114 protein-coding genes, 1 tRNA gene and 1 pseudogene (1 of these 116 only partly in view) are annotated in these 114,111 nt (G+C 64.6%); 42 read left to right on the top strand and 74 right to left on the bottom strand.

What is annotated here, in order from left to right:
• Positions 1-164 precede the first annotated feature (164 nt).
• On the top strand, positions 165-1,022 hold the full coding sequence (locus QM588_RS09645; protein ID WP_283312801.1) for a DUF559 domain-containing protein: 858 nt from the start codon (positions 165-167) through the stop codon (positions 1,020-1,022).
• Positions 1,023-1,129: 107 nt separating this feature from the next.
• Here QM588_RS09645 and egtD read toward each other — a convergent pair whose 3' ends face one another.
• From egtD to egtA, 4 genes are read right to left on the bottom strand one after another with little or no spacing between them, the layout of a single operon-like run.
• Complete coding sequence (gene egtD, locus QM588_RS09640; RefSeq protein WP_283312800.1) at positions 1,130-2,095, bottom strand: L-histidine N(alpha)-methyltransferase; 966 nt, start codon at positions 2,093-2,095, stop codon at positions 1,130-1,132.
• Positions 2,096-2,104: 9 nt separating this feature from the next.
• A complete protein-coding gene (egtC, locus tag QM588_RS09635; protein ID WP_201009712.1) occupies positions 2,105-2,845 on the bottom strand; it encodes an ergothioneine biosynthesis protein EgtC in 741 nt (246 codons plus the stop codon).
• The gene (egtB, locus tag QM588_RS09630) at positions 2,846-4,150 is read right to left on the bottom strand and encodes an ergothioneine biosynthesis protein EgtB (protein ID WP_283312799.1); all 1,305 of its coding nucleotides are present in this window, start codon (positions 4,148-4,150) and stop codon (positions 2,846-2,848) included.
• Positions 4,147-5,388: an ergothioneine biosynthesis glutamate--cysteine ligase EgtA gene (gene egtA, locus QM588_RS09625; RefSeq protein WP_283312798.1), complete on the bottom strand. Its 1,242-nt coding sequence runs from the start codon at positions 5,386-5,388 to the stop codon at positions 4,147-4,149. Before egtA ends, egtB begins: the two co-directional genes overlap by 4 nt.
• A gap of 143 nt (positions 5,389-5,531) precedes the next feature.
• Between egtA and QM588_RS09620 the strand changes: the two genes are divergently transcribed.
• Complete coding sequence (locus QM588_RS09620; protein ID WP_283312888.1) at positions 5,532-6,701, top strand: aminotransferase class V-fold PLP-dependent enzyme; 1,170 nt, start codon at positions 5,532-5,534, stop codon at positions 6,699-6,701.
• A 48-nt stretch (positions 6,702-6,749) separates the two neighbouring features.
• On the opposite strand, the pseudogene QM588_RS09615 reads toward QM588_RS09620, so the two are convergent.
• A pseudogene (locus QM588_RS09615) lies at positions 6,750-7,577 on the bottom strand (DMT family transporter); the annotation flags it as partial.
• A gap of 74 nt (positions 7,578-7,651) precedes the next feature.
• Between QM588_RS09615 and QM588_RS09610 the strand changes: the two are divergent.
• The 3 genes from QM588_RS09610 (at position 7,652) to pth (ending at position 9,783) form a co-directional block, all read left to right on the top strand.
• On the top strand, positions 7,652-8,260 hold the full coding sequence (locus tag QM588_RS09610) for a TetR/AcrR family transcriptional regulator (protein ID WP_283312797.1): 609 nt from the start codon (positions 7,652-7,654) through the stop codon (positions 8,258-8,260).
• 185 nt (positions 8,261-8,445) lie between these two features.
• A complete protein-coding gene (locus QM588_RS09605) occupies positions 8,446-9,108 on the top strand; it encodes a 50S ribosomal protein L25/general stress protein Ctc (RefSeq protein WP_283312795.1) in 663 nt (220 codons plus the stop codon).
• 81 nt (positions 9,109-9,189) lie between these two features.
• Positions 9,190-9,783, top strand: coding sequence for an aminoacyl-tRNA hydrolase (gene pth / locus QM588_RS09600; RefSeq protein ID WP_283312794.1), 594 nt, complete (start codon positions 9,190-9,192; stop codon positions 9,781-9,783).
• Here pth and QM588_RS09595 read toward each other — a convergent pair whose 3' ends face one another.
• Positions 9,784-11,418: a fatty acyl-AMP ligase gene (locus QM588_RS09595; RefSeq protein ID WP_283312793.1), complete on the bottom strand. Its 1,635-nt coding sequence runs from the start codon at positions 11,416-11,418 to the stop codon at positions 9,784-9,786.
• A gap of 129 nt (positions 11,419-11,547) precedes the next feature.
• Here QM588_RS09595 and QM588_RS09590 point away from each other — a divergent pair, with 129 nt between their 5' ends.
• From QM588_RS09590 to QM588_RS09580, 3 genes are all read left to right on the top strand, one after another.
• Positions 11,548-13,230 (top strand): peptide chain release factor 3, encoded by a 1,683-nt coding sequence (locus QM588_RS09590; protein ID WP_027496083.1) that lies wholly within the window; start codon positions 11,548-11,550, stop codon positions 13,228-13,230.
• A 9-nt stretch (positions 13,231-13,239) separates the two neighbouring features.
• Positions 13,240-13,893 (top strand): nicotinamide mononucleotide transporter family protein, encoded by a 654-nt coding sequence (locus QM588_RS09585; protein ID WP_283312792.1) that lies wholly within the window; start codon positions 13,240-13,242, stop codon positions 13,891-13,893.
• Positions 13,894-14,039: 146 nt separating this feature from the next.
• Positions 14,040-14,651: a hypothetical protein gene (locus tag QM588_RS09580; RefSeq protein ID WP_283312791.1), complete on the top strand. Its 612-nt coding sequence runs from the start codon at positions 14,040-14,042 to the stop codon at positions 14,649-14,651.
• 11 nt (positions 14,652-14,662) lie between these two features.
• Here the strand turns inward: QM588_RS09580 and QM588_RS09575 are convergent, their stop codons facing one another.
• The 4 genes from QM588_RS09575 to QM588_RS09560 all read right to left on the bottom strand — a co-directional run bounded on the left by QM588_RS09575 (position 14,663) and on the right by QM588_RS09560 (position 19,233).
• Positions 14,663-15,661: an enoyl-CoA hydratase/isomerase family protein gene (locus QM588_RS09575; protein ID WP_283312790.1), complete on the bottom strand. Its 999-nt coding sequence runs from the start codon at positions 15,659-15,661 to the stop codon at positions 14,663-14,665.
• 45 nt (positions 15,662-15,706) lie between these two features.
• Positions 15,707-16,390 (bottom strand): DUF4166 domain-containing protein, encoded by a 684-nt coding sequence (locus tag QM588_RS09570; protein WP_032364166.1) that lies wholly within the window; start codon positions 16,388-16,390, stop codon positions 15,707-15,709.
• 111 nt (positions 16,391-16,501) lie between these two features.
• Positions 16,502-18,298: an ABC-F family ATP-binding cassette domain-containing protein gene (locus tag QM588_RS09565; RefSeq protein WP_027496078.1), complete on the bottom strand. Its 1,797-nt coding sequence runs from the start codon at positions 18,296-18,298 to the stop codon at positions 16,502-16,504.
• The gene (locus QM588_RS09560; protein WP_032371216.1) at positions 18,298-19,233 is read right to left on the bottom strand and encodes a 4-(cytidine 5'-diphospho)-2-C-methyl-D-erythritol kinase; all 936 of its coding nucleotides are present in this window, start codon (positions 19,231-19,233) and stop codon (positions 18,298-18,300) included. Before QM588_RS09560 ends, QM588_RS09565 begins: the two co-directional genes overlap by 1 nt.
• A gap of 244 nt (positions 19,234-19,477) precedes the next feature.
• Here QM588_RS09560 and QM588_RS09555 point away from each other — a divergent pair, with 244 nt between their 5' ends.
• Both QM588_RS09555 and QM588_RS09550 read left to right on the top strand, forming a co-directional pair.
• Positions 19,478-20,467, top strand: coding sequence for a helix-turn-helix transcriptional regulator (locus QM588_RS09555; protein ID WP_283312788.1), 990 nt, complete (start codon positions 19,478-19,480; stop codon positions 20,465-20,467).
• Between the two features lie 12 nt (positions 20,468-20,479).
• The gene (locus QM588_RS09550) at positions 20,480-21,295 is read left to right on the top strand and encodes a DNA/RNA non-specific endonuclease (RefSeq protein ID WP_283312787.1); all 816 of its coding nucleotides are present in this window, start codon (positions 20,480-20,482) and stop codon (positions 21,293-21,295) included.
• A 10-nt stretch (positions 21,296-21,305) separates the two neighbouring features.
• Here QM588_RS09550 and rsmA read toward each other — a convergent pair whose 3' ends face one another.
• From rsmA to QM588_RS09535, 3 genes are all read right to left on the bottom strand, one after another.
• Positions 21,306-22,181: a 16S rRNA (adenine(1518)-N(6)/adenine(1519)-N(6))-dimethyltransferase RsmA gene (gene rsmA / locus QM588_RS09545; protein WP_032390826.1), complete on the bottom strand. Its 876-nt coding sequence runs from the start codon at positions 22,179-22,181 to the stop codon at positions 21,306-21,308.
• A gap of 28 nt (positions 22,182-22,209) precedes the next feature.
• Positions 22,210-23,337 carry a resuscitation-promoting factor gene (locus tag QM588_RS09540; protein ID WP_283312786.1) on the bottom strand — a complete coding sequence of 376 codons (1,128 nt, stop codon included), beginning with the start codon at positions 23,335-23,337 and terminating at the stop codon, positions 22,210-22,212.
• A 102-nt stretch (positions 23,338-23,439) separates the two neighbouring features.
• Positions 23,440-24,267 carry a TatD family hydrolase gene (locus QM588_RS09535; RefSeq protein WP_283312784.1) on the bottom strand — a complete coding sequence of 276 codons (828 nt, stop codon included), beginning with the start codon at positions 24,265-24,267 and terminating at the stop codon, positions 23,440-23,442.
• Positions 24,268-24,288: 21 nt separating this feature from the next.
• Here QM588_RS09535 and metG point away from each other — a divergent pair, with 21 nt between their 5' ends.
• Positions 24,289-25,833 carry a methionine--tRNA ligase gene (metG, locus tag QM588_RS09530; RefSeq protein WP_283312783.1) on the top strand — a complete coding sequence of 515 codons (1,545 nt, stop codon included), beginning with the start codon at positions 24,289-24,291 and terminating at the stop codon, positions 25,831-25,833.
• 60 nt (positions 25,834-25,893) lie between these two features.
• Here metG and QM588_RS09525 read toward each other — a convergent pair whose 3' ends face one another.
• The gene (locus QM588_RS09525) at positions 25,894-27,273 is read right to left on the bottom strand and encodes a WS/DGAT/MGAT family O-acyltransferase (protein ID WP_283312782.1); all 1,380 of its coding nucleotides are present in this window, start codon (positions 27,271-27,273) and stop codon (positions 25,894-25,896) included.
• A 186-nt stretch (positions 27,274-27,459) separates the two neighbouring features.
• Between QM588_RS09525 and QM588_RS09520 the strand changes: the two genes are divergently transcribed.
• A complete protein-coding gene (locus QM588_RS09520) occupies positions 27,460-28,464 on the top strand; it encodes an alpha/beta hydrolase (protein WP_283312781.1) in 1,005 nt (334 codons plus the stop codon).
• A 14-nt stretch (positions 28,465-28,478) separates the two neighbouring features.
• On the top strand, positions 28,479-28,907 hold the full coding sequence (locus tag QM588_RS09515) for an SRPBCC family protein (protein WP_283312779.1): 429 nt from the start codon (positions 28,479-28,481) through the stop codon (positions 28,905-28,907).
• Positions 28,908-28,910: 3 nt separating this feature from the next.
• Here QM588_RS09515 and rsmI read toward each other — a convergent pair whose 3' ends face one another.
• Positions 28,911-29,735, bottom strand: a complete 825-nt coding sequence (rsmI, locus tag QM588_RS09510; protein WP_283312778.1) for a 16S rRNA (cytidine(1402)-2'-O)-methyltransferase — start codon at positions 29,733-29,735, stop codon at positions 28,911-28,913.
• Between the two features lie 107 nt (positions 29,736-29,842).
• Between rsmI and QM588_RS09505 the strand changes: the two genes are divergently transcribed.
• Positions 29,843-31,354, top strand: a complete 1,512-nt coding sequence (locus QM588_RS09505) for a dolichyl-phosphate-mannose--protein mannosyltransferase (RefSeq protein WP_027496066.1) — start codon at positions 29,843-29,845, stop codon at positions 31,352-31,354.
• Positions 31,355-31,378: 24 nt separating this feature from the next.
• Here QM588_RS09505 and QM588_RS09500 read toward each other — a convergent pair whose 3' ends face one another.
• From QM588_RS09500 to QM588_RS09490, 3 genes are all read right to left on the bottom strand, one after another.
• Positions 31,379-31,801 (bottom strand): DoxX family protein, encoded by a 423-nt coding sequence (locus QM588_RS09500; protein WP_283312777.1) that lies wholly within the window; start codon positions 31,799-31,801, stop codon positions 31,379-31,381.
• Positions 31,802-31,870: 69 nt separating this feature from the next.
• The gene (locus QM588_RS09495; protein WP_027496064.1) at positions 31,871-32,239 is read right to left on the bottom strand and encodes a GntR family transcriptional regulator; all 369 of its coding nucleotides are present in this window, start codon (positions 32,237-32,239) and stop codon (positions 31,871-31,873) included.
• A gap of 7 nt (positions 32,240-32,246) precedes the next feature.
• Positions 32,247-32,915: an SDR family oxidoreductase gene (locus tag QM588_RS09490; protein WP_283312775.1), complete on the bottom strand. Its 669-nt coding sequence runs from the start codon at positions 32,913-32,915 to the stop codon at positions 32,247-32,249.
• A gap of 64 nt (positions 32,916-32,979) precedes the next feature.
• Here QM588_RS09490 and arsC point away from each other — a divergent pair, with 64 nt between their 5' ends.
• Positions 32,980-33,327: an arsenate reductase (glutaredoxin) gene (gene arsC / locus QM588_RS09485; RefSeq protein ID WP_283312773.1), complete on the top strand. Its 348-nt coding sequence runs from the start codon at positions 32,980-32,982 to the stop codon at positions 33,325-33,327.
• Positions 33,328-33,341: 14 nt separating this feature from the next.
• Here arsC and QM588_RS09480 read toward each other — a convergent pair whose 3' ends face one another.
• On the bottom strand, positions 33,342-34,580 hold the full coding sequence (locus QM588_RS09480; RefSeq protein ID WP_283312772.1) for an arginine deiminase: 1,239 nt from the start codon (positions 34,578-34,580) through the stop codon (positions 33,342-33,344).
• A gap of 64 nt (positions 34,581-34,644) precedes the next feature.
• Between QM588_RS09480 and soxR the strand changes: the two genes are divergently transcribed.
• Positions 34,645-35,145, top strand: a complete 501-nt coding sequence (soxR, locus tag QM588_RS09475) for a redox-sensitive transcriptional activator SoxR (RefSeq protein WP_283312771.1) — start codon at positions 34,645-34,647, stop codon at positions 35,143-35,145.
• Here the strand turns inward: soxR and QM588_RS09470 are convergent.
• The 15 genes from QM588_RS09470 to QM588_RS09400 all read right to left on the bottom strand — a co-directional run bounded on the left by QM588_RS09470 (position 35,061) and on the right by QM588_RS09400 (position 47,355).
• Complete coding sequence (locus QM588_RS09470) at positions 35,061-35,963, bottom strand: SDR family oxidoreductase (RefSeq protein ID WP_283312769.1); 903 nt, start codon at positions 35,961-35,963, stop codon at positions 35,061-35,063. The genes soxR and QM588_RS09470 overlap by 85 nt on opposite strands.
• A gap of 74 nt (positions 35,964-36,037) precedes the next feature.
• Positions 36,038-36,193, bottom strand: coding sequence for a hypothetical protein (locus QM588_RS09465; RefSeq protein WP_283312767.1), 156 nt, complete (start codon positions 36,191-36,193; stop codon positions 36,038-36,040).
• Positions 36,194-36,250: 57 nt separating this feature from the next.
• Positions 36,251-36,925, bottom strand: a complete 675-nt coding sequence (locus QM588_RS09460; RefSeq protein ID WP_027496059.1) for a ScbR family autoregulator-binding transcription factor — start codon at positions 36,923-36,925, stop codon at positions 36,251-36,253.
• Between the two features lie 188 nt (positions 36,926-37,113).
• Positions 37,114-37,431 carry an AraC family transcriptional regulator gene (locus QM588_RS09455; RefSeq protein WP_283312766.1) on the bottom strand — a complete coding sequence of 106 codons (318 nt, stop codon included), beginning with the start codon at positions 37,429-37,431 and terminating at the stop codon, positions 37,114-37,116.
• Between the two features lie 116 nt (positions 37,432-37,547).
• On the bottom strand, positions 37,548-38,000 hold the full coding sequence (locus tag QM588_RS09450) for a GyrI-like domain-containing protein (RefSeq protein ID WP_283312765.1): 453 nt from the start codon (positions 37,998-38,000) through the stop codon (positions 37,548-37,550).
• A 163-nt stretch (positions 38,001-38,163) separates the two neighbouring features.
• On the bottom strand, positions 38,164-39,036 hold the full coding sequence (locus QM588_RS09445; RefSeq protein WP_283312764.1) for an SGNH/GDSL hydrolase family protein: 873 nt from the start codon (positions 39,034-39,036) through the stop codon (positions 38,164-38,166).
• A gap of 219 nt (positions 39,037-39,255) precedes the next feature.
• Complete coding sequence (locus tag QM588_RS09440; protein ID WP_442972890.1) at positions 39,256-40,119, bottom strand: glycosyltransferase family 2 protein; 864 nt, start codon at positions 40,117-40,119, stop codon at positions 39,256-39,258.
• 188 nt (positions 40,120-40,307) lie between these two features.
• Positions 40,308-40,928: an acyltransferase gene (locus tag QM588_RS09435; protein ID WP_283312761.1), complete on the bottom strand. Its 621-nt coding sequence runs from the start codon at positions 40,926-40,928 to the stop codon at positions 40,308-40,310.
• Positions 40,925-41,767, bottom strand: a complete 843-nt coding sequence (locus QM588_RS09430) for a glycosyltransferase family 2 protein (protein ID WP_283312760.1) — start codon at positions 41,765-41,767, stop codon at positions 40,925-40,927. The genes QM588_RS09435 and QM588_RS09430 overlap by 4 nt, the downstream gene beginning before the upstream one ends.
• Before the next feature lie 261 nt (positions 41,768-42,028).
• On the bottom strand, positions 42,029-43,162 hold the full coding sequence (locus QM588_RS09425; RefSeq protein WP_283312759.1) for a hypothetical protein: 1,134 nt from the start codon (positions 43,160-43,162) through the stop codon (positions 42,029-42,031).
• A 110-nt stretch (positions 43,163-43,272) separates the two neighbouring features.
• Positions 43,273-43,345, bottom strand: a tRNA-Ala gene (locus QM588_RS09420).
• Positions 43,346-43,401: 56 nt separating this feature from the next.
• Entirely contained in the window at positions 43,402-44,274 is an 873-nt protein-coding gene (sepX, locus tag QM588_RS09415; RefSeq protein ID WP_032371228.1) for a divisome protein SepX/GlpR, read from the bottom strand.
• A 149-nt stretch (positions 44,275-44,423) separates the two neighbouring features.
• Positions 44,424-45,071 (bottom strand): GNAT family N-acetyltransferase, encoded by a 648-nt coding sequence (locus QM588_RS09410; RefSeq protein WP_283312758.1) that lies wholly within the window; start codon positions 45,069-45,071, stop codon positions 44,424-44,426.
• 37 nt (positions 45,072-45,108) lie between these two features.
• Positions 45,109-46,368: a molybdotransferase-like divisome protein Glp gene (glp, locus tag QM588_RS09405; RefSeq protein ID WP_027496053.1), complete on the bottom strand. Its 1,260-nt coding sequence runs from the start codon at positions 46,366-46,368 to the stop codon at positions 45,109-45,111.
• A 33-nt stretch (positions 46,369-46,401) separates the two neighbouring features.
• Entirely contained in the window at positions 46,402-47,355 is a 954-nt protein-coding gene (locus QM588_RS09400; RefSeq protein ID WP_027496052.1) for a UTP--glucose-1-phosphate uridylyltransferase, read from the bottom strand.
• A 106-nt stretch (positions 47,356-47,461) separates the two neighbouring features.
• Between QM588_RS09400 and QM588_RS09395 the strand changes: the two genes are divergently transcribed.
• The 4 genes from QM588_RS09395 (at position 47,462) to mscL (ending at position 49,875) form a co-directional block, all read left to right on the top strand.
• On the top strand, positions 47,462-48,058 hold the full coding sequence (locus QM588_RS09395) for a 5-formyltetrahydrofolate cyclo-ligase (RefSeq protein ID WP_283312756.1): 597 nt from the start codon (positions 47,462-47,464) through the stop codon (positions 48,056-48,058).
• A 143-nt stretch (positions 48,059-48,201) separates the two neighbouring features.
• Positions 48,202-48,546 (top strand): FmdB family zinc ribbon protein, encoded by a 345-nt coding sequence (locus QM588_RS09390; RefSeq protein ID WP_032373126.1) that lies wholly within the window; start codon positions 48,202-48,204, stop codon positions 48,544-48,546.
• Positions 48,547-48,635: 89 nt separating this feature from the next.
• Positions 48,636-49,298, top strand: a complete 663-nt coding sequence (gene cpaB / locus QM588_RS09385; protein ID WP_283312754.1) for a Flp pilus assembly protein CpaB — start codon at positions 48,636-48,638, stop codon at positions 49,296-49,298.
• Positions 49,299-49,395: 97 nt separating this feature from the next.
• On the top strand, positions 49,396-49,875 hold the full coding sequence (gene mscL / locus QM588_RS09380; RefSeq protein WP_027496048.1) for a large conductance mechanosensitive channel protein MscL: 480 nt from the start codon (positions 49,396-49,398) through the stop codon (positions 49,873-49,875).
• Between the two features lie 109 nt (positions 49,876-49,984).
• Here the strand turns inward: mscL and QM588_RS09375 are convergent, their stop codons facing one another.
• The 7 genes from QM588_RS09375 to QM588_RS09345 all read right to left on the bottom strand — a co-directional run bounded on the left by QM588_RS09375 (position 49,985) and on the right by QM588_RS09345 (position 57,186).
• Positions 49,985-50,455, bottom strand: coding sequence for a hypothetical protein (locus QM588_RS09375; protein WP_283312753.1), 471 nt, complete (start codon positions 50,453-50,455; stop codon positions 49,985-49,987).
• A gap of 99 nt (positions 50,456-50,554) precedes the next feature.
• Entirely contained in the window at positions 50,555-51,352 is a 798-nt protein-coding gene (locus QM588_RS09370) for an MspA family porin (protein WP_032399831.1), read from the bottom strand.
• A gap of 764 nt (positions 51,353-52,116) precedes the next feature.
• Positions 52,117-52,614: a MogA/MoaB family molybdenum cofactor biosynthesis protein gene (locus tag QM588_RS09365; protein ID WP_197077495.1), complete on the bottom strand. Its 498-nt coding sequence runs from the start codon at positions 52,612-52,614 to the stop codon at positions 52,117-52,119.
• Between the two features lie 89 nt (positions 52,615-52,703).
• Positions 52,704-54,257, bottom strand: coding sequence for a S1C family serine protease (locus QM588_RS09360; RefSeq protein ID WP_283312752.1), 1,554 nt, complete (start codon positions 54,255-54,257; stop codon positions 52,704-52,706).
• A gap of 100 nt (positions 54,258-54,357) precedes the next feature.
• A complete protein-coding gene (locus tag QM588_RS09355; RefSeq protein ID WP_283312885.1) occupies positions 54,358-55,752 on the bottom strand; it encodes a HAMP domain-containing sensor histidine kinase in 1,395 nt (464 codons plus the stop codon).
• A gap of 56 nt (positions 55,753-55,808) precedes the next feature.
• Positions 55,809-56,495 (bottom strand): response regulator transcription factor, encoded by a 687-nt coding sequence (locus tag QM588_RS09350; RefSeq protein ID WP_027496041.1) that lies wholly within the window; start codon positions 56,493-56,495, stop codon positions 55,809-55,811.
• Between the two features lie 76 nt (positions 56,496-56,571).
• Positions 56,572-57,186, bottom strand: coding sequence for a trimeric intracellular cation channel family protein (locus QM588_RS09345; protein ID WP_032373042.1), 615 nt, complete (start codon positions 57,184-57,186; stop codon positions 56,572-56,574).
• Positions 57,187-57,300: 114 nt separating this feature from the next.
• Here QM588_RS09345 and QM588_RS09340 point away from each other — a divergent pair, with 114 nt between their 5' ends.
• Positions 57,301-57,582: a PASTA domain-containing protein gene (locus QM588_RS09340; RefSeq protein WP_032373043.1), complete on the top strand. Its 282-nt coding sequence runs from the start codon at positions 57,301-57,303 to the stop codon at positions 57,580-57,582.
• Here the strand turns inward: QM588_RS09340 and QM588_RS09335 are convergent.
• On the bottom strand, positions 57,579-58,007 hold the full coding sequence (locus QM588_RS09335) for a VOC family protein (protein WP_032373044.1): 429 nt from the start codon (positions 58,005-58,007) through the stop codon (positions 57,579-57,581). The two genes, QM588_RS09340 and QM588_RS09335, sit on opposite strands and share 4 nt — an antisense overlap.
• A gap of 78 nt (positions 58,008-58,085) precedes the next feature.
• On the opposite strand from QM588_RS09335, the gene QM588_RS09330 reads away from it, so the two are divergent.
• Complete coding sequence (locus tag QM588_RS09330) at positions 58,086-59,102, top strand: magnesium and cobalt transport protein CorA (RefSeq protein WP_283312751.1); 1,017 nt, start codon at positions 58,086-58,088, stop codon at positions 59,100-59,102.
• Between the two features lie 64 nt (positions 59,103-59,166).
• Here QM588_RS09330 and QM588_RS09325 read toward each other — a convergent pair whose 3' ends face one another.
• A complete protein-coding gene (locus QM588_RS09325) occupies positions 59,167-60,885 on the bottom strand; it encodes a metallophosphoesterase (RefSeq protein ID WP_032373045.1) in 1,719 nt (572 codons plus the stop codon).
• A 444-nt stretch (positions 60,886-61,329) separates the two neighbouring features.
• Between QM588_RS09325 and QM588_RS09320 the strand changes: the two genes are divergently transcribed.
• Entirely contained in the window at positions 61,330-61,626 is a 297-nt protein-coding gene (locus QM588_RS09320; protein ID WP_032373046.1) for a hypothetical protein, read from the top strand.
• A gap of 88 nt (positions 61,627-61,714) precedes the next feature.
• Here QM588_RS09320 and QM588_RS09315 read toward each other — a convergent pair whose 3' ends face one another.
• From QM588_RS09315 to mrf, 5 genes are all read right to left on the bottom strand, one after another.
• Positions 61,715-62,896 (bottom strand): RtcB family protein, encoded by a 1,182-nt coding sequence (locus QM588_RS09315; protein WP_283312749.1) that lies wholly within the window; start codon positions 62,894-62,896, stop codon positions 61,715-61,717.
• Positions 62,897-63,209: 313 nt separating this feature from the next.
• The gene (locus tag QM588_RS09310; RefSeq protein ID WP_283312748.1) at positions 63,210-64,274 is read right to left on the bottom strand and encodes a VIT1/CCC1 transporter family protein; all 1,065 of its coding nucleotides are present in this window, start codon (positions 64,272-64,274) and stop codon (positions 63,210-63,212) included.
• Between the two features lie 77 nt (positions 64,275-64,351).
• Positions 64,352-64,519: a 50S ribosomal protein L32 gene (rpmF, locus tag QM588_RS09305; RefSeq protein ID WP_027496033.1), complete on the bottom strand. Its 168-nt coding sequence runs from the start codon at positions 64,517-64,519 to the stop codon at positions 64,352-64,354.
• 3 nt (positions 64,520-64,522) lie between these two features.
• Complete coding sequence (locus QM588_RS09300) at positions 64,523-64,783, bottom strand: type B 50S ribosomal protein L31 (RefSeq protein WP_032365913.1); 261 nt, start codon at positions 64,781-64,783, stop codon at positions 64,523-64,525.
• Positions 64,780-66,012 (bottom strand): ribosome hibernation factor-recruiting GTPase MRF, encoded by a 1,233-nt coding sequence (gene mrf, locus QM588_RS09295; protein ID WP_283312884.1) that lies wholly within the window; start codon positions 66,010-66,012, stop codon positions 64,780-64,782. Before mrf ends, QM588_RS09300 begins: the two co-directional genes overlap by 4 nt.
• Before the next feature lie 137 nt (positions 66,013-66,149).
• On the opposite strand from mrf, the gene rpmB reads away from it, so the two are divergent.
• The 7 genes from rpmB to QM588_RS09260 all read left to right on the top strand — a co-directional run bounded on the left by rpmB (position 66,150) and on the right by QM588_RS09260 (position 69,248).
• Entirely contained in the window at positions 66,150-66,386 is a 237-nt protein-coding gene (gene rpmB / locus QM588_RS09290; RefSeq protein WP_032365915.1) for a 50S ribosomal protein L28, read from the top strand.
• Positions 66,383-66,553: a 50S ribosomal protein L33 gene (rpmG, locus tag QM588_RS09285; RefSeq protein WP_170944568.1), complete on the top strand. Its 171-nt coding sequence runs from the start codon at positions 66,383-66,385 to the stop codon at positions 66,551-66,553. Before rpmB ends, rpmG begins: the two co-directional genes overlap by 4 nt.
• Before the next feature lie 3 nt (positions 66,554-66,556).
• Positions 66,557-66,862, top strand: a complete 306-nt coding sequence (gene rpsN, locus QM588_RS09280; protein WP_283312746.1) for a 30S ribosomal protein S14 — start codon at positions 66,557-66,559, stop codon at positions 66,860-66,862.
• A gap of 14 nt (positions 66,863-66,876) precedes the next feature.
• Complete coding sequence (gene rpsR, locus QM588_RS09275; RefSeq protein WP_008719028.1) at positions 66,877-67,131, top strand: 30S ribosomal protein S18; 255 nt, start codon at positions 66,877-66,879, stop codon at positions 67,129-67,131.
• Between the two features lie 81 nt (positions 67,132-67,212).
• Entirely contained in the window at positions 67,213-68,139 is a 927-nt protein-coding gene (locus QM588_RS09270) for an AEC family transporter (protein WP_283312882.1), read from the top strand.
• 46 nt (positions 68,140-68,185) lie between these two features.
• Positions 68,186-68,650, top strand: coding sequence for a hypothetical protein (locus QM588_RS09265; protein WP_027496026.1), 465 nt, complete (start codon positions 68,186-68,188; stop codon positions 68,648-68,650).
• Between the two features lie 25 nt (positions 68,651-68,675).
• Entirely contained in the window at positions 68,676-69,248 is a 573-nt protein-coding gene (locus tag QM588_RS09260; protein WP_283312744.1) for a DUF1707 SHOCT-like domain-containing protein, read from the top strand.
• Here QM588_RS09260 and QM588_RS09255 read toward each other — a convergent pair whose 3' ends face one another.
• Together QM588_RS09255 and QM588_RS09250 are read right to left on the bottom strand one after the other, a co-directional pair.
• A complete protein-coding gene (locus QM588_RS09255) occupies positions 69,249-71,195 on the bottom strand; it encodes a vWA domain-containing protein (RefSeq protein WP_283312743.1) in 1,947 nt (648 codons plus the stop codon). It abuts the gene before it with no gap.
• Positions 71,195-72,580 carry a sigma 54-interacting transcriptional regulator gene (locus QM588_RS09250; RefSeq protein WP_283312741.1) on the bottom strand — a complete coding sequence of 462 codons (1,386 nt, stop codon included), beginning with the start codon at positions 72,578-72,580 and terminating at the stop codon, positions 71,195-71,197. Before QM588_RS09250 ends, QM588_RS09255 begins: the two co-directional genes overlap by 1 nt.
• Before the next feature lie 227 nt (positions 72,581-72,807).
• Between QM588_RS09250 and QM588_RS09245 the strand changes: the two genes are divergently transcribed.
• A complete protein-coding gene (locus QM588_RS09245) occupies positions 72,808-73,671 on the top strand; it encodes a DUF559 domain-containing protein (RefSeq protein ID WP_283312740.1) in 864 nt (287 codons plus the stop codon).
• A gap of 67 nt (positions 73,672-73,738) precedes the next feature.
• Here QM588_RS09245 and purH read toward each other — a convergent pair whose 3' ends face one another.
• The 13 genes from purH to QM588_RS09180 form a co-directional block, all read right to left on the bottom strand.
• Positions 73,739-75,295 (bottom strand): bifunctional phosphoribosylaminoimidazolecarboxamide formyltransferase/IMP cyclohydrolase, encoded by a 1,557-nt coding sequence (gene purH, locus QM588_RS09240; RefSeq protein ID WP_283312739.1) that lies wholly within the window; start codon positions 75,293-75,295, stop codon positions 73,739-73,741.
• Entirely contained in the window at positions 75,292-75,906 is a 615-nt protein-coding gene (gene purN, locus QM588_RS09235) for a phosphoribosylglycinamide formyltransferase (protein ID WP_283312738.1), read from the bottom strand. The genes purH and purN overlap by 4 nt, the downstream gene beginning before the upstream one ends.
• Before the next feature lie 79 nt (positions 75,907-75,985).
• The gene (locus tag QM588_RS09230; protein ID WP_283312737.1) at positions 75,986-77,455 is read right to left on the bottom strand and encodes a cell division protein PerM; all 1,470 of its coding nucleotides are present in this window, start codon (positions 77,453-77,455) and stop codon (positions 75,986-75,988) included.
• Positions 77,456-77,527: 72 nt separating this feature from the next.
• Positions 77,528-78,745, bottom strand: a complete 1,218-nt coding sequence (locus QM588_RS09225; protein ID WP_283312736.1) for a DUF5336 domain-containing protein — start codon at positions 78,743-78,745, stop codon at positions 77,528-77,530.
• Positions 78,746-78,838: 93 nt separating this feature from the next.
• On the bottom strand, positions 78,839-79,963 hold the full coding sequence (gene sfnG / locus QM588_RS09220) for a dimethylsulfone monooxygenase SfnG (protein ID WP_283312735.1): 1,125 nt from the start codon (positions 79,961-79,963) through the stop codon (positions 78,839-78,841).
• A 108-nt stretch (positions 79,964-80,071) separates the two neighbouring features.
• Complete coding sequence (locus QM588_RS09215; RefSeq protein WP_283312734.1) at positions 80,072-81,295, bottom strand: acyl-CoA dehydrogenase family protein; 1,224 nt, start codon at positions 81,293-81,295, stop codon at positions 80,072-80,074.
• 135 nt (positions 81,296-81,430) lie between these two features.
• Complete coding sequence (locus tag QM588_RS09210; RefSeq protein WP_283312732.1) at positions 81,431-81,625, bottom strand: hypothetical protein; 195 nt, start codon at positions 81,623-81,625, stop codon at positions 81,431-81,433.
• A 133-nt stretch (positions 81,626-81,758) separates the two neighbouring features.
• Entirely contained in the window at positions 81,759-85,601 is a 3,843-nt protein-coding gene (locus QM588_RS09205; protein WP_283312731.1) for an nSTAND1 domain-containing NTPase, read from the bottom strand.
• A 64-nt stretch (positions 85,602-85,665) separates the two neighbouring features.
• On the bottom strand, positions 85,666-86,154 hold the full coding sequence (locus QM588_RS09200) for a hypothetical protein (protein ID WP_135046531.1): 489 nt from the start codon (positions 86,152-86,154) through the stop codon (positions 85,666-85,668).
• Entirely contained in the window at positions 86,147-86,776 is a 630-nt protein-coding gene (locus tag QM588_RS09195; protein WP_283312729.1) for a hypothetical protein, read from the bottom strand. Before QM588_RS09195 ends, QM588_RS09200 begins: the two co-directional genes overlap by 8 nt.
• Positions 86,715-87,704, bottom strand: coding sequence for an alpha/beta fold hydrolase (locus QM588_RS09190; protein ID WP_283312728.1), 990 nt, complete (start codon positions 87,702-87,704; stop codon positions 86,715-86,717). The genes QM588_RS09195 and QM588_RS09190 overlap by 62 nt, the downstream gene beginning before the upstream one ends.
• Positions 87,694-88,545, bottom strand: a complete 852-nt coding sequence (locus tag QM588_RS09185) for a hypothetical protein (RefSeq protein ID WP_283312726.1) — start codon at positions 88,543-88,545, stop codon at positions 87,694-87,696. Before QM588_RS09185 ends, QM588_RS09190 begins: the two co-directional genes overlap by 11 nt.
• Before the next feature lie 98 nt (positions 88,546-88,643).
• Positions 88,644-88,856: a hypothetical protein gene (locus QM588_RS09180; protein WP_135046535.1), complete on the bottom strand. Its 213-nt coding sequence runs from the start codon at positions 88,854-88,856 to the stop codon at positions 88,644-88,646.
• Positions 88,857-89,201: 345 nt separating this feature from the next.
• Here QM588_RS09180 and QM588_RS09175 point away from each other — a divergent pair, with 345 nt between their 5' ends.
• Together QM588_RS09175 and QM588_RS09170 are read left to right on the top strand one after the other, a co-directional pair.
• Positions 89,202-89,378: a hypothetical protein gene (locus QM588_RS09175; protein ID WP_167735525.1), complete on the top strand. Its 177-nt coding sequence runs from the start codon at positions 89,202-89,204 to the stop codon at positions 89,376-89,378.
• Between the two features lie 9 nt (positions 89,379-89,387).
• Positions 89,388-90,803, top strand: a complete 1,416-nt coding sequence (locus QM588_RS09170) for a phytoene desaturase family protein (protein ID WP_283312724.1) — start codon at positions 89,388-89,390, stop codon at positions 90,801-90,803.
• Between the two features lie 6 nt (positions 90,804-90,809).
• On the opposite strand, the gene QM588_RS09165 is transcribed toward QM588_RS09170, so the two are convergent.
• From QM588_RS09165 to QM588_RS09150, 4 genes are all read right to left on the bottom strand, one after another.
• Positions 90,810-91,151 (bottom strand): DUF2200 domain-containing protein, encoded by a 342-nt coding sequence (locus QM588_RS09165; RefSeq protein ID WP_283312723.1) that lies wholly within the window; start codon positions 91,149-91,151, stop codon positions 90,810-90,812.
• 132 nt (positions 91,152-91,283) lie between these two features.
• On the bottom strand, positions 91,284-92,195 hold the full coding sequence (sucD, locus tag QM588_RS09160) for a succinate--CoA ligase subunit alpha (protein ID WP_032371251.1): 912 nt from the start codon (positions 92,193-92,195) through the stop codon (positions 91,284-91,286).
• An 8-nt stretch (positions 92,196-92,203) separates the two neighbouring features.
• Complete coding sequence (gene sucC, locus QM588_RS09155; RefSeq protein WP_032377331.1) at positions 92,204-93,367, bottom strand: ADP-forming succinate--CoA ligase subunit beta; 1,164 nt, start codon at positions 93,365-93,367, stop codon at positions 92,204-92,206.
• 146 nt (positions 93,368-93,513) lie between these two features.
• A complete protein-coding gene (locus tag QM588_RS09150; RefSeq protein ID WP_283312722.1) occupies positions 93,514-95,376 on the bottom strand; it encodes a hypothetical protein in 1,863 nt (620 codons plus the stop codon).
• A gap of 232 nt (positions 95,377-95,608) precedes the next feature.
• On the opposite strand from QM588_RS09150, the gene QM588_RS09145 reads away from it, so the two are divergent.
• Positions 95,609-96,613 carry a M23 family metallopeptidase gene (locus QM588_RS09145; RefSeq protein WP_283312721.1) on the top strand — a complete coding sequence of 335 codons (1,005 nt, stop codon included), beginning with the start codon at positions 95,609-95,611 and terminating at the stop codon, positions 96,611-96,613.
• A 73-nt stretch (positions 96,614-96,686) separates the two neighbouring features.
• On the opposite strand, the gene pcrA is transcribed toward QM588_RS09145, so the two are convergent.
• Complete coding sequence (gene pcrA, locus QM588_RS09140) at positions 96,687-99,176, bottom strand: DNA helicase PcrA (protein WP_135046539.1); 2,490 nt, start codon at positions 99,174-99,176, stop codon at positions 96,687-96,689.
• A 328-nt stretch (positions 99,177-99,504) separates the two neighbouring features.
• Between pcrA and QM588_RS09135 the strand changes: the two genes are divergently transcribed.
• Complete coding sequence (locus QM588_RS09135) at positions 99,505-99,795, top strand: chorismate mutase (protein WP_027496010.1); 291 nt, start codon at positions 99,505-99,507, stop codon at positions 99,793-99,795.
• Between the two features lie 44 nt (positions 99,796-99,839).
• On the opposite strand, the gene QM588_RS09130 is transcribed toward QM588_RS09135, so the two are convergent.
• Positions 99,840-101,291 (bottom strand): NAD-dependent succinate-semialdehyde dehydrogenase, encoded by a 1,452-nt coding sequence (locus QM588_RS09130; RefSeq protein WP_135046668.1) that lies wholly within the window; start codon positions 101,289-101,291, stop codon positions 99,840-99,842.
• Between the two features lie 83 nt (positions 101,292-101,374).
• Here QM588_RS09130 and pgi point away from each other — a divergent pair, with 83 nt between their 5' ends.
• Together pgi and QM588_RS09120 are read left to right on the top strand one after the other, a co-directional pair.
• The gene (gene pgi / locus QM588_RS09125; RefSeq protein WP_283312720.1) at positions 101,375-103,024 is read left to right on the top strand and encodes a glucose-6-phosphate isomerase; all 1,650 of its coding nucleotides are present in this window, start codon (positions 101,375-101,377) and stop codon (positions 103,022-103,024) included.
• 148 nt (positions 103,025-103,172) lie between these two features.
• Positions 103,173-104,141 (top strand): type IV toxin-antitoxin system AbiEi family antitoxin domain-containing protein, encoded by a 969-nt coding sequence (locus QM588_RS09120; RefSeq protein WP_283312719.1) that lies wholly within the window; start codon positions 103,173-103,175, stop codon positions 104,139-104,141.
• A gap of 65 nt (positions 104,142-104,206) precedes the next feature.
• Here QM588_RS09120 and QM588_RS09115 read toward each other — a convergent pair whose 3' ends face one another.
• Both QM588_RS09115 and QM588_RS09110 read right to left on the bottom strand, forming a co-directional pair.
• On the bottom strand, positions 104,207-105,823 hold the full coding sequence (locus tag QM588_RS09115; RefSeq protein WP_283312718.1) for an acyl-CoA dehydrogenase family protein: 1,617 nt from the start codon (positions 105,821-105,823) through the stop codon (positions 104,207-104,209).
• Entirely contained in the window at positions 105,810-106,412 is a 603-nt protein-coding gene (locus QM588_RS09110) for a TetR/AcrR family transcriptional regulator (RefSeq protein WP_283312716.1), read from the bottom strand. The genes QM588_RS09115 and QM588_RS09110 overlap by 14 nt, the downstream gene beginning before the upstream one ends.
• 60 nt (positions 106,413-106,472) lie before the next feature.
• Between QM588_RS09110 and QM588_RS09105 the strand changes: the two genes are divergently transcribed.
• From QM588_RS09105 to QM588_RS09095, 3 genes are read left to right on the top strand one after another with little or no spacing between them, the layout of a single operon-like run.
• Positions 106,473-107,237 carry a crotonase/enoyl-CoA hydratase family protein gene (locus QM588_RS09105; RefSeq protein ID WP_283312714.1) on the top strand — a complete coding sequence of 255 codons (765 nt, stop codon included), beginning with the start codon at positions 106,473-106,475 and terminating at the stop codon, positions 107,235-107,237.
• Complete coding sequence (locus QM588_RS09100; RefSeq protein WP_283312712.1) at positions 107,234-108,490, top strand: hypothetical protein; 1,257 nt, start codon at positions 107,234-107,236, stop codon at positions 108,488-108,490. Before QM588_RS09105 ends, QM588_RS09100 begins: the two co-directional genes overlap by 4 nt.
• 16 nt (positions 108,491-108,506) lie before the next feature.
• Positions 108,507-108,752 (top strand): DUF2630 family protein, encoded by a 246-nt coding sequence (locus tag QM588_RS09095; protein WP_032365939.1) that lies wholly within the window; start codon positions 108,507-108,509, stop codon positions 108,750-108,752.
• A gap of 33 nt (positions 108,753-108,785) precedes the next feature.
• Here QM588_RS09095 and QM588_RS09090 read toward each other — a convergent pair whose 3' ends face one another.
• The gene (locus tag QM588_RS09090; protein ID WP_283312710.1) at positions 108,786-109,544 is read right to left on the bottom strand and encodes an SDR family oxidoreductase; all 759 of its coding nucleotides are present in this window, start codon (positions 109,542-109,544) and stop codon (positions 108,786-108,788) included.
• Positions 109,545-109,573: 29 nt separating this feature from the next.
• On the opposite strand from QM588_RS09090, the gene QM588_RS09085 reads away from it, so the two are divergent.
• The gene (locus QM588_RS09085) at positions 109,574-111,004 is read left to right on the top strand and encodes a dihydrolipoyl dehydrogenase family protein (RefSeq protein ID WP_283312709.1); all 1,431 of its coding nucleotides are present in this window, start codon (positions 109,574-109,576) and stop codon (positions 111,002-111,004) included.
• A gap of 5 nt (positions 111,005-111,009) precedes the next feature.
• Here the strand turns inward: QM588_RS09085 and QM588_RS09080 are convergent, their stop codons facing one another.
• Positions 111,010-112,416 (bottom strand): APC family permease, encoded by a 1,407-nt coding sequence (locus QM588_RS09080; RefSeq protein ID WP_283312707.1) that lies wholly within the window; start codon positions 112,414-112,416, stop codon positions 111,010-111,012.
• A gap of 90 nt (positions 112,417-112,506) precedes the next feature.
• Between QM588_RS09080 and QM588_RS09075 the strand changes: the two genes are divergently transcribed.
• On the top strand, positions 112,507-113,280 hold the full coding sequence (locus QM588_RS09075; RefSeq protein WP_283312706.1) for an IclR family transcriptional regulator: 774 nt from the start codon (positions 112,507-112,509) through the stop codon (positions 113,278-113,280).
• On the opposite strand, the gene QM588_RS09070 is transcribed toward QM588_RS09075, so the two are convergent.
• On the bottom strand, positions 113,268-114,111 hold the 3' portion of the coding sequence (locus tag QM588_RS09070) for a 2-hydroxyacid dehydrogenase (protein WP_283312705.1). The gene runs 146 nt beyond the window's last position; only the last 844 of its 990 coding nucleotides appear in the window; its start codon lies off the right edge, out of view; the stop codon is at positions 113,268-113,270. The two genes, QM588_RS09075 and QM588_RS09070, sit on opposite strands and share 13 nt — an antisense overlap.

Genomic DNA, 114,111 nt, shown 5'->3' with positions numbered 1-114,111 from the left:
GGTTGCGCACTATGTTCGCCGATCGACGGAATTCCGTCGATCGGCGACCGTAGCGTGCAACCGTGCCCGCTCCGCCGGGCAGTCCTGTGGATAACGTCGTCGAGTTATCCACAATTGCGAGATTGCCACTGTTGCGCGGGCCCGTCAGCCGCAACGGTGTAGCAATGGGGGTCTACACAGTGCAGCAATTGCTCGCACAAGGAATCAGCACGAGCACGATTTCGAGGCGGTCGCGGTCGGGTGAGCTGGTGCGACTGCTACCGAAGGTCTACGCGACGGGGAAGCCAGACTATTTCGGACTGTGCCTCGGGGCCACCCTGTGGAGACCGGAGGCCGCACTGAGTCACGAAAGTGCGGCATGGTTATGGGGACTGATCCAATACGAACCGCGTCTGGTCGACGTCACTGTCGGCCCGACCGGCCAGTCGAGGTCGGTGCCCTGGATCCGAGTTCACCGCCGAGTTCTCGGCGACATCACCACGCGACGCGGCATGCGAGTGGTGTCCCTGGAGCAAACGTTCGTCGATGTCGCGACCTGCTTGTCGACGCCCGATCTCGAGAAGTTCTTCGACAACGCCATAGACAATCACGTGCCGTGGCGTCGGGTCGCTGAACTGTGTGACACGGCAAAAGGCATGGACGGGATGGCTGCAGTGCGCAAGCAGCTTCGAACCTGTTGCCCGAGAACTCTATCCGAGCCGGAACGGGTCGTGGCGCGGGCATTGAAAGCTCGCCACTTCACAATGGAGATCAATGCGCGCGTAGGTAGGTTCTACGGCGACCTGGTCGACTTTTCCGCACGAGTCATCGTCGAGATCGATGGACGAGAGTTCCACACCGATCCCGCGACGTTCAACAGTGATCGTCGACGGCAGAACGAGTTGGTGCTCGACGGATGGTTGGTGCTGCGATACTCGGCGGCCACAGCGCTCGCCGAACTCGATCGCGTCGTGGACGAAATCATCACGGTGGTGCGTCGTCGCCGGAAGTCGATTGCAGCAACGGGACGTCGACTCCCGTGAATACGCGGCATCGACGGGCAAGGTTGCGCACTACCGACGCCGATCGACGGAATGCCGTCGATCGGCGAACATAGTGTGCAGTGGTGCCCGCAATGCCAGCGGTTCGTTCAGACCCTTCCGGCCAGGATCAGAGCGAAGCGCGAATCGGCGTCGGACCACAGGTGGTGGACGTCGAAGCCCGCCACTTTCAATTCACCCGCAATGCCGTCCGGCCGGAACTTCGCGGAGATCTCGGTACGTAGATCTTCCCCGGACTCGAAGTGCACCTGCAGGTCCAGATCTTTCAGATACACCTCTTGCGCAGCTGTGGCCCGCAACCGCATCTCGATCCACTCGTGCTCGGCGTTCCACAGTGCCACGTGCTCGAAGGCCTCGGGGTCGAAGTTCGCGCCGAGTCGAGAGTTCAAGACCGACAACACGTTTCGATTGAACTCCGCTGTCACACCGGCCGCGTCGTCGTATGCGGGAACGAGCACGTTCGGATCGATCACCAATCCCACCCCGAGCAGCAAGAACTCGCCGGGGTCGAGTGCGTCCGCCACGGCCGCCAGGAATTCCTCCCGTTCCTGCGGGATGAGGTTCCCCAGAGTGCCGCCGAGGAAGGCAATGGTGCGGCCTGTTCCGGAGGGAAGATTGTGCAGGGTATCGGTGAAATCGCTGACGATGCCGTGCAGTTCCAGCGTCGGGAACTCCTTCGAGATCTGCTCGATGGCACCCTCCAAGGCGGTACTGGACACATCCTGAGGCACATACGTTGTCAGCGAACCGTGTTCGATGCCGGCAGACAACAGCAGCTTGGTCTTCTCCGACGAACCCGAGCCCAGCTCGATCAACATCGACGATTCGGTGGCCCGGGCGATGTCGAGTGCATGCTCCTCGATCAGCGCGCGCTCGGTGCGGGTCGGGTAGTACTCCGGCAGCACCGTGATCTGCTCGAACAGCTCACTGCCGACGGCATCGTAGAAATACTTGGGCGAGAGCCACTTCGGGTCGGCCGTCAAGCCCTCCCGCACGTCCTTGCGCAATTCGTCCAGCAGCGTCGTATCGGTCAGATGTACGTCCACCGTGCTCATGACTCTCCTTCATTCTTCCAGGGTCGAAACGGTGACACCGGTCGCTGTCGCGACGACGATGCTGCGGTCGTCGATAGAGATCCATTCAGGATCGTCGTCGACGGGTTCGGAGGCGATCGTGACCGAATCCTCGGTCTGCAGTACCGACAGCGAATGATGCACCGCCGTGGCATACATGGACGTGCCGTCCGAGAGCAGAAAATTCAGGCGCGCCTTGGGCGACCTGGCCAGAACCTCTCGAACCAGCATGCGCAATGCCGACTCGGGATCGTGTGTGCGCAACAGGTTTCGCAACACGATCCACAATCCAGCGGCGTCGGTAGGGGCCGGCAGCATCAACGCATCGGTCGGCGGAATCTCCGACCACAGCTCCGCCAACGATTCCGGCCAACCGAACACGACGCCGTTGTGGCTGAATGCCCATCGCTCGTCGGTGAACGGGGCACAGGCACTGCGTTCGACCGGCATTCCCACGGTGGCCGATCGGACCGCCGCGATCACCGACGTCGACTGCAGTTGCGGCAGAGCATCGTCGACCGCAGGGTCGGTCCAGATGGGCATCGGATTGCGATAGCTGCGTACGGTGTCGTCGCCGTCCCACCAGGCAACGCCGAACCCGTCGGCGTTGATGGTGCCGCCGCCCCGCATGTCGGTGGGCGCGAACGATTGTGTGCGCAGCGAGTTATCGCCCCGGGTCAGCAGTGACCCGACCGAGGTGGTTGCTCCGAGGTACCCGAGATGACGGCACATTCAGTGCGACTCGACGTCGCGGGCCAACCGGAACCCACTGAAGATCTGCCGACGAATCGGGTGATCCCAATTTCGGAACGTCCCGCGGCAAGCCACCTCGTCGGTGCCGAAAGAGCCGCCGCGCAACACCTTGTAATCGCCGCGCAGAAACACCTCCGAGTACTCGGCATACGGGAATGCCTCGAATCCCGGGTACGCCTCGAAACCCGAGGACGTCCACTCCCACACGTCACCGATGAGCTGATGGACCCCGGCCGAGGACACACCCTGCGGATACGCCCCCACATCGGCCGGTTCGAGATGTCGCTGATTCAGATTGGCATGTGCTGCAGTGGGTTCGGCGTCTCCCCAGGGATAGGCGCGGGAGGTGTTCGACGCCGCGTCGTACCGCGCGGCCTTCTCCCATTCCGCTTCCGTCGGTAGCCGCTTGCCTGCCCAGCGCGCGTAGGCGTCGGCCTCGAACCAGCACACGTGCACGACGGGTTGCTGCGGACGCACCGGCCTGCGCACCCCGAAGCTCCGACGCCACCAGGTGCCGTCGGAATCGGACTCCCAGAACTGCGGGGCGGTGAGCTGCGCGTCGACGCGGTGCGCCCACCCCTTCTCCGTCCACAACTCGGGGCGCTCGTAGCCACCGTCGGCGATGAAGTTCATGTACTGCGCGTTGGTGATCGGGGCCCGGTCGATGGCGAAGGTCGGCACGTGCACGGCGTGTGCAGGCCGCTCGTTGTCCAACGCCCACGGGTCGAGCGACGTCCCCATCGAGAACGGCCCACCGGCAATGATGGCTTCCCCCGCCACCGGCATCGTGGACGTCGGCGGTGCGGGAGAAGTGAGAACGGCTGGGCCGGAACGTAACTGGTGGGTTGCGAGCATGGTTTCGTCGTGCTGCTGCTCGTGCTGGGCGATCATTCCGAACGCGAACCCGTGCTTCTCGACCGGCCGACCCTCGAACGTGCTGTGCTCCAACACGTCCCAGGCCTTGTCCCGCACGGTATGCACGTAGGCGCGCGCTTCCTCGGGCGTCAGGAGCGGCAGGGACGTTCGCGACGAACGCGAGTGCTTGAACGCGTCGTACAACTCGTCGATGTCCGGCCGCACCGGATCGCGGCCGCCGACATCGCGCACGAGCCAGAGTTCTTCCTGACTGCCGATGTGTGCCAGGTCCCAGATCAGCGGACTCATCAACGGCGAATGCTGAGCCATCAGTTCGGTTTCGTCCACGCACTCGGTGAGCGCGGCGCTGCGGGACCGGCTCCGAGTCAGCACGGTCTCGATCCTGGTCCTGAGTTCTTCGGCGCTCACACCGATTCCTTTCGGCTCTGCGATGTCGGCGACACCGCATCGAATTCGTGGGGCGAAATACCGGCGCGACATCTCCGAGATGCCGCACGCAACTGCTGGGAGAACTCTCCTCCCGCGGATGATGCGAGATCGAGCACTTCGCTTGCGGCCCTGCGCAGCTCGCCATCGGCCAGGCCTGCACGGGCCGCACCGAGCCACCGACCAGCTGTGCCTGCGCCGAGTTCGGTGGCCTGGGAAACCAGATCGGGAGTGGACAACAGCGCCTCGAACGCGGCGGCCGGTATCACCCATTGACCGTCGGGTTGCGCGTCGAGGTAACGGATTTCGAGGTGGCCGCAGGCTCGGACATGCGGGAACAGCGTCGTCAGGTGGTAATCGAGATCGGCGTAGGTTGCCGGACGACCGACAACGCTCGGATCGTCGAGCCACTGCGCAAAAGGGATGCCGGACGGCGCTTCCCAGTTCTGGGTGGTTCCCCGAATACAGAGGAGCGGAACGTCGAGTGCCCACCGGGCGTAATCGGCGATCGGATCGCCCGTGTTCGGTACCGTGGTCCGGCTGGAATCGAGTTCGAGCCAGGTCCGCATTCGCTGCGATGCCCACGCACCCGTCGGTGCCCCGGCGAGTTCGGGAGAGCGCGCGAACGCGGCGACGAAGGCCGGGCCGATGGCGTGCAGCATCTGCCATCGCGAAGTGACCTCGGCCCGATCACGTCCGGCATCGACACTGACCTGGGTGGCGGCGGTGTTGCACATCATCAGCTTGCCGAAGGGACCGATGGTGGTGAAGCGGTTTTCCATCGCGCAGTAGCGCGGTAAGACCAGTAGTCGTTCGGGATCTCGGACGGCGTCGGCGGGAACTGCGCTGATGGCGATGCCGTCGCGACCGAGCATGTCGTGCAACAGTCGGGCATCGGCGTCGAGCAGCGGTTCGAGCTGGGAAACGGAAATAGATGGCGAACTGGACAATTCGACTTGGCCGCCCGGTTCGACGGTGACGATACTTCCGCCCGGCAACGTCAGGGCGGGTGACTCGGGAGCGATACTGCGCGGGGAGTGATCACCGAGCGCAGCGGCCAAAGCTGACAGGGAGGGCCGCGAACCGTCGTCGAGGGCGGTGAGCCATTCGAGTTCGGCACCGATGAGCGACGGTGGCCCCAGCTTGAAACACACCTTCGACACATATGCCTCGATGGCTGGGCGCGTGCTCAGCTCGAGGGACTTCTCGTTGGAGGACACATTTCCTTCTTTCCCACTCACCGCGATCCGACTACGCAATGTACCCAGCTGCCAGGATCGAAAACGCCGAGATCCCGCGTCGTATCGAGGCTACCGATTGTGGAACCCTGATGCCCGAGAGTTCGCTACCGGAAGGACTATCGATGCTCGATCACGACCGCATTCGCCGCGACACCCCTGGTGCGTCGGGCCGGGTATTTCTCGACAGCGCCGGCTCCTCACTGCCGCCCACCGTCGTCGTCGACACCGCGATCGCCCATCTGCGCCGCGAGGCGGAGATCGGCGGGTACCGGGCCGCGAGCGAACGCCTCGACGATCTCGCGGCGGTCAAGGCATCGATCGGAACCCTGATCGGGGCACCGGCGTCGACCATCGCTCTGAGCGATTCCGCCACTCGTGCCTGGACCGACTTCTTCTACTCGGTGCCGTTGTCGGCCGGGGATCGAATCCTGCTGTGCGAGGCCGAATACGCCAGCAACGCCATTTCCGCGCTGCACCGCGCCGAGGTCTCCGGGGCCACGGTCGAGGTGATTCCGAGCGACGCGTCGGGGTGCATCGACATCGACGCACTCGAGCAGATGCTCGACGACCGGGTCCGGGTGGTGTCGGTCGTGCACGCGCCCACCAACGGAGGCTTGATCAACCCGGCCCGCGCGGTGGCCGATCTCGTCCATCGGCACGGTGCCCTCGTCCTGCTCGACGCGTGTCAGTCCATCGGCCAGCTGCGGGTGGACGTGGACGAACTCGGCGTCGATGCGCTGTCGGCCACCGGTCGCAAGTGGCTACGCGGGCCCCGAGGTACCGGGTTCCTGTACCTGCGTCCGGAATTGGCCGCGAGCTTGCATCCACCGGCTCTCGATCTGCACAGCGCGCAGTGGGAGGACTCGTCCACCTACCGGATGGCCGACGACGCAACACGTTTCGAGTTCTGGGAATGCGACGTCGCAGCCCGCCTCGCCCTCGGCGCGGCCGTCGACTATCTACTCGAACTGGGCATCGACGACGTCGCGGACGCCATCTCCGAGCGCGCCGAGTACCTCCGTGCCGGCATGCGACGCATTCCCGGGGTCACCGTCCACGATCTCGGTGACCGCAAGAGCGGCATCGTCTCGTTCACCGTGGACGGTGAGGAGCCGGTGGCCGTCCGCGACCGACTTGCCGACCGAAACGTGACGGTCACGGTGAGCCATCGCGGTTCCACTCGACTGGACATGACAGGCCGGGGACTCGACGCCGTTGTCCGTGCATCCCCGCACTACTTCGTCACCTTCACCGAGCTGGACACGATGCTCGCTGCGCTCGCCGGTGTGTGAGCGTGCCCTGCGGTCCGGCCGTGCGCTGAGGTAGGCGGCGACCCCGATCCCCGAGACCGCGAGGCCCGCGATACCGAACCACGTGACCGCGTCGCCGAACATCACGAAAGCCCAGAGCATCGTCGTCGGCGGTGTCAGGTAGAGCAGCACGCTGGCACGAGTCGGACCACTGCGGCGCACGACGAACAGGTACGCGCCGTAAGCGCCGAAGGTCGACAGCACCACCGTCCACGCCACCGCAGCCCAGAAACCCGTCGTCATCGGCGGTACCGCGTCGCCGGCAAGTGCACTCCACGTCATGAAACCGACTGCGCTGATGCCACATTGGATGGCCATGGCCAGCGCGATGGGTTCTTTCGGATCCAGTAGCCGTTGCCCGATCGTTCCGGCCGACAGCGCCATCATGCCCGCGGCGGGAAGGAGATAGACCGGCCAGGCGAGATCGGCACCGGACAGGTCACCGACGACGACGAGCGTCACTCCGGCGATACCGACGACGAGGCCGAGGATTCCTCTCGATCCGACGCGTTCGCCGAAGATCCTGCTCGAGGCGAGCGCGACCACCAGCGGCTGCAAAGCAGCGATCAGGGCGGCGACGCCCGGAGGGACGCCCATGCCGATGCCGGTGATGGTGGCACCGAGGTAGAGGAACTGGCAGAAAAGGCCGAGCACGGCATGAACACGCAGCGCGTGCCACGTCGGGGTGAGTCGTCGCCATCGGCACCACGCGACGAGGAGCACGACTGCCACCAGGTATCTCCATGCCAGCAGCGTGTGGGCCGGAGCTTCGGCGGTGCCGAATTCTGCTCCGATGAAGCCCGAACTCCACAGAATCACCAGAGCCGTACCGGCGAGAACATCGATGCGTGAGGTCATGAGAGCGATGTAAACATACAGGTCTGTATACTCGCAGTGAACCCCACTCCGACCAGCGCTTTCGAAAGGTCGTCATGCACGACAAGCCACTGACCCCCGCAGCGGAACGAATCCTCGCCGTCGCGAGCGAGCTCTTCTACGACCGCGGAATCCGCGCCGTCGGCGTCGACCTGATCGCCGAGGAAGCCGGCACGACCAAGAAGACCCTGTACGACCGCTTCGGCTCCAAGGACGGACTGGTGCAGCGTTACCTGAAGCGGCGATACGAACTCTGGTGTGCGCACGTGACGCAGTACGTCGACTCCCTCGACCAGGGTGAGCAGCGTGTACTCGGGGTCTACGACGCGCTCGTCCTGTGGATGCGCGACAACCACCGCGGCTGTGGATTCGTCAACGCGTTCGCCGAGTTCGGCGGCACCGACAGCCCGGTGCTGGCCATCATCGAGTCGGAGAAAGCGTGGACGCGATCGTTGTTCGCACGCCTGGCCGCCGAAGCCGGCTACCCGGATTCAGAGGAGCTCGGGACTCGGTTGTCACTGCTGCACGAGGGCGCGGTGGTCATGGGAACCGCAGGCCGTCGGGACGACGCCATCGCCGTCGCCCGGTCGGTGGCCGCCGAGTTGCTCGCTGCGCTCGCACGTGAGCGGAAGTTCGTAGCAGGGGTCGAACTTCCGCGCACGTGACCTGGTCGTGTATTGTCTTCCAGGTTGTCTCGGCGAGGGTAGATCCGGCTCATGAGGATCCACCGTTATCGACGCGGCTCGGCCCCGTTGGCCGCGCTCGTTCGTGTCCGCCCCGACGAGTTTGACCGCCCGACGAAGTACGCCGCACGAACCACAGATCACAGTTATCAGGAGCATGTAGCACCATGGCATCGAAGGTAAACAATCTCACCGCACAGGTCCGCACCGAATTCGGCAAGGGTGCCGCACGCCGCGCTCGTCGCGACGGCCTCGTTCCCGCCGTTCTGTACGGACACGCAACCGACCCCCAGCACCTGGCACTCGATGCCCGCGCATTCGCTGCCGTGCTGCGTAACGACGGCACCAACGCTGTGCTCACCCTCGACATCGCCGGCAAGTCGCAGCTGGCTCTGACCAAGTCGATCGTCGTGCACCCGATCCGTCGCAGCATCGAGCATGCCGACCTCCTCGTCCTGAACAAGGGCGAGCGCGTCACCGTCGAGGTCAACATCATCGTCGAGGGCGACGCCGCACCGGGCACCCTCGTCACCACCGACTCGACCGCCGTCGAGATCGAGGCCGACGCACTCGAGATCCCGGAGAACTTCGTCGTCTCCGTCGAGGGTGCTGAGATCGGCACGCAGATCACCGCAGCAGACCTGGATCTGCCGTCCGACGTCACCCTCATCTCCGACGGCGAGACCCTCCTGGTCAACGTCGTCGAGGCACCGTCCGAGGAAGACCTCGAGGCCGACGGCGAGGGCACCGAGCCCATGTCCGAGACCGGCGAGGCCGAGACTCAGGAAGAAGCTGCTTCCGAGGACGAAGACAGCTCCGACGAGAGCTGACCCTCTCCCCTGCATCTCGAGCGGCGCGCTGTTCTCCTCCGGGAGACGGCGCGCCGTTCGTTTCGAACCATCGATGGAAGAATGACGCCCGTGAGCACCGAAAACGGCCCCGCCCTGATAGTCGGGCTCGGCAACCCCGGTCCGCAGTACGACAAGACTCGGCACAACGTCGGCTTCATGGTCGCCGACGCGCTCGCCGGACGCGTCGGCTCGTCGTTCTCCTCGCACAAGAAGTCCAATTCCGACATCGTGCAGGCCCGACTCGACGGCCGTTCGGTCGTCGTCGCGAAGCCGCGAACGTTCATGAACCTCTCGGGCCAGCCGGTGGCGGCGCTGGCTCGCTTCTTCTCCGTCGACCCCGCGAACATCGTGGTGGTACACGACGAACTGGACATCGACTTCGGCGCACTGCGCCTCAAGCTCGGCGGCGGCGAGGGCGGGCACAACGGTCTGCGCTCCATCTCTTCGCACCTCGGCACCAAGGACTACCTGCGGGTCCGCGTGGGCGTCGGACGGCCACCGGGGCGGATGGATCCGGCGTCGTTCGTGCTCAAGCCCTTCTCGACACCCGAACGCAAGGACCTCGGCGTCGTGATCGAAGAAGCCGCCGACGCCGCCGAGCTATTGCTGAAGGTCGGTCTCGAGGCCGCCCAGAATAGGGTGCACCCGCGCTGATCAGTTCAGCAGCGACACCGAATTGGCCCGTCGCAGTTTGCCGCTCGACGTCTTCGGGATGCTGCCCGGCCCCAGGACTGCCACCGTGCGCGGGCGCACTCCCACCTCCGAGTGCACCGCGTGGACCACTTCGCGCTCGATGCGCTTGACCTCGTCGGGATTGTCGATGGCATTCGTTTCGACTGCGACAGCGAAACTTTCACGCTTGTCGCCGGCGTCGAGACGAATCGCGACGGCGTTACCGGGCCGGACTCCCGCGACGGTGCCCGCCGCTCGTTCGATATCGGTGGGATAGATGTTGCGGCCACCCATGATGATGACGTCCTTGACCCGGCCGCAGACGACCACCAGTTCGTCCTCGGTGATGTAGCCGATGTCGCCGGTATCGAGCCAGCCGTCGGCGTCCTGTGTCGACACCGGGCCCTCGACGGTGATGTATCCGGGAGTGACGGCCTTGCCGCGAACCTCGATGATGCCGACGCCGCGCGCGGTGAGCACCTGCCCTTCCTTGTCCACGACGCGACCTTCGAGACCGGGAACGAACTTTCCGAGAGTGGCCAGGGATCGGGTGTTGCCGCGGGTGGACGGGACTGCGCGGCCGAGGGTTTCGAGTAGATCCGCGTCGACGACGTCGATCACCTGTCCCTGCCCCGGGTCCGGAATCGACACGGCGAGAGTCGTTTCCGCCATTCCGTACACTGGCGCGAGGGCCGCGGGATCGAGCCTGTACGGCGCGCCCGCTTCCGCCAGTGCGATCATCGTGTCGGGATCGACGGGTTCGGCACCGTTCCACGCGTAACGCAGCGTGGACAGATCCAGATCCAGATCGTCCTCCGCCTGCCGCAGCCGACGCGCCAGCAGTGAATACGCGAAATTGGGTGCAGCGGTGACTGTTCCGCGGTACTTGTCGATGAGCTTGGCCCACAACAGCGGCGAGCGCAGGAAGTCCAACGGCGTGATGCTGACGACCTCGGCACCCACCTGCATCGGCACCGACAGGAAGCCCACCATGCCCATGTCGTGGAAGAGCGGCAACCAACTGACCATGACGTCGGAATTCACGTCGAACTCGATGCGATCGATCATCGCGTACGCATTGACGTAGAAGTTCTCGTGCGTGATGCGCACAGCCTTGGGCGACCCGGTGGAGCCGGACGTGAGCTGCTGCAGCGCGATGTCGGTCTCGGCCGTCGGCACCGGATCGATGTCGCGACCGGACTTCATGTCGTCGATCTTCAGCACGGTGATGCCGCGCTCCTCGAGCACCGGTGCGGCGATGTCGAACGGGGCTCCCAGAATCACTGCCTTCGCCTCGATCATCCGGACGACGGTTTCGGTGTCCTCGCCCCAAACGGCCAGATCGGTTCGCGGGGTGGGCTGATGCAACATGGTCACCGACGCTCCGCGCATCCACGTGGCCTGGCAGGCAGGCGCGATGTCGACGGGCTGGCCGGCGAGAATCCCGATCGCGTCGCCGTGTTCGACCCCCGCGTCCGCCAGCGCACCCGCCATCCGGCGAGCCTGCTCGTGGATCTCACCCCACGACTGGCGTAACGCCGCCTCGGGCTCCCCGGTGACCAATCCACGCTTGCTGCTGCTTGCGGTCTCGAACATCTCGTCGGTGAACTTGCTCAACGCGTCATCTCCTCGTTCGACGGTCCCTCCGCGTCCCTCACCCTAAGCAATCCCGCGATGACCGGTGACCGTTACCGGCCGCGTATCCTTGACCTTTGCCGTTGCCGTGACTACGAGATAGAGGCCTTCGTGAGTACCCCGCCCAGTTCCCCCGACGTCGATGCAGCACTCGACGGGTCAGGACCGAACTCCGGCCCCGCTCGACACTCGGCCAGGGAACTCGACTTCGAGGTCGCGAGGCGTCGAACATTCGCGGTGATCTCGCACCCCGATGCCGGTAAGTCGACGCTCACCGAGGCCCTCGCCCTGCACGCCCGCGTCATCTCCGAGGCCGGTGCCATTCACGGCAAGGCCGGTCGCCGCTCCACCGTCTCGGACTGGATGGAGATGGAGAAGGCGCGCGGCATTTCGGTGAGTTCGACTGCGCTGCAGTTCAATTACCAGACGTCCCCCGACGCCGAGGTCACCAACGTGATCAACCTCGTCGACACCCCCGGGCACGCCGATTTCTCCGAGGACACCTACCGCGTCCTGACGGCAGTCGACGCGGCCGTCATGCTCATCGACGCCGCGAAGGGCCTCGAGCCGCAAACCCTCAAACTGTTCCAGGTGTGCCGCCAGTTCGGGATCCCGGTCATCACCGTCATCAACAAGTGGGACCGCCCGGGTCAGTCCCCGCTCGAACTGCTCGACGAGATCGAGTCACGTATCGGCCTGACCCCAACTCCCCTGTACTGGCCCGTCGGAATTGCAGGTGACTTCCGCGGCCTGCTCGATGTGCAGGACGGTAGCTACATCCGCTTCACTCGAACTGCGGGTGGTGCCACCATCGCGCCAGAAGAATTCATGACGGCCGAGGCCGCCGCGCAGCGCGAGGGCGTCGACTGGGACACCGCCGTCGAGGAGAGCGATCTGCTGATCTCGAGCGGCCAGCAACACGACCAGGAGATGTTCCTCGCCGGACAGACGTCGCCGGTGATCTTCGGCTCGGCGATGCTGAACTTCGGCGTGCGCCAGATCCTCGACACCCTGGTGGCGCTTGCCCCCGCACCCGGCCCCCGTGCCGACGTCTCCGACGGGGTGCGCGCGGTGACGGATCCCTTCAGTGCCGTCGTGTTCAAGGTGCAGGCCGGCATGGACACCGCGCACCGGGACCGCCTGGCCTTCATGCGCGTGGTCTCGGGTGTGTTCGAGCGCGGCATGGTCGTTACGCACGCACAGACCAAGAAGCCGTTCACCACCAAATACGCACTCACCGTCTTCGGGCGTGACCGGACGACAGTCGAGAACGCCTACCCCGGCGACATCGTCGGTCTGGTCAACGCCACCGCGCTCGCGCCCGGCCACACGCTCTACACCGACAAGAAGGTCGAATTCCCACCCATCCCGTCGTTCGCACCCGAGCACTTCTCGGCACTGCGCGTCGACAGCGCCGACAAGTACAAGAAGTTCCGCCGAGCCGTCGAGCAACTCGACTCCGAAGGTGTGGTTCAGGTGCTGCGCAACGACATTCGCGGCGACGCCTCCCCGGTTCTCGCGGCCGTCGGTCCGATGCAGTTCGAGGTGGTCACCGCACGAATGAAGACCGAATTCGGCGTCGACGCACGCATGGAACCCTTGGGCTACTCGCTCGCTCGGCGCACCGACGCGGCGTCGGCCGTCGAATTGGGTCGCCAACGCGGCGTCGAGATCTTCACCCGGACCGACGGTGCGCTACTGGCCCTCGTCAGCGACAAGTGGCGACTGCAGTACATCCAGAAGGAGATGCCCGAGCTGACCCTCGAGCCCCTCGTCGCCGCAGGCGATCAGTAGCCTGTCGCGGTGCTGACAGATCTGCTCGATGCCGAATTCAGCGTGCTGGGCCACCCGGTGCTGTGGCGCGAGGTGATCGGAAACGGCTTCGGACTGCTCTCCGCGGTCGGCGGGATGCGTCGAGTCGTGTGGGCGTGGCCGGTGGGGATCATCGGTAATGCGCTGCTGTTCACCGTCTTCATGGGCGGGGTGTTCCACACTCCGCAGGCACTCGATCTGTACGGACAAGCCGGACGGCAGCTGATGTTCATCGCCGTCAGCGCCTACGGGCTGGCTCGGTGGATGCGCGGTTCCAAGAACTCGGGGGCCGCCGTCGTTCCGCGCTGGGGCACCGCCCGCGAGCGACTCGTGATGATCACCGTCGCAATCGTCGGAACGATCGTGTTCGCGCAGCTGTTCGGGTACCTCGGTTCGTTCGGCAAGTGGGCCGATGCATGGATCTTCACCGGATCGATGCTGGCGACGTTCGGGATGGCCCGCGGGCTCACCGAATTCTGGCTCATCTGGATCGCGGTGGACATCGTGGGCGTCCCGCTGCTGGTGATAGCCGGTTTTTACCCGTCCGCCGTCCTCTACTTGGTATATGCCGGGTTTGTGACCTGGGGTTTCGTGGTGTGGTTCAGGATCCAGAACAAGCCTTTGGACCAAAAAATGGCGATCTAAACAATCGTGATGCTACTCTCAGGCGGTCCGAACAAACTTCGAGTACGTTTTGCGTGCTCGACGCCGAGTTGGGCGTCATGTGAGTTCTCCGATCATGGCGTCTCGGCGCGGAACCACCCGAGAATCACGATGAAGTGGAAAACGACATGACTAAGGGAACGAACTACCCATTGGCCGGTATCAAGGTCGGTGGCGCTCCCGCGCATCGTTTGGCGACGCCGCCGAAGTCCGATTCCACTCCGTCCAACGGTGCCCGCACCGACAGTTCGGTAGCTGCACCCGCCGAGAAGGCGGCCGAAACCACCACCGATTTCCCGGCGGCAGTGGTCACGTCCACCGACACGGTATCCGCTCCACAGCCCGCAGCATCAGAGAAGCCCGCCACGGAATCGAACGAGGTTGAAGTGACCACCAGCGATCAGATCTCAGAACACGGCCTGCCCACCAACGGCCGTTCCACCGCTCACGCCTCCAGCGGCAGCACGTCGCCGTCTCTCGGCCGCGGCCAGGCACCCGACCGTCGCACCGCCATGGGCGTCGCGTCGGTACGTATCGCGGGTCGGCTGACCCAGAACGAACTCGGCAGCCGCACCGGCGACATCCGCACCCCCGACACCTCCGTCGGTCCCGACGAGCTGCTTCAGCTCCTCGGCGAATACCTCGTCTCCGGTGGTCTGCAGAACCCGGAGATCCACGTGCGTTCCAACGGCCAGACCATCGTGCTGGACCTGCAGAACCCCGCCAAGGGTTACCGCTGAACCCCTGACGGTCACAGCAGCTGCTGGAAGGCCTCTGGTCGCACCATCTCGAGCACCAGAGGCTTCCACTGCGGCGCGCGGTCCTTGTCGACCAGCACTGCGCGCACCCCCTCGGCGAAGTCCGGTTCCGTGATGATCCATGTCGCCAGCCGCAACTCGCGATCGAGGCACTCCCGCAACGAACTGTCCGCCGCCCGCTCGATCAGGGCATCGGTGGCCATCAGGGACGTCGGCGACAGCGTCGCCAGCTGAGTCTTCGTGGTGCGAGACCACGCGGTATCGCACTCCAGTGCATCGATGACGTCGACGAGCGAGGTCTTCTCGAACACCGTGGCCACCCCCTTCGCGTCGAACGACAATTCCGTCGTCGGCGGCGGGGTCGCGTATCGCTCCAGCGCTTCACCGAGATCGGTGCCGCCGAGAATGTCGTCCTTCAGCGCCTGGACGGATTCGCTGGGACAGAAGTGTGTTGCCAAACCCAGTGCCACAGCGTCGGATCCGGTGATCCGGGTACCCGTCAGTGCCAGATATCGCCCGATGTGATCGGGCAACCGGGACAGGAAATAGCTCGAACCCACATCGGGAACGAATCCGATCGCCGTCTCCGGCATCGCCAGAACAGCGTTCTCGGTCACGATTCGAACGCTGCCGTGAACCGAGATACCGAGCCCTCCCCCGAACGCCGCGGCCTCGATGACCGCCACATACGGCTTCGGGTACGTCGCAATGATCTCGTCCAGGTCGTACTCGGCAGAGAAGTAACGCGGCCCGGCGTGGTGGTCACCGTCGATCACGGCCTGCCTGATGGCCTTGATGTCGCCGCCGGCGCAGAACGCGCGCGGTGAACTGCTGGTCACCAGAACCGAACCGACGGCGTCGTCGTCCCGCCACGCATCGAGTGCCGCGCGAATGCCGTCGATCATGGCCTCGTTCAACGAGTTCAGGGCCTCCGGCCGGTTCAGGACGATATGCCCGACACCACCGACAACCTCGGCTTCGACTACGGCCACTGCGGACTCCCTTTCCCCTGCTTCGATCGACGCGTAACAGTAGCGCTATTCGCGTGATTCGATCGAGCGCGGCCGCGCGTCGGAAGGGATGTCGGCGGGACGGCACTCGCGCTCCTCCGCAGTGAACCATCCGCGATACAAGAACAATTGGCCGAGCACCGGGCTCTTGACTTCGATCTCGATGCGATGGCGTTCCTCTGCAGCGTCCCACCACTCCCGGCCGATCGTGACCGCAGAGGCCACCTTCGGCAACTTCGGTGCAATGGGACCGAGCAGAAACCTCGGCACCTCGCTCTCGAGCACCAACCCACCGTCGGAGTCGACCGCACACGTGGTGTGCACCACCATGTCCGACGAGAAACCCAGGTAGTCGAGCGCATACGCGTCGGATTCGGCGGACGACACCATCACAGAATTCATCCCCTGCGGACGCGCGGCGAACGCGAAGCGGCGCACGAAAGACATTGTCTCGCGGCCCAATTCGTCCACGTACGCATAGTTGGCGATGGTGAAGGGCACATCCTTTCCCACCCCGGCAGGAAACAGGCCTCGCTTACGGCCGGCCCACAGCAGCGGCGGCGGAACGAGACGAGAATGAGTCATCTCCTCCATCACACCGACCCCGAACTGAGCCCGATGATCCGAGGACTGCAAACCGAAACGCCATTGGACCTTGGGATGCAGACGAGCGAAATCCGAACCCATCACTTCTGCGACGACCGATGCCATGACCACAGTATGCGCTGCGCGCATGTGCATGAAACTTCGTAGCAGGTTACGAGCCAGGAGTGGAGCCTGCGGAACGACCCACTACTCAGCCACTCACATGGGCGAAGCCCTCTACTCCAACTCGGCGGCCAGTTCCATCCAGCGTTCCTCGGCGACGTCCTTGTCGGCGAGAACCTGCTTGAGTTCGGTGTCGAGGGCCACGAGCTTGTCCGGAGCAGTGGCAGCCTCGGCGAGTTCGGCGTGCAGTTCGGTCTCCCGCTTCGACAGGCGAATGACGAGCTTCTCGAGCTTGCTGAGTTCCTTACGGGCAGCGCGCTCCGAAGCCGCGTCACGGGTTGCCTTCCGCGGCACCCCGCCGGTGGTCAACGAGTCCGGCGTCGCGTCGGCGGCGAGGACGGCCCGCCTACGCAGGTAGTCCTCGATGCCGCCGGGCAGGTTGGTGAGTTTGCCGTCACCGAACAGTGCCCACGTCGAGTCACAGATGCGCTCGATCAGGTACCGGTCGTGACTGATGACGACGAGCGTGCCGGCCCAGCCGTCCAGGATGTCCTCGAGCTGCTGCAGGGTGTCGATGTCCAGATCGTTGGTCGGCTCGTCGAGCAACAGCACGTTCGGCTCGGCCATCAGGACTCGCGTCAACTGCAGGCGGCGTCGTTCGCCACCGGACAGGTCTCCGACGGGCGTGCGTTGGCGGGCGGGGGTGAAGCCCAGCCGCTCCGCGAGCTGCCCAGCAGAAATCTCCTTGTCGCCCAACGTGATCCGCTCGGCCACTTCCTTGACCGCGTCGAGGACACGCAGCTTCTTGGGTAGGTCGTCCAATTCCTGCTTCAGCCAACCGATCTTTACGGTCTGGCCCTGGATGCGCTTGCCCGCAGCGGGCTGCAGTTCACCGGCGAGCGTGCGCAGCATCGTCGTCTTACCCGAGCCGTTGACGCCGACGAGACCGACGCGCTCGCCGGGAGCCAGACGCCACGTGAAGTCCTTGACCAGCTCACGGCCGTCGGGAGTTTCCAGGCGCGCGTCCTCGAGTTCGATGACGACCTTGCCCAGCCGGCGCTGGGCAAAGGAGGACAGCGCGACGGAGTCACGAGGCGGCGGTACGTCGGCAATCAGTGCCTCGGCGGCCTCGATGCGGTATTTGGGCTTGGACGTTCGCGCGGGAGCACCGCGGCGCAGCCATGCGAGTTCCTTGCGCGCGAGGTTGCGACGCCGCTCCTCCGATGCATCGGCCTGACGGGAGCGCTCTGCACGCGCGAAGACCCAATCGTTGTAGCCACCCTCGTAGGTTTCGATACCACCCCCGACGACCTCCCACGTCTGGTTGGCGACGGTGTCGAGGAACCAGCGATCGTGCGTGACGACCAACAATGCACTTCGACGGCTGACCAGGTGCGCGGCCAGCCACTGCACGCCCTCGACGTCGAGGTGGTTGGTGGGCTCGTCGAGCACCAACAGATCCAGATCCTGAACCAGGGCCGCTGCCAACGCGACTCGTCGACGCTCGCCACCGGAGAGGTTGTCGATCGGCGCGTCGAGTCCGGAGCTACCGGCCGGACCCAGATCGGCAATACCGATGCCCGTCAGAATGTTCCGCACCCGGGAGTCGCCGGCCCACTCGTGCTCGGCCATCCCGAGCGGATCGAGTACCACCTGACCGACCGTCGACCCGGGCGGCAACACACCACGCTGAGTGACGACGGCCATCCGCAGTCCGTTCACTCGGCTGACGCGTCCCGAATCGGGGGGTTCGATGCCGGCGAGAACCTCGAGGGTGGTGGTCTTGCCGCCGCCGTTGAGGCCCACCATGCCGATGCGTTCGCCCTCCTGTACACCGAGGGAGACGCCGTCGAGCAGAGGCTTGACGCCGAAAGACTTACTGACGTTTTCGAGATTGACGAGATTGACCATCAGGAAAAACCATTCGATTCACTAGTGACCACACGAGCACCGGGAACCGGTCCACTCGCAACACGGACGGTGCGGCACACGCCTGCACCGGACAACTCAGCGCTCACCGACACCGCCGCATCGGCGTCGGCGCACAGGAACGCGCAGGTGGGGCCCGAGCCGGACACGATGCCGGCCAACGCACCCGCGGTGACACCTGCTCTCAGCGTGCGACGCAACTGCGGCATCAGCGACACTGCCGCGGCCTGCAGATCGTTGCCCAACAGCGGGGCGAGGGCCCGCGCATCACCCGACGCGAGGGCATGCATCAGATCCTCGGTTCCGCCGAGCCTGGGCGGATCGCCCTTGGCCCGCAACTGATCGAGCTCGCCGTACACGGCCGGGGTCTGCAGACCACCCTTCGCCAATGCCAGAACCCAATGAAAGTTGTTACGCGAGAGCACCGGAAGCAACTTCTCACCGCGGCCGGTACCGACGGCAGTACCGCCGTGCAACGAGAACGGCACATCGCTACCGAGTTCGGCCGCCACCTCGTCGAGCTCGTCACGCGAGAGCTCCAGATGCCACATCGCGTTGAGCGCAACCAACGTCGCGGCAGCATCCGCACTACCGCCCGCCATGCCACCGGCCACCGGAATGCCCTTGTCGATGGTGATCTCCACCGACGGCTCGCGCCCGACCCGACGGCCCAACAGCTCGGCGGCCTTCCAGACCAGGTTCCGCGAATCCGTCGGAACGACCTTCGCGTCGTCGCCGCGCACCCGAACCGACAACGCCTTCGCCGGAACGACCGACAACTCGTCGGAGAGAGACAGCGCCTGGAACACCGTCGTCAACTCGTGAAAGCCGTCGGGACGCAGGTCACCGACCGAAAGATGCAGATTCACCTTCGACGGGGCCCGAACGACAACGGGCGTGGGAACGACAGACAGCACGTTTAACCACAGTAGTGGAGAAACAGGGGCTGGGTTCACCATCGAACCGCTCACCTGGGGGTACTCAATGTCACGTTGAGTGGACTGGAGTGCAGCCTGCGGAACGACCATCGAGCACTTTCGGGTGTCAATGTAACGTTGAGTGGACTTTTCGGGGGTCGATGTCACGTTGAGTGGACTTCGGTGGCGGCAAAAAAGCACAAAGAGGACCGAAGATGTCCGCATTCGGTGGCATTGTGTGGATATGAAGGAAACCTCGGCTCGGCTGTTGCGGCTGTTGTCGCTTCTGCAGACCCGGCGCGATTGGGCGGGTGCAGAGCTGGCGGACCGGCTCGACGTGACGCCTCGGACGCTGCGGCGCGACGTCGACAAGCTGCGCGACATCGGCTACCCGGTCAATGCGACGCCGGGAGTCGGCGGCGGCTATCAGTTGGGGCCGGGTGCCGAGATGCCCCCGCTACTGCTCGACGACGACGAGGCCTTGGCGGTGGCGTTCGGTCTGCAGTCGGCGGCTGGTGGGTCGGTGGCGGGGATCGGGGAGGCGTCGCTGCGTGCGTTGACGAAGCTCAGGCAGGTGATGCCGTCGCGTATCCGGCATCGGCTCGATGCCCTCCGTATCGACGTGGTGGAACAGACGTCGCGGTCTGCGGTGGACGCCTCTGTGCTGTCGACGGTGGCTGCGGTGTGTCACGGGCACGAACGGCTGCGATTCGATTACCGCAAGCACGACGGTTCCGAGTCCCGACGTGAGGTGGAACCCTACAGCCTGGTGCGTGCGGGAGCGCGGTGGTATTTGCTGGGTTGGGATGTGCTGCGCCAGGATTGGCGATCGTATCGAGTGGATCGCCTAATTCCGAAGATTCCGACGGGTCCTCGGTTCACCCCGCGAGAGTTGCCTGCAGGCGGGGCGGCGGCGTTCGTCTCGAAGGGAATCGATCGCGCGTTCACCCAGGTTCAGGCGCGCATTCGCTTGCATGCGCCGATCGAGACGATCGCCCCGATGGTCGACGAGCAATGGGGCGCAATCGAATCCATCGACGACACCTCGTGTGCGGTGGTGCTCTCGGGAGACTCATTACCGTCTATTGCCCGCTGGCTGGCTGCCTTCGACACCGACTTCACCGTGCTCGACCCGCCGGAACTGAAGGAGGAATGCCGCGTGGTCGCCGAGCGGCACGCGAGACTGACCGAGCGATACCTCGCCGCGGTTCACCCTCCGGTAACCGACGCGTGAGTCAATGGGTCCATGACGACCCCACTCGGTTTCGACCCGACCTTCCTGGCCGACATCGACGTTCCGCTGCCGAGTCGGGCAGGCCTGGTGGTTCTTCCGTACACGCATTTCTCGGTGTCGATCGATCCCGTCCGACGCCTGGCGGCGGTCACCGGCGTGAACATCGACGGCGCGAGCCTCAAAGATGTCGAGCGAGGCGATGATTGGCGTCTGGACGAGCGACTTCCGGCGTCGCAGCAGGCGGGTAACGAGTTGTACTCGAACAACGACCTCGACCGTGGACATCTCGTTCGCCGACGAGATCCGGTGTGGGGCGAGCTGTCGGTCGCGACGCGTGCCAATGCGGATACCTTCCACTACACGGTGTGCGCTCCGCAGACGGCCACTCTGAACCAATCGAAAACTCTGTGGCTGGGGCTCGAGGATTACGTACTGGGCCATGCCGAGCAGTACGGGCAACGACTCTCGGTGTTCAGTGGCTGCATCTTCGCCGACGACGATCCGATCTACCGAGGCATTGCCATACCGCGTCGCTTCTTCAAGATTGCCGCATGGTCCCAGGATTCGGCACCGGCATCCACCGGATACGTGCTCGATCAGTCGCCGTCACTCGACCCGATTCTCGACAAGCCGCTTCGGGTCGAGACCGATCCCCCACCGCTCGGCCCGTACCGCACGTATCAGGTTCCGGTAGCAGACATCGCGTCGGCGACCGGCTTGGAGCTGGGAAGTCTCACCGAGGCCGACCGGTACGCACCTGTCGCGGCGGCACGCGCCGAGGCGTCGAAGTGGACCGAACTGACCCGACTGTCGGACATTCACCTGTAAGGACGAGACGTCAGGCCTCGGTAGCCGCCAGGCGAACGAACGCTGCCGCGTCGATCGTTTCGCCGCGGGCCGTGGGATCGATTCCGGCCTCGCGGAGTCTGCGCTCGGCGGCGACGGGTGAACCTGCCCACCCTGCGAGGGCGGCTCGTAATGTCTTGCGGCGCTGGGCGAATGCGGCGTCGATGACGGCGAAGACCGACTTCCGGTGTGCAGTGTCGGTCGGCCACGGCGGCTCGGCGTATCGATCGATGCGCACCAGCCCCGATTCCACTTTGGGAACCGGCCAGAACACCGAACGGCCTACTGCCCCGGCCCGTTTGACGTCCCCGAAGAATCGGGCCTTGACGCTGGGAATGCCGTAGATCTTGCTTCCCGGTACTGCGGCGAGGCGATCGGCGACCTCGGCCTGGACCATCACCACGGCGACTCGAAGGCTGGGTAGCTCCGAGAACAGGTGGATCAGCACCGGCACCGCGACGTTGTACGGCAGGTTCGCCACCAATGCCGTCGGGTGTCCAGGAATGTCCTCGGCCCGTACGCGCAACGCGTCGGCTTCGATGACCGTCAACCGTTCGGCAAGGGTGGGGGCGCGGTCGGCCACTGTGATGGGCAAGCGGGTCGCGAGCTTGGGGTCGATCTCGACCGCGACGACCCCGTCGGCCACATCGAGCAGAGCGAGAGTCAACGATCCGAGGCCGGGACCGACTTCGAGGACGGTGTCCTGAGGTCCGACACCGGCGGAGGCGACGATGCGTCGCACGGTGTTGGCGTCGTGCACGAAGTTCTGGCCGAGTTGTTTGGTGGGTCGCACGTCGAGCTCGGCAGCGAGAGAGCGGACTTCGGCAGGACCGAGCAGAGCCGCAGCTCCCCTCACATGTTCGGACACGGTGCGAACTCTACGGGCGGGCAGGTGATCAGCGGTAACCCAGACGCGAGGTGCATGCCGGCCATGCGCCCCAGCCCTGCGACTTCTGCGTCACCGATGCGATGGCGATCTGTTCTTCGCGGGTGGCGAGATCGGCGCGCGGTGCGTATTTGAGACCGCCCTGGCGTTCCCAGGTGTTCTGGTCGAACTGCACGCCGCCGTAGAAACCGTTGCCGGTGTTGATGGCCCAGTTGCCGGTTGCCTCACACTGAGCAAGCGCGTCCCAGATCGCACCGTTCTCCACGGGTGGGACCTCGGTGCCGGGCTTGGCTCCGACGCGAACGGTCTTGGGCTGCGCGGGCACCTTGATCACTTCGTCGACCTTCTCGCGTCCGGCCTCGACCCCGTTGACCATGTTGATCTTCCAGGTGATGTCGGAGATACCGGGAGCGCCGGGGTTCTCGACGACGGTCTTGCTCATGTTCATCGTCGGATCCTCGATGCGCTGTTCCGGGGCATCGGTGTCGGTGGTCTCGGTCTTGGTGACGGTTCGGTCGCGCGTGACGACGATCTCGGCACCGTCGGTGACGGCGGCATCCGGGTCCGGTGACACGGTGTCTGCCTCTTCCAACGGCTTGCCCGCTGCTTCGAGGAAGTCGCGCACGGTCGGAGCGGCGAGCGTCATCGGCGTTGCCGGACTGCCTCCGTCGACCAGCAAGACCTGCTTGGGCAGGGCCACGTCCAGTTCGGTGCCGTCGAGGGGCAACCGCTCGGAGCGAGACGCCGACACGTGGACGTCCTCGGCGAGGCCCGTCTGCTGCAGAGCTTCCTCGACGGTCAACGCGGTGGTCCAGATCTCCTCCGGCTTGCCGTCGACGTTCAGGGTGATCTCGCGAGCGCGGCGCAGCACGACGGTGTCGCCGTCGCTCAGCCCGGAGTCGGGCGCGGGAACGACCAGATCCTTGTCCGACGGCGCATAGCCGGCATCGACGAGAGCGCTGTTGACGTCGGTCTTCATCGTGCTCAGCGAAATCATGTCGCCGTCGACGTCGATGGTCACGGTTTTGTGACGGCTCACCGCCATCACGCCCCCGGCGACCAGCGTCATCAACAGGGCCGCGATGACCAGGTAGAGCGTGGTCGAACGAGCGGAGTTGAGGCGTCTGATAGTCGACAAGTTTCGTATTCCTGGCGTTTGCAAGCGTGACTTCGGGGTCGAAACGCCCGAGTTCGGTCACGGTACGGTAACGAATTAGTACCTCCGCCGCAACCCAAGGAGCTAGAGCCCGTACACCCGCTCGGCATTTGCCGTCGCATGCGCCGCCAGTTCGGCCGGGTCCTGGCCACGAACCTCGGCCAGCGCCCGGGCGGTGTACGGCAGGCAGTACGGCTCGTTGGGTGCACCTCGAAACGGATGCGGAGTGAGAAACGGAGCATCCGTTTCCACCAGCACCAACTCGTCGGGCACCAGCACTGCGGCCTCACGCAGCGCATGCGCGTTCTTGAAGCTGACCGTCCCCGAGAAGCTGAGAACGTAACCGGCGTCGACGCAGGCCTTGGCGGTCTCGGGTCCGCCGGAGAAGCAGTGGAAGATCACCGTCTCCGGAGCGCCCTCGGCGACCAGGACCGCGAGCAGATCCTCGTCGGCCTCGCGGTTGTGGATCATCAGCGGCTTCCCGAGGCGCTTGGCGAGATCGATGTGCCAGCGAAACCCCTCGTGCTGCTCGGGGACCGTCGCACAGTCGTCGAGCTTGCCGGGCCAGTAGTAGTCAAGACCCGTTTCGCCGATGGCGACCACGCGGGGATCGGTTGCGAGTCGTTCGATCTCGGCCTTCGCTGCGTCGTCGAGCACGTTCGCGCGGGTGGGATGGATCGCGACCGCCGCCCACACCCGCGGATCCCAGGACGCAGCGTCGACGGCGAAGCGCGCGGCGTCGAGGTCGTCGGCGATCGTGACCACCCGGGTGACCCCCACCGACTCTGCGCGATCGACGATCGCGGCCACGCTCGCGGCATCTGTCGCTCCGCAGGCATCGAGGTGGGTGTGGGCGTCGACGAGGGTGCCGACGGCATCGGGCAACGGTGGCGCGGGACGTTCTCTACTCACGCTGGATAGAGTAGGCGCACCATGACTGCGCCAGCTGATGCCTCACGGCCACCCTTCTACGTCACCACGGCAATCGCGTACCCCAACGGAGCACCCCACATCGGGCACGCGTACGAGTACATCGCCACCGACACGATCGCGCGCTTCAAGCGCCTCGACGGCTACGACGTGCGTTTTCTGACGGGAACCGACGAGCACGGCCTCAAGATGCAGCAGACCGCGCAGAACGAGGGCATCGACGTCCGCGAGCTCGCAGCGCGCAATTCCGACGCCTTCCAGGCGGCTCACGATCTGCTGCAGAGCTCCTACGGTCGCTTCATCCGCACCACCGATGCCGACCACCACGCCGCGAGCCAGGAACTGTGGCGGCGGATGGAAGCGAACGGCGACATCTACCTCGACTCGTACTCCGGCTGGTACTCGGTCCGCGACGAGGCGTTCTACACCGAGGCCGAGACCACCCTGAACGAAGACGGCTCCCGCGTCGCGACCGAGACGAACACGCCGGTCGAATGGACCGAGGAGTCGTCGTACTTCTTCCGGCTCTCGCAGTACCAGGACAAGCTGCTCGAGATGTACGACGCGTCGCCCGATTTCATTGCGCCGAACACGCGCCGCAACGAGATCGTCAACTTCGTCAAGGGCGGTCTGCGCGACCTCTCGATCTCCCGGACCACCTTCGACTGGGGTGTGCCGGTACCCGGCGATCCCGCGCACGTGATGTACGTGTGGGTCGACGCGTTGACCAACTACCTGACCGGTGCGGGTTTCCCCGAGACCGACTCGGAGGCGTACCGGAAGTTCTGGCCCGCCGATCTGCATGTCATCGGCAAGGACATCACGAGATTCCACACCGTCTACTGGCCGGCGTTCCTGATGTCGGCAGGCATCGAGTTGCCCAAGCGGGTGTTCGTGCACGGGTTCTTGAATGTCAAGGGCGAGAAGATGTCCAAGTCTCTGGGCAACGTTCTGACTCCCGACTCGTTGGTGGAGAACTACGGCCTCGATCCGGTGCGCTTCTTCTTCCTCCGCGAGGTCTCGTTCGGGCAGGACGGCAGCTACAGCCACGAGGCGATCGTTGCCCGCGTCAACGCCGATCTGTCCAACGAACTGGGCAACCTCGCGCAGCGTTCGTTGACGATGGTGGCCAAGAACCTGGAGGGAAAGCTTCCGACACCGGGTGCGTTCACCGCCGAGGACGAGGCGATGCTGGCCCGCGCGGACGCGCTGCTGGAGATCTGCCGCCGCGAATTCGACGTGCAGGCAATCCATTCCGCGCTCGAAGCGATCTGGTCGGTACTCGGCGAGACGAACCGCTACTTCTCGCTGCAACAGCCATGGGTGCTGCGCAAGACCGACCCCGATCGCATGGCCACCGTGCTGTACGTGACGATCGAGGTGCTGCGCATCGTGAGCATCCTGACTCAGCCCGTCATGCCCGATTCCGCGTCGCGCATCCTCGACCTGCTCGGGGCATCGAACCGCGAATTCGCGGACATCGCAACACGTTCGGTGCCCGAAACCGCTCTCCCGGCCCCGACGCCGGTGTTCCCCAAGTACGAGTAGAGCGCTCCGCGCATGTGAGTGGAACTTCGTAGCCCACTACGAAGTTCCACTCACATGCGGCTACACCGCTTTCTCGAGCTCCTCCAACGTGTTCTCGAGATGCGTCAGCATCCGCTGGAGGTGCGGCACACTGCGTCGGCAGCCGATGAGCCCGAAGTTCAACGAGTCGCCGTTGCTGGCGACGGTGATGTTGAGCGCCTGCCCATCGGCCACGATCGACGCCGGGTAGATGCCGTCGAGTTTCGCGCCGTTCCAGTACAGATCCTCCTTGGACCCCGGCACGTTGGAGATGATGACGTTGAACGGCGGCGGGGTGTAGTCGACGAATCCCGGTACTGGCCCGAACAGCAACGGGGCCATGGTGATTGCGCCGACGGCAAGAGCCTCGAGGGTGTTGAGCTCACCCATCATCTGCTTCCCTCGGACGGTGGACTGCTTGATGCGTTCGAGACGGAGCAACGGATCGGATTCGTCGGTTCCCAGATTGCACAGGATGGTCGTCACGGAGTTACCCGCGTCCTTGCTGTCGCCCTCCTTGCGGAGAGATACCGGAACCATGGCGATCAAGGGCTCCTCGGGCAACGCGTTCTGATCGATGAGATACGCGCGCAACGCTCCGGCGCACATCGCGAGCACCATGTCGTTGAGCGTGGCGTCGAGCGCCGTGCCGACCTTGCGAATTCGCTCGATCGACCAACTCTCGGCGGCGAACCGGCGGGCTCCACCGATCGGCACGTTGAACATCGTCCGCGGAGCCTGCAGCGGTAGCTGTGCACCCTGTTTCTTCAACGCGCGCAACCCGATTCGAGCGGATGCCGGCGCAAAATCGACCAGGTCGCCGGCAATCTTGCGTCCCATCGAGAGCCCGCTACCGAGCTGCGCCAACCGCCCGGGCTGCTCGGCGTCGGCCTGCTTCGCGCGCTTACGGAACAACGACGGGTCCCAGGTGGCGACCCCGTTGCGATCTTCCGGATCGTCGGTGAGCGTGCGCATAGACAGCTTGAGAGCGCTGACGCCGTCGACCAAGGAGTGATGCATCTTGGTGTACAACGCAATTCGTCCGTCGGCCAGCCCCTCGATGATGTGCAGTTCCCACATCGGTCGGTACCGATCCAACGGTGCACTGTGATTCAGAGACAAGAACTGGAACAACTCACGGATGCGTCCCGGCGAGGGCAACACGGCACGTCGGACGTGGTACTCGAAGTCGACATCAGGGTCGTAGGCCCACGCCAGGTTTCCCATGATCTGCACGGGCCGGGCAGGCCGCTTGCGGAACAACTCGTGCACCTCACCGGTGGTGAACTTGTGGTGCACCTCCTGCGCGAACTCGTGCGGATCGCCCGGGGGAACGAACAGTTGCAGCCCGCCCACGTGCATCGGGTGCTCCCGTGATTCGGCTATCAGAAACATCGATTCGGTGATGGGCATGAGTGCCATGAGCTGTCCTTCTCCCCTTTGTTTCATGTCACGTTACGGCACCGAATGTGACTCAGAACACGACCTTACGTGCGCTCACGAAATCCCACCCGCTATTGTCCGTTACGAGGGGTTCCAAACAGAACGGGGATCCGACGCACGGCGCACACGCGCCCTGCACAGCCAACGGGGATGGAGGCGACGGCTATGAATCCGGCGCTCACCGTAGTGAAAACGTCCGAGGCGGCAGCCACTGCGCGCCGCCGCGATATCCGCGGAGCAAGTCTGCAGTCGCAGATCCTGTCCAAGTACCTGCAGTTCACCGTGCGGCCGTTCCTGACGGTGTGGGCGCAGGCACCGTCACTGCCGTGGCCGATGGGTTTGGTCGACTACGCGGGTCTGCTCGTCCCCCAGATCAGCGGCACCACCCGCAGTCGCGTCATGCTCTCCGAGTGCGAGGCCGAGTGGATTCGTGCCGAAGGCAGTGGAAACGATCGTGTCGTTCTCTACATGCACGGCGGTGCCTTCGTCTGCTGCGGACTGCGGACGCATCGGCGGATGACCTCACGGGTCTCCAAGAGCGTCGACGGCGCAGTCCTGTCGGTGAATTACCGCATGATGCCGCGCAACCCGATCTCGCACGCCGTCGAGGACGGGGTCGACGCCTACCGCTTCCTCCTCGATTCCGGCTACCGCCCGGACCAGATCCTCATGGGCGGGGATTCGGCGGGCGGATATCTCGCTTTCATGGTCACCCTGGCGCTGCGGACCGTCGGCCTGCCCGCACCGGCCGGGATCTTCACGATGTCGCCACTGACCGACATGGACCCCACCGGCAAGCTCACCCACGAGAACGCCGGCAAGTGTTCGGTGTTCCCGTCCAATGCCGTTCCTGCGCTGACCGCGCTCGCCGATCGTGTCGACGCCCGCATCGTCGTCGAAGGTGAACGCGGCCCACGGGTCTCACCGGTCGACGGCGATCTCGCCGGCCTGCCGCCCGTGCTGATCCAGGTCGGATCGACCGAAATGGTCTATGCCGACGCCGAACTCATGGCTCAGCGCCTCGCCGTTGCCGGAGTCGATTGCGAACTCCAGGTCTTCGAGGATCAGGTGCACGTGTTCCAGGCAGCCGACTTCGTCCCCGAAGCCCGACGCGCACTACGCGCCATCGGCGAGTTCGCCCGCAACGTCAGCCCCCGTACAGAAAGCTGAGATACCTTCTCCCCATGGCAGTCACAGTGAACAAGTCCGTCGACATCGAGGCGGACGCAGCGACAATTCTCGACGTCCTCGCCGATGTCGAAGGCATCCCGTCGTGGTCTCCCGTGCACAAGAAGTGCGAGGTGGTCGACCGCTTCGACGACGGTCGGCCGAACCACGTCAAGATGAAGGTCTCGATCATCGGTATCAACGACGAGCAGTTGGTCCAGTACACCTGGAGCGAGAACGAGGTGTCGTGGAGCTTGGTGGAGAGCACCCAGCAGAAGGCTCAGGAAGGCCGATACACGTTGACGCCCAAGGATAACGGGACGCACGTCGAATTCGAGCTGACCGTCGACCCGAAGGCTCCCCTGCCCGGCTTCCTCGTGAAGAAGGGCACCAAGACCATTCTCGAAGCAGCGACCGAAGGGCTACGCCAGCACGTGGTGGGCTGAGCGTCACTGGTCCTTGCGGGCAGCGAGAACGGCCTCGTACACCTCGCGTTTGGACACGCCTGCGACGGCCACCTGAGCGCAGGCGTCCTTCAAACGCATGCCCGACGCCACGAGCGATTCCACCTCGGCGACGAGATCCTCGGGTTCCTCGGCGATGGCGACTGCTCCTTCGAGTACGACGGTGATCTCACCGCGGACTCCGTCACGTGCCCAGTCGAGCAGCTCCCCCAGGCCGCCGCGGCGGACCTCCTCGTAGGTCTTGGTGAGCTCTCGGCACACCGCAGCGCGGCGAGCGGGACCGAGAACGTGCACGGCGTCCTCGAGACACGCGACGAGCCGATGCGGGGCCTCGAAGAAGACGATGGTGCGCGGTTCGGCGAGCACCGACTGAAAATAGGTACGCCGCTGTCCCTGCTTGCGCGGGGCGAACCCGTCGAAGCAGAACCGTTCGACCGGTAGCCCCGACAGCGCCAGCGCGGTCGTGACGGCGGACGGGCCGGGCAGGCAGGTCACCGGCAGGTCGGCATCGACGCAGGCTGCGACCAACCGGTAGCCCGGATCGCTCACCGACGGCATGCCTGCGTCGGTCACCAGCAGCACGGTCTTTCCCTCGGTGACGGCCTCGACCAGCGCGGGTAGCCGCGCCGTTTCGACCTGGTCGTAGAAACTGACGACCCTGCCCCCGATCGCAACGCCGAGCGAGGATGCCAGTTGTTTGGTACGTCGGGTGTCTTCGGCGGCCACGATATCGGCACTGCCGAGGGCATCGCGCAGGCGCTGCGAGGCGTCTCCGACGTCGCCCATCGGGGTGGCAGCAAGGATGAGCATGTCTCCAGTGTCTCCCATGCGGTGCAGCGGCCTGCCGCCCGCTCCGGAACACCGCCTACGATCGGTACGTGACCTTGCTGACCTCTGAGCGCTCCGGCGACCGGTCGATGGTCAGTCCCGGGCCAACCGTTGCCGCGCGCGACTGGTTCCACGACACCGATGTACGACGCGGTTGGATCGTCACCCTCGTCGTCACCGCCATCTGTGCGATCACGCGCTTCACGATGTTGCGCTACCCCACCGACGCCGGAACGCCGGTGTTCGACGAGAAGCACTACGCACCGCAGGGTTATCAGGTGCTCACCGGCGGCGGGCTCGAGGACAATCCGGCCTACGGACTGGTGGTGCACCCGCCGGTCGGCAAGCAGCTGATCGCCGTCGGCGAGGCGTTGTTCGGCTACAACGGTTGGGGATGGCGTTTTTCGTCCGCGGTTGCAGGAACGCTGTTGGTACTGCTGGTGATTCGCATCGTCCGACGCCTCACCCACTCGACGCTCATCGGTGCGATCGCCGGAATCCTGCTCATCGTCGACGGTGTCACGTTCGTCAGCAGCCGTATCGGCATGCTGGACATCTTTCTGGCCCTGTTCGTCACCGCTGCTCTGGGTTGCCTGGTGGTAGACCGCGACGACGTGCGAAAGCGATTGTGGACGGTGCGAGCCGAGGGCCGCATGGACGTCAGCGACCTCGGCCCTCGAATGGGTGTGCGGTGGTGGCGTTTCGGGGCCGGCATCATGCTGGGCCTGGCATGCGGCACCAAGTGGTCGGGTCTGTACTTCATCGCGTTCTTCGGCTTGCTGAGCGTGGCGTTCGACCTGGCTGCTCGTCGCTCGTACGGGGTGCGCCGACCGTGGCGGGGAACGGCAGTGCGCGACATCGGACCCGCGCTGTACGCGCTGGTGATCGTTCCGATCGCCGTGTACCTGATGACGTATTGGGCGTGGTTCACCTCCGAGACCGGTGTCGACCGGCACGAGGTGGGCAACGGCATCGGGTTCGGCGGACCGTTCTCCTTCGTCCCCGGTGCACTGCGGTCGCTCTGGTACTACAGCGGCAGTGTGCTCGATTTTCATGAGGGACTGACCAATTCGGCAGGCAATCGGCACCCGTGGGAATCCAAGCCGTGGACGTGGCCGATGGGCCTACGCCCCATGCTGTACTACTTCGCCGACGGCGAGAGCGTGTCGGGTTGTTCGGCGTCGTCGTGCGTGAAGGCGATCATGCTGATCGGTACGCCCGCGATGTGGTGGTTGGCATTACCGATGCTCGCCTGGACGCTGTGGTCCGTTCTCGTACGACGAGATTGGCGTTACGCCACAGTTCTCGTCGGATACGGTGCCGCACTGTTGCCCTGGTTCGCGACCCTCGACCGGCAGATGTACTACTTCTATGCGGTGGCGCTCGCGCCGTTCATGGTGATGGGCTTCGCACTGGTGCTGGGCGACATCATCGGAAAAGCGAGCGCCTCGGCCGAGAGACGCGGCACCGGACTGCTCTTGGTGTGCCTGTACATCGCGGTGGTGATCGCCAACTTCGTGTGGCTGTGGCCGATCCTCACCGCGATGCCGATCACCCCGCAGATGTGGCAGGAACAATTGTGGTTACCGAGCTGGCGCTGAGCGCCCCACCCGGCTCGCTACCGACTACTGCAGAATTGCGGTCTTGCCCTTGGTGATTCCGTCGATGCTGATGCGACCGGCACCGAACGCCGCGAGCATGAGTGCGCCTACCCCGAGAGCGACAACGAGCTCGTAGCCGTTTTCTGTTGCGAAGACCCCGTTCTCGAAGTGGACGAGGAATGCAGCTCCCAACATGTCGACGAACAGCAGCAGACCGGCGATCGGAGTGAAAATGCCGAGAACCAGTGCGCCGCCGCCGATGAGCTCGACGAACGTTGCGAAGTAGGCAGACGCCGTGGGCACCGGAATGTTCATCGTTTCGAAACTGGCTGCAGTGCCGTCGAGGCCGTAGGTGTTGAGCTTCTGCCACCCGTGGGCGATGAAGACGACTCCCAGGCCGATACGGGCTACGAGGGCGACGGCGTCACGGACGAGTGTTGAGTTCATTGATAGGCATCCTTCTGGCGCGGCTGAATGGGCAGCACCACCCTGACAGAAGGAGGTTGAAGCGTCAACTTACCGGCCGCCTGCCCCTTTCAGAGCAGCTTCGAGGAACGTTCTCGCCTGGTCGTCGTCGAGACCGATAGATCTGACGGCCCGTACGAATTCCGTTGCCGCCCTGGCTGCAATATCTCGCGACGGATCGCCACCGGATGCGACGAACGAACCGGACCTGCCCCGCGTCTCGATGATTCCCTGCTGTTCGAGCTCCCGATAGGTCTTCGCCACCGTGTTCGGCGCGATCTTCAACTCTTCGGCCAACCCGCGAACCGTAGGAATCTTGGTTCCGGCGATGAGATCCCCGGACCGCACCAATCCCAGAATCTGCATCCGCAATTGCTCGAACACCGGGGTCGTGTTCGACGGATCGATGCTTACGCGCACAACTGCCTCATCGAACCGCGTCGACAGCGTCAGCAATGGACGTCGACCCGGATGTGAGCATCAGCGTCTTGCCGATGGCGCTGCCGGTGTCGATCAGGCGGGCGACGACCGCTGCAACGTCTGCACGGGTCACCTCGCCGGGCTCGAGTGGAGGCTCGGTGAGCGATACCGAGTCCGTCGGATCCTCGTCGGTCAGCTTGCCGGGACGGAGAACCGTCCAGTCCAAGTCCGCGCGGGACGAAACATCCTCTTCCGCAGCAGTTTTGGCCCGGATGTATGCTTTCCATCCCTCGTCGAGGTCGTCCGCGACCGGCTCACCGGCCCCGAAGGAACTGATCAGGACGTAGCGGCGAACGCCGGCCTTCTCGGCGGCGTCGGCCAGCAACACCGCGCCGGCCCGGTCGACGGTGTCCTTGCGCTCGGGGCCGCTGTTGGGACCTGCACCGGCCGCGAACACCACTGCGTCGGCACCGGCGAGAACGTCGGCCAACTCGTCGACGGACGCGGACTCCAAGTCGATGACCTGCGGCAGCGCACCGAGGGCCGTGACGGCATCGACGTGGTCGCTGTTGCGTATGAGCGACACAGCGCGGTCACCGTGCGCCGTGAGAACCTGCGTGAGATGTTGGGCGATCTGGCCGTGCCCACCTGCAATGACAATGCGCTTGTCGGTCATGCGACTACTCCCGTTCCTGGCGTTGATCTGTCGCGTTGGCTACCCGCGTGACAGGATTGCAAACATGACCCGGGCCGCGACCATCTATCACAACCCACGCTGCAACACCTCCCGCACCGTTCTGAAGATGATCGAGGATGCGGGCGTCGTTCCCCAGGTCGTCAAGTACCTCGAGACCCCGCCGACCGAAGACGAACTCCGCACGCTGCTCGCCGACGCGGGACTCGAACCACGTCAGGCTGTTCGCACCCGCGAGAGTATCTACAAGGAACTCGAACTGGCGGTGGCCGATGACGAGACCTTGATTGCGGCGATGGCGGCGCACCCGATTCTGATCGAACGCCCGATCGTGGTCACCGACAAGGGAACCGTGCTGGCTCGCCCCGCCGACAGGGTCCTCGCCGTCCTCTAGAAATCTTTTGTCCGTCAAAGCCTTTCGCGCGACACCGGGCACGACATACACCGAGGGCCACCCCGGCCCGAGCCCAACTCGGATCCGGAGATTCGCAACACCTCGATGCCCGACGCCTCGAGCCGCGCATTGGTCTCGACGTTGCGTTCGTAGGCGACGACCACCCCCGGGGAGATGGCGAGGGTGTTGTTGCCGTCGTCCCATTGCTCGCGTTCGGCGGTCACATGATCGAGTCCGGTGTCGATCAACCGGAGTTTGCCGATCCCCATCGCATCGGCGGCGGCTTCGAGGAACGGGTCGGCGCCGCGAATACTGACACCCGCATCCTCACGGTGAATCGTGAACGCGGACAACGTGTCCTGAATCGCCGGATACATCACGACCGCGTCGGTGTCGACCATCGTGCAGACGGTATCGAGGTGCATCGACGCCCGCTCCTGCGCGATCGGCACCACCAACACGCTGTGTGCCAGATCGTCCTCGAACAGACTGCGCGCCAACGCTTCTGCGCCCGCAGGGGTGGTGCGCTCCCCCACACCCACCGCTACCACGCCGGGAGCGAGCAGCAACACGTCCCCGCCTTCGACCGGAGCGGTACGGGATTCGTACGCACGTCGCACGCCCTTGAACATGGGATGGAATGCGTAGATCAGATCGGTCAGCGACGTTTCCCGCACTCGGGCAGGCAAGGCCAGGGAGGTGATCGCCACTCGGTTGTCGATCCAGAACGACGAGTCACGGGTGAACAGCAGATTGGGTAGCGGATCGATGACGAAGTCGCCTCCGTGATGCATGCGGCGAACCAGCGAGGCACCACTGGGCTCGGACTCGCCGGACTCGGCTTCGAGCAACTCGTCGAACGTCATGCCCGCCATCAGGATCCGGGCCAGATCGGCTGCCGGGATACCGCGCAGATACTGGGCGAGATCCTCGGCGAGCGCCCGTCCCAGCCGCCGGGCGTCGACGGCAGCCGAGATGCCCTGCATCCGAGCAGCACCACTGACCGTCATCGCTTCGGTGAGGAGTTCGCCGAGCAGCAGCACCGTCACGCCGCGGCTGCGGAGCAGTTCTGCGAACGCATCGTGCTCGTCCTGTGCCCGGTCCACCCAGGGCAACCCGTCGAACAGCAGCTGGTCGTTGTTTCTCGGAGTCAGGCGCCGCAGCTCATCACCCGGGCGGTGCAGCATCACCGTGCGGAGCACACCTACCTCGGAATTGGCTCCCAACGGGCCCGCAGCGGAGTCGACACTCATGAACGAACGGTAAACCCATTCGTCGTCCAGCGCTGGCATCCGGACCTGAAGTAAGGTCGAGGTCGTGCCGATGCCCGAGTGGAACGTCCGTGAACTGACCCCCGGCCAGCTGTCCGAGCGCAGCGGCGTCGCCGTGTCCGCGTTGCATTTCTACGAGAAGCAGGGCCTGATCAGCAGCCGACGAACATCGGGCAACCAGCGCAGGTTTCACCGTGAGACTTTGCGCAGAGTGGCGTTCATTCGCATCTCGCAAAAGGTGGGAATTCCTCTCGCGACCATCCGTCAGGCGTTGAGCGAACTTCCGGACGAGCGAACGCCCACCCGCGAGGACTGGGCCAGGCTGTCGACGCGATGGCACCGCGAACTGGACTCACGCATCGAGCAGCTGATTCGCCTACGGGACGATTTGACCGGGTGCATCGGCTGCGGCTGTCTGTCGTTGGCCGGCTGCGCTCTGGCCAACCCGCACGACCGACTCTCCTACTCCGGCCCCGGCGCTCGCACACTCGATGTCGACTTGGACGCCCCGTCGGTGCGACGCGGCTCGAGCAGCTTGGAGAACTGATCGTTCGCTCGTTGCAGCACGAACTCGTACGGTGGCGCGAACTTTCGCGAGATCCAGTAACCGAAGCGAATGTCGTTGGAGGAGTAAACGAGGTACTTGCGTTTGGCGATGCCGGTGAGAATCGCATCGGCCACGACCGACGGTTCGACAGCACGCTTCTCGAACCGGTGCTGCAGTTTCTGCACACGAGGATCGTCTCGATCGATGCCGGCGATCTGCAGTGTCTGCACCAGGCCGGTCTTGACACCACCGGGCACGACGAGGCTCACGCCGATTCCGTGACGTTTGAGGTCGTATCGAAGAACTTCGGACACGCCACGAAGGCCGTACTTGCTGGCGCTGTAAGCAGCGTGCCAGGGCAGAGGAATCAATCCCGCCGCAGACGAGACGTTGACCAGATGCCCACCACGGCCCGCCTCGATCATCGGCGGGAGGAATTTCTCGATGACATGAATGGGACCCATGAGGTTGACATCGACCATGGACTTCCAATGCCGATGCTCCAGATTCTCGACGGTGCCCCACGCCGAGATGCCCGCGACGTTCATGACGACGTCGAGGCTGCCGAACTCGGTGTGAATATCGTCCGCGAAGGCGGTGACCGCGTCGAAATCGGAGACGTCGAAGGGCAAGGAGTGACTCACCGTGCCGCCCGCCCGACCGACCAGGTCCACGGTCTCGGCGAGGCCGGAGGCGTTGATATCGGTGAGGAACAGTTCTGCTCCCACAGCTGCAGCCGCGATCGCCGTCGCCCGGCCGATTCCGCTGCCCGCTCCCGTGATCAACGTTTTCTTGCCGCGCAGATCATATGTAGCCATCGAAGCTTGTTCCCCCACCGGTTGCCACGTGTCAGGTCGATTCCGACCCTACGCGGTGACGACCGAGAGGGCCGTCACAATCTTTGCGACATCTCGTCTCGGTAGTTGGCGACGGTGCTCTCGATACGCGTCGCCTCGTCGTCGGCACCTCGTTTTCGCGCGTCGTCCGCGCGGTGCTGCAGAGTGCCGATCGCTTTCCGGAGCTCGTTGTCCGACATTCTGTGTTCCATGTCACACAGTGTGCGCCTCACATCGGCGCGCAGCAAGCACCCCAGGCGACGAGAACCTCAGACGGTGACCGAGCTCGAATCGATGTTCTCGCGCACGAAGCTCGAGAGGCTGCGAGCTGCGAATTCGCGGAAGTAGGCCAGCTTGTCGGCAGGCACCAGCGACGGCAGCACGGTGTTCCACACCTTCTCCATACGCGACGGCGCATCCTCCAGACGAGACTGCGCCTCGGACACCATCAGAACTCCGGCCAGCATTTCGCAGACCAGCAGCGCCGCGTTGCCGGCGTCCAGGTGGTCGGCGACATCGCCGTGCTCGATGGCCCGCTCGAAAAGGTGCTCGAAGATGTTGCCCCAGGTGCCGAACACGCTTCCACGAGCGGTGTCGGACCCGTCGATCTCCATCTGCAACCGGTACATGACCCGAACGAGCGGATCCGACGCTGCCAGCTCGAGAACCGAGTACGAGATTCCGATGACGGATTCGAGGGCCGGGCTGCGGCTGTCCACCAAGCCCGCGCAGGCCGTGGACACGCGCTCGTGACCTTCGTCGACGATGGCGCGAGCGAGTTCTTCCTTGGACGCGAAATGGAAGTACAGCGCACCCTTGGTCACGCCGGACTGCGCCGACACCTGACTCAGCGTGGCATTGGCATGCCCCACGTCGAGGAAGAGATCCGCTGCGGCGCGCAGTGCCGCCGCGCGAGTGGCTTCGGCCCTGAGTTGTCTCACCATGTTGCTACACCCCTGCTCAGTCGATCTTGCGATGACATCGACACCTTGGTTCGCGCTGGCTCCCGGGTGCTGAACCCACGATCTCGAATTCACGTTCCCATTACGGGCTTGTCAGCGCTCGCCAATAGTAACCGGTTCGTCGGCGATTTTGTGATTCGAAAGTGACAATTACATGAAGAAGACCTCGTTTACAAAACGATCGAAACGAAAAGTTCCACTTCTCCGGCATTCGTAACGACTTCTACTTCCTCGGCGTAAGCACGGAATAGCGTTCCGGATCGAACACACTCGTCGACTTGCGCCCAGACGTCTTCGATCGGATCCGCGAGAGCACCACTCGGCACGAACACTGCAAACACACCAGTCGGTATGGATACGAACACATCTCCCACCCCGACGTCGCTCGGCGAGTCCAGAGGCACACCGACGAGTGCATTGACGGTGCCGTGCGCATCGGGGACATACACGGTGGTCACCTGCGTGGCGTCGATGTTCTTCTCGCGCACACGATCTCGGAGAAATCCCATCCATTCGCTGCAGCTGGCCTCGGCACCGGGCTCCACCCGCGGTGCCACCAACCCACCGAACAATTCGGCGCTGCGCGCGGTGATCCGAAAGCTCATCACGAACCGCCGGACTGCGTGATGGCCAAATACAGGTCGACTTTGTAGGCGTGCGGGTAGCACTCGTAATCACCGGTGAACGATCGCACTATCTCCCCGTTCTCCTCGGCGTGATCGATCTGATTCCACAATCGAGTGAGAACGTCGGGAAAATAACCGACCGCGGAGAATCGGGCATATTTTGCAGAAGGCACTTTTGCGATCAAATGCCCACGCGTCACCTGCCCGAGCGACGAGCACTGGTAACCGACTATCTGTGTATTGTACGATCCGATTCCGGGGGCGAAGTCCGTGTAGATCGACGCAAGCGGTCCGGCAGTCTCCTGGTTCAGCACTGCGGACCATGCCTGGTTGAGGGCGGGATCGTTCAACCGGCCCAGTGCTCGTTTGGGACTGCGAACGGGGAGACCGGCGACCCACGTTTCGGGGAGGTCGACGATCTCGAACGACATTCACACTCCGTATGGAAGTTGCAGGGGCAGATCCAGCGCTCGGACCGTCGGTTCACGATATAACCCGTCAATCTACCGGGCCGACCGGTACGTAGATGATCGTTTGTTCAACAGGATGTGTCACCGGGCATTGCCCCCGCGCATCGACACCGACGACGCGACATCACCGACCGATCGCGTCGAGCACCAATCTCGCCATCGCAGCGCTGCCCAGCGGCGTCGGATGCAAGAACGGTGTCGGGCCGAACGTCAACGAGCCCGTGAACCAGCGCTCTGCAATGGGTGCGCATGCGTCGTGGCCGACGGCCGGCCCAGCCACATCGACGAACGTTGCACCATGCCTGCCGGCACTGTCTCGGAGCACGGAGTCGAACCGCACGAAGAAATCCTGCACGAACGCCGCGTCGGCACCGTGCAGATTCGAGTCCGGGAAGCAGCCCTGATGGTCGAAGTAGCCACCGTGGCCCACCAGCACGACGACGGCGCGTGGTGAACGCTGCGCAATCGCGTCGAGTACGCCGTCCAGTACCGGCCCCAACTGCCCGAGCCTGTCGTCGATCGCGTGCAGCACCGCCGGGTCGTTCCGGCACCGCGGATCTTCCTGCGGCACGGGTTGCAGACACGGGCCGATCAACTGTGCCCAGTTCAGGTCGTTGCCACCTATCGAGAGGGTCACCAGCGTCGTGTAGGGCCGCAGCGCATCGATCTGAACCGGAACACGATGAGGCAGTGGCGTGAACGTGGTCTGCGGCGTGGAAACGACATGTGCGCTCGTCGCCCCGCTGCACGCGACGCCGGCGAAGGACTCCGGGTGCAGTGCGCCCGCGATCATGGCCGGATACGCCGCGTCGGATCGTCCACATCCGTCCCCGCCGGCATAGGACAACCACGCGGGCCCGGCAGCTCTGGAGTCGCCGAGAGCGACGTAGTGGACGGGGTTGTCGACGACGACGTCTGCCGACGCAGTCCCGACGAGCTGTCCCGTCAGCAGGGATACGGCAAGACCGACGACGAACGTCCGAACTTCGAAGCGCACGACACTTCCCGCCTGCTACGCGGCCGCCCGACCGGCCCACCCCGACTCGACTCTCGGATGCCCGAGGGTCGAAGAACCACGAGACAGTAACACCGCGTCGGTGACGACGCGGTCCTGTATCGGAACCGTGGGCCCGGTTCCGGGGGTCAGCAGATACAGCGAGTCGATCGGGACGACCGATCGGACAATTGTCGCGGACCGCTCGAATCAGCCGTGAATTTACTCGGCCGATGCCGTAGTGACATATTCGCCATCGCGCACAGGTGACAAATACTGTTCCGATGTCACGCCCTCGTTCGAATGCGAAACCGGCAGAATTCGCGACTCGCATCCGGACAATATTCGAGTCAACGGCCAATGCACGGTGTGCAGAATCATGTCGGCGATCAACAGTCGACGTAGCGCCTTGTTCGCCAAATCATGATGGACCCACGTTCGGTAGGAACTCAGCACATAATGACGATATTCGAGGGGCGGAGTCAGCAGTCGCCGACCGGACACTTGGACGCACATCGTTTTGATCAAGGCAATCTGGAGACCGACGCGGTACAGGCACAGCGAGAGGTCGATGTCCTCGTGCAGGTCGGTACGCAGACTCACGCGGTCGCGGGCGGCTTCCCAGGCGGAGCGGCGAATGGCGAAGTTGTTGCCCGATGCCGCCGATACCCGCAACTCGTCGGGTTTGCGCTTGGTCGAGTAGTCCACGTACGCGCCATACGGTGCAGCCCAGGGCGAGTCGTACAGGTAGATCGGCCCGGTCACCGCCGCGTAGTCCAGCCTGCGGTCGAAGAAGTCCAGAATCGACTCCGCCCAATCCGGGGCGACCCGAGTGTCCGCATCGATACGTCCGATGATGGATCCTTCGGCCCGATCGAAACCGGCGTTGCGCGCATGAACGACGCCTCGCTTCGACTCCCGGATCAGAACTATCTCCGGAAACCGTCGGCTGTAGCTCGCTACCACGCCGGCGGTATCGTCGGTGGAATTATTGTCCACCACGATTATTTCGTGAATGTGTTCACGTTGCGCCAATAAAGCATCCAGGCATCCACCCAAATGCGCCTGTTCGTCGAATGCGGGCACAACAACGGAAAGAGTGTTCACAACGCCAACCCCTGACACCTTTTTGGCAATGCGTAGCTCGGCAATTTACAAAGCAAATACAAAGGGTACCGAGCCTCTGACGCAAATGATGCTACATCATCAATTCGAGAAAATAAGTCGCCGAATTCCGGTCCGATAAAAGTCTTTCGCCGATATCGACGAGTCCTTTATCGATCGTTCGACAGAGTTTCGCTCTCGGAATCCGGCGTCGCGCCCGCTACAACTCGCGCGCCGGGTCGATCGTTCAACTCCCGGCGACGGACGGCAGGGCTGCCGACATACACCGCGTCCGGTTCGCAGTCTTTGGTCACCAACGAGTTCGCCCCGATGATGCATCCCTCGCCGATGCGGACCCCGGGCATGATCACTACACCGGACCCGATCCACGTGCCTCGTCCGATGGTGACCGACTCGCCCCGCAGCAGGCCTGCCCGACGCCACGATGGTCCGACGTCATGGGTACTGGTGATGATCCGAACGTGGTCCGCCAGGAACACATCGTCACCGATCACGATGTCGGCAACTGTGTCGAAGTGGCACCCGAAATTCACGAAGACCCCAGTGCCCATCCGTACCGATCCGCGTCCCTGGATCATCGCACCGCCGTATATCAGGCACGACCCGTCCGTCCGGACTCCCGCCGGCCGCAGCAAGGTCGCCCGCAGTACCGCAGGAACGATCGGCAGGTTCGCCACCGACACGAGGGTTGCCTGACGCATCTGAAAGAGGGCCCACTTGACGTTCGACGAGTCGCTCGCCCAGGTCGGGATCAGGGAGCGCAGGTTCACGCTGCCTCTCGCATCCGTTCGTCGGACAGCGCACGGTCGTCGACGGGCAGCGCGCGCGAGGGCACCGCCGAGAACATTCTCGAGATCGGCCAGCGCAGCGTGTGCAGGAGCCAATCCATTGCAACGATCCGGGCCAGCTTTGCCGATGCGAGCCCGTGCTCCTTGTAGGAACGGTAGCCGGCAATCGCGTAGTTCACGTACTTCACCGGCGAGGTAGCCGATCGCCGACCGGAGACCGCAGCCTTCATACGGCCGTTCTGAGCAATCGGCAGTTTCTTGCCGGCCAACGACAAGCACAAATCGATGTCCTCGTGCACGCAGGTCTTGTCACTGACGACGTCACGAACGTCGCGCCAGGCAGATGCGCGGATTGCGAAATTGTTGCCCGATACCGCCAATGCGCTGCGCACCGACGGGTCGCGCTGCTCCGCGCGTGCGTGTTGCCACGCCAAAGGCCGGGCCCACGGCGACTCGTACAGGTAGGTCCGCCCGCCCGCGGCTGCAATCGTGGAGTGCTCTCCGAAGAATTCGATGATCGAGCGGGCCCACCCGGGCCAGACGCGCGTATCGGCGTCTATGCGCCCGATGATGGACGACTGTACGAGATCGAAGCCGGTGTTCCGGGCATGCACGACGCCCCGATTCGGCTCGTTTACCAGCTGCACCTTGTCATTGACCTGGCACAGGGTCTCGACCATTTCGAGTGTTCCGTCGGTCGAGCCGTTGTCCACCACGACGATACGGTCTATGTAGTCGCCCTGATCGAGCAGCAGATTCAAGCATTCGCCGATGTGGTCGACCTCGTCGAGCACCGGAATTACCACACTGAGAGTGTTCATTTCGATCCCCTGATTGAATTCGACACCTACCGAACGCGCAGGCACGCGTATAAAGATACGACATTAGCCACGCGAACACTAAAGTCAGCCGAAGAAGCAGCCCCAGCTCAGAGCACCGAAAACTGCAGTGTGACGTGGTTTCGGGCGCTAAGCAATCCAAAAGACCGTTTCGGGTCAATGGTGCTCATGAGACGTTCGAAAGAATTCGATTCACGTTAATGATCGAATGTTGTCCGAATACGTCATATTGCCGGAAATGCCTCAGCTCACGCGACGACGTATGAGGCCTATGGATATCGATCGTGCGCGACGCAAATACGATGTAGCCCGTCGCCAATGTCTTCGGCGGATCGCCACGTCCACTGCGGCGACCACACCGTCGTCGGTCACGCCTGCTTCCGCCATGGCAGCGAGCCCGTTTCGCAGGTGATGGCAGTCGCGGTTCGTCAACGTCGACGACCTGACGGCGGACAGATCGATGGGTCCGGGCAGTGCAGCACTCTGCGCACCTGCGGCCGCCAACCCGATCTTCGTTCTGATGCACTTGACGCACACTCCGCAGTTGAACCGACCGTCGCGGTTCTCCCAGCACACCCGTAGATGCTGCAGTGCCGTCTCGTCTGTCGCCAGACGTCGAATCTTGCCGAGCCGGTCCTCATCCAGAGCGTCGTGCTCGACGGTGACGCTGCCACTCGACCACAGCGGGTCGAGATCGGGATGCGACCCCCAGATCACCTGATCCCAGCGGCTGTTCGAGGACGGAATCAAGACGGTGCTCAGGTGACCGGACAACGCCAGCCCGACATGCGCCAAGGCGGCACCGTGAAAGTCGTATCCCCAATCGAGCGACAGCCGGTCACCGAACGCCGACCTCAACGTGGTCTTGACCTCGATCAGCGGCTTGCCGAGCTCCGCAGCCGCGTCCCGGGCACTGGCCAGTGCTCGACCCGCCAAATCCTCGTTCCCGGCCGCGATGTCGAAACCGTGAACGAAGATCAAATGGGTGATGCGATCGGATTGGGTGATTGCCGAATAGAAGCTGTCCACGCCTCCGCTGAAGAAGCAACCCACCCCTCGGCTGGCGGAAAGTGTGTCCGAAGGTTCAGCCGATACCGAGACTCGACGAAACCGTCTGGGATACCAGTCGAGGAACACCTCCTGCGCCGCGGAAGCACCTCGAAGTGCCGTCGAATCCACCGGGCTGTCGAAAGCGATACTCCAGTTCTTTCGCATTCCCGCTACCAGCATCGGAGGAAGCCACGGAGTCGCCGAATGGTCCAAGTCGTAATTCGACGCGGTGGTGACCAGTGCCGCTTTGCCGAGAGGCGTCACTATCCGGGCCGCAATCCGATGAGCCTCGGTGTCCTCGACATGCACGGTCATCTGGCTGGTCACCGTATGAAGTGTGACACAAAGATAGGTGACGTAACGTCGCTCTGAGCTCTGTATTGCCTTGATTCACAACGAAGGCCGCCACTCCAGGTGAGTGGCGGCTTTCGTTTCGGTGGAGCTGAGGGGAATCGAACCCCTGACCTTCTCGATGCGAACGAGACGCGCTACCAACTGCGCCACAGCCCCGTTTGCCGTCGTCTCGACCGGCTGGGCAACTCTAGCAAAGCCCCTCGGGACCGCTGTTACGCGCCCTGCGCCCGACGGAAATCGCCGTCATCGTCGCGGCGTGCCTGGAACGGCTCCTCGTAATGATCGAGATGCTCGAACTCCGGGTCCTCGTCGTCGATCTCGAGCACTACGGCTCCGGGGCGACGCAGACGCTGCGGCACGAGTTCGAGCTCTTCGTCGGTCTCCGATTCCACACCGAGGCGCGAGCGACCCATGCGTGTGAGTCGTCGTCGACGAATCTCTTCTTCGATCTGCACCTGCCTGCGCAGGTAGTACAGGTATCCGACGAGGACTGCGACGGACAGCCCGCACAGCCACCACACCGTCGGGGAGATGATGAACGCCAGTGCCGCGGTCGTGATCGCGGCGAACACCAGGCCGAGAACCGCGCGCTGACGGAAGGCGTATCGGGCGGCCCTGGCGATGGCGTCGGCCTCGGGATCGAATCCGCCGCGGCCGCGTCGGCGAGGCACGAAGTCGTCGTCGACGACTCCCGGCTCGTGTGCGGGAGAGCTCGCGCGAGGTGCGTCGTGGACCGGTTCGTCGCGTTCGAGGTCGTTTTCTTCTTCTGCGTGAGTGTCCATGGGGTCCTCCGCGGTACCGGGTAGATCGGGTGAGTCCGAACGAATCGACGCGAATTTCGGGCCGAAGATCTCGCTGGCGGGCGCGGAGACCCGTAGGTCGTCCTCCGGCCGCCAGTCGGGATCACTGCGGTGGCCGGTCGCGGGGCCGCGCTGCTTGCGCTTGGTGCCACCCCGATGCAACACGCGCGTGGCGAGTGCTGCGTCCGTGGTCTGCATGATCTGCGGACGCTTGGTCATCAGCATGGGAAGAAGAACGAAGAGCCAGACGGCCACGAGACCGATCCAGATGATCGAGTTCGGCATCGGCGATGTTCTCCTTCCTCAGGCGACAGCGACAGTCGAGACGCCCTCAGGTTATGTGGAGCAGGTGCGAGAACCCCGCAGACGCGCCGACCCGAATTACACTCCTGTCACTTTGACAACATCTGCAACCGCAAACCGTGGCGCGAGCGCTATGCCCACGCAGCCCTGCCCGCACGGACCAATCGATCGACGACCGATCCCTGCACCTCGCCCGAGGTGATCGCGACGAGCTTGTGGTCGCGCCACTCGCCGTCGACGTCGAGGTACTTGTAGAGCAGGCCCTCTTCGCGGAATCCGACGTTGCGCAGCACGGCCTGGCTGGCGAGGTTCTCCGGACGCACCGTCGCCTCGACGCGGTGCAACCCGACCGGCCCGAAACAATGATCGAGTCCGAGCGCCAGCGCCGCGGTGGCGACACCTTTGCCGTTGACTTCCTTGGACACCCAATAACCGATCCACGCCGACCGGAGCGCGCCACGCACGATGTTTCCGGTGGTGATCTGCCCGCAGAATTCACCGTCGACCTCGATCACCATCGGCAGCATGTGCCCCTTGCGCGCCTCGGACTTCAGGCCCGAGCACAGCGTCGGCCACGAGGATATGTGGTGTCGGGAATTCCAACTGCCCTCACCGCTCGGCTCCCACGGCTCGAGGTGGGCGCGGTCCTGGGTGCGGATTCGACTCCAGGAGGCTGCGTCGCGCATGCGGACGGGCCGAACCGCCACCGTTCCCCCGGCCACTTGCACTGGACCCAATTTCGCCGGCCAACCCGGGTGGCTCGACCACGTTCGCGGCATCAGTCGATCGTATGCGCTGCGCGTGTGAGCGCGTGCGTCAGCCGCGCTGAGCGAGGAACGAGACCTTCACTTCTTCGCCGGTTCGGATCTCGGTGACGTCGGGATCGATGACGACCAGGCAGTTCGCCTCCGCGAGTGTCGCGAGCAGATGAGACGACGAGCCCGGTGCACCGCCGAGAGCCTGGACGAGATATTCGCCGGTGCCCTCGTCGCGCATCAGTTGTCCTCGCAGGAACCCCTTGCGGTCCTCGATCGATGTGATGGGTGCGACGGTCCGCGCGGTGACGGTTCGGCGCAGCGGCTGGCGACGACCGAGCGCGATGCGAATGAGCGGACGGACCATCACCTCGAACACCACGAGTGCGCTGACGGGGTTGGCAGGCAACAGGAACGTGGGCACCTCGTCACGTCCGAGCTGGCCGAATCCCTGCACCGAGCCGGGGTGCATGGCAACCCGCTCGACTTCCATGTCGCCGAGTTCGCCCAGTGCCTCTCGGACGCCATCGGACGCGCCGCCGCCGACCGCTCCTGCGATGACGACGATCTCGGAGCGGATCAACTGGCCTTCGACCACTTCACGCAGTCGCTTGGGGTCGGTGCTCACGATGCCGACTCGGTTGACGTCGGCTCCGGCATCGCGTGCCGCAGCGGCGAGCGCATAGGAGTTGACGTCGTACACCTGACCGGGCCCGGGAGTCCGATCGGTATCGACCAATTCCCCGCCCACCGAGATGACGGACAATCGCGGACGCGGATGCACCAGCACCTTGTCGCGTCCGACGGCGGCCAACAAGCCGACCTGCGCGGCACCGATGATCGTTCCCGCACGCACTGCGACGTCACCGGGTTGGACGTCGTCGCCGATCTTGCGCACGTAGTCGCCCGAGCGCACCGGACGGAACACCTTGACCCGGGCGCGGCCGTTGTCCGTGCGATCCAGCGGCAAGACGGCGTCGGCCAGCGTGGGCAGCGGCGCGCCCGTATCCACCCGCACAGCCTGACGCGGCTGCAGGCGGATGGGCTGACGCGAACCCGCGGAGACTTCGCCGACGACGGGCAGCGTCAGGTCGATGCGCTCGTCTTCCTCGTTACGCAGGTCGGTGCCTGCGGAGGCGACGTCGACACTGCGTACGGCGTAACCGTCGATCGCGGCTTGGTCGAAGCCGGGAAGGGGACGCTCGGTGACCACTTCCTCGGCGCAGAGCAGACCCTGCGCTTCCGAGATGGCGACCCGAACAGGCCGTGGAGCCACCGCCGCTGCGGTCACCCTGGTCTGTTGATCTTCGACCGAGCGCATCTGGCCCTTCCTCTATGGCATCGACCCGCGATGCTATTCGTACGTCGTCAGTTCCGGTGCCCAGCTGTCGCTCAAGCGTTCGTTCAGCCATTCACGCAGCGCGGGACCGTAGTCGTCACGCTGCAAAGCAAAGTCAACCGCAGCGCGTAGGTATCCCCCGGGATTTCCGAGGTCGTGTCTCGATCCACGATGCACCACCACGTGAACGGGATGGCCCTCCTCGATCAGAAGTGCGATGGCGTCGGTCAGCTGCAATTCGCCGCCGGCACCGGGCTCGATGCGTCGCAACGCGTCGAAGATCGCGCGGTCGAGCAGATAGCGGCCCGCGGCAGCCAAGTTGGACGGTGCCTCTTCCTTCTTGGGCTTTTCGACCATGCCGGTGACTTTGAGGACGTTCGGGTTGACGGCATCGGGCACGATTTCGACGGAGAAGACGCCGTAGGACGAGACCTTGTCGTCGGGAACCTCGATGGCGCACAGCACCGAGCCGCCGCGCTTGGCGCGCACCCGGGCCATGACGTCGAGCACACCACGCGGCATCACCAGATCGTCGGGCAGCAGCACTGCGACCGAATCCTCGTCGTCGTCGAGCGCTTCCTCGGCACATGCGACGGCGTGGCCGAGTCCGAGGGGTTCGTGCTGAATGACCGATTGCACATCCAGAAGCTTGGGGGCGACGCGTACCTTCTCGAGCATTTCGAGCTTTCCGCTCGCTTCGAGCTTCTTTTCCAGAACGAGGTCCTCGACGAAGTGGGCGACGACGCCGTCCTTGCCGGGTGAAGTGACGATGACCAACCGTTGCGCACCGGAATCGGCCGCTTCTCCGGCGACGAGTTCGATACCGGGAGTGTCGACGACCGGAAGCAGTTCCTTCGGAACGGTTTTCGTGGCCGGCAGGAACCGGGTACCCATGCCTGCGGCGGGGACGATGGCCGTGCGGAAGTGCACAGGCGTGGCGGCGGTCGTCGCTGAAGCGGCTTCTGTCATGGTGCTCACCCTATCCGTGGTTTCTGGAAATTGGCTCGGCGTGTGCCCCGTTCGACCCCCGAGTACATATCGTTGAACGACAGCACGAGAGGGAGAGTGAACCGTTGTGAGCGTTCCCGAATTTTCGGAGAACACGCCGAAGGATCTGTGGCGGGAGCATGTCCTCGCCGAACGCCGACTGCTCGACGATGCGCAACGCGCGATGGAGTCCTCCGCACTCTGCCATGCCGTCGGCGAATTGGCGGCCGAACACTCGGTCGTGGCGGCGTACGTTCCGATCGGGCGGGAGCCGGGGTCGATCGAGATGCTCGACGCGATGGCCGCGGCCGGTGCCACGGTTCTGCTGCCGAGTGCCCATGAGCCGGGGCCGCTGAAGTGGGCGCGTTACGAGGGCCGCGATGCGTTGGTGCGGGCACCGTACGGGCTGCTCGAGCCGTCGGGTCCGCTACTCGAGCCCGACGCCGTCGGGCAATGCTCGGTGGTGCTGCTACCTGCGCTGGCCGTCGATCGACGTGGTGTCCGGCTGGGCCGCGGAGCCGGGTTCTACGACCGGACTCTCGACCTGTGCAGTCCCGACGCCATGCTGGTCGCCATCGTGCGCGACGAGGAGTTGTTCTCCCGGCTACCGGCCGAACCGCACGACCGCCGCGTGACGCACGCGCTGACTCCCGGCGGCGGGCTCGTACGCTTGGGTACGGAATAACGCTACGATTCGATTCGTTGGCACTCCTGACTGTAGAGTGCTAATGCTCTCCCCAGTTTCGACGAACAGACAAGACACCGGCGGTGTTCGGCCTCGGCCAGCAGAGCGCGAACCTCCTCGGTGACCAGCGCGGAGGAAACACGATGCCCACCTACTCATACGCCTGCACCGAGTGCGACAACCGCTTCGACATCGTCCAGTCCTTCACCGACGACACGTTGACGGTATGCCCGGCATGCTCCGGCAAGCTTCGCAAGTTGTTCAATTCGGTCGGCATCGTCTTCAAGGGCAGCGGCTTCTACCGCACCGACAGTCGGGGCAACTCCGGCACCGCCAGCGAAGGCGCGAGCGAGAAGAAGTCCGACGCCGCGGCCACGAAGTCGGAGACCAAGAGCGACTCGAAGCCTGCCGAGAAGAAGTCGTCGGATTCGTCCTCGTCGAGCAGCTCCTCCTCGTCCTCCTCCACGAAAGCTGCTGCCAGCCAGTAGTTTTCGGATCCATCCACAGGCCGGCCTGTTATCCACAGGCCGGCCTTTTCGGTCTCTTCAGGCCAGTTGGGACCGCTACCGTTCCGGTCATGGCTGCCCGCAAGAACCGACTGGACTCGACGCTGCTCGACCGCTTCGCTCAGCGTCCCGCGTGGGTGGGATCGGTGAAAGTTCGACGCATCGCCGCGGGCATTCTGGTGGCCGTCGCAGTCCTGCTGTTCGTCGACGACGCCGCAGGCGACGATCGCGTCCGCGTCGTCACGGCCGGCCGCGACCTGACGCCGGGAACGATACTGACGCCGGCCGATGTGGCCGTCGCCGAATGGGATTCGGCCACGGTGCCCGACGGCGCAGTGCTCGATTCCGCCGACGTGGACGGACGGACACTGACCGGACCGGTTCGAGCAGGCGAATTGCTCACCGACGTCCGGCTGTTGGGCTCGCGAACAGCCAGCGCGGCGCTGGGGTCCGAGGCACGCGTCGTACCGGTCCATCTCGCCGACGCGGGCGTGACCGACTTACTCAGAGAGGGCGATCGAGTGGACGTCCTGACCGTCGAAACTCAGGAGAATCCCGACGCCCTACCTGCAGCTCGGATACTGGCATCGGGGGCGATGGTGGTGCTCGTCTCCGCCGAGGCCGGTGGGAGTCGTCAACGAGATCGGGTGGTGCTACTGGCCCTACCCACCGAGGATGCGACGACGGTGGCGGCCGCATCTCTGGTGAGCGCCCTGACGGTGACGTTGCACTGAGGGTTCGGCTGGCGGGCGATTCACGAGGTCCGAAGTCACTCGATCTGCGTTAATGTCTGGCGGGACCGAAACATACCTACAGATCGGAGAGTGGCTCATGCTGAAGGGATTCAAGGACTTTCTGTTGCGAGGCAACGTGGTCGACCTCGCGGTCGCAGTCGTCGTCGGCGCAGCATTCACTGCGATCGTCACGGCGTTCACCACGAATATCATCAACCCGTTGGTCGCCGCTGTCGGTGGCAGCAACGAACTCGGGTGGGGAATCAAGATCCTCAGTAGTAACGACGCCACGTTCATCAATATCGGCGCGGTCATCACGGCGATCATCAACTTCATCATCATCGCCGCGGTCGTGTACTTCGTGCTGATCCTGCCGGTGAACACCGCGAAGAAGCGCTTCGTCAGCCAGCCGGAGAAGGAACTGAGCGACGTCGACGTGCTGGTGCAGATCCGCGACATCCTCGCAGGGGGAACCGCTGCAGGACAGAAGCTTTCGACGGCGGCCGACACCACCGGCGGCAGCGGCGAAGCAATCGATTCACCCTCCCCCGACCTCGGTAAGCACTCGAAGGACTGACACCGGTCTGCTTCAACGAATGAATGCGCCATTCACGCTGTCAGACGGCGTGAATGGCGCATTCATTCGTTGTGGGGCGTGCGGCAGGCCGTGAGGGCCCGTCAGGCGATCAGTTGGTGAACGTGGTCAGCGGTAGCTCTTCGAGCGTGATCGAGGTGCCATCCGCCTCGCAGGCGGACTTCACTGCTGCGCCGTTGTCGACGAACGCCTTGCCCGACTCGCTGTCGGGCTCCGACAGTTCGAGCGTATCTGCGGGAACGGCGTCCGCGAACGTCGTCATCACGCTGGCGACGTCACCGGACGCGGTGCCGGACAGTGACTTCACCTTGTCGACGGCCGCCTGCTTGTCCGCAGTCCACTGCTCGATGTTGGCTGCCGACCCCGGGCCCGCCTTCACCAGACCGACGAACGCATTGTGGTCGGCTGCGAAAGAGTTGCACACGTCGGTGTTCTGACCGGTGGCTGCCGAGTCGTCACCACCACTGCAACCGGTGAGCAACCCGAGAGCAACGACGGCTCCGGCGGCGAACACTGTGAAACGGGCTTTCGGGTAAGTCACTGCTTCTGCGCCTCTCTTCATGTCGAACTGCGTTCGAGCCGAACATAGTTCAGGCCCGCACGGAGAATCCGTGCGGGCCTGAACCGGAAGAACTAGGAAACCAGAATCAACCGATCGAGATCAGTTGAGGCGAGTTGCCGGGCCGTACGTGGTGATCGAGTCACCCTTTGCGCTGAGCAGGGTGACGTACGGACGAACCGTGACGTTGCCCAGGATGCCCGTAGCGGTGCCGTGGACGCCGGCGAGCTGGATGGAGCCCTGAGCGCCTGCAGCGTCACCCTCGGTCTTGGAGATGTTCGCCTCTTCGTTGAAGGTGGCGATTGCACTCTCGGACTGAACGACGCCGCCGCCGGGAGCGAGATCGATGGTCGCAGTTGCCTGCGGGATCAGCTGAACGCCGACGTCGAGGTTGCTCTTCGAGGTCGCGGTGGCGTCGACGGGAAGTGCGCCGAGGTCGGGAACCGTCGTGCCGTCAGGGAGCAGACCCTTCAGCGGTCCCTTGTAAGCAATCCCGGACGTGTTTCCACTGCCGATGCCCAGGTTGGCCGAAGGTGAAGCCCACTCGACCGACACGCCGCCGTCGAGGCTCAGCGGGTAGCCGATCTGCAGGCCGGCGGTGAGGGTGCCCTCGAAGTCGTCAGCCGTGGGTCCCTGAACGTCGAAGGATGCGCGGCCGTCGTAGAACCACTCACGGGTGAGCGGGTTTCCGTCGAGAGGCGCAACGCCGCTGACGAAGGAGTCGGACAGCGTCAACGTCACGGTGTTGCCATCGGCGTCGACGATGGACTTCGCGCTGTCGACAGCGGCAGAAGCGGTCCCGGTACCGAGCACCAGGCCGACTACCGAAGCGCTGGCAGCAACTGCGACGCTCATGGACTTGAGTCCCCGGCTGCGCCGCGACTTCTGGATCTCCGTCATTTATTCCTCATCATGTTCAGTCCCAGCGCGGTGTCGCACGGGGAAGCTTGTGGCTTTCACCCTCGAACTGAATCGCACGCGTCAGTGTGTGCGAGCCCGAGCCGGATGGAGCCTGAAGGCCACATCCTCGTTTGTTCAGTTCCGAGATGAAGGGCGCGGCACCGGTTGGTCCCACGCCCTGATCCCTTGGAAGCTGAGGGGAACATTAGAGGAGATGCCTGACCGTGACAATCCCTACGATCGACGCTCAAACGTTGCCATCTCGTGATGTGTTTCGTCGGCGTGAACATCTTTCACACCCGTGTTAGCGATAACCTGCGTCACAGCATCTCCCGAGAAGTCGAAACCGTTACAGGTGCCGATCAGGAGTAAAACGACCCTGATATGGGAAGACGTGACGAGAGCCCTGTCCGGATTGCGCGATAAGCCCGGCCCACACCCGGTCTGTGGTGTCCGTTTTCGGCGGCTTCGCCCAGCGATACCGCCCGGTAGGTCGCTAACGACAGGTAAACGACTAACTAACAGAGCTGTCATTCCAGGCAGCGAAATGTGTTGTGGATCACACTAAAAGTAATGGGGTGGTCGCTGCTGCTTCAACCAATCGACCGACAAAGAGTCGCCATCGGGACCGTCGCCCCGGTCGTCTCCCGTCGCGTCCGGCAACACGTCCCCGAAGATACGAGCGAGCCGGGCCCGTTCTGCTCGGGCCCGGCTCGCTTCGTCGTCCGGTCGATTCTCGATCGGCTCGTCGTTCATCGCAGTGACTACGCGTCCAATCCCGACAGCTCGGCAATGACCTGACTCGCCAGCGGAGTCAGCGTCGCCATGCCGTCACGGATGGCCGCACGGGACGACGCAAGGTTGACCACCAGCGTGCTGCCCGATACTCCGACCAGTCCCCGAGACAGGCCCGCGTCCAACGATCCGGCTGCCAGGCCGGAAGAGCGCAGCGCCTCACTGATTCCCGGGATCTCGCGATCGAGCACCTCGGCCGTGACGTCGGGAGTGACGTCGCGAGGCGAGACACCCGTGCCGCCGACGGACACCACCAGATCGACACCGCCGATCACCGCGGTGTTCAGCGCGTTCCGCACGTCCACTTCGTCGGCCGTCACTGCCACCACACCGTCGACCAGGAATCCGGCCTCGGTCAACAGTTCGGTCACCAGCGGACCCGTCGAATCCTTCTCGTTGCTGTGAGCTGTCCGGTCGTCCACGATGACGACCAACGCGCGGCCGGCCAAGGGTGCGTCGAGTTCCATACCGCTCACCGTAGTAGTAAGGCCCGTACCCGGCTCACGCTGTGCGTAAATAGTTGCAATGGTGCCGTGCCTGCCGGCTTCCCTGAGCATCAGCGACCGCCCGGGAACGACGGGATCTGCAGTGAAGGAACCTGCGCAGCCGGTGCCGCAGCCGGCTCGGCCGTGCCCAGCGTCACGTCGACGGTCTTCTCGCTGCCGCCGTCCGTGTAGGTGATCTTCACCGAATCGCCGGGTGCGTGCGAACGCACGGCGGCGATCAACGCGTCACCACTGGCAACGATCCGATCGTCGACCTTGGTGATGACCGCGCCCTTCGGAATGCCTGCCGACGCAGCCGGGCCACCCTCGGTGACCTCGACGACGGTTGCGCCGTTGGCATCGTCCTTGGACGGCACCTGCACACCGATCATCGCTTGGGTGGCCTTGCCGGTGGTGGTCAGCTCGTCGGCGATCCGCTTGGCCTGATCGACCGGGATCGCGAATCCGAGACCGATCGAGCCGCTCTGCGCGCCGGAGCCCTCACTGCCGCCCAGAGTGGCGATGGCGGTGTTGATGCCGATCAGTTGGCCATCGGTATTGACGAGAGCGCCGCCGGAGTTGCCGGGGTTGATGGCCGCGTCGGTCTGAATGGCGTCGATCACCGAGTTCTGGTTGCCGGACTCACCGGACGTCGATACCGGGCGGTTGAGTGAGGAAACGATGCCGGTGGTGACCGTTCCGGCGAGACCGAGAGGCGAGCCGATGGCGACGACCTGCTGGCCGACCTCGAGGTTGGACGAGCTGCCCAACTCGATCGGCGTCAAATTCGTCTTTCCTTCGGCCTTGATGACGGCCATGTCCGAGACGGAGTCCGCACCGACGATGGTGGCGTCGGCCACCGACCCGTCGGCGAACGCGACGGTCAGTTTGCCGTTGGCCCCTGCGCCGGTGGCGACGTGGTTGTTCGTCAGGATCAGGCCGTCACTGCTGAGGATGACGCCGGAGCCCTCGCCTTCCTGCTGTGAGCCCTTCACCTGAATCTGCACGACACTGGGCAACACCTTGTTCGCGACGGCCTGAACGGAACCGTCGGGGAAGTTGGCGGCCGGTTGCGCGGCGGTGATCGGCGAGTTCAGCGAATTGGTGACGCCGGCGTTGTTGCCGTTGGCGTTGTTGGTCGCGATGGCACCGACGGCGCCGCCGATTCCGCCGCCCACCAGAACGAGAGCAATTGCTCCGGCCACCAGAGCGGAACGGCCCGGCCGGGACTTGACGGTGCCCGATGCCGAATGAGGCTGCGGCGCAACCTGTTGGGGCTGCGCATGCTGGCCGGGGTTGTGCTGACCGGGGTTGTGCTGACCGGCCTGCGACTCGCCATGCTGACCGTAGGGGCCGTAGCCGGGCTGGTACTGATTCTGCCCGTAGCCCGCGTACTGCTGTGGGTAGCTCTGCTGGGGATGCGCCTGCTGCGGAGGGAATTGCTGCGTCGGATTCTGCTGAGCCGGCTGCTGCTGGGTGGGCTGCTGCTGGGTGGGCTGGTGCTGGGTGGGCTGGTGCTGAGTCGAGGGATCGTGCTCGCCGCCGTGTGAAGCCCGGTCCGCAGGATGATGCTGTGCACCGGCATCCCGTCCGGGCTGTTCTGGTTCGTTACGGTCGTCGCTCATCGCTGTTGCTTCCTTCGATAGAGACCTCGGCTTCGAGGTCGCCCGCCTTCTTGCTACTCACTGTGCAGGGCGGTACTGAGAGCGCGCTGAGACTCGCCTATCAGTTTGCCGAGAGTGTCTCGGGGTCCGCGGCACCCTCACCGGGCAACACGATTCGAATGAGAGCTCCACCCCGCTCGGACACCTCGACGGCAATCGTGCCGCCGTGTTTGACGACCACCTGCCGCACGATGGCAAGTCCCAGACCGGATCCGGGCATGGAACGCGATGCCGTCGAGCGATAGAAACGCTCGAAGACGAGTTCGCGGTCTTCCTCCGGAATGCCGGGGCCCGCATCGTCCACTGTCAGCTCGAGCAGGCCGTCACCGATCTGCCGCATGGCAATTCGCACTTCTCCGCCACTGGGGCTCCACTTGGCCGCGTTGTCGAGCACATTGAGCACTGCCCTCGACAGGCCCGCCTGATCTCCGTAGACGAACCACGGCATGAGCGTGGCATCGAAGTCGATCTCGTTGCGGCGACGGCGAGCTCGTTCGAGGCTGCGCTCGACGGCATCGGCCAGATCGACCCGCTCGAACACCGTCTCGGGTGCGTCCTCGCGTGCAAGATCCACCAGATCACCTACCAGCGTGGACAATTCCTGAATTTGAGCTACCACGTCGGTTCGCAGCTCGGCCATGTCCTCGTCGGGAATGGACGGTGCACCCGGACGTCCCGCCGCGATCAACAGTTCCATGTTGGTGCGCAGCGACGTCAGCGGCGTGCGAAGTTCGTGCCCGGCGTCGGCGACCAATCTGCTCTGCCTGCCGCGAGATTCGGCCAAGGCTCGGAGCATCGTGTTGAAACTCTCGGTCAATCGGGCCAATTCGTCGTCGCCGGTCACCGGAATCGGCGTCAGATCGTCGGTACGCGCCACCCGCTCTGCGGCCGCGGTCAATCGTGCAATCGGCCGTAACCCGGTGCGCGCCACGGCCATGCCGGCACCCGCCGCCAACACCACACCGCACGCACCGACGACCAGTAGAACCCACGCCAATCGATCCAGCACTTCCCCGGTGGGCAGCAGTCGCTGCGCCACGATCAGGGTGCTGCCGTCCTTGGTGCGCAGCGCGAGCACTCGCTGATCGTCGAGTGTGCGCAGCGACGAGGCCTGCTCTCCGCGCACCACAGCAAGTTCCGAATCGCCGACGGGCACCTTGGGTCCGGGCGGGTTGTAACTGGTCATGTCGGGGTAGATCAACGCCACACTGACGTCGGTGCTGTACAACGTGGCACCGGCCACGAACCGTGGGTCGTAGGACACCAGGTCCGATTCCGCCAATGCCGATGCGCGAGAACGCAACTGGGTGTCCACGTCGCCGTACAGCGCGCGCGAGACCACGGTGTAGGCCGCAATGGCCATGACGGCCACCGCGATCGCCACGACGGACGCAGCCAACAGCGTCACCCGCCACCGCAACGACACCGATCTCGTCAACGGCGTCGGTGGCCGCATCGGCGGAGGCGGAAGTGCGCCGCCGTCGGGCGTCTTGCGCCCGAACGAACTGCCTATCACGGGGGCGTCTCGCGCAGGACGTATCCGACACCGCGAACGGTATGGATCAGTCGCGACTCCCCTTCGGCCTCGGTCTTGCGCCGCAGATACCCGACGTACACCTCGAGCGCGTTGCCGGAAGTCGGGAAGTCGTAGCCCCAGACCTCTTCGAGAATGCGACTTCTGGTGAGCACTCGGCGCGGATTGGTCATGAGCATCTCGAGCAACGAGAACTCGGTCCTGGTGAGGCTGATCGAACGCTCGCCGCGCGAGACCTCACGGGTGACCGGGTCCAGCGACAGGTCCGCGAACGTCATGGTCTCCGAGTCGATGCCGGCTTCCATAGCTGTGCGCCGCAACAATGCCCGCAGCCGAGCCAGGAGCTCCTCGAGCGCGAACGGCTTGGGCAGGTAGTCGTCTGCACCGGCGTCGAGACCGGCTACGCGCTCGGACACCGAATCACGCGCCGTCAGCACCAGGATCGGCAGGTCGTCGCCCACGCTGCGCAATCGCCGACACACCTCGAGGCCGTCGAGACGCGGCATCATCACATCGAGCACCAACGCATCGGGACGCGCCGCAGCTACCTGTTCCAGGGCATCGAGGCCGTCGACCGCCAGGTCCACGGTGTACCCGTTGAACGTGAGCGACCTGCGCAGCGATTCGCGCACCGCTCGATCGTCGTCGACCACCAGTATCCGCATCGGTACAGTTTGTCCTGGTCGACTGAGACACGGCTGAGAGGGGTGGTCGGTCGGTACGCGCACCGGCAGTCGAAGCTCACAACGTAGGTAGGTTCCGAGCCTGGGGCAGGTTCCATTTACGCCACAGGGCCAGCAATCTCAGGCCGGTCGCCAGTACCGTCCCCGCGACCAACCCGACGTTCTCCGGCAGGGTGAGCGCCTCGGCCACCACGACGGCCGTCGCACCGAGCAGCGCAGGTAGGGCATACAGGTCGCGGTGCAGCAGCAGGGGAACGTCGTTGACGAGGACGTCCCGGATGACGCCACCGGCCACGGCCGTCGTCGTCCCGATCAGCGCTCCCGACAGGGCGCTACCGCCGACACCCAAGGCGATCGTCGCGCCGGTCGACGCGAACAGGCCCATCCCGAACGCGTCGAGCACGAGCACGCCTCGGCGCACCTTGCCCATCTGCCGATGCGCGACGAACACCACCAGCGAGGCGAAGAACCCGACGGTGACGTTCGGCCAGGTATCCAGCGACGTCGGCGGATGGATACCGAGCAGCAGATCGCGAACGATGCCGCCCCCGATACCCGTCGTGATTCCGACGACGCAGACCCCGAACAGGTCGAGTCGTCGATGTACGCCGACCAAGGCACCGGACGCCGCGAAGACTGCGATACCGATGTATCCGAGGAGGTCGAGAAGCACCGAACGAGCATGTCATGCGACTGACAGCAGCTTCACAGCAACATCGAAACGGCGTCACAGCCTTCGGGAGCACGGTTGCGTTGTCATACAGGGCCGACGAGTAAGGACGAAGACATGGGCATCGGATTCAAGAAGACGATCGCCACCCTCGCGGTGGCTGGGGCACTCACTCTCGGCGGCGGTGCCATCGCCGACGCAGCGCCCGACCGCGCGACGCTTCCCGCAGTGTCCGGACTGACCGAATCGGACGCGGAGCAGGCATTGTCGGATGCAGGCTTCTCCGACGTGAACAGTGACTACGACCGTCCTGACGCGACGGTTGTCGGAACCAACTTTCAAGCCGGCGACAAGGTCAGTGAGAACGCCTCCCTTCTACTGATAGTCGGTGCCGGCTAAGTCAGCCGAACCGTCCCGTCGTCGTCGACGCGCCAACCGGGGTTGTGGCAGATTTCCCAGATGACTCCGTTGGGGTCGGCGATGTGGGCGTGATAGCCACCGAACGATGTCCGCTCCGGTGCCTTGATCGGTGTCGCGCCGGCCGCGAGAGTGGCCGCGAACATCGCGTCGACGGCCGCCGCGTCGTCGACGTTGTGCGCCAACGTGACCGAGCCGAGATCGTGTTCGCGCGGCGGCCGTCCCAGATCCCCGTCGAACGCGGTGGCGTCGTACAGACCGAGCACCGCACCGGGCCCGATCTGGAAGAACAGAATCTCGCCAGGAACGTCGAGCAACGGCGTCCACCCCAGGCCGTCGCAATAGAACGTTCGAGCGGCATCGAGATCCGCAGTGGCCAGAGTGGTGAAATGAACTTGCTGCTGCATCGCCCCATTGTTTCAGGCGATAGTCTCGGTCGGGTGCCGTCCGGCACATTAGAAGTTCTCGAACCGAGGTGACCCGAAGTGCCGATCGTCGACAATGCCGTCTATGTCGAGGGAAAGCGGACCGCGAATCCGGAGAGTCTCGACATCACGTTCGAGTGCATGCGTGACCGCCACGGTATGGCGTGGATCGGCCTGTACCGTCCCGAGATCAGCGAAATCAACGCAGTAGCAACGGAATTCGGGCTGCACCGACTCGCCGTCGAGGATGCCATCGCGGCGCATCAGCGGCCGAAGCTCGAACGCTACGCCGAGCAATTGTTCGTCGTTCTGCGACCCGCGCGGTACATAGACGAGACCGAAAAGGTCGAATTCGGTGAATTGCACATTTTTCTCGGAGCCGATTTCGTCGTCACGATCCGCCACGCCGAATCACCCGAACTCGGTCTCGTCCGACATCGACTGGAGGAATCGCCCGAGTTGCTCGCGCTCGGGCCCGAGGCCATCCTGTACGGAATCCTCGACCAGGTGGTCGACGAGTACGTCCCGGTGGTGAAGGGACTGCAGACCGACATCGACGAAATCGAGGATCAGCTGTTCACCGGCGATCCCAGCGTATCGAGGCGCATCTACTCACTGCTGCGTGAGGTGTCCGAATTCGACCGTGCGGCAAAACCTCTGGTGGAGATGATCGAATCCCTCAAGCGCGGGTCCGACAAGTATCACGTCGATGTCGAGCTGCAACGAAACCTTCGGGACGTGTTGGACCACGCCATCCGCATCTCCGACCGCATCGAAGCGTTCCGATCCAACCTGCAGAACGCGATGACGGTGCACTCCACCATGGTGGCGCAGCAGCAGAACGAAGAGATGCGGAACATGACACAGGTCAGCCTCGAGCAGAACGAACAGGTCAAACGAATCTCGTCCTGGGGCGCAATCCTGTTCGCGCCGTCGCTCATCGCCGCGATCTACGGCATGAACTTCGAGGACATGCCGGAACTGAAGTGGCACTTGGGTTATCCGCTGGCGCTGATCGCCATGGTGATCTGCTCCAGCGCGCTCTACGTCGTGTTCAAACGTCAGAAGTGGCTGTAGAGCAGCTGCGCCGCACGTGAGTGGAAGTTCGTAGCAGGGGTCGAAGTTCCACTCACATGGGCACTCAGGAGGAACCGAAGATCGGGCCCACCGGGATATCGCGCTCGAAGGTGAGGCGATCGAATTCGTTGCCGTATTCGTCGATCGCTCCGATGGACATCGCGCTGGCCTTGATGCCCGGAATACCCGGCACCACATCGACTCTCACGAACGAGTAGTTCAGGAATCTCACTCGCGACCACGTGATCGACTCCGCCGACTTGGTGCCGTCGGGCGCCCAGACGTAGCTGTTCGGAACAGCCGTGTCCGGCAATTCGTGGCCCCGGTAGCTGACGCCCTCGCCGTCCTGGAACGTGTAACGCGGACGACCACCCCCGCCGACGGTGTAGTACACGGTGCCGTCGGTCTTTCCGCGAACCGTGGCGTTGTCGCCGGCGACCCGCGTCGCACGGTTGGAGCGGATCGGATCGGTGCGCTCGAACACGTGGTTGTGCGCCTGGAGCACCACGTCGACCTCGTACTTGTCGAACAGCGATACCCACGCGTCGCGTACGCCGCCGTCGCTCGCGTGCGTCGAGGTGGTCGAGTAGGCGCAGTGATGGAAGAAGCAGACGATGAAGTCGATGTTCGGGTCCGCCCGATACTTGGCGAGAGTCTGCTCCACCCAGGTGTTCTGGGCTCCGCCGCTGTAGCCGGTGTTGGCTTTGATCTCGTAGCTGACGTCGTTCGCGTCGAGCGAGAGCACCGCGGTGTTGCCGTACACGAACGAATATGCCGACGGGCAGCCTTTCGGCCCGGTGCTCGGTTGATCGAGACGTGCCGCGTGGCCGCCGTATCCGTTGGGGCTGTACAGCGCCTCCATGTCGTGGTTGCCGGTGGCAAACAACCACGGTGTCGTCGACGCGCTGGCCTCGATCGCCTGGAAGTAGCCGTCCCAGACGAAGGGATTGAACTTGTCGAATCCCTTCGGCGGCGTCTTGCCGTGGCCGGCGAACTGCGGTGGCAGACCGGCACCCGACGGGTCCGCGTAGGCGATATCGCCGGCGAGAATGTGGAAGTCCGGACGCGACGCCTCGATCTGGCGATTGATGTTGCGCGCGTGCTTGACCGACGGTTCGTTGTCGGCCTTGTAGTACAGGTCGTCGTAATCACCGGCCACCAGACCGGCTGGCTGCGAAGGGGTTTCGTCGACGCCCTGGTCCCCCATCATGGTGAAGCGGAACGGAGCGATGCGTCCGGTCGGCAGCGCCGGAGATGCGCTGCGGATGTCGCTGACGAAACCGTCCGCGGTACGCCATCGGTAATAGTGCGGCAGCTTGGGCGTCAGATTGTCGACGGGCACGTGCACGTAGTACTGCTCGGCCGACAGGATGCCGCCATCGGTCTGCGGAACCTGGCTGACGAGGTTGCGCACCTCGGCGGAGGTCGTGGCTCCCAACGCAGGCGTCGGGCCGTGATCGAGGAAGACACCGGTGATGCCGGGATTACGGGAAAGCTGAGCGGAGAATCGCAACTGCGTCGCCGGGTCGTTGCCGAAGCCCATGTGTCGACCGGCCACCGCCAGCGGGGCGTCCTGCGCATAGGCGGTGCGCGTGAACGCCGAATTACCGACGCCCACCGCGGCTGCCGTGGCTGCGGCACCGACCAGGAAGTTGCGTCGACTCACCGGGTGCCGCCGCAGGAACGACCGATGCCAGTCGTGTTGCTCGGCCATCGTCATGTTCTCGGCGAGCGTCCCCGGAATTCCGGTCGCGACGGTCTCGCCTGCGGGATTGAGCGTCATGAATCGATGGTGACCGCCGAGCCCCCTCGGACGCTGAACAGCAGAGCACATTGCAGGTGAACAGACGGAGAACAGCGAGGCACAACAGGACGAACGGGGACAATCCCGTCGAGAAGGAAGGCCCCACCGGACCAAGGGCAACGGCGGTTCAGAAAGGCCGCAACCTCACGCAACACTGCGGTAAAGATCGGTAGATATCCAGCCACACGAGCGCCAGTCAGAGCTCTTGAGATATCCGAGTGGATAATCGCGACAATTTGCTTGCCCATTCAGTGGACAACCAGCGCGCCGATGGCCGTACGCACTGCTACTGTGAGCACGAAACTTGAGGTCAGCGCCCGTTGGCTGAAGTTCGACGTGAGTTATACACCTCCGGTGATTGCACGCGCCCCTGTGGCTGCAGCCAGTCAACGGGAGCCAACAGTTGAAAACCGAGGAGAAGTCATGCTGAAGAAGTCGTTGACCGTAGCTGCACTGTCCATTGCCTGTGCGCTCGGATTCGCCCCGCTGGCGCAGGCCGCCGATGTGCCCGATTTCAAGGACAAGATCGAGGGCAAGTCGATCTCCGCCGCGCGAGCAATCATCAAGGACAGCGGCAACCTGATGCTGGTCAAGCTCGACGGCCCCATCAACGATTGCGCACTCGCAGATCGCACAGCAACTGCCCTGCGCTCGGTGTACTTCGCGCCCATCGACCGCAGCAACGTGACCATCACCTTCTCGTGCCCCGAAGAGGAGTGAGTCTTCTCCTCCCCTGAACGACACGAAGGACGCGCACCGAGAGTGATCTCGGTGCGCGTCCTTCGTCGTTCAACAGGGCCCTGCACCCTCAGGTCCCCTTGACGTTGAGAATCTGGCGTAGCTCGTGCTCGACGCTCACCAGGTCGCGGGCGTCCTCCATCACGACGTCGATGGACTTGTAGGCGTCGGGAATCTCGTCGATGAAGTCTGCACTGTCGCGAAACTCGATCCCCTTCATCCGCTCCTGCAGGTTCTCGTGGGTGAACCGCTTCCTGGCCTCGGTCCGAGAGAACTGCCGACCGGCACCGTGAGGAGCCGAGCACAGGCCGGCCTTGGAACCCTTACCGGCGACCACGTACGAACGCGTCCCCATCGACCCCGGGATGATCGCCTTCACACCCTCGTGTGCGTCGATTGCACCCTTACGGGTGAGCCAGACGTCCTTGCCGAAGTGCGTTTCCTTCACCGTGTAGTTGTGATGGCAATTGATTCGCTCGACTTCGCGATGGTCGTCCGTTCCCATCCACTCGGCGAACACCGCGCCGAACCGGTCCATCATCTCAGCCCGGTTCAGGTACGCGAACCGCTGCGCCCACTTCAGATCTCTGATGTACTGCGCGAATTCAGTCGAGCTCTCGGGCAGGTACGCGAGATCTTTGTTGGGCAACGAAATCCACCATTGGGCACACAATCGCTGCGCAATCGCGATGTGCTTCTTCGCGATCTTGTTCCCCACGCCCCTCGACCCACTGTGCAGAAACAGCCACACTCGATCGGTCTCGTCGAGGCACAACTCGGCAAAGTGATTGCCGCCGCCTAACGAACCGAGCTGCTCCCGCCACTGCGGTGAGTGGTTCAGCTCTACACCGTCCCTGGCCGCCAACTCCTCGAGTTCGAGCAGCTTTGGCGCAGTGAACTGCCATCGATCGACACCGACGTTGTAGTTGCCGGGTGAGAGGGGGATGCTGGCCTCGATGGCAAGTCGCAAATCCTTCAGGTTCCGTCCGTCGAGGTCATCGAGGGCGAATTCTGTTCGGACACCGATCATTCCGCAGCCGATGTCGACACCGACGGCGGCGGGAATCACGGCACCCAACGTCGGAATGACCGTCCCCACAGCACTTCCCATGCCGCTGTGCGCGTCGGGCATCAGGGCGACGTGTGGATGCACGAACGGCATCGATGCTGTTTCGCGAGCCTGCTCGAGCGTCTTGTCCTCGAGCTGTGACGCCCAGTTGAGCAGCCGTAAGCCCACCTTGTTCGGGGGCATGATGTTCCTTTCTGCCCCCTCGGCGAGAGAGAGCTATTCGATGGGTCGCTGTTTGCCGGTGAGAGCAGCACACAGCTCGGATGAATATGCGCGCAGCACAATGCTCGGACGGACTCTCGTGTCGAGAGCCGCGCAGGGCAGACAAGTGGCGCGCATGGCGATGACCCTATCGAGCTGAAAGTCTCCGACGCGAGCTAATTAATTCGACCGTGAGGATGGGAGACGGGACAGAATGCACAGAAGTGCGCCGCTCGGACGGGATCCCGTCGATGTGCGTCGCTATTGTGCATTCCGGCCCAAAAAGAAGCGGAACCTACACTCCCCCACCGAATGCGAGTCCCAATAGATATGTCGCCCCGGCCGCGCCGTATCCGATGGCGAGTTGTCGCAGTGCGCGCTTGACGGGCGGACCGCCGCTGAGCAGTCCGACGATCAGGCCCGTACCGATCAGTGCCAGTCCGACGAGTACCGCGGCAACGGCAAGGGCCACATAGCCTTCGAGGCCGAACAGGTACGGCAACACCGGGATGACGGCACCGGAGGCGAAGAAGCAGAAGCTCGCTGCGGCAGCACCGAGCCCTGTTCCGATGGATTCGTGCTCGTCGATGTCGGTGGCCGGTTCTTCGACGGCGGGCAGGAGTCGGATGACTTCCGCGGCTTTCGCGTCGGCATCCTCGTGGGTCATTCCGCGGGCGCGGTAGACGAGGGCGAGTTCGTTGGCGTCGACGTCGAGGTGTTGGACGGCCTCACTCGCGGCGCTGTCGGGCGACGACGCCTCGAGCAGTTCGCGTTGCGAGCGCACCGAGACGTATTCGCCTGCTCCCATCGACAGCGCGCCGGCGAGTAGGCCGGCGAGTCCGGTGACCAACACGATCTGGTTGGACACTCCGGATCCGCTGATGCCGAGCACCAGGGCGAGGTTGCTGACCAGTCCGTCGTTGGCACCGAACACCGCGGCGCGGAAGGTTCCCGAGAGTCGATTGCGGCCGCGGGCAGCCAAAGCCCGGATGACCTCGGCGTGTATCTGCTCGTCGGCGGTCATCGCGTCGGTGGCATCGGCGTCGGTCGCGTAGGGCGAGCGGGTCTCGGCGCGTTGCGCGAGGGCGAGGACGAACACCGATCCGAAGCGGCGGGCCAGCACACCGAGGATCCGGGTACGAATGTCGCCTTTGAGCGGCATCCCGACGCGATCGCCGAGCAGATTGCGCCAATGCTGTTCGTGGCGACCTTCCGCGTCGGCCAACTCGAGCAGAATTTCGCGTTCCTCGCCGTTGCGCCTACCAGCCAGGTCGCGATAGACGGCGGCCTCGGCCCGCTCGTCGGCGAGGTACTGCCGCCATCGCTTGACGTCCTTCGACGAGGGTTCCGTTCCGTCCATCGAGCAAACGTACCGGGCTCCGCCCTCGTGCGCGTTGTGCGTACCTGGAAGGGCGCACAACGCGCACGAGGGGGCAGTCAGCTCGGGTCGTAGACGCCGGCCTGGACCGCTTTGACCAACCTGCGCGGCACTCTGAACTCACGGCCCTGAAAACGCACCGTCACGAGATCCGGGGCGACGGCCTTCCACTGTGCCCGTCGGCTACGCGTGTTGGAACGCGACATCTTTCTCTTCGGAACAGCCATGTCTCACGCCTCCTTTCGGCTTCGACGGCCGTAGCGCTTCTCGAACTTCTCGACGCGTCCCTGGGTGTCCATGACGCGTGTCGCCCCGGTCCAGAAGGGGTGCGATTCGGACGAGACGTCGACGACGATCAGGGGGTAGGTGTTGCCGTCTTCCCACTCGGTCTCGCGAGCGGACGTGACGGTGGATCGAGTGAGGAACTTGTTCCCGGTGCTCGAGTCCTGGAACACCACCGGATGGTAGTCCGGGTGGATGCCTGGCTTCATTCTGTTGCCTCTCGTGACTGGTCTGCGTAGGGGGATTCGCTGCTCTCGCAGGGGTCTTCGTGCCATTGGCCGAACGGGTCGGTCCACGTGGTCCACTGAGCGGGATCGGTCATCTCGTCGTCGGACACCAACGCCCACTGCAGAGTTCGGTCGATCTCGGTGGGGTCGGCCTGATGAACCAGGATCACCAATGACGTGTCTCGATCGCCGAATTGCTCGTCCCACCGCAGCGCGGCCATCGCTCGCCTGGTGGTGTCGACGCGATCCTGTTCCGCCGGAGTCATTGCCGCAAGCCACTTTCCGGCGCTCGCCACCCGTAGTCCGCCGCCGGCCGATTCGATCCAGAGCGCTTCGTCGGGTTGCGTGGCCACCCACGCCCGTCCGCGGGCGGTGACGACGCCGTCGAGCAACACGTCGATGGCCTCGTGCAGTCGTTCGGGATGGAACGGCCGAGTTGCGGTGAACTCCACGAGTGCGACTCCGCAGTCGACGGACAAGGGCGGCTGGCCGCGCAACAGCGGAGAGTGGGCGTCCGTGATCTCACCGCGCCGGGCATCGAAGGGAACGGACGCGAGAACTGCTGGGCCGTCGACCATCGAGTCCTGAGAAACCCAGACGACGGGTGCGTTCGGTGCCAACCGCGCGAGCACAGCCGCAAGCCTGGCACGCTCCCACGCGTCGACATCGGGACCTGCGGTGACGACGAGAGCGTCGGCGTAGTCGACCTGCCCGACCACCAGCTGCGCGACGGTTCGATCGTCATCCCCACTCGCGACGATGCCTCGGTCGGCCAAGGTGTCGTCGCCGGTGGCGTCGGCCAGCCAGGTTGCGGCGTCGAGGCAGCCGATCACGGCCTCGATACGTACGTCTCGCGAGGCCGGGCCGTCGATCTGCCCCACCACGTCGGCGACGATGACGTTGTCCACCGCCCAGCACAACGCCTCGGGCTCGAGTGCGGGGTCCAGAACGAGCACGATGCGATCGACACTGCTGCGGCTCGACAGTGCACGCAGCAGCGGCAGCAGGTCCTCGCGCAGCGTGCAGGAGACACAGCCGTGCGCCAGTTCCAGGATCGTCTCGCGCGGGTTCTCACTCAGGACGTACAGCGTTCGGCGTACGACGCCCTCGGTGACGCGGCTCAGGTCGTGGCGGACTGCGACAGTTCCCGGCGCGAGCAGCGATGTCACGACAGCGTCCATGGCTCCGGTCCAGCCGGAGACGAGGACCATCGGGGTTCGATCGTCCGGTGATGTGTTCACGAGCGCCTTTCTTCTCGACAACGATTGTCATTCTCTGAGGATGCACGCTACATTCGCTTGAACGCTTTGTCGAAAACGATTGTCATAACGGCAAGAAGGGAGTGCTCATGTCAGCGCACTGCCAGGTCACCGGCCGCACCCCCAGCTTCGGAAAGTCGGTCTCGCACTCCCACGTGCGCACCAGCCGCAGGTGGGATCCCAACATCCAGCGCAAGACCTACTACGCCCCCAGCCTCGGACGCCGCGTCACCCTCACGCTCTCGGCCAAGGGCATCAAGACCATCGACCGCGACGGCATCGATGCCGTGGTAGCCAAGATCCGCGCACGCGGGGAGAAGATCTGATGGGCAAGAGCACCGACGTCCGTCCCATCGTCAAACTCAAGTCGACCGCAGGTACCGGCTACACCTACGTCACCCGCAAGAACCGCCGGAACGATCCCGACCGACTCGTGATGAAGAAATACGACCCGGTTGTCCGCAAGCACGTCGATTTCCGAGAGGAGCGCTGACCGGTGGCCAAGAAATCGAAGATCGCGAAGAACGAGCAACGCAAGGTCGTCGTCGCCCGCTGGGCAACGCGTCGTACGAAGCTCAAAGAGATCATTCGCAAGCCCTCGAGCAGCGATTCCGAGCGCGCACAGGCCCAGGCGGCACTGCAGCGTCTGCCACGCGATTCGAGTCCGGTACGATTGCGCAATCGTGACGCTGCGGATGGACGTCCGCGCGGTTACCTACGGAAATTCGGGCTGTCCCGCGTGAAGATGCGCGAGATGGCTCACCGCGGGGAGCTGCCAGGCGTCCACAAGTCGAGCTGGTAAGGGAAAAGGTAGAGATGGCAGTCAAGAGAGCACCGTCGAAGAAGGTCCGCGCAGAGGCGGGTCGTCGACCGAAGAAGAACCCGTTGAACGCCGCCAAGGTCACCACGGTGGACTACAAGGACATCAACCTTCTTCGTCAGTTCATTTCCGACCGCGGCAAGATCCGCAGCCGTCGGGTCACCGGGCTCACCCCGCAGCAGCAGCGCCAGGTCGCTGTTGCAGTGAAGAACGCTCGTGAAATGGCATTGCTGCCGTTCACCAGCCGCTGAATCAGCTTTCGAGAAAGGCCACGTAGCCCAGGGGCTACGTGGCCTTTCTGTCGTTCCTAGCAAGAAATGAGCAGTTCGACGATGTCCGGCGTTCTCGAAGGCTTCACCGTCATCTTCGTCGTCATCGCATTGGGCTACCTGCTCGCCCACCTGAAAGTCCTCGGCGAACACGGGCAGTTCGTTCTGAGCCGACTCGTGTTCTTCGTGGCGACGCCGTCGCTGCTGTTCGTCACGTTGGCCAAGTCGGACCTGTCGGTCATCCTGTCCCCCGTATTGGCCGTCGCCGGTTCCACTGCGCTGCTCGTCGGGGCCATCTACTTCGTCATCGCGAAGGTCGCGCTGAAACGCGCCGTGCCCGACGCGACCGTCGGCGCACTCGCGAGTTCCTACGTCAATGCCGCGAACCTCGGTATCCCGATCGCCGTGTTCGTTCTGGGCGACGCCAACTTCGTCGCTCCCCTGCTGCTGTTCCAGATCATGATCTACACGCCGATCGCGGTGACCATCCTCGACATCTCCACCAAGATCGACGAGGTCTCCCTGTTCAAGACGGTCACGACGCCGTTCCGAAACCCGATCGTGCTGGCCGGGGCTGCGGGTCTCGTACTGTCGATCACCGGATTCGAGCTCCCCGAGGCGCTCATGCAGCCGTTCCAACTCGTCGGCAACCTGTCCGTTCCGGGTGCACTGCTGGCGTTCGGACTGTCGCTGTACGGCGCGCGAGTGCTGCAGAAGGGCATCAGCCCGCGACGGGACGTGGCCCTGGCGACCCTGTTCAAGATGGCGCTGCAGCCCCTGCTCGGGTATCTGATGGCCCGATTCGTCTTCGGCCTCGACGGACACGACCTGTTCGCCATCGTCGTCGTCTCGGCACTGCCCACCGCGCAGAACGTCTTCGTCTTCGCCAGCCGCTACCAGCGAGGGGTCGTTCTTGCTCGCGACACGGCATTCGTCACCACACTGGTCTCGATTCCGGTCATCGCGCTCGTCACGGTGCTGCTGGCATGAGACGAACGCAAAGGTTCTCCTCAGCTCCCAGCGCTACTTTGGGTTCATGAGGTTTCTCGCTGCAGGTGTCATGCTGTGCCTGCTCTTGGCCGGCTGTAGCACCGCCGCCGGTGACGACGACGAGACGACACCGACAACGAACTCCACCACCCCCATCGGGTTCGTCCAGCAACCGAGCGCGCCGCCCGTCCCCCACGAAGTTCCCGTCGGCGACGTCGGCACGATGTTCGAGTCGACACCGGATCTGATTCGCGCGACGACCACTCCGTTCGAGTCGTGGAGCCAGGTCTCCCCCAACACCATCGCGGTGCACTTCGTCACCGGCACGCCCGAGTGCTACGGAGCCGACGCGACGGTGACCGAGACCGATACGGCCGTCACGATCGAACTGCGTACCGGGACCAGACCGGACGCCGAGGACAAGTCCTGCATCATGGTTGCCGTCTACGCCACCATGCAGATCACGCTGGCGTCGCCGCTGGGTCATCGCGCAATCCTGAATGCGGCCTGACCCGGTCGCCGGTAATGTCCGACCGGTGAGCGATCAACTACCCGACCGAAATCGAAGTACGGTGCGCGCTGCCGATGCCGATCGCAACCTCGTGGCGCAGCTGCTGAGCGACGCGTTCGCCAACGGCCAACTGACCGTCACCGAGTACGACGAGCGGACGGCGGCCGCGTACCGGGCGAAGACCTACGGCGATTTGGATCTGCTGACCGACGATCTGGCCCTCGCCCCACCTCCGCCGACGACGCAGACCGGTGCTCCCCAGACCGATCGGGCCATCGCAATCATGAGCGGATCGGTTCGCAAAGGCGAATGGACCGTCGCCGCACGCATCGACGCGCTCGCCTTCTGGGGTGGAGTGCAACTCGACCTACGCCGAGCGACGTTCTCGGCCCAGGAAACCACGATCAACTGCGTCGCGATCATGGGCGGCATCGAGATCACCGTGCCGCCCGGCATCGGCGTCGAGGTCCGCGGCACCGGAATCATGGGCGGATTCGAGCACGTCAGCGCCACGCACCCCGGTGCGCCCCGAGTGGTCATCACCGGACTCGCCTTCTGGGGCGGAGTCTCGGTGGACATCAAGGCAGCAGAGAAGTGACTACGATCGCCGACGCTTGAGGTAGTCGCTCACCACTGCAGCACCCAATCCGTCCAGATCCGGCGCGATGACCCGGCCGCCGACCCGTTCGGCCATCTTGTCGACCACCCGGGCCAGACCGGGATCGTCACCGAGACGGAAAATCGTCACCTGCGCACCGAGTTTCGCGACGGTATCGAGCTCACGCACCGTCAACCCCAACGTCTTCGACGACGGCGGGTAATCGAAATACGCATGGCCGCCCGGCTCCAGATGAGCCGTCGGTTCACCGTCGGTGACGATCAAGACCACCGGCTGTGCATTGGGATGACGACGCAGATGCCGCACTGCGAGCATCAACGCGTGATGCAGATTGGTGCCCTGATCGTAGGCACCGTCCAGGCCGGCGAGCTCCGACGCCGTCAATGTCTGTGCGTGCCTGCCGAATCCGATGAGTTGTAGGTCGTCCCCGCGAAAACGAGTACTCACCAGGTGATTGAGAGCCAACGCGGTGCGCTTCATCGGCACCCAGCGGCCGTCCATCACCATCGAGAACGACGTGTCGACCAACAACGCCACCGCAGCCTGTGTCCGGGTTTCGGTCTCGCTGATCTCCACATCCGTCACCTGCAGCTTCACTGGAAAGCCCGATCCCTGTGCAGCCGTACGCAAGACGGCGTTGTTGACCGTGCGGGTCACGTCCCACGGTTCGGTGTCGCCAAATTCCCAGGTGCGCGACGCTCCCGTCGGCTCACCCATCGCGCCGGCCTTGCGAGTATCTCGCTCGCCGCCGCGTCGAGACAGCTTTCCCGCGACATCCTTCAGCGCCGACTGCCCCAATTGGCGCATGGCTTTCGGCGACAGACGCCACTGACCGTCGGCACCCTTGTCCATGAAACCCTGCTGCTGCAGCGCCTTTTCGAGCTCGGAGAGCATCCGGGCATCGGCCGCAGCCTCCGGTCCGAGTTGCTTCAGCAACGCGTCGGCGTCGATATCGTCCAACGCTGCCCCGTTGTATTGCTGCGAGAGCTGATTCCCCAGATTCTCGAGATCGGCAATGTCCTGCAGGGCTCCGGTACCGTCGCCCAGACCCATTCCGTTCTCGCCGCGGAAGTTCTGCGAACCGTCCCAATCCTCACCGGGCCGGGCCTGCTGCAGATTCTGATCCAGTTGATCGAGCTGATCCAGCAGGTTCGAATCACCGAAAGCCTGCTGCGCCAAAGCATCCAACTCGGCTCTCTGCTCGGGCGTGAGAGAGTTGCGCAATCGCTGCGCCGCCGCGGCCCGCTGGGCGAGCGAGTCCAACAGCTCGTCGACATTCTTCGGGTTTTCCGGAAAATGCTGACCGTGCTTGCTCATGAACTGGTCGAACTGCTCGTCGGTGTTCTCGCCCTTGTTGTGGGCGTCGAGCAGTTCGTTGAGGTCCTTCAGCATTTCGCTGATGGCCTGACGATCCTGCTCGGTGGCACCTTCGAGAGCCTGCTTCATGCCGGCGAATCTCTGATCGAGCATCTCGCGGCCGAGCAGATCCTTGATCTTCTCGTAGTTCTCGCGCCCCTCCGACGAACGCCAGTCGTAATCCGAGAGCTCCTGCACCGCTTGGGCGGTGGACGGCGACAGATCGCCGATCTGCATCTCCTGGAACCGCGCATCGTCGTCGAGGGCACGAGCCAACGCCTTGCGCTCCTCGAGCACTGCCTTGTCCAGCAGCTCACGCACTTCCTGCAGCGTTCCGTCGAGGTTGTTCTGCTTCAGCAGATCTCGGCGACGCTTGGCAGCCTGGGCCGCGAGGTCGTCGAGTCCACGCATGTTCTTCGTTCCGCGCCGCAGCATCTCCTGCAGCGCCCGGCGAGGCGACGCCCCCTCGAGGACGTCCTCGCCGATCGCATCCAACGCCTCCCGCAGATCGACGGGAGGAGCCAGCGGATCCGGGCCGTCGTGATAGCGCCCGTACCTGGAACGACGCATCAGCTGTACACCGTCTGACCGTCGTCGTCGGGATCCTTCGAGATTCGCCGCGCGAGGTAGAGACCTTCGAGGGCAAGTTCGACGGCGGCTGCCTTCTCACCGTCCGAGGTCGCCTTCAACCGCTCGGTGATGTCGCCGATCACGGCCACGTCGGGCAGCTCGTCGAGCAGAGCCTTTGCGGTGATGCGATCGCCGGTGACGATAGGGTCACCGCTCTCGACGGCCGTCACCAACGCCGCGAGGTTCAGTCCACCCAGGTGCGCACGCACGGTGTCCGCCGTCGCGCGTCGAAGCATGTGTTCGAGGACCTCGATTTCGCGGCCTTCTTCGCCGGACTCGAACTCGACCTTGCCGCGCAGCACCTCGATGATCGTGCCCAGGTCCACCGGCCGCGCTACCGCGTCCGCTTCGCCGAGTATCGCGGCGCGGTGAACCGCTGCGGCAGCGATCGTTTCGGCAGCGGCGATCGCGAATCGTGCCGAGACGCCGGAGCGCTGGTCGACCGACGGCGATTCGCGCAGCAGTCGAGTGAATCGAGCGAGCACCTCGAGCAGGTATGCCGGGACCTCGGCCTGCAAGTCCGCTTCCTGCTCGATGACGGCTACCTCGTCGTCGAGCTCGAGCGGGTAGTGCGTTCTGATCTCGGCACCGAAGCGGTCCTTGAGCGGAGTGATGATGCGTCCACGATTGGTGTAGTCCTCGGGGTTGGCGCTGGCCACCAACATGACGTCGAGTGGAAGGCGCAGGGTGTAGCCGCGAACCTGAATGTCGCGCTCCTCCATGACGTTGAGCAGCGACACCTGAATGCGCTCAGCAAGGTCGGGAAGCTCGTTGATAGCCACGATGCCGCGATGACTGCGCGGAACCAGACCGAAGTGAATGGTCTCCGGGTCGCCCAAGCTGCGGCCCTCGGCGACCTTGACCGGATCGACATCGCCGACGAGGTCGGCGACCGAAGTATCCGGGGTGGCGAGCTTTTCGGCGTACCGCTCGCTGCGGTGCCGCCACTCGATCGGCAGGTCGTCCCCGAGTTCCTTCGCTCTACGAATACTCGCGGGGGTGATGGGCTCGTACGGATGCTCGCCCAGTTCGGCACCGGCGATCACCGGCACCCACTCGTCGAGCAGCAGGTTGAGGGTACGCAGCAGACGCGTCTTGCCCTGCCCACGCTCTCCCAGTAAAACGACGTCGTGACCGGCCAGAATCGCGCGCTCGAATTGCGGCAGCACCGTCGACCCGAAGCCGACGATCCCCGGCCACGGATCTTGGTCGTCACGCAACGCCGTCAGAAGATTTTCGCGGAGCTCTTCCTTGATCGACCGCTGCCGATGTCCGGATGCCTTGAGTTCGCCGAGAGTGGAGATGCCAGGTTTGGTGGAGGTCACTTCTCCACGCTACGAGCGTTTGACGATTGCTGCCATCTAGTCTTCCGCCGAACTCGAAGTTATGGACGAAATCCGGGCGCATTTCGTCCCTAACTTCGAGTTCGGCAAGGTATGCACACCTTCGGCTGACGATCGATCACAGCTGGGTAACTGTGCACAACAATTTTGTTCATCCACAGCCGGCACCTACTCCGCTTTCCGCCCGAATTCGATGCCACAGTGCGTGCATGGACAGCGCACCGTTCGTCGGATCCGAGGCACTGGCGAACGGTCTGGTGACCCGCCAGCAGCTTCGAGGCCACTTTCGACGGATCTATCGCGATGTCTACATCGACCCGGACAGCGAGCTGGACGCACCGACCCGAGCGCGGGCAGCCTGGCTGTACTCGCATGGGAACGCCGTCGTGTCCGGCCTGAGTGCTGCCGCACTCCACGGGTCGAAATGGATCTCCGGCGACGACGACGCCGAACTCCTGTGGGCAGAGCATCGTAAGAAGTTCGACGGCCTTCGCATCGGTTTCGATGAGCTGGCGCCGAACGAGACCGAGACCGTCGACGGTGTGGTCATCACAACAGCGGCGCGCACTGCCTATGACCTCGGCCGTCGCAGACCCTTCGGTACTGCTGTAGCAAGGCTCGACGCACTGTGCCGTGCCACCGGGGTGGGCACCCATGAGATCGGCAGACTCGCTGAGGATCATCGAGGAGCCCGCGGCATCGTTCAGCTGCGCGAGGTGCTCGGCGTTGTGGATCCCGGTGCTGAGTCTCCTCAGGAAACACGCACCAGATTGGCCTTGCTTGCCGCGGGTCTACCGCGACCGCAGACTCAGATAGAAGTGATCGGCCCCGACGGAAAAGTGTTCGCGCGCATCGATATCGGCTGGGCACAGTGGAAAGTTGCGGTCGAGTACGACGGTGAACAGCATTGGGCCGACGAGAAACAACGCGCCTGGGACATCGAGCGCCAGTTCCTTCTCGAGGCACTCGGATGGGTTGTGATCCGAGTCAGCGCCAGGCAGCTTCGCACCGACCCGTGGGGCGTTGCGGCCCGGGTTCGGGACACACTACGTGCTGCCGGTGCGAAGGTATAGCCGAACTCGAAGTTATGGACGGATTTCTACACAAATCCATCCATAACTTCGAGTTCGGCAGCAACAGCTAGTGCGCGAAGTGCCGCGAACCTGTCAGATACAGTGTCACACCCGCGTCCTGTGCAGCTGCGATCACTTCGTTGTCGCGAACCGAACCACCAGGCTGCACAACGGCTTTGACGCCCGCGGTCATGAGGACCTGCAAGCCGTCGGGGAACGGGAAGAAGGCATCGGAGGACGCGACCGAACCGACGACACGATCTCCGGCTCGCTGGACTGCGAGGTGGGCGGCATCGACGCGGTTGACCTGGCCCATTCCGACGCCGACCGACGCGCCGTCGTGGGCGAGCAGAATTGCGTTGGACTTGACGGCTCGTCCTGCGCGCCAGGCGAATTCGAGATCCTTCAGGGTCTGCTCGTCGGCGGGTTCGCCGGCGGCGAGGGTCCAGTTGGCCGGATCGTCGCCGTCGGCGTCGATGACGTCTCGCTGCTGCAGTAGCGCTCCGCCGGAGATCGGCTTGAGTTCGACGCCCGCCGTGGGCGGTGCCTCTGCGAGCAGAACTCGAATGTTCTTCTTGCGCTGCAGCACTCCCAGTGCGCCGTCGGCGTAGGAGGGCGCGATGATGACCTCGGTGAAGATCTCGGCCACCTGCTCGGCCATCTCGACGGTGACCTCACGGTTGGCTGCGATGACGCCGCCGTAAGCACTCACGGGATCGCACGCATGCGCCTTGCGGTGCGCCTCGGCGATGTCGGTGCCGACGGCGATGCCGCACGGGTTGGCGTGCTTGATGATCGCGACGGTGGGCTCCGAGTGATCGAATGCCGCCCGCCAGGCCGCATCCGAATCGGTGAAGTTGTTGTACGACATCTCTTTTCCGTGCAGCTGCTCGGCCTGAGCGATACCGGCAGCAGCGGAGGAGTCGACGTACAGGGCAGCCTCCTGGTGCGGGTTCTCGCCGTACCGAAGTACTGCGGAGCGGTCCCAGGTGCCGCCGATCCACTCGGGGAACACCGTCTCGGTGTCGGGGGTCAGAACGCTCGACATCCACGACGCCACTGCGACGTCGTAGGCCGCGGTGTGCTGAAACGCTTGCGCGGCAAGAGATGTGCGCTCGGCGAGCGTGAATCCGCCGCCGGAGACAGCGGTGAGTACATCGTCGTACCGACTCGGGTCCACGACAACCGCAACCGACGGGTGGTTCTTCGCGGCGGCGCGCACCATCGACGGTCCGCCGATGTCGATCTGCTCGACGCATTCGTCGGGTGTGGCACCACTGGCGACGGTCTCGGTGAACGGGTACAGGTTGACCACGACGAGCTCGAACGCCTCGATGCCCAGCTCGTCCAGCTGAGCCAGGTGCTCGGGCTTGCGGGTGTCGGCGAGGACCCCGGCATGAACGCGAGGATGCAGCGTCTTGACGCGGCCCTCGAGGGTCTCGGGGAATCCGGTGAGGTCCTCGACCTTGGTGACCGGGATTCCGGCGTCGGCGATCTTGCTCGCCGTCGATCCGGTGGACACCAGAGCGACGCCCGCGGCGTGCAAACCGGTCGCCAGTTCGATCAGTCCGGTCTTGTCGTAGACACTGACCAGTGCGCGGCGCACCGCTTTACGTTCACTCATCGGATTATCTGAGCCTTTCGTCCATCGGAGGTGACACCTTTGGCTGCGACCGCTGCGATCACGTCGACCAGCAACCGTCGTTCCACAGTCTTGATGCGTTCGTGCAATGCGGCTTCGTCGTCGCCGTCGAGTACGGGCACCGCTTCCTGAGCCAGGATCGGCCCGGTGTCGACACCGGAATCGACCAGATGCACCGTCGAACCGGTCAGTTTGACGCCGTGGTCCAGCGCGTCTCGAACGGCGTGCGCACCGGGGAACGACGGCAGCAGCGCGGGGTGCGTGTTGACGATTCGGCCGGCGAACGCGTCGAGAAATCGAGGACCCAAGATCTTCATGAACCCTGCCGTGACGATCAGATCAGGCTCGAACCCCAGTGCTGCATCGGTGAGCGCCGCATCCCAGGCCGACCGATCGGCGAAGTCTCGCAAGCAGATACGAAAATGTGGGATCGCGACGTCGTCGGCATGACGAGCGGCAGCGCACTCTCGATCGACTCCGACGGCCACGATGCGCGCCGGGTAGTCCTCGACGGTTGTCGCCGCGACGAGCGACTGCAGGAGCGAGCCGGTCCCCGACGCGAGGACGACGACCCGCGCGGGTGTCTCACGCAAGGCAGTCAGCGCACTACTCCTGAGGTATCGAGGGGATCGTTCGAGCCAGCGGAAAGCCTAGTCGCTCCGACCCACGCCCCTACCGGGCAGGTCCGTCCTCCGCAGTGCTCGACGCGTCGTCCTGGGTCGGGGGTGGAGCGACGATCTCGGCCTCGAGCGGTTCGTCGGATTCGGTGCCTGCCGCGATCGGATCGTCCGCTGCCACCGGCTCGACCGGCTTCTCGTCCACGACCTCGGCCTCGACGACGGTGTCCGTGACAACCTCGTCCGGCTCCGATGCAGGCGCTTCGATGGCCAGTTCTGCTGCGGGCACGGTCGCCGGCACGGACTGCTCGGTGCCGGATCGGTCGTGGGGTTCGTGGTCGGGTTCCGGGTCTGCTCGACGCCACACGACGAGAGCGGCCGCGGCGGATCCGACGACGCCGAGCCAGGCGAAGGTCAATAGTGCGAAGCTCCACACGGTTACTTCGACTGTTCCGAACGTGCCGAGATTTCCGCCTGCGGCGTAGCCGAACACCGCGGCGAGTGCTCCGATGACGGCGGCGACCGCCCACACCGAGGAGACCGCGACCTGGACGTCCACGCTTCGGATCGCGCAGTCGCGCCCCAGGACCAGTCCGGCGGCGATGGGAACGACGAGCATGACTATCCAGATCGTCTGCGCGGAGCCTTCGGGGAGGACGGCGAGGATCGGGAGCGGCGGAAGCGGTCCGCCGGTCGTCGAGAACAGGCTGACCGATGCGTCTCCGAAACTCGCCGAGGACCCCGTCGCGACGGCGAGGGCACCGAGGACAATGTTCGGCAGGTACAGCACCGACAGCACGGTCAGTCCCAGCATGCCGACGAGGGTGCGTCCGTTGTCGAGCAGTGAACCGGCGGTGTTCCAGGAGACGAGCAGAGCCAACAGCACGATGGCGGCGCCGCCTGCCGTCAGCACCGAAACGGACCGCACGAGCGGCGCGACGAGTGCGCGTACCCAATCTGGAAGGTGTCGATCGATCACCAGGGCATCCCAGCGAGCGAGGATCAGGCCGGTGCCCGACGCCGCTGCGTGTACTCCGGCCACCCAAGAGAAGGCGACGAGTGCGTTGGGGCTCGACAGTCCGATGACGGTCGACGCGTCCTTGGCGACGGCGAGGGCGATGGCCGTGAAGGCGAGGGGGCCTGCAATCGACGCGGCGAAAACCCACCTGACCATGCGACGGTCGGTGGTCTCGTCCACCGCGTGGTGGACCGTGCGTGCGACGGACCAGGCGACGATGAGAGTGGGAAGCATCGGGGCGACGCCCATCGACGTGCCACCGATGCTCAGTGGCACCAGGTGCACCGCGAACCAGGAACCGGCGATGGCACCGAGGGTTCCGGTGAGGTCACTGTTGACCGAGACGAGGGTGATCAGGACCAGGGTCGTGGCGATGACCACCACCAACCCGGAGGTCTTGAAGGCCACTGCAGCGAGCATCCGTGACTGATCGGGCGTCGGCCCGGTGCCGACACGGGAACTGCGTGCGGCCGCGCGTCGAGTATCTCGGTTCAATAGATCGCTCATCACTACGAGATTCGCATCAACTTCGCGGCACGCCGGGCAGGCGCGCCGCGAAGTCGAGTGTGACGTGCGAAATCAGTCGCGCTTGTTGTCGTCGTCCGCGGGAGTGGCACCGAACGACTGAGTCGGCGCGCCGTACGGCGTCGACTGTGCGCCCGATTCGGACTCCTCAGGTGTGCTCGACGGCTGACCGTAGCCGGACAGCTGGCCGCCGTACTGGTACTGGTTCGGCGGGTACGCCTGGCCGGCGGGCGGACCGCTCGGACCGGTGTACGGCGGCGGCGAGTATCCGCCCTGCGGTGCGGTGTTGGGCGCAGGCTGATTGCCGTACGGCGACTGTGCGCCGGAACCGTAGGAATGCTGGCCGGACGTCTGTCCACTCGGTGCCTGCCCGAAATTCGACGGGCCTGCTGTGTTCGACGGGGCCTGACCGTAGGCCGGCGGGTTGCTGTAGTTCTGGGGTCCGGACGGTCCACCGAACGACGTCGTCGGCGCGTTGTACGGACTCTGCTGCCCGTAGCCGGACTGCTGGTTCTGGTTGCCGAAGCCGGACTGCTTGGGTGCCGGGGCCTTGACGATGCCCGCGTCGAGCAGCAGCGCAACCACAGCGGCCGCTGCCTGCACGAAGCCCAGCACGAGCACCAGGATCGCGCCGATCCCCAGCGAACTGGTGGTGCTGGCGAACTCGTTGCCCTCGGCACTGGGCAGGCTGAACGATTGGAAGACGAGCACCAGGAATCCGGCGATGGCCAGAGCTGCGACCACGGCCTGGTTTCGGGCGTCCTTCTGCAGCAGCGATGCACCTGCGATCAGACCCGCGGCAAGCAGAAACGCGATGGAGGCCGCACTCCCACCGGACTCGAAGAAGTTCGTGCTGAACGAGGTCTGGATGCCGCTGGGCAATTGCTCGGACGACGACACCTCCGCCGTGACGAAATCGAGCAGGCCGAGCAAGAAGTTGACGACACCGAGACCCAGCACCACGAAGGTCAGAATCCTCGGCAGACTTGCCAGCCCGGCACCGGACGGCTTCGTCGAGCGCCCGGACGTGCCCGGTGCGGGCCCACTCGGTGCCGAAGTACCCGGCACGGGCGGGCCGAACGGGTTGGAGACGGACGGCTGATGGAACGGCTGGTTCTGACCCGACTGGGGGTAGGCACCCGACGACGGCTGATTCGGCTGATTGGGCGTCGACTGATTCGGCGTGGACGAGGGACCGTAGGACGGTCCGCCACCGCCGTAGCCACCAGAGTTGGAGCCCCCGTTGTCAGGGCTGCCGGGCGAGTAGGTCATCGCGTCTCCTCATCCTGATAGTGCCGTACCCAGGTCGGTCGGGTCCGAGATCTCACGCTACTGCACGGACCCGACCGCTCGAGGAACTCCAGGTCAGTGGGACGAGACCAGCTCGTGGTCGTTCGATTCGGCCGCTTCGAGTTCCCGAACCAGCGGCAGTACCTTCGCCCCGAAGTATTCGATCTCCTCCTGGAAGTGCAGGAAGCCACCGAGAACGAGGTCGACGCCCAGGCGTCGGTAGGCGACGATGCGTTCGGCGACCTGCTCCGGGGTGCCGATCAACTGCGTCTTGAACCCGTCGTTGTACTGAACGAGGTCCTCGAACGTCGAGTCGGCCCACATTCCCTTCTTGTCGGCCGTCGAGTTGCCCGCCTGTTGCACCGCACCCCTGAAACCCTCGACGGCAGGCTTGTTGGCCTTGTCGATGATCTCTCGCAACGCATCTCGCGCTTCCTTCTCGGTGTCTCGCGCGATGATGAAGCCGTTGAGCCCGAACTTGACCTCACGTCGGTGATCGCGCGCGATCCGACGCAGGTTGTCGAGCTGCTCGGTGACGCCGTCGAAATCCTTGCCGTTGCTGAAGTACCAATCGGAGTACCGGCCGGCATTCTCCTGCGCAGCGGAGGAGTTACCACCTTGGAACAGTTCAGGATTGGGGCGTTCCGGCGTGTTGAGCGGCTTCGGTTTGAGCGTGAAATCGTGGATCCGATAGAAGTCGCCCCGGAAATCCACGTCGTCCTCGGTCCAGATCTTGCGCAGTACCTGCAGGAATTCGGCGCTGCGCCGGTATCTTTCGTCGTGCTCGAGCCACGGCTCACCGAGATGGGTGAACTCGTCCTTGAACCAACCACTGACGACGTTGACCGCAAAACGGCCGTTCGAGAGGTGGTCCGCGGTTGCTCCCAGCTTGGCCAATACAGCAGGCTGCCAGAGCCCGGGATGCACGGCGGCAATGACTTTCAGACGTTCGGTGGCCAACAGCAACGCGAGCGAGAAGCTCGTCGACTCATGCTGGAACTCGGCCCCGTAGCTCGCCTCGTAACGGACCTGACTGAGGGCATACTCGAAGCCGTTGTTCTCGGCGGTCTGCGCCAGCTTCTTGTTGTACTCGTAGTCCCAACTGGTCCGTTGCTCGATGGTGCTGGTGACCAGTCCACCCGAGACGTTGGGAACCCAGTACGCGAACTTGATTGCGTCGGCGATCTTTTCGGTGCTCATGTGTGCGTCATCCTTCATCGGATGAATGCGCCATCCACGCACTCAGATGGCGTGAATGGCACATTCATCCGGAAATCGGGGGTCGGATCGGGGCCGGAAATGTGGGAACTACGAGTACCAGGTGGGCTCGGGCAGCTCACCGGTGAGCACCCAGCGGCCGACTTCGCGTCGCTTGTAGGCAACCGGATCGTGCAGGGTGTGGGTACGGACGTTGCGCCAGAAGCGATCGAACCCGTACTTGCTGGCCGTGGCGCGGGCGCCGAGGGCCTCGAACACCGTCGACGTGATCTCGAGCGAGACATCGGTGGCGCGAGCCTTGACTGCCGCCACCCGCACCTCGTGGTCACCGCGCTCCTCGGCGGTGACGTTCCACGCGTTGTCGTGAATCTTCTTCCCTTCCAACGCCACTGCATCGGCCAGGGCTTCGACGGCCCACAGTTTGGCGGTCAGATCGCCGTAGATGTCGATGATGTACGGCTCGTCGACAGCCTTGTCCACGGTGCTGTGCAGCCACGCGCGAGTCTTGTCCTTGGTGTACGACGCGGCTTCCTCGAGAGCACCCCTCGCGATTCCGAGGTAGAAGTTGACGAACACCAACTGGATGGTCGGAACATTGAGGGTGTTGTAGACGCGTGGCTGAAACACCTTGTCCACGAACCCCGCTGCACTCGCCCAGTCGACGCGAACCTTGTCGATCGTGACACTGCCACTTTCGGTCTGACGCTGGCCGATGTTGTCCCAATCGTCATGGAAGGACAGACCCTCGATGTTCGACGGCACGATTGCGAACACGTGATCGGTACTGCCCTCGAGCGCACCCTCGAGCACGGTCACGTCCGACACACGGCTGCCGGTGGAGAACGTCTTGGAACCGTCGAACACGATGGTCTCGCCCTCGTCGGTGACCGACACGTCGTTGTCCCGCGGATTGACGGCACCGCCGAAGAACCACTTGTTCTTCGTGGCGTCGGCTTCGACGGCCTCGATCTGCTCCGGTGTGCCGACCAGGCGCGCGGCCCAGAACCACAGTAGGTGGTAGCCCAGCAGCTGACCGATCGAGCCGTCGGCCTTGGAGACGGTACGGATCACCTGATAGGCCGTCGGCCAATCCTGACCCCCGCCACCGTGTTCGACGGGACCGAGCAGCGTGACGAGCCCGGCGTCCTTGAGCAACTGAACCTCTGCGGACGGAAGCTCGCGACCCTTGTCGCGAGCGACTGCGTCCACAGCGAGAAGCTGAGCCACCTCACCTGCGCGGGAAATCCATCCGGCAGCCGTGGTGGGAGCGTCGGGCCAGTTCTTGGTGAGTGCACGGTTTTCGGTAGTTGTCATGACGCACAGTGAAGTCTTGCGCCGAACCAATGACCACAGTTCGATTCAGCGTGATTCGAAGATGCTTGGGTCGGCGGGCTGCAGTCCCGAACGCGTCGGCCCGGGAAACTGCAGTCCCGACCGCAGGCGAATCGCTCAGCCGGCAGTCGCCGCAAGCACCGGGGTCTGCACGACCGCCAGGTTGGTTCCATCCGACACCAGGGACGTGTCGACGACCATGACAGGGGCACTGGTGAAGACCGGCAGCGCCGATTCGGCCGATACGCCCTCGTTCCAGTGATCGTTGATTCCGCGGGCAACGTCTCGGCCGGTGATGGTGATCGGGTTCATCGACTTCTCCTTCGTTCGTTGGTAATCCGACGGAATCGACGGTGCCGCACAAACCCGGCATTCGGCCAGTCGTGTCGTCACCGGAACGTTCTCCGACCGGCACCGACGCGCTTTCCGGACCGGACGCACAGACCTACCTGCAGGGTGGGTCGTACTCCAGATTGGGCAACATCCTCGCCCACATCTCTTCCGTCAGCATGGTGCCGGACGTTCGGCAGATCCGATCGGCCACGCCCGGGTCGTCCATCGTCCAGGTCTGCAATACCCCGTCCTGCCCGACGGCGGAGAGCACGGCACCTGTCGGATCGAACGCCACGGTCACGCCGGCACGCGGGACGCGGCTGACCGGACCGATGCTCTGCACATTCGCGGGGTCGCTGAAATCCCACAATTCGATCGACCCGTCCGACCCTGCAACTGCCAGCGTCGAATCGTCCCGACCGAACGAGAGGGACCGCACCGCTCCGCCCTCCGGTGTGAACGGTCGTCCCAGAGGTTCCGGATGCAACGGATCGGAGACGTCCCACACCCGGACGACGTCGTTGCTCGCACTCACCAGCACTCGATCGTCGGAGCTCAGCGCAATGGTCGACGCATCACCCGAATGACCGTGCAGCAGCACCGGTATGGCAGTCGGATTCGATCCGTCCGCAGAGAGTGTCCAGCCGCGTACGGTGTCGTCTGCGGACGCCACCCACACAGTGCGCCCGTCGCTGGAGAAGACAGCGTCGGTGATGAATCCGTCGAAACCGCTCAGCGGCAATCCGATCGGACGTGGCATCGCCGGGTCGCGTACGTCCCACAACCGAGCGGACTTGTCGTCCGACGGGGCCAACAGCACCTGCCCCGCAGGATCGAATGCCAACTCGCTGGTGAACCGAGCCTCGGTGGGGATCTCGGCTCGCGCGATCGGGTCTGCCGGGTCGCGTACGTCCCACAAGCGCACCGGTCCACCGACTGTCGACGCAGCAGCCAACAGCTCGCCGTCCGGGGTGAGTTCGACGCTTTGGCCGTCGTCCTGACCGGCCGATACCGGAATCGAGGTGGTTTGCGCCACTGCGCCTTCGGGCGTTCTCTGCCACAGCGCGACGGTTCCGTCGTAGGAACCGGTGGCGAACGCGGAGCGTGCGGACGCGAAGGACAGTGCGCGCGCCGGCCCGCGGTGAATCTGCTGCACCGCGTCAGGGGTCTGCCAGATCCGGACGGTGCCGTCGTCTCCCGCGGTGACAACCGATCTACCGTCGGGTGCGAGCGCGGTGGTCAGCAGGCCGCCCCCGTTGCCGGTCAGCGGGGCACCGAGTCGCACCGGCCGGGCCGGGTCCATCAAGCTCCACACTTGCGCAGTGCCGTCCTTGCCGGCCGTCACCATCGTCTTCCCGTCGGAGCCGAAGTCGACCGACCACGAGGCCGCGGACTGGGCAGGCAGCGGTGGCCCGAGCGGTGTCGGGGCGTCCGCGTCGGCCACATTCCACAGCCGGGTCGTACCGTCGTCGCTGGCCACAGCCAGCAGTGACCCCACCCGCGCGAACGCCACCGAATGCGTGACACTCGCGAAGCCGGTGAGCGCTACCGGGCGCGGCGTCACCCGGGACACGTCGGTCGTGTTCCACAGTCGTACGGTGTTGTCGTCACCGCCGGACGCCAACGTTCGTCCATCGGGCGAAAATTGCACCGTGCGAACAGCTCCGGCATGCCCTCGCAGGGGCCCACCTATCGGGCGTGGGACATCGGGATCGGCCACGTCCCACAACCGAACGGTCGAGTCCTCGTGGGCCACTGCGAGAGTCTTCCCGTCCGGCGCGAATGCAACCTGATACGCAGGCCCGGCGTCATCGTCGAGGACCATCGAATGCCGCACCGGATGCTCCCTGTCGGCAACGTCCCACAACTCGACGGTCCCGTCTCCGCTGGCCGTCGCGAGCACGGTACCGTTCGGAGCGAAGACCGCAGACGTAGCGAAGTCCGTGTGGCCTTCCAACGGAACCCCCAGGGGGCGTGGCGAATCCGGTTCGCGGACATCCCACAACCGCACCGTGCCGTCGGCTCCGGCCGAGGCGACGGTCGAGGCGTCGGGGCTGTAGGAAACCCCGTACACAGCACCCACGTGCCCGGTCATGGCCGCGGCGAGTGGCGAGAGTTCGGTACCGATCAAACGGCTACGCAGGCGCGGATCGTCAGGTCTCGATCGTTGTGCCACGAGCAGCAACTGGGCCGACAGTGACGGGTCCGATTCGAGAAGTCGGTCGGATTTGGCCAACACCTCGTCGAACACCGCGTCGTCGCGCTGGGTGGCCACCGAGTCGCTTTCCACGACCGCCGCCGCGGTACTGACGGTGGCCAGGACCGCGAGAACGGCCAGGGCCGCGACACCTGCGCGGATCACCGAACGCGTCAGGGTAGCGCGCGCCGACGCGGCGTCGATGAATTCGGCCGCAACAGGCGGAACGTCCGCGGCGTCGCCGGACCACAATTGGGCAGCAGCCAATCGAGTCCCTCGATACAGAAACTCGTGCGCGCGGTCGTGCTGCAACCAGGCCTCGGCGTCGTCCTCCACTCGCTGCCGCTGCGAGGCGTTGTCTCGATCCTGCTCGATCCACCGCGCCAACCTGGGCCACGCCCGGAGCACAGCGTCGTGCGCAAACGATACGTATTCTGCGTCGATCGTCACCAACCGTGCTGCGGCAAGGACTTCGAGGACATCTTCGATCGGTGCGGAATTCTCGAACCCCGCCAAAAGCTCTGCTCGAGTACGCCGTCGGCAACTGTCGTCGGTATCGGTACCGAACGCCACCAACCGCATGCACAGTGTTTTGCTCGCGCGCTGCTGGGCGTCGGTCAACTGCCGCCACGCCGCCTCCCCGGCCTCGGCCACGGATCCAGCCGCTCCGCCGACGGCTCGATAGGCAGCTGCTGTCAGCTTGCCGTTCTGACGCCTGCTCCACGTCGCGCGCAGCGCATGCGACAGGAGCGGGAGTCGACCGGCGCGACGATCTCCGGAGGAGAGTAAGGCCGTCGACGCAGACGAACCCGCAGACCGCGATCCGAATTCGGCGATGATCGTGTCGACGAGCGCCGGTTCGACTTTGAGACCCTCCGTTTTTGCCGGCTCCACCACGGCCTCACGAAGTTCCGCGTCGGTCATCGGACCGAGCACCATCGAATGATGCTCCAGCGCAACCCCGATTCCCGGAAATTCCAGGCACCGAGAGTAGAAGTCTGCCCTCAAACCCACGACCACCGGGACGTGTTCGGCCAGCGCAACGAGTTCGGCGACGTAGGCGGATCGTGCGTCGACGTCGGTCCGATCGGTGAACAGTTCCTCGAACTGATCGACGACGAGCATCGCGTCGGCGTCCACGTCGGCTGGAACGATCCCGGCACGAGGAGTCCGGACGTCCACGTCGGACACACCATCGATACGTCCGTCCCGAACTGCGTTCACCAAGCCGGCGCGAAGCAGGGAGGACTTGCCCGCGCCGGACATGCCGACCAGGACGAGCACGGACCCGTCGCGTCGGGCCTCCGAGATCCGGTCGAGCAGCGTTGTCGTGCTGCGTGATCGGCCGAAGTACAGTGCGCTCTGAGATTCGGTGAAAGCCGCCAACCCCGGATACGGGCACTCACCCGAGTACGCGGGCACAGCGGTATCCGTCCGACTTTTCTGCGACTGTGTCCACCACAGCGACCACACCGACAGGTCGTACAGTCCGTCTGTGGGCGGTTCCGGCGTACGTTTCCGCGCTTCGGCGACCAGCACCTGCAGAACCGGCAGTACCGACTCGAATTTGGCCGGCACCGACCGACCCCGTCGCCAATCGCTGATGCGCTGAGCGGACACCGCGGCCCCGGTGGGTGCTCGCCTGCGCTGCAGCGACGTGGCGGTGGATGCAACCTTCTTCAGGGGTGGATCGCCGGCGAGCACGTACAGCCGCGCCAGCGCTTCACCGAATACTTCCCTCGAGTCGGTCTCCCCCACCGATTCCCCCTACCGTCCGAGTGCTGGTCATCCCATGAGCCTCGGTAGATAGTAAGCAAAAGAATCAAGTCGCGGTGACTGTGAAGTGGTCACGAACCGATTTGCGATTAAGCAGAACGAACACCATGAACATGACGACGACCTGAACGGCCTGGATGACATGGACCCACAGCGGATAGCTCGTGGTGAGCAGGTAGCAGTACGCCACCACCGTGATCACACTGATGACCAGGAGCGACCGGTACTTGGACTTGTTCTGCGTTCCCAGCCATCTGATCAACCGCGCGTAGTTGGCGAATATGGCCAGTACCGTGACGATTCGGACGCAGTCGGCAACGTAGAAGGCTTCCTTCGTGTACGGCGGTAGTGCCCCATCCGGGTCGTAGCCCGATCTGCGGAGCTGGAATTCGACGATGATCCGCACGAACACCAGGGAAAGAACCGAACTCAGAACGGCCAGCGACATCGCCACGATCAACAATCGCCCCACCGGGCGCACCGCTCCGTCCGCTTGCCAACCGTCCTGGTACAGACGGACGAAGAATTCACGCACTGATAGCCCTTTCGTCGGATGCCCGTCGAATACCGGTTCCCTTCGGTTCCCCGACCGGAATGTTCCTCGACACCACCAGAGGCTTCAGCTCACGCTCTCCGTTGCGATCAGGCGTGGACTGCAGAAGCATGAATTGAACACTGGCAGTGCTGCCGCCGATCTCGGCGTGCAGGCGAACGTGGTCTTCGAGCATGCGGTACGGAGGACTGTTCTCGATCGAACCGAGCCCACCACCGGATTTCATCGACAAACTCATCACCGCCTGAATCAGATCGAACAACGCTTTGGGGCCCCGGCTGCCCGGATTCCACAGTAACGCCCACGGCGGACGATGATGTGCCAGTGGCAATTCCGACCATTCGGACACGCTGCCGTCCACATCGAAACTCCTGACCAGCAAGTGCGAATCCGAGATGCCGGGATTGGGGCCGAAGAATCTCCAGTTCGGCACGGTCAGACCGACTTTGGACCACGCCAGCTGGTAGTTGAACTTCTGATCGGGCAGGTTGTGCAGGGTTGTGGCGACACCCCAGACCGTCACCAGTGCCCCGACACCGATCTCAGCCGATCCCCACAACGCGTCCTGCTTGGAGCGACGACCGTTCGGCGACAGTAAGGACATGTTCTGCTACCTCTCGTGCTCGTGATCGAAAACCGATGACCGACAGATGATTGGAGTGCGGGACGACGGTCAGGCTCGTCGCGTTCACTCGGTCTGCCAGCGCTCGCTGCGCGGCAGCATGCCCCTCCGCACCCTCGATGCCACTGTCCGCCGCAACGACCGACACCGGGACACCGAGCGGAGCGAACTCGGGAGCGGCAACGAACCGGAGAAACTCTCGACGGGCCTGGAGCTGGGTGGCCACGCACGACGAAAATGCCAGGTGCGCTTCGTGGATGGACCTCGGATAGTCCATGTCGTCCTCGAATGCTCGCGATCGCCTCGTATTGTCGAACAGACTGGACAGGATCTCCAGTTCGAGTGACTGGGTCACCTTGCCCAGCCGCTCGGGAATGCACGCCATGTCGCGAAAGAGAACCGGATCGGTGCCGTCGACGAGGACGATGTGGTCGGGCCGACGATCCGCGGGCTCGAGCCGGGCCAAGACGTCGTGAATGGCCAGCGACCCGATCGAATGACCAACGTAGACAACGGTTCTCGCTTCCGGAAATTCGGTCGCAGCGTATCGATATCCGGCCAGGACATCGATACCACGACTGCTTTCACCGTATCCCGCGCGGTTGTATCGGACGCAGTTGAGAGTGGGGAGGTTCTCCACCACCCACTGCCACGTCTCGATGGGGGTGCCCAGACCGTTCTCGAACACGACCAGGGGGCTCGACCTGTCTGCGTCTCGACCGCGAACCACGTTCGCTTCCAGTCGCCCCGTCGGCGTCTCGACCGAGACATAGCCCGGGATCGAGGGCCGGAACGACGTGGATTTCCTCGCGGTCCGCACACCCGAAGCAATCCCCATCACGCCGAGCACTCCGAGGCTGGGCAGAATCGCTCCTCGCCGAAGTTGCCCGAACACGCTCTTACGCAGCACGTGCCACCTCCCCGATTCGGGCCGCGATGGATGTCGCAGCCGCACCGCCTTCGAGGACGTAAGACGCAGCCGGATGCGTCGCACCGAATGCCCACACGAAACGCGGCAGACCCATGAAGTGGCCGATAGCCAGATGAAAGAGCCCTGCAACGGGAAGGACGCGGTGAACCTGCGCCGACTTGGGCATCAAGTACAGCAGCGGATACAACGTCTCGCCGAGGATCGTGCCCCAGCACACGAGCAGCGACGACGCCGGGATCTTGTCCAACAGTGCCGCAGCCCGCGGATGGCCGTACGCCTCGGTGCGCATCACCGACACGAACGCGCGACCCGAGCGCCAGTCGTCCGAGACCAACTTGATGGCTCCGGAGGCGAAGTAGGACACCGCGAGTTGTGTGTTGATGGCGCGTAGTGCGAAATCGGCGGCGACTTCGCGGTCCCGAAATGCCGAGGACAACGCGACGACAGTCGCCATGATGTCCTGCATCTGATCGGAGCCGTCACGGCCGAAGTTGGTGCGGTAACGCTCGAGCCCGAACACCACGGCCGAGACAGTCGAGGTGGCAACGGTGAGTCGACGGGTGTGCGGCAGTAGCAGCGTCACGATGCCGGCAGCAGCTTTCACCGTGTCGCAGCCGACGACGAATCGGTAGTCCTCCAACAACGCGGTCAGACGTGGGTGCTTCCGCGCGAACCTGGGGTACGCATGGCGAATCTGTGGGCTCAGCAGCTCGCCGGGCCGATAGAGGTCACGGCGTGCCAGACCTTCGGCGGCGGACACGCACTGGCCGAAAGCGGCAATGCGACGGGATCTCGCAAGATACTCGGAGGGAAGTCTCATGAAAGTGCGTCCTCTTGGGTCGGGAATCGGCACGGAAGCTCGGGACACCGGCCCGAGCGTCACGTGGACGCTCGGACCGCGTCCGGTTGCGTCTGGGGTCAGCCGCGGTGTGCGTTTGTAGCGTTGACGACTGCGGTGGTCGCGTTCAGCGTCGCGGTGAGCAAGGCGAGATCCTCGGGCGTCGTCACCACCGTGACCGGAGTGGTGAGCACCGGAATTTCTCCCTTGGTATCGACACCGGTGACGACGTCGGTGAAATGCTGGTTGGCAGCTGCGGCAACGTCACGATTCGCGATCTTGATGGTCTGCATTCTCGTTCTCCTCATGTGATTGCTTCGTTGTCGGACAGGTACTGCATGTGGTGCGCCACCAGAATCCATAACGGGCCGATCGGTTCGCAATGGCGCGCGCGGACCGTCGGCGCAACGCCGCAGCACCAGCCCGGTTCGAGGGTTTCCGGACCGGATCCGGCACCGAAATTCCTCTCCGCCATCCGCCGAGGCGCGGCCCGCTGCCGTCCGGTCCGGAAACCTCGCCGACCGCCCCGACCAGGCGCTACAGCATGGGGACGGTGCATCGGGCAGCGGATGTCGGCAGACTGGATGAACAAGAGCAGGCGCTCTCGAAGAATCAGCGGCATCGGCGAAAGGACGATCATGGATCGGAAGAAAGTGGAATACATCAAGGCCGCAATACTCGTGATTGTCGCGGCCATTTTCGCTTGGGGATTCGGCAGCACACAGACGGCGTACTTCGGACTCTTCGCGGTGCTGTGCGGAGTGCTGGCCGTCTTCGTCCTGTGGCGAGCCCCGAAGCTCGCTGCCCACGAATGACGCCACCGGATGACCGACGCGGTCGTTGTCGGTAGCGGACCCAATGGCCTCGCCGCCGCCGTGACTCTGGCCGCCGCCGGAGTCACAGTGCGGGTGCTCGAGGCCGCTACCGTCCCCGGCGGTGGCGTTCGCAGCGCGGAACTGACGCTGCAGGGGTTGCTGCACGACGAATGCTCGGCCTTCCACCCGCTCGCGCGTGACACGCCGTTCTCCCGTCGCGTGGATCTCACTCGATACGGGTTGCGGTGGCTCACCCCCGACCTGTCGTATTCGCACCCACTCGACGGCGGCCGAGGCGCAGCTGCGTGGCGATCGCTCGAGCGCACTGCGGAGGGGCTCGGGGGTGACGGTCGCCGGTGGCGATCGGTATTCGGTGGTACGACCCGCCGTCTCCCGCAGATCACCGAGGACATCCTCATCCCCGCTGTGCATGTGCCTCGCCATCCCCTCGACCTCGCGCGGTTCGGAGCTGCGGCCGGCTTACCGGCGCATGTGTTGGCCAAGGTCTGGCGAGACGAGCCGGCCCGGGCACTCTTCGCCGGAGTCGCTGCGCACGCTTTTCGCCCGTTCGGAGCCCTCGCGTCCTCGGCGATCGGCCTCACCCTCGGTGCGGCCGCACACCGATACGGCTGGCCCGTCGCCTGCGGCGGTTCCCAGGCGATCGCGCACGCAATGATCGCAGCGTTGACGGACTTGGGCGGGACGGTGGAAACCGGGATCCACGTGAGTTCCCTCGACATGCTCGGTGACCCCGACGTCGTCCTACTCGACGTCGCGCCTGCCGCAGCTGCGGCCATCACCGAATCCCGAGTGCCGGACCGAGTGGCTCGCGCCCTCCGCCGGTACCGCCACGGCCCCGGTGTGTTCAAGATCGACTACGCCGTCGACGGAGGAATACCGTGGCAGCACGAGGACTCGCGTTCGGCCGGGACCGTGCATGTCGGCGGCAGTCTGGAAGAGATCGCCCATTCCGAAGCCGAGATCACCCGGGGCAGGATGCCGCTGCACCCTTTCGTGCTGGTGGGCCAACAATCTGTGGTGGATCCGTCGCGCTCGTTCGGGGACGTCCACCCCGTGTACACGTACGCCCACGTACCCGCCGGGTACAGCGGCGATGCGACGGCTGCCGTCGAGTCCCGGATCGAACGGTTCGCACCGGGCTTCCGCGATCGAATTCTGATGCGCCACACCAGGTCGACCTCAGCCATGGCGATGCACAACGTCAACTACGTAAGCGGCGACATCGTCACCGGCGCGAACACCGCCCGCCAACTTCTGTTGCGACCGCGTCCAGCAATCGATCCCTATTCGCTCGGAGCTCCGGGGCTGTACTTGTGCTCGGCCGCAACACCTCCCGGGGCAGGCGCGCACGGAATGTGCGGATACAACGCCGCCAAATCGGCATTGAAATACCTCCACCGATGATGCGATTCAACTGCGAAGAATTTTCTCCACTGCCTTGCCCTTGGCGAGCTCGTCGATCAACTTGTCCAGTAGACGGATCTTCTTCATCAGTGGGTCCTCGACCTCCTCGACGCGAATGCCGCAAACGACTCCGGTGATCAGAGATGCGTTCGGATTCAGATTCGCCGCCGCAAAGAAGTCCTCGAACGTCGAGTCGACCTCGAGATGGTGTTCGAGGGTCGCCTGGTCGAATCCGGTGAGCCACCCAACGATCTCGTCGACCTCGGCCTTCGTTCGCTTCTTACGTTCGGCCTTCGCAACGTAGTGCGGATAGACAGAGCTGAATGCGGTCGTGAATATCCTGTGCACGCCAGTCAATCTAGACCCGTGAATGTGACATTGCACCGCCGAGACGTGTGCAGTGGTCCATTCACGCGAACTGGGGGGCGCACGAAAGAGCCCGCCACCGAAATCGGTGGCGGGCTCTTTCGGAAGCGAGTCCTACTTGACGGACAGCGATTCCAGGATTTCGCGCGCGAGGGCAGCGGTCTCGGACGGCGTCTTGCCGACCTTGACGCCTGCGGCCTCGAGTGCGTCCTTCTTCGCCTGCGCCGTTCCCAGCGAGCCGGAGACGATGGCGCCGGCGTGGCCCATGGTCTTGCCCTCGGGAGCGGTGAAGCCTGCGACGTAGCCGACGACCGGCTTGGTCACGTTGGCCTTGATGTAGTCGGCTGCACGCTCTTCGGCGTCGCCGCCGATCTCACCGATCATGACGATGATCTTGGTCTCGGGGTCCGCCTCGAACGCCTCGATGGCGTCGATGTGGGTGGTTCCGATGACGGGGTCGCCGCCGATGCCGATGGCCGTCGAGAATCCGAAGTCGCGGAGCTCGAACATCATCTGGTAGGTCAGGGTGCCACTCTTGGAGACCAGGCCGATGGGGCCGGTTCCCGAGATGTTGGCGGGCGTGATGCCGACCAATGCCTCACCGGGAGTGATGATTCCGGGGCAGTTCGGCCCGATGATGCGGGTCTTCTTGCCCTTCTCCACGTTGTAGGCCCACGCGTATGCGGAGTCCTGCACGGGGATGCCCTCGGTGATGACGACGAGCAGCGGGATCTCCGCGTCGATCGCTTCGACGATGGCGTCCTTGGAGAATGCCGGCGGCACGAACGCGATGGACACGTCGGCTCCGGTCTTCTCCATTGCCTCGGAAACCGAAGCGAACACCGGCAATTCGATGTCGTTGCCCTGTGCGTCGACGTGCTTGACCGTGGTTCCGGCCTTGCGTGCGTTGACGCCACCGACGACCTGGGTGCCGGCCTTGAGCATCAGGGCGGTGTGCTTGGTGCCTTCGCCGCCGGTGATGCCCTGGACGATGACCTTGTTGTCCTTGTTCAGAAAGATAGACATTGTTTCCTCTACTTCGCTGCCAGCTCGGCGGCCTTGTCGGCGCCCTCGTCCATGGTTCCGGCGAGCGTCACCAGCGGGTGCGCGGCGTCGGCGAGAATCTTGCGGCCCTCTTCGACCTTGTTGCCGTCGAGACGGACGACCAGCGGCTTGTTGGCGTCGTCGCCCAGCTTCTTCAGCGCGCCGACGATGCCGTTGGCGACTGCGTCACACGCGGTGATGCCACCGAAGACGTTGACGAACACGCTCTTGACCTGCTCGTCACCGAGGATGACGTCGAGGCCTGCGGCCATGACCTCGGCCGAAGCGCCGCCGCCGATGTCGAGGAAGTTGGCCGGCTTGACGCCGCCGTGTGCCTCGCCTGCGTATGCGACGACGTCGAGGGTCGACATGACCAGTCCGGCACCGTTTCCGATGATGCCGACCTGTCCGTCGAGCTTGACGTAGTTGAGGTCGTTCTCCTTGGCCTTGGCCTCGAGGGGATCGGCTGCGTCCTTGTCCTCGAACTCGGCGTGGCCGGCCTGGCGGAAGTCGGCGTTGGCGTCGAGCGTGACCTTGCCGTCGAGGGCGAGGATCTGATCGTCGGGGGTGCGAACCAGCGGGTTGACCTCGACCAGGAGAGCGTCTTCGTTGATGAAGACCTCCCACAGCTTCTGGATGGTCACCGCAGCGGCGTCGAGCACCTCGGCGGGCAGCTTGCCCTTCTCGGCGATCTCACGTGCGAACGCGAGGTCGACGCCCTTGACTGCGTCGACGGGGATACGTGCGAGTGCGTCGGGGTTCTCCTCCGCCGTCACCTCGATCTCGACTCCACCTTCGACCGAACACATCGCGAGGTAGGTGCGGTTGGTGCGATCGAGCAGGAAGGAGATGTAGTACTCCTCGGCGATGTCGGAGGCTTCTGCGACGAGAAGCTTCTTGACGACATGGCCCTTGATGTCGAGTCCGAGAATCGCTTCTGCGTTCTCGGTTGCTGCTGCGACGTCCTTGGAGTACTTGACGCCGCCGGCCTTGCCGCGGCCGCCGACCTTGACCTGCGCCTTGACCATTACTGGCTTGCCGATTTCTTCGGCAATCTGTGTTGCTCCGGCGACCGTGTCGGTGACACGACCGGCGGAGGTGGGTACGCCATGCTTGGCGAACAATTCCTTCGCCTGGTATTCGAAGAGATCCATCAGCTCACCGTCTCGTCTACGTTGACGCCCGCTCCAGGGGTGTGAGCGGGTCTGAGCATGGACTTTATCCAGGTGCCCCGACAGCGCATCGGGCGCATGGATGCTATGTGGTCTATCTCACCGCTGCGGTCGCAGTGAAACCGGCGTCACCGATCGGTGCGACGAGCCGAAAGTGCCGCCGCGACACCGAGAACGACGATTCCGGCAATCGATGGCACGACACCGGGGCCCATCTCCGGGTCGGCTGCGCGAGCGGACGTCAGTGGCCACGACGCGAGATGAACGATGCCCGCGACGGCCGCACCGACGAGCAGAACGCTGCCGCGCGCGGGGCGGGCTCGGGCGGCGACGACAGCGGCGACGACGACGCCGACGGCGAGCAGCAGCTGTCCCCAGGTGTCCCAACCCCACGGGAACTCGGTGATGGTCGCCGCGGTCAGATCGCTGCCTCGATACAGGGGCAGGGCCAACCCGACAGCCAGCAGAAGGGCCCCCACGAGCGCAGTTCCCAGCACCGGGAAGTGCGTGGCCGCATCCTCGGACGTGTCGACGTCGTCACGCTCGGCCGATCCGGCGAACAGTGCCAGCAGTCCGGTGACGGCCGCGACGACGACTCCCGCGATGATCAGCAGGGCACCCGTCCCGGTATCGACGCCCGCAAGATCCTCGGCCAGAACCACCGACTGCAACACGGCCGCCGCGGCCGAGACCGCAGCGAGCCAGAAGACGGACAAGAACGGACGTGCGGCGGCGGAGAACTCGGAGAACAGCAGCGGCACCGATGCCAGAATCGAGACGAAACCCGCTACGAGCACCACGCGGGTCGCCAGGATCGTGGGCGCAGCAGTCGCGGCGTCGGTCTCGAGAATCGGCAACAGAGACCCCACCACCAGCAGTACGCCGGCAAGCACGCCCGCACTGCCTGCTGCCACATGCCACCTCGTGGTGCCGGGCCCGGAGACCCCGCGCGGACCCCGGCCGCCCTCGGCGACGGATCGAGCAGACGCCAGAGCGCGGCGATCACGACCGGAGGCAATCGGTGCCAACACAGCGCCCCCGACGGTCAACCCGAGCCCGGCAACGGTGCCGAGGTACGCCCCGAGCCCGGCCTCGATCCGAGCACCGGTACCCACTCCGGCGAGCAGACCGACACCCGCGAACGAGAGGACCCCGAGACCTGCACCGACGGCGGCACCGGACGCGACCAGCGGCGAGAGCGAGGCCAGAGCCGAGGCCGTGACCACGAGTGCGCCGATCCCGACCACCGCGGACCCCACCGCCACGAACACCGGCGACTCCACCACCGCCGAGACGATCACCACCGGATCGGCCGACCGGTACAGCGACGCGAACGCCGCTGCAGCGGCCAGAACACCGAGCACCCCGAGCAGCATCGACAACATCGGACCCACTCGGCCCGCCGTCGCCCGCCCCACGTGCTCCGAATAGACCGAATGTCCGTACCCGTCACCGAGCGCTGCGCGATGCACTGCCGACCACCCCGCCGCACCCGCCAGAACCGACGCAGCGTGACCGGCGAGCAGAACATGAGAGCCGAGGGTGGCGTCGAGCATCGCGGCGCTCAGGGGACGGAAGAGCTCGAGCCGGTTCGCGTCGATCGGATCGGACAACACAGCGAGATCGAGGATTGCGATTCCGAGCGTCACCGCGCCGAAGCCCGCGAGGAGCGCGGCACCGAATTCGATGCGTCGCATCGCAGCGCTGGCGGCCGCCGCAACCGCCACCACGACCGGGAGCGCAACGGCCAGCACAGCGGCCGACGAGACACCGTCGCCCACCGGCGAACCGTCGACGGCTCGGACGACGCCGATCAGCGGAGCTGCAGCGGCACACAGTGCGGCAACGACAGCGAGCACGACGGCGACGACGATGCGCGACGTGGGCGAATGATCTTCCACTCCGCCGCGGGCATCCTGCGGCGCTATACGTTGCGGTTCGGCTCGGTCGGAGCCGTGGGCGGACGAGTCGTCGAAGGTGGGGGTCGGCACTCGTAGGACGGTATCGGCTCGGTCGCGCCCCGAGCCGTCGGTCACGGTGCGTGCCGCGTTCGTGTCCGATTACGGATGTGGCGTCTCACCACATAAACCCTGGTCACTCTGTGAGCCATCTCACATATCACGCTGGTTTCGGCTGTTAACTTGCGCGGCCCGCAACCATTTCGTTACCGTCTGCCGAGTCTTTCAGTAACGGCCAGGTCACAGATATCGGAGGTTGTAGGTCTTGCAGCAGCACCGCGCGTCCTTTACTTCCAGCCGATTCTCTCGCCCGACGGCGGACGACGCGACCACGGTGTACAGCTACGAGCCCACCACCGAGCCGAGTGCGTACGAGGCCTATTCCTACCCCACGTACGAGTACGTCGAAGCCGATTTCGCCGGTGCAGTAGCAGCCGACGAGACACCGACCGTCGTCACGAAGATCGCCACCACCGCAGACGCCGCACCCGTGGCCCGTCGCGGCGGAGCACACCGAATCCCCGTTCCCCCGACTGCACTCAAGGGCCGTGCCGCCGTGCTGGCCGTGGCCGCCGGTGCCGTTGTTGCAGCAGGTCAAGCCGTCATCGACGACGATGCACCCACCGCAGTCGCCACCTCCGAGTACGCACTGGCCGCAGGCGAAGCACCGGCCGCCGCAGCACTCGCAGCCACCACCGCACCGCAGGCCGACGAGCCGGTAGCCGACGTTTCGAGCGCAACCCCCTCGCAGGCACCGCAGATCCTCAGCGTCGCCGCACCGGTCGACCTCAGCCAGTTCAACGACCTGCTCGCCAAGGGCCAGCGTTTCAGCGAAGAGCGGGCCGCACGCGAGGCCGCTGCCCGTCGCCCGCTGTTCTCCCTCCCGGCTCAGGGCACGTACACCTCCAACTTCGGCACTCGATGGGGCGTCCTGCATGCCGGCGTCGACGTCGCCAATGCCATCGGAACCCCCATCTACGCCGTCGCCGACGGCAAGGTGATCGACTCCGGTCCCGCATCGGGCTTCGGAATGTGGGTTCGCCTCCAGCACGCCGACGGCACGATCACGGTCTACGGCCACATCGACAGCTCGCTCGTCACCGTGGGCCAGGACGTCATGGCCGGCGACCAGATCGCACGTATGGGCAACCGCGGCTTCTCCACCGGCCCGCACCTGCACTTCGAGGTTCATCTCCCGGGTGAGGTCAAGATCGATCCCCTCCCCTGGCTCGCGTCCCGAGGAATCTCCCTCGGACCCGAAATGGACTGAGTCCTTCTCCACCGCTTCACAACAAAGCCGGACCCCGCTTTCGCAGGGCCCGGCTTTGGCGTTGTCGGGACTTCTACAGCTTGGTCATCGGAACGCCGCCGATGAGCATCATCTTGACGCGACCTGCCGAGCCGAAATCGATCAGCACCATCGCCTTGACTCCGGCACCGGTGGATTCGAGCACCGTGCCCAGTCCGTACTTGTCGTGGCTGACTCGATCGCCTACGGCCAGAACCAGATTGGAGTTGCGACCCTTGGCGGCACCGAAACTCGGGGACGAACTCTGGCCACGACTCGACGACCCGCCGTAGCTACCGGAGCCGTAGTTGCCCGAGCCGTAACCGCCGCCCGAGCCGTAACTGTTCGATCCGTAGCTGCCGGATCTACCGCCGCCGATTGCGCGGCCGCCGCCGGTGCCCGGATCTTCGCGACGCCAGTCGATCAGATGCTGCGGAACCTCTTGCAGGAAGCGTGATTCCGGGTTGGCGATGGGCTGACCCCACGCCGACCTCATGATCGCGCGCGTGAGGTAGAGCCGTTGCCGCGCGCGAGTGATGCCCACGTACGCCAGGCGTCGCTCCTCGGACAGCTCGTTCGGATCACCGAGCGCACGCATGTGCGGGAACTGGCCGTCTTCCCACCCGGTGACGAAGACGACCGGAAATTCCAGCCCTTTGGCGGTGTGCAGCGTCATCAACGTCACGACGCCGGTGCCCGAATCGGGAATCTGATCGGTGTCGGCAACCAGAGAAACCCGTTCGAGGAAAGCGGCCAACGAACCGGGCTCGGCCAGACCGTCGACACCGCCGTCCTCGTCGTTCCGGTCGTCACCTGTTTCGAGTGCCTCTTCCGCCACTGCGGCCTGGTTACGCGCCTCGGACGTGAACTCCCGTGCGACGCTGACCAATTCGTTGAGGTTGTCCAGGCGAGCACCGTCCTGCGGGTCGCTACTGGCCTCGAGCTCGGCGCGATAGCCGGTGCGGTCCAGAACTGCTTCGACCACGTCGCCGATATCGGCGATGTCGTTGCCGTCTCCGTCGGTGGCCGTCAGGACGGCACGCAACTCGTCGAGCAGTTCCATGAACTGAGCGATCAACTTCTGCTGCCGCGAGTTGAGCAACGCCACCTTGCCCGCGGCCGCGTCGTGCAGCGCTCGCGAGAAGCTGATGTCGCGTTGCTCGGCGTGCACGGCCACACACGCCTCGGCGCGGTCTCCGATGCCACGGCGGGGGGTATTGAGGATGCGCCGCATACTGACGGTGTCGTCTTCGTTGGACAGCACGCGCAGGTACGCAACGAGATCACGGACCTCCTTGCGCTCGTAGAACCGGACTCCGCCGACCACCTTGTACGGCAGGCCCAATCGAATGAAGATCTCTTCGAGCGCACGCGAGGAGTTGTTGGTGCGGTAGAACACCGCCACCTCGTCGAAACGCACATCTCCGCTGTCGACGAGTCGATCGATCTCCGACGCGACGAACGACGCCTCGTCGTGCTCGTTGTCGGCGACGTACCCGACGATCAGTTCGCCTTCACCGGTGTCGGTCCACAACTTCTTCTCGCGGCGTCCGATGTTGCGCGAGATGACGGCATTGGCCGCCGACAGAATGTTCTGCGTCGATCGGTAGTTCTGCTCGAGCAGAATGGTGCGAGCGTCGGGGTAGTCGCGCTCGAACTCCTCGATGTTGCGAATGGTCGCGCCGCGGAATGCGTAGATCGACTGGTCGGCGTCACCCACCACGCACAGTTCTCCCGGCGCAACGGTGCCTTCGAGCGCGCCGTCCGCATCGGGGGTGCCGACGAGTTCGCGAACCAGCATGTACTGGGCGTGGTTGGTGTCCTGGTACTCGTCGACCAGTACGTGCCGGAACCGGCGTCGGTAGTACTGCGCCACCTGCGGGAAGGCCTGCAGAATGCCCACGGTTTCGCCGATGAGGTCGTCGAAGTCCATGGCGTTGGCCGCGCGCAGACGCTGCTGATAGATGCGATAGACCTTCGCGACGAGTCGGGGCAGCTCGGCAGGGTCGCCGTCGGCGTCCTCGGCGGCCTTGTCCGGGCCGATCAGCTCGTTCTTGAGGTTGGAGATCGCCGTCGAGAGCAGGCGGGCCGAGAACTTCTTGGTGTCGATCTGCAGGTCTTTCGAGATCATCGTCAACAGCCGACGTGAGTCGTCCGCGTCGTAGATCGAGAAGTTGGAGTTCAACCCCGGCAACAGTGCCGCCTGGGCCCGCAGGATGCGCACGCAACTGGAGTGGAACGTCGACACCCACATCGCGTTCGCCCTGGGCCCCACCAAACCGGCCACCCGCTCGCGCATCTCGGCGGCCGCCTTGTTGGTGAACGTGATCGCCAGGACCTGCCCCGGCGACACCCCCCGCTCCGCGAGCAGATACGCGATGCGACGCGTCAGCACCGCTGTCTTGCCCGAGCCTGCACCGGCCACGATGAGCAGCGGCGATCCCGTGTGCACGACGGCCTCACGCTGCTGAGGATTGAGCCCCTCCAGCAGCGCGTCGGACGAGGTGTTCTTACGGGACTCGAGGCCCTGGAGGAATGTGTTCATCGTCTGGCCAGGCTACCGGCGCGTACCGACAAACCCACATCCCGTGGTCGTCGGCGTCGTCTCCGACTTTTCAGGACGGTTACCCCGTGGCACACTGGATCGGTGATCGAAAAAGTCGTGCGTCATCGCTTGCGTCGGATCGGCCACTGCGCAGCCGGACGAGCGGGAGCCTGTCGACAGTCGTAACGCCCCAGCTTTCCCGGCGGGAATCTTGTCGATCTCGGTCCTTCGAGACGAAACCCAGCCGACAGCCGCTGCAGTTCCGAATACGAAAGGCGTAACGGTGCCGGACGACGCAACGATCCAAGATGTGACCCGAGGAGAGACGATGGCTATGACGACGAAGATCGATTCAGAGACTGCATTGCCTTCCAGCGAAGCCGAGATCAACGACCTGCGTCAGGAGATCGACCGTCTCGACGCCGAGATCCTCGCAGCAGTGCGGCGTCGGTCCGAGGTCTCGCAGATCATCGGACGCACCCGCATGGCGTCCGGCGGCCCGCGCCTCGTGCACAGCCGTGAGATGAAAGTTCTCGAGCGTTTCAGCAGCCTCGGCCAGGAAGGCCACACGCTGGCCATGCTCCTGCTCCGCCTCGGCCGCGGTCGCCTCGGCCACTGACCGAACCCCGGTTGGGCGCGCAGGATGCACGCCCAACCGATGCTCTACTTCAGTGCGATGTACTTGGTCTCGAGGTATTCCTCGATTCCCTCGGATCCGCCCTCACGGCCGAATCCGGATTCTTTGACTCCACCGAACGGTGCTGCCGCGTCCGAGATCACTCCGCGGTTGACACCCACCATGCCGCTGTCGATCGCGTCGGCCACCCGTAGCGCACGGTCCAAGCTTTCGGTGTAGATGTACGACGCCAAGCCGTACTCGGTAGCGTTGGCCGCGTCGATTCCTTCTTGTTCGGTATCGAATCCGACGATCGGGGCCACCGGACCGAACACTTCCTCCTTCAGAATGCGGGCCGACGCCGGCATGTCGGTGAGTACGGTCGCCGGGTAGAAGTAGCCGTCGCCACCCGGTGCGCTACCGCCGAGCGCTACCGTCGCCCCCTTCTCCACTGCATCGTCGACGAGCTCCTGCACGGTCTCGAGCTGGTCCGCGTTGATCAGCGGGCCGAGCTTGGTGTCGGGGTCGACGCCGGGTCCGAGCTTCATCTCGGACATCTTCGCCACCAACTTGGTGGTGAATTCCTCACGCACACTGTTGTGCACGTGCAGACGGTTCGCCGCCGTGCAGGCCTCGCCGCCGTTGCGCATCTTCGCCAGCATCGCGCCGTCCACCGCGTCGTCGATGTTCGCGTCGTCGAACACCACGAACGGGGCATTGCCACCGAGTTCCATCGACGTCCGCAGCAACCTCGTCGCGGACTTCTCGACGAGCGATTTGCCGACGCCGGTGGATCCGGTGAAGGTGAGTTTGCGGAGCCTCGGGTCTTCTAGCAGCGGCCCGGTGACGTCGCCGGACTTCGACGTCGTCAGCACGGAGAGCACGCCCTCCGGCAGGCCGACCTCGTCGAAGATCTGCGCGAGCAGCAACATCGTCAGCGGGGTCTCCCGGGCCGGCTTGACCACGATGGTGCAGCCGGCGGCCAGAGCGGGCCCGATCTTCCTGGTGCCCATCGCCAACGGAAAGTTCCACGGGGTGATCGCCAGTACCGGGCCGACCGGAGCCTTAGTCACGAGAATGCGGCCGTTGCCTGCCGGGGCCGGGGTGTATCGACCGCCGATGCGCACCGCTTCCTCGGCGAACCACCGGAAGAACTCCGCGCCGTATTTCACCTCGGCCTTCGACTCCGCGAGGGCCTTGCCCATTTCCAGAGTCATCAACAGCGCGATGTCGTCGGCACGCTCGGTGACCTTCTCGAACGCCGCTCGAAGAATTTCACTGCGTTCGCGGGCAGGTGTTGCCGCCCAGCTCTTCTGCGCCGCAGCAGCCGCGTCGAGGGCCTTCATCGCGTCGGCGGGCGATGCGTCGGCCACCTCCGTCAGGGGCTTGCCGGTCGCCGGATCGTTCACCGGGAACGTCTTACCGCCCTCGGCGTCGACGGCCTTGCCGCCGATCCACAGTTTTGCCGGAATCGAATCGATCAATGCACGTTGGTCCATACCGTCCATGATGCCTCCGCAGCGCCCGATGCAAACGACAAACGACGCGCGCTCGACTCGGCACCGGATTACTGTTGGTTCCTATGAGCGTCGATATCACCGGCACGGATGCCTGGCAGAAACTGACCGATCACCACTCCACGATCGCCGATACTCATCTTCGGACATTGTTCGCCGAGGACTCCGACCGTGCGCGCACGTTCACCCTCGACGCCGCCGATCTTCACATCGACTACAGCAAGCACCGCGTCACCAGCGAGACTCTCGCGCTGCTGATCGAACTGGCGCGCACCGCAGACGTCGAAGGCAAGCGCGACGCCATGTTCGCAGGCGAGCACATCAACACCTCCGAGGACCGCGCCGTTCTGCACACCGCGCTCCGTCTTCCGGCCGCTGCGTCGTTGACCGTCGACGGCCAGGACGTTGTCGCCGATGTACACGAAGTCCTCACTGCCATGGGTGAATTCACCGATCGAGTACGTTCGGGCGAATGGGTCGGTGCCACCGGCGAGAAGATCTCCACCGTCGTCAACATCGGCATCGGCGGATCCGACTTGGGCCCGGTCATGGTCTACAACGCGCTCCGTCACTACGCCGATGCGGGGATCTCCGCGAAGTTCGTCTCGAACGTCGACCCCGCCGATCTCGTCGGCGCGCTCGACGGACTCGACCCGGCGTCGACGCTGTTCATCATCGCGTCCAAGACGTTCTCCACCCTCGAGACGCTGACCAACGCGACCGCGGCCCGCCGCTGGCTCGTCGACGCACTCGGTGAGGACGCCGTCGCCAAGCACTTCGTCGCCGTGTCCACCAACGCCGAACGCGTCGCAGACTTCGGCATCGACACCGACAACATGTTCGGCTTCTGGGACTGGGTGGGCGGACGCTATTCCGTGGACTCGGCAATCGGACTGTCGGTCATGGCCGTTGTCGGCAAAGAGGCGTTCGCCGAATTTCTCGACGGCTTTCATCGGATCGACGAGCACTTCCGGTCGACACCGCTCGCCGAGAACGCGCCGGTTCTGCTCGGCTTGATCGGCCTGTGGTACAGCTCGTTCTTCGGTGCGGAAACCCGTGCGGTACTGCCGTATTCGAATGACCTCTCGCGCTTTGCGGCCTACCTGCAGCAGCTGACGATGGAGTCCAACGGCAAGTCCGTCAAGGCCGACGGCTCCCCCGTCACCACGCCGACCGGTGAAATATTCTGGGGCGAGCCGGGCACCAACGGTCAGCATGCCTTCTACCAATTGCTGCACCAGGGAACACGTTTGGTGCCGGCAGACTTCATCGGCTTCGCCGAGCCCACCGACGATCTGCCCACCCGCGACGGCAGCGGCTCGATGCACGATCTGCTGATGAGCAACTTCTTCGCCCAGACCAAGGTGCTCGCCTTCGGCAAGACCGCCGAGGAAATCGCCGCCGAGGACACACCGGCAGATGTGGTGCCGCACAAGGTGATGCCGGGCAACAGGCCGTCCACCTCGATCCTCGCCCCCAAGCTCACCCCGTCCGTCGTCGGCCAGTTGATCGCCCTGTACGAACACCAGGTCTTCGTCGAAGGCGTCATCTGGGGAGTCGACTCCTACGACCAGTGGGGCGTCGAACTCGGCAAGACCCAGGCACTCGAACTGACCCCGGTGCTCACCGATTCCGAAGCCCCTGCCGTGCAATCGGATTCGTCGACCGATGCACTGGTGCGCTGGTACCGATCGCAGCGGGGTCGCGCAGTCTGAGGTCGGTCGGGCCGCTCGGGCCCGGCCGGGACGCGGATCAGCTCCCCAGTTTCGGATTTATGCCTCCGATCGGCGTCGGAAATCCGAAACTGGGGAGCTTTTTCGCTGCATACGGATCCGAATCGACGGTCGGCGCGTCCAAGCATCCATGGACCTACCTCACACCGACCTGTTCACCAGAGCTGACGCACTTACTTTCGGGTTGACCGACGACGACCTGAAAAGGCTGCGCCGCGCCGGTGAATTGTCGGTGCTGCGACCGGGCTTTTATGTGCCTACCACGCTGATGGACGAGGCCAGCCCGACCGAACGTCATTTCCTACTGGCGCGGTCGTATCTGATGTCCACACCGGCGGAAGAAGTGCTCAGCCACGTCTCGGCGGCCATCGCCTGGGGCTTCGACGTCTGGAAGCTGCCGCTCGACAAGGTACACATGACACACGGTCTCGATTACGCGAGCAAGCGTCGCCCGCTCCGAATTCTCCACGGGACTACATTGAACCCCGCCGAACGCACAACCGTCAACGGCTACCCGGTCACCACCGCGGCTCGAACGGTCGTGGACATCGCTCGCACCAGCAGTGTGGATCGATCGGTATGCGTCGGCGACAGTGCACTGAGATCCGGCCACACGGACTCGGACGCGCTGGCCCACGCGGTCGAATCCGCACGATTCCGGACCGGCATCGCAGCCGCCCGACGCGCGGTGTCTCTGATGAATGGGCGCAGTGAGAGCGTCGGCGAATCGCGCAGCCGAGTGCTGTTCGAAACCCTCCCGCTCCCCACACCTCTGCTCAACCAATGGGTGCACGACGGAGCCGGCCGCTTCGTGGGAAGAGTCGACTTCCTGTTCTGGGAGCTGGGTGTCATCGGCGAATTCGACGGCGAATCGAAGTACGACTCGAAACGCGTTCTGCTGGACGAGAAGTATCGCGAGGACCGACTTCGCGAACTGGGTTGGGTCATCGTGCGGTGGAACTGGCGTGAACTCGACGATCCCCGAGCACTCCTTCGCCGCTTCGAGCAGGCCTTCGCCCGCGCAGCTGCGCTACCGGCACCCAGCGGATGGTTCGGCGATCAGCGGATGACGGCGGATCAGCTCCCCAGTTTCGGATAACCGACTCCGATCGGCGTCACATTTACGAATGTGGGGAGCTGATCCGCAGGACACGAGCCAAACCATCACACCCGAGTCAACACCCCTGAGGTATCGACTCCCGTCGGGAGGGTACCGAAGGCAATGCCCCAGTCTCGGTCGAGCCGGCTCGCGCAGAAGGCATCGGCCACAGCGGAATTCCCGTGCATCACCAGCTGTGCGCCCTGGAAGGTCAGTGCCATCAGTTCGACGACTCGCCTGGCACGGTATTCCATGTCGGAGGAGTCGGAGAGTTCCTTGCCGACGCGGGCGATGGCGTCGTCGAGTCGAGAATCCACGCCCGACGCCTTGCCGATCTCACCGAAGAAGGCCTCGACGCTGTCGGGTTGACGAGCGAGTGCACGCAGCGAGTCGAGTGCGGCGACGTTGCCCGAGCCCTCCCAGATCGACATCAGCGGCGATTCGCGGAACAACCGAGGCATACCCGATTCTTCGACGTAGCCGTTGCCGCCGAGGCATTCGAGTGCTTCGGCCGCATGTGCGGGTGCGCGCTTGCACACCCAGTACTTGGTGATGGCCAACGCAATTCGGCGTAGGGCACTCTCCTGCTCGTCGCCGCGAGCGGAACCGTCGGTGGCCTGTGCCAACCGGATCATGGCGGCGGTCGCAGCCTCGGATTCGATGGTCAAGTCCGCCAATACGTTTTGCATCAGTGGCTGATCGATCAACGGTGCACCGAAGGCAGCTCGGTGACGTGCGTGGTGCACCGCGCGCACGGTGGCGTTGCGGATACCGGCCGCGGACCCGATGACGCAGTCCAACCTGGTCATGTTGACCATCTCGATGATGGTGCGCACCCCGCGGCCCTCCTCGCCGACGAGCCAGCCGGTCGCACCGTCGTATTCCAGTTCTCCCGAGGCGTTGGACTTGTTACCGAGCTTGTCCTTCAAGCGCTGCAACATCATTCGGTTACGGGAGCCGTCGGGCAGCACCCGGGGCAACATGAAACACGAGAGCCCGCCGGGCGCCTGGGCCAACGTCAGGAACATGTCCGACATCGGTGCCGAGGTGAACCACTTGTGGCCGACGATCGAATAGGTGCCGTCCGACGACGGGGTGGCCGTGGTGGTGTTGGCGCGAACGTCCGAGCCGCCTTGCTTTTCCGTCATGGACATACCGGCGATCAAGCCGCGTTTGCTCGACGGTTCGCGCAGCCCGAAATCATATTCCCGGGACGCGAGCAGAGGTTCGAACTGCGCGGCGAGAGAGGGGTTGTGCCGCAACGCCGGTACAACGGCGTAGGTCATCGAGATCGGGCACATGTGGCCTGCTTCGGCCTGTCCCCAGACGTAGAATTTCGCGGCGCGGGCCACGTGCGCACCCACCCGATCGTCCGTCCACGGGCTGGCGTGTAGTCCATGTTGCACTGCGACGGTCATCAGATCGTGCCAGTGCGGGTGGAATTCGACCTCGTCGACGCGATGGCCGTACCGATCGTGCGTTCTGAGCACCGGTGGGTTCTCGTTCGCGAGCCTGCCCCACTCCTGGGCCTCGACTCCGCCTGCGAGCGCGCCCAATTGCCGCACCTCGTCGCGCGCCCAACCGCCGCCGGCTCGGTCGAGGCCGTCCAGCAGCGAGGCGTCGTCGGACACGTCGTAAGGCGTCAGATCGACTGCCTGATTGAATACCTCATGTGTGTTCATCTCGAACTCCTAACGCACGCAACGAATACGCGACGAGCCCGGGGACCACGTCCACCGACTCGTGCGAGGACAACGGACCGACCAGCACTTCTCCGACGGCACCGACGAGGCCTGCGGCCGAGATGGCCGCGTCCTGATCGGGAATTTCCCCGGCCGCGATTCCTGCCACAATCGCGTCGGCGAACGCAGCGGTGAATTTGCGCCGGAACACCAAACGCTCCGCCTCCACTGCTGGATCGACCGGTTCGGCAAGCAGCGCGTAAGCCATCGTGCGGTTCTGCAGGGCCCGACCGGCGAAGGTCTGGACCACCGCGGCGACTCGCTCGGACGTGCTGCCGTGTGCGGCGACGGCGACCACCGCAGCCACTTCTCGGGTGCAGACCTGACGGAAGATCTCGACGACGAGGTCGGATTTGCCGTCGAAGTGGGTGTAGACACTGCCCGCGGACACGCCGGCGGCCGCGGCGACCGAAGCCACCGACAGGCCCGCGTATCCCTTGGTGGACAGGACCTCGACGGCGGCAGCGAGCAGTTTCGTTCGGCCGGCATCGAGCCTGGCCTGCACTGCGGGTGTTCGCCGGTAGGGCATTGAAGGATTGAAGCATTGATTCAGTGCTTCACGCAAGGGGACTCGAGTAGGTTCGTAACCATGCCGGTACGGATCGAACGATCAGGCCCCGTCACCACCGTGGTCCTCTCACGCCCGGAGGCTCGCAACGCCGTCGACGGCCCCACTGCCCAAGAACTCACTCAGGCCTTCGAGGAATTCGATGCCGACGAATCCGCGTCGGTCGCCGTCTTGTGGGGCGAAGGCGGAACCTTTTGCTCCGGTGCCGATCTGAAGGCGCTCGGCACCCCCAGGTCGAACCACGCGACCGAACACGGTGACGGTCCGATGGGCCCGACGCGAATGCGGTTGTCCAAGCCGGTCATCGCAGCGGTATCGGGATACGCCGTCGCGGGCGGGCTCGAACTCGCCCTATGGTGCGACCTGCGCATCGCGGAGGACGACGCCACGTTCGGCGTGTTCTGTCGGCGCTGGGGCGTGCCTCTGATCGACGGCGGCACAGTAAGATTGCCGCGCATCATCGGTACCGGACGAGCGATGGACATGATTCTCACCGGTCGTGCCGTGGCCGCCCAGGAGGCGTTGGACATCGGATTGGTCACCCGGGTGGTTCCGGTCGGCCGTGCCCGATCCGAGGCCGAGGCATTGGCCGCCGAACTGGCGTTGCTGCCTCAGACGTGCATGCGCGAGGATCGGCAGTCCGTCCTCGAGCAGGACGGCCTCGACGAGGAGGCCGCGCTGAAGAACGAGTTCCGGCACGGTGCCATCTCAATCACCGCCGACGCGCTCACCGGAGCCAGTCGGTTCGCCTCGGGCGCGGGGCGACACGGTACCCCCAACCCGTGACCTCGACCCGCCTGTCGGTGATCGACCAGATCTTTCTCCGCACACACCGCGGGTACGGCACACCGATTGCACTGCAGGGGATTTGGCGTACAGCTGAGTCGGTGACCCAGGACGAACTCGAGCGGGTACACGCTGCGCTCGGACGCGGGCAGCTGGGTCGGCAGGTCGGCGTGCCTCGCATCCCCGGTGCCCGGCTCCGATGGGACGTCTGTCCCACCTCGCTGCCGCTGACGGTCGCCTCCGAGCCGGTCGACGACGCCATCGAGTGGGCCGACCATCAGGCCGATGTGCCGTTGGATCCACAATTCGGACCGGGGTGGCGGTTGACGGCAGCTCCACTGGCCGGCGGCGGTACCGTCGTATCGTTGGTGTGCTCGCATCCCCTCGCCGATGCCCGTGGGCTCATCAATGCTGCCGCACAGTCGTTTTCAGGCGCGACGACAACCGAGCCGATCGCCTCCCCCGGCTCGGACGCGGCCGACGCGATACGCATGATCGTCACCGTGCTCGTGCGGTCGATCGTCGCGACCGCTCGACTGTGGGTGAGCGCGAAGGCTCGAGCCGAGCTGCGCGCGTTCACGGCATCCGACTCGAATCGCACTCGCCCCCACCGCGTTCGACGTGCCTCCTCGGTGGTCGTGGATATCGATGCAGCGCAGTGGGATTCGGCTGCCGAGCTCGGCGGTGGCTCACCCAATTCGTTGTTCGTGTGTGTCGTCGCGGCGACCATGACAGAACTCGGCTCACCCGCGGTGACCGTCGACATCCCCTTCCGCACCGGATCCGGCGACGCGAACTCGATCGGGATGGCCACCGTCGACGTGCGCGGAGACGATTCACCGGCGGTCGTACGCGCGGCCTGCAAAGCTGCCTTCGCCGCACCCGTCGGAGCGCCCGCGGGGTACCCGCCCGAGGTTGTCCAACTGCTCCCCCACCGCCTCGCGGCGAAGTTGACCTCGACGCCGGGGCGCGGAGAAGTGTTGTGCTCCAACATCGGCGACATTCCGCACGCTCTGACGACCCTCGGCCCGCATCGATCCTGCGGTCTGGCCACCCGCGCGATCCACCCTGCGCCGACGGGACCGATCCCGCTGTCGACGATCAGGCTGTCGACCTACCTGTCCCGGATGGACGGGCGCTACACACTCTCCCTGGTGTGCACCGACGACGCGCTGGTCGGATCGGCGGCAGAGCTCACCGCAGCGGTGCACCGCGCCCTGGCGCGGCGAAACCTGGCCGGTACACCCTGGTAGGTCTACCGTTGCAGCCATGAACGAGCACGATATCCACACCAAGATTCAGCAGCTGATCGCCACCGAGCACAAACTGCGCACCGACACCCAGGCCGGGGAGATCGACCCCGACACCGAGAAGGCGCAGCTCGCGTCACTCGAACACGCTCTCGATCAGTGCTGGGACCTGCTCCGGCAGCGCCGCGCACGCATCGACGCAGGCAAGGACCCCGACTCCGCGACGGCCAACAGCGTCGACCAGGTCGAGGGATACCTGCAGTAACATCCGGTCATTCCGCAGGCTCCACTCCTGCAGTCAGACCATTCGATCCGTCAGCACGTTCGGCAGGAACCGCAGCGCCGCGTCGATGCCTCGCCATTTCAGGCCGGGTAGCGCGGCGCGGCGCGTTTCGCTCTCGATGGCCCGGACCATCGCGGTGACACCCTCGTCCAGAGTGGCTGTGAGAGCAGCACTGTCGCCTGCGCCCGCCGACATGTCGGTGGCGATGAAGCCCGGCAGTAGCGTCGTGACGACGATGTCGGTGCGAGCCAACTCGGTGGCCAACGATTCGCCCAGAGAGGCCACCGCCGCCTTACTGGCCGAGTAGGTCGCCTTGGCACCGGGCAGACCTCGATCCGCGCTGATGGACGAGACGAACACCAGATGCCCGTGCTTCTGGGCCCTAAATATTGCCAACGCAGCCTCGGCTTGCGACAGCGCACCGACGAAATTGGTGCGCGCGGTCTGCAGATTGGCGTCGGCGCGACCGGATCCGATTTTCGCACCTTTGCCGAGGCCGGCATTGACGACAACTCGATCCAGGCCGCCCAACTCGTCGCGCAGTTCGCCGAACACCGTCACCACGGCATCGTGATCGGTGACGTCGAGGGCGCGCACCGCCACCGTGATGTCGGGATACTGCTGCAACAGTTCGGAGCGAAGCTCGTCCAGTCGATCGACCCGTCGCGCACAGAGCGCAAGATCACGGCCCATCGATGCGAAGCGCCGCGCCATCTCCTCGCCCAGTCCCGAACTCGCGCCGGTGATCAGAATCTTGCTCCGAGTGGTCGCCATAAGCGGGGAGCCTATGTCACTGTGGAGCAATGGCCCCAGAGAGCTCGGAATTCGATGTGATCGTCATCGGCGGAGGACCCGTCGGTGAGAATGCCGCGCAGTACGCGATACAGGGCAGCAGCCGCACCGCCGCCATCGTCGAACACGAACTCGTCGGCGGTGAATGCTCGTACTGGGCATGCATGCCCAGCAAAGCGCTCCTGCGGCCCAGCGAGGTGCTCGATACCGCCCGAAACATGCCGGGCGTGAAAGAACTGGTCGGCGACCAACCCCTCGACGCCGACGCCGTATTGGCTCGACGCGAATCCTTCACCCACGGCCTCGACGACTCGTCACAGGTGTCGTGGGCCGAGTCCGCAGGCATCTCGGTGATCCGTGGCCACGGACGGCTCAGCGGCGTCAAGACCGTCGAGGTCGACGGCAGAACGCTCACGGCCCGGCACGCGGTGGTGCTGGCCACCGGCACCACCGCGTCGGTACCGAACACTCCTGGTCTTCGCGACGCGCGACCGTGGATCTCTCGCGACGCCACGAACATTCACGAGACCCCTGGCCATGTGGCCATCATCGGCGGCGGTGTCGTCGCGAGCGAGGCAGCCACATGGCTGCTGTCCCTGGGGGCCAAGGTCACGATGATCGTGCGCGGCTCGTCTCTGTTGGCCGGCTCGGAGCCGTTCGCCGGTCAGCTCGTCGCCGACGCGCTCACACGACGCGGCGCAACGATCATGCTCGACGCGTCCCTGACAGCTGTGTCGCGAGAAGATCCCGCCGACACCGGCATCGGCCGGATCCACGGTGGTCCGGTCACTCTCACGGTCGGCGGCGAGGACCTCGTCGTGGACGAGGTGCTGGTCGCGGCGGGCCGCTCCCCGGCGAGCTCGGATCTCGGACTGGCCACCGTCGGTCTTCCCGACGGCAGATACGTCGACGTCGACGACCACCTCACTGTGGGAGACCACGACTGGCTCTATGCAGTCGGCGATCTCAACGGCCGGGCACCGTTGACGCACATGGGCAAGTATCAGGGACGGGTGGCCGGTGACGTCATTGCCGCCCGGGCCGACGGAAAGCCGCTCGATCACAAGAAGTTTCGCGCCACCGCCGATCACGGGAAGATTCCCCAGGTCGTCTTCACGCCCCTCGAGGTCGCCTCGGTCGGGCTCACCGAAGCCAAGGCACGCGAATCCGGTATCGATGTCGAGATCGCGGCCCAGGACATCGCCGTTGCGGGTTCCTCCCTGCAGCAGGACGACTACTCGGGTCGTGCGCAGTTGGTGATCGACAGGGCCACCGACACTCTCGTCGGGGCGACCTTCGTCGGGCCGGGGGTAGCCGAATTGGTGCACGCGGCCACCGTCGCCGTGGTCGGGAAGGTATCGCTCGACGATCTGTGGCATGCGGTGCCGTCGTATCCGACGGTCAGCGAAATCTGGCTCCGACTACTCGAATCGCGGCGGTAACAGGTTCAGCTCCGTGCGTATGCCGCAGCTATGCCGGCGTAGGTCTTCGGGTCGGTTCGCCTCAGGCGTAGAGCCACCAGGATCCCGAGGATCGCTGCGAGGATCAGCACCACCGGCACCGCGTTGACGACGGCGGAATCGGATCCGGTGAGCACGCTGTAATGCGTTCCGGCCAGGATCAATCCGGTCATGAACCCGAGAAATCCGATGCCCGGGGCTATCGCGGTGCGCCATACGGATCGATCGGGATGGCCGATGAAGAACACGACCACCGACAGTGCCGCGGCGGCCTGCAGCGCGATGACCCCCAGAGTGCCGAGGCCGATGGCACCGGCCGCATAGCTCAGGTAGGGGTCGGCACCGGCCACCGCGAAGCCCGTCAGCGATACCGCTGCCACCACCGATGCGGTGATGCTCCCGATGTGCGGGCTCGCGTGCCGCGGGTGAATTCGGCCGAGCCACACGGGAAGTACACGCTCACGCCCCAGCGCGAACAGATACCGACTGGCGGCGTTGTGCACCGCGAGATACGACGCGAGCACGCTGGTGCACAGCAACACTGCGGTGCCGTCGTACAGCACTGTTCCGCCGTACTCACGCGCCAGCGTGAACAGTAGGTTCCCCAGCTCGGTCCGGGCCAGCGCCGGAGCGTCGACGCCGCCTGCCGCACCGACGACGATCCAGCTCGTCGATACGTAGAAGACCGCGATGATCGATACCGCAATGAACGTCGCACGCGGGATACTCCGCCGCGGGTCCTTGGTCTCCTCCCCGTACAGGGCCGCGGATTCGAACCCGATGAAGCTCGAGAAAGCGAACATCATGGCGATACCGAGCGAGCCGGAGAACACCTGAGTGGGTGTGAAGGACTCCAGCGGCACTGCGGCAGCACCCTTTTGCCCGACGACCAAGCCGTCGAACACCACCAGAAAAGCGAACTCCAGCACCATCAGTGTCCCCAAGACCTTGGCCGAGAGGTCGGCGTTTCGGAACCCGAGAATTGCCACGATCACCACGGCAACACCGGTGAAGACGTACCACGGAATATCGATGCCCGAATCGGCGAAGACCAAATGGGTGAAATAGCCGAATGCTCCCGAGAGCCCGCACGCCAGTGCCGTATACGCGACAACTGCGACATATGCGGCAGCAATTCCCGGCGGTTTACCCAACGCGAGACCGATATAGGTGTAGAACGCACCGGTACTGTAGACCTGCTGTGCGATCGCCGCGAATCCGACCGAGAAGCAGAGCAGCACAACGGAACTGATCGCGTACGCGGCAGGCAATCCCGCCCCGTTTCCACGAATCAATGCCAGTGGCACATTACCGATCATGGCCGCCATCGGCGCTGCGGCAGCAACCACGAGAAATACCACTCGCCCGGTGGTCAGAGTACGTCGCTCGGACATCGTTGGGACGCTACCCGCAGTGGGAGCACAATGCTGACACCCAACGCGATCGCTCGGGTCTTCTCCCGCGTTGCCGAGTAGATTGGTCGAGTGACCGAGAATTCGCCGAAGCAGCAGCCGCTTCTCGTGCTGGGCAAGATCACCGAGATTCTCGATGCGTTCTCGTTCGATCGCCCGGCCATGACGCTGGGCGAGATTCAGCAGAGCACCGGGCTGCCCACCTCGACGGTGCAGCGTCTGGTCACCAACCTGGTCCAACAGGGCTTCCTGGATCGAGGCGGCGATCGTATCCGCATCGGGGTGCGGATGGCGTACTGGGCCGCGACGGCGACCAAGGATCTCGACGTGTTGTCGGTCGTCAACCCGATCCTCAAGGACATGCGCGATCTGACGACCGAGACAGCGTGCTTCTTCAGGCCCGAGCAGAACTACCGTGTATGCGTGGCCATTGCGGAGACGCGGCATGCGTTGCGACGAGACATGTACGTCGGCAAAGTCATTCCGCTCAGCGCGGGATCGGCCAGCCGTGTCCTACTGGCCTGGGACTCGGAACTGGCCGAGCGTGTTCTGTCCAGCGAACTCGAATCGTTGACCGAGCAGACGGTGACCGAGGCCGAGACGATGCGGGAACTGTTGGCGCAGACAAGGTCCGACGGCTACGCGATCACCACCGGTGAGCGCGAAACCGGCGCATCGGGGCTGTCCGCTCCGGTGTTCGATTCGGCCTCGGACATCGTCGGTGCCGTCACGATCAGCGGCCCGACGCTGCGAATGCCGCAGTCGCAGTGCGAGGCCTGGGTGGACCTGCTGATCTCGCATGCCGAACAGATCACCCGGACCCTCGGCGGCCGCTACCCCGCCTGACCCCAGGCCTCGGGATTGACCGGGTGCGGCGGGAGCTCACCGCGCAGCATCGCCACGGCATTGGTAGCGCACAGGCGCGCCATCTCCGAGCGAACCGAGACCGTCGCGCTGCCCACGTGCGGTAGGAGCACGGTATTGGACAGTTCGGCCAGACCCGGCTCGAGCGCAGGTTCGCGTTCGTAGACGTCCAATCCTGCTGCTGCGATCCATTTCTCACGTAATGCGACCACCAGCGCTGCCTCGTCGACCACCGGCCCTCGCGCGGTGTTGATCAGAATTGCCGACGGCTTCATGGCCTCGAACACGGCAGCATCGACCAGATGCCGGGTGGAGTCCGACAACGGGACGTGCAGAGACAGAAAGTCACTCGTTGCGACGATCTCGTCCCAGGCCGCATGTTCGACGCGGCCGGCGAACTCACCGAGTTCGTCGTCGGAGACCTCGCGGTCGCCGGGTGGCCGGGGGCAGAACTTCACCGTCATGCCGAAACCCAGTGCCCGCCGAGCGGTGGCACGAGCGATCCGGCCGAAACCGGCGAGGCCGAGCACACGGCCCGAGACATCGCTGCCCAGAAGCAGTTCGGGCTCCCAGCCGGTGAAGGATCCGGACCGAACGAAGGCATCGGCCTCGATGGCGCGGCGGGCCGTGGACAGAATGAGGAGCATCGCGATGTCTGCGGTCGAATCCGTCAGCACACCTGGAGTGTTCGCGGCGGTGATTCCGTGGCGTGTGGCGGCCGCGATGTCGATGTTGTCGAATCCGACGGCGTAGTTGGATATCCCGGTGATCGACGCCGTGGCGAGAAGTTCCGCATCGAACCGGTCACGCAAC

Source organism: Rhodococcus sp. IEGM 1354, from assembly GCF_030056855.1.
Taxonomy (GTDB): Bacteria; Actinomycetota; Actinomycetes; order Mycobacteriales; family Mycobacteriaceae; genus Rhodococcoides.
The sequence above is the reverse complement of the archived record's forward strand: the minus strand, read 5'-3'. Positions and strand labels throughout refer to the sequence as shown.

Bases quoted from the DNA above. Each gene is read 5' to 3' on its own strand.
- QM588_RS09365 (WP_197077495.1), bottom strand. From the start codon at position 52,614: ATGGAACTCGACGCACCCTTGGCCGGCCGCGCGTTGGTCGTCATCGTG.
- metG (WP_283312783.1), top strand. From the start codon at position 24,289: ATGACTGCGCCAGCTGATGCCTCACGGCCACCCTTCTACGTCACCACG.
- sucC (WP_032377331.1), bottom strand. From the start codon at position 93,367: ATGGATCTCTTCGAATACCAGGCGAAGGAATTGTTCGCCAAGCATGGC.
- QM588_RS09465 (WP_283312767.1), bottom strand. From the start codon at position 36,193: ATGGAACACAGAATGTCGGACAACGAGCTCCGGAAAGCGATCGGCACT.
- QM588_RS09265 (WP_027496026.1), top strand. From the start codon at position 68,186: ATGAGGTTTCTCGCTGCAGGTGTCATGCTGTGCCTGCTCTTGGCCGGC.
- QM588_RS09370 (WP_032399831.1), bottom strand. From the start codon at position 51,352: ATGACGGAGATCCAGAAGTCGCGGCGCAGCCGGGGACTCAAGTCCATG.
- QM588_RS09135 (WP_027496010.1), top strand. From the start codon at position 99,505: ATGGCTATGACGACGAAGATCGATTCAGAGACTGCATTGCCTTCCAGC.
- QM588_RS09610 (WP_283312797.1), top strand. From the start codon at position 7,652: ATGCACGACAAGCCACTGACCCCCGCAGCGGAACGAATCCTCGCCGTC.
- rpsR (WP_008719028.1), top strand. From the start codon at position 66,877: ATGGCAGTCAAGAGAGCACCGTCGAAGAAGGTCCGCGCAGAGGCGGGT.
- QM588_RS09355 (WP_283312885.1), bottom strand. From the start codon at position 55,752: ATGCGGCCACCGACGCCGTTGACGAGATCGGTGTCGTTGCGGTGGCGG.
- QM588_RS09180 (WP_135046535.1), bottom strand. From the start codon at position 88,856: ATGCAGACCATCAAGATCGCGAATCGTGACGTTGCCGCAGCTGCCAAC.
- QM588_RS09255 (WP_283312743.1), bottom strand. From the start codon at position 71,195: ATGCGTCGTTCCAGGTACGGGCGCTATCACGACGGCCCGGATCCGCTG.
- QM588_RS09450 (WP_283312765.1), bottom strand. From the start codon at position 38,000: ATGTCGTTCGAGATCGTCGACCTCCCCGAAACGTGGGTCGCCGGTCTC.
- QM588_RS09410 (WP_283312758.1), bottom strand. From the start codon at position 45,071: ATGCCGCGAACGTGGTCGAGCCACCCGGGTTGGCCGGCGAAATTGGGT.
- egtC (WP_201009712.1), bottom strand. From the start codon at position 2,845: ATGTGCCGTCATCTCGGGTACCTCGGAGCAACCACCTCGGTCGGGTCA.
- QM588_RS09515 (WP_283312779.1), top strand. From the start codon at position 28,479: ATGGCAGTCACAGTGAACAAGTCCGTCGACATCGAGGCGGACGCAGCG.
- QM588_RS09605 (WP_283312795.1), top strand. From the start codon at position 8,446: ATGGCATCGAAGGTAAACAATCTCACCGCACAGGTCCGCACCGAATTC.
- sepX (WP_032371228.1), bottom strand. From the start codon at position 44,274: ATGCCGAACTCGATCATCTGGATCGGTCTCGTGGCCGTCTGGCTCTTC.
- QM588_RS09210 (WP_283312732.1), bottom strand. From the start codon at position 81,625: ATGAACCCGATCACCATCACCGGCCGAGACGTTGCCCGCGGAATCAAC.
- pcrA (WP_135046539.1), bottom strand. From the start codon at position 99,176: ATGAACACATTCCTCCAGGGCCTCGAGTCCCGTAAGAACACCTCGTCC.
- QM588_RS09300 (WP_032365913.1), bottom strand. From the start codon at position 64,783: ATGAAGCCAGGCATCCACCCGGACTACCATCCGGTGGTGTTCCAGGAC.
- mrf (WP_283312884.1), bottom strand. From the start codon at position 66,012: ATGGTCCTCGTCTCCGGCTGGACCGGAGCCATGGACGCTGTCGTGACA.
- QM588_RS09335 (WP_032373044.1), bottom strand. From the start codon at position 58,007: ATGCAGCAGCAAGTTCATTTCACCACTCTGGCCACTGCGGATCTCGAT.
- QM588_RS09375 (WP_283312753.1), bottom strand. From the start codon at position 50,455: ATGAAGAGAGGCGCAGAAGCAGTGACTTACCCGAAAGCCCGTTTCACA.
- QM588_RS09570 (WP_032364166.1), bottom strand. From the start codon at position 16,390: ATGGCATCGGTCGTCGCAGAAGTGATGGGTTCGGATTTCGCTCGTCTG.
- glp (WP_027496053.1), bottom strand. From the start codon at position 46,368: ATGCGCTCGGTCGAAGATCAACAGACCAGGGTGACCGCAGCGGCGGTG.
- QM588_RS09340 (WP_032373043.1), top strand. From the start codon at position 57,301: ATGGGCATCGGATTCAAGAAGACGATCGCCACCCTCGCGGTGGCTGGG.
- QM588_RS09325 (WP_032373045.1), bottom strand. From the start codon at position 60,885: ATGACGCTCAATCCCGCAGGCGAGACCGTCGCGACCGGAATTCCGGGG.
- QM588_RS09095 (WP_032365939.1), top strand. From the start codon at position 108,507: ATGAACGAGCACGATATCCACACCAAGATTCAGCAGCTGATCGCCACC.
- QM588_RS09215 (WP_283312734.1), bottom strand. From the start codon at position 81,295: ATGACAACTACCGAAAACCGTGCACTCACCAAGAACTGGCCCGACGCT.
- QM588_RS09620 (WP_283312888.1), top strand. From the start codon at position 5,532: ATGCTCGATCACGACCGCATTCGCCGCGACACCCCTGGTGCGTCGGGC.
- QM588_RS09505 (WP_027496066.1), top strand. From the start codon at position 29,843: ATGGTCAGTCCCGGGCCAACCGTTGCCGCGCGCGACTGGTTCCACGAC.
- QM588_RS09175 (WP_167735525.1), top strand. From the start codon at position 89,202: ATGGATCGGAAGAAAGTGGAATACATCAAGGCCGCAATACTCGTGATT.
- QM588_RS09350 (WP_027496041.1), bottom strand. From the start codon at position 56,495: ATGCGGATACTGGTGGTCGACGACGATCGAGCGGTGCGCGAATCGCTG.
- QM588_RS09490 (WP_283312775.1), bottom strand. From the start codon at position 32,915: ATGACCGACAAGCGCATTGTCATTGCAGGTGGGCACGGCCAGATCGCC.
- QM588_RS09185 (WP_283312726.1), bottom strand. From the start codon at position 88,545: ATGAGACTTCCCTCCGAGTATCTTGCGAGATCCCGTCGCATTGCCGCT.
- QM588_RS09195 (WP_283312729.1), bottom strand. From the start codon at position 86,776: ATGTCCTTACTGTCGCCGAACGGTCGTCGCTCCAAGCAGGACGCGTTG.
- QM588_RS09360 (WP_283312752.1), bottom strand. From the start codon at position 54,257: ATGAGCGACGACCGTAACGAACCAGAACAGCCCGGACGGGATGCCGGT.
- QM588_RS09115 (WP_283312718.1), bottom strand. From the start codon at position 105,823: ATGAACACACATGAGGTATTCAATCAGGCAGTCGATCTGACGCCTTAC.
- QM588_RS09105 (WP_283312714.1), top strand. From the start codon at position 106,473: ATGCCGGTACGGATCGAACGATCAGGCCCCGTCACCACCGTGGTCCTC.
- QM588_RS09090 (WP_283312710.1), bottom strand. From the start codon at position 109,544: ATGGCGACCACTCGGAGCAAGATTCTGATCACCGGCGCGAGTTCGGGA.
- QM588_RS09230 (WP_283312737.1), bottom strand. From the start codon at position 77,455: ATGAGCGATCTATTGAACCGAGATACTCGACGCGCGGCCGCACGCAGT.
- QM588_RS09470 (WP_283312769.1), bottom strand. From the start codon at position 35,963: ATGGCTACATATGATCTGCGCGGCAAGAAAACGTTGATCACGGGAGCG.
- pth (WP_283312794.1), top strand. From the start codon at position 9,190: ATGACGCCCGTGAGCACCGAAAACGGCCCCGCCCTGATAGTCGGGCTC.
- QM588_RS09085 (WP_283312709.1), top strand. From the start codon at position 109,574: ATGGCCCCAGAGAGCTCGGAATTCGATGTGATCGTCATCGGCGGAGGA.
- QM588_RS09555 (WP_283312788.1), top strand. From the start codon at position 19,478: ATGAAGGAAACCTCGGCTCGGCTGTTGCGGCTGTTGTCGCTTCTGCAG.
- QM588_RS09525 (WP_283312782.1), bottom strand. From the start codon at position 27,273: ATGGCACTCATGCCCATCACCGAATCGATGTTTCTGATAGCCGAATCA.
- sucD (WP_032371251.1), bottom strand. From the start codon at position 92,195: ATGTCTATCTTTCTGAACAAGGACAACAAGGTCATCGTCCAGGGCATC.
- arsC (WP_283312773.1), top strand. From the start codon at position 32,980: ATGACCCGGGCCGCGACCATCTATCACAACCCACGCTGCAACACCTCC.
- sfnG (WP_283312735.1), bottom strand. From the start codon at position 79,963: ATGAGCACCGAAAAGATCGCCGACGCAATCAAGTTCGCGTACTGGGTT.
- QM588_RS09110 (WP_283312716.1), bottom strand. From the start codon at position 106,412: ATGCCCTACCGGCGAACACCCGCAGTGCAGGCCAGGCTCGATGCCGGC.
- QM588_RS09400 (WP_027496052.1), bottom strand. From the start codon at position 47,355: ATGACAGAAGCCGCTTCAGCGACGACCGCCGCCACGCCTGTGCACTTC.
- purH (WP_283312739.1), bottom strand. From the start codon at position 75,295: ATGAGTGAACGTAAAGCGGTGCGCCGCGCACTGGTCAGTGTCTACGAC.
- mscL (WP_027496048.1), top strand. From the start codon at position 49,396: ATGCTGAAGGGATTCAAGGACTTTCTGTTGCGAGGCAACGTGGTCGAC.
- QM588_RS09080 (WP_283312707.1), bottom strand. From the start codon at position 112,416: ATGTCCGAGCGACGTACTCTGACCACCGGGCGAGTGGTATTTCTCGTG.
- cpaB (WP_283312754.1), top strand. From the start codon at position 48,636: ATGGCTGCCCGCAAGAACCGACTGGACTCGACGCTGCTCGACCGCTTC.
- QM588_RS09550 (WP_283312787.1), top strand. From the start codon at position 20,480: ATGACGACCCCACTCGGTTTCGACCCGACCTTCCTGGCCGACATCGAC.
- QM588_RS09320 (WP_032373046.1), top strand. From the start codon at position 61,330: ATGCTGAAGAAGTCGTTGACCGTAGCTGCACTGTCCATTGCCTGTGCG.
- rpmB (WP_032365915.1), top strand. From the start codon at position 66,150: ATGTCAGCGCACTGCCAGGTCACCGGCCGCACCCCCAGCTTCGGAAAG.
- QM588_RS09315 (WP_283312749.1), bottom strand. From the start codon at position 62,896: ATGCCCCCGAACAAGGTGGGCTTACGGCTGCTCAACTGGGCGTCACAG.
- QM588_RS09480 (WP_283312772.1), bottom strand. From the start codon at position 34,580: ATGAGTGTCGACTCCGCTGCGGGCCCGTTGGGAGCCAATTCCGAGGTA.
- QM588_RS09245 (WP_283312740.1), top strand. From the start codon at position 72,808: ATGGACAGCGCACCGTTCGTCGGATCCGAGGCACTGGCGAACGGTCTG.
- rpmF (WP_027496033.1), bottom strand. From the start codon at position 64,519: ATGGCTGTTCCGAAGAGAAAGATGTCGCGTTCCAACACGCGTAGCCGA.
- QM588_RS09645 (WP_283312801.1), top strand. From the start codon at position 165: ATGGGGGTCTACACAGTGCAGCAATTGCTCGCACAAGGAATCAGCACG.
- QM588_RS09520 (WP_283312781.1), top strand. From the start codon at position 27,460: ATGAATCCGGCGCTCACCGTAGTGAAAACGTCCGAGGCGGCAGCCACT.
- QM588_RS09130 (WP_135046668.1), bottom strand. From the start codon at position 101,291: ATGGACCAACGTGCATTGATCGATTCGATTCCGGCAAAACTGTGGATC.
- QM588_RS09390 (WP_032373126.1), top strand. From the start codon at position 48,202: ATGCCCACCTACTCATACGCCTGCACCGAGTGCGACAACCGCTTCGAC.
- pgi (WP_283312720.1), top strand. From the start codon at position 101,375: ATGAGCGTCGATATCACCGGCACGGATGCCTGGCAGAAACTGACCGAT.
- QM588_RS09170 (WP_283312724.1), top strand. From the start codon at position 89,388: ATGACCGACGCGGTCGTTGTCGGTAGCGGACCCAATGGCCTCGCCGCC.
- QM588_RS09565 (WP_027496078.1), bottom strand. From the start codon at position 18,298: ATGGTCAATCTCGTCAATCTCGAAAACGTCAGTAAGTCTTTCGGCGTC.
- QM588_RS09270 (WP_283312882.1), top strand. From the start codon at position 67,213: ATGTCCGGCGTTCTCGAAGGCTTCACCGTCATCTTCGTCGTCATCGCA.
- QM588_RS09225 (WP_283312736.1), bottom strand. From the start codon at position 78,745: ATGACCTACTCGCCCGGCAGCCCTGACAACGGGGGCTCCAACTCTGGT.
- rsmI (WP_283312778.1), bottom strand. From the start codon at position 29,735: ATGCTCATCCTTGCTGCCACCCCGATGGGCGACGTCGGAGACGCCTCG.
- QM588_RS09460 (WP_027496059.1), bottom strand. From the start codon at position 36,925: ATGGTGAGACAACTCAGGGCCGAAGCCACTCGCGCGGCGGCACTGCGC.
- QM588_RS09310 (WP_283312748.1), bottom strand. From the start codon at position 64,274: ATGGACGGAACGGAACCCTCGTCGAAGGACGTCAAGCGATGGCGGCAG.
- QM588_RS09500 (WP_283312777.1), bottom strand. From the start codon at position 31,801: ATGAACTCAACACTCGTCCGTGACGCCGTCGCCCTCGTAGCCCGTATC.
- QM588_RS09120 (WP_283312719.1), top strand. From the start codon at position 103,173: ATGGACCTACCTCACACCGACCTGTTCACCAGAGCTGACGCACTTACT.
- QM588_RS09580 (WP_283312791.1), top strand. From the start codon at position 14,040: ATGACTAAGGGAACGAACTACCCATTGGCCGGTATCAAGGTCGGTGGC.
- egtD (WP_283312800.1), bottom strand. From the start codon at position 2,095: ATGAGCACGGTGGACGTACATCTGACCGATACGACGCTGCTGGACGAA.
- QM588_RS09430 (WP_283312760.1), bottom strand. From the start codon at position 41,767: ATGAACACTCTCAGTGTGGTAATTCCGGTGCTCGACGAGGTCGACCAC.